The 112551-nt window shown below is 71.7% G+C and carries 105 protein-coding genes and 1 pseudogene (1 of these 106 only partly in view); 56 read left to right on the top strand and 50 right to left on the bottom strand.

All coding sequences use genetic code 11. The features are described from left to right. Positions 1–256: 256 nt before the first annotated feature. On the top strand, positions 257–667 hold the full coding sequence (locus tag MUY22_RS02855) for a GNAT family N-acetyltransferase (RefSeq protein WP_247056731.1): 411 nt from the start codon (positions 257–259) through the stop codon (positions 665–667). Positions 668–784: 117 nt separating this feature from the next. Here MUY22_RS02855 and MUY22_RS02850 read toward each other — a convergent pair whose 3' ends face one another. Continuing rightward, the gene (locus MUY22_RS02850; RefSeq protein WP_247056729.1) at positions 785–1318 is read right to left on the bottom strand and encodes an Lrp/AsnC family transcriptional regulator; all 534 of its coding nucleotides are present in this window, start codon (positions 1316–1318) and stop codon (positions 785–787) included. Between the two features lie 77 nt (positions 1319–1395). On the opposite strand from MUY22_RS02850, the gene pdhA reads away from it, so the two are divergent. The 6 genes from pdhA to MUY22_RS02820 all read left to right on the top strand — a co-directional run bounded on the left by pdhA (position 1396) and on the right by MUY22_RS02820 (position 6806). Continuing rightward, complete coding sequence (pdhA, locus tag MUY22_RS02845; protein WP_247056727.1) at positions 1396–2472, top strand: pyruvate dehydrogenase (acetyl-transferring) E1 component subunit alpha; 1077 nt, start codon at positions 1396–1398, stop codon at positions 2470–2472. After that, complete coding sequence (locus MUY22_RS02840; protein ID WP_247056725.1) at positions 2472–3467, top strand: alpha-ketoacid dehydrogenase subunit beta; 996 nt, start codon at positions 2472–2474, stop codon at positions 3465–3467. Before pdhA ends, MUY22_RS02840 begins: the two co-directional genes overlap by 1 nt. Beyond that, the gene (locus tag MUY22_RS02835; RefSeq protein ID WP_247056723.1) at positions 3460–4641 is read left to right on the top strand and encodes a dihydrolipoamide acetyltransferase family protein; all 1182 of its coding nucleotides are present in this window, start codon (positions 3460–3462) and stop codon (positions 4639–4641) included. The genes MUY22_RS02840 and MUY22_RS02835 overlap by 8 nt, the downstream gene beginning before the upstream one ends. A gap of 55 nt (positions 4642–4696) precedes the next feature. Continuing rightward, positions 4697–5266, top strand: a complete 570-nt coding sequence (locus MUY22_RS02830; protein ID WP_247056721.1) for a hypothetical protein — start codon at positions 4697–4699, stop codon at positions 5264–5266. Next, positions 5263–6261, top strand: coding sequence for a hypothetical protein (locus tag MUY22_RS02825; protein WP_247056718.1), 999 nt, complete (start codon positions 5263–5265; stop codon positions 6259–6261). The genes MUY22_RS02830 and MUY22_RS02825 overlap by 4 nt, the downstream gene beginning before the upstream one ends. A gap of 95 nt (positions 6262–6356) precedes the next feature. Continuing rightward, positions 6357–6806 (top strand): hypothetical protein, encoded by a 450-nt coding sequence (locus tag MUY22_RS02820; RefSeq protein ID WP_247056716.1) that lies wholly within the window; start codon positions 6357–6359, stop codon positions 6804–6806. Between the two features lie 10 nt (positions 6807–6816). Here the strand turns inward: MUY22_RS02820 and MUY22_RS02815 are convergent, their stop codons facing one another. The 5 genes from MUY22_RS02815 to MUY22_RS02795 all read right to left on the bottom strand — a co-directional run bounded on the left by MUY22_RS02815 (position 6817) and on the right by MUY22_RS02795 (position 13199). Further along, positions 6817–7962 (bottom strand): NAD(P)/FAD-dependent oxidoreductase, encoded by a 1146-nt coding sequence (locus MUY22_RS02815; protein WP_247056714.1) that lies wholly within the window; start codon positions 7960–7962, stop codon positions 6817–6819. Further along, entirely contained in the window at positions 7959–8279 is a 321-nt protein-coding gene (locus MUY22_RS02810) for a bifunctional 3-phenylpropionate/cinnamic acid dioxygenase ferredoxin subunit (protein WP_247056712.1), read from the bottom strand. Before MUY22_RS02810 ends, MUY22_RS02815 begins: the two co-directional genes overlap by 4 nt. Before the next feature lie 183 nt (positions 8280–8462). Then, on the bottom strand, positions 8463–10121 hold the full coding sequence (gene betA, locus MUY22_RS02805; protein ID WP_247056710.1) for a choline dehydrogenase: 1659 nt from the start codon (positions 10119–10121) through the stop codon (positions 8463–8465). 9 nt (positions 10122–10130) lie between these two features. Next, positions 10131–11699 carry an amino acid permease gene (locus MUY22_RS02800; protein ID WP_247056708.1) on the bottom strand — a complete coding sequence of 523 codons (1569 nt, stop codon included), beginning with the start codon at positions 11697–11699 and terminating at the stop codon, positions 10131–10133. Between the two features lie 33 nt (positions 11700–11732). Beyond that, on the bottom strand, positions 11733–13199 hold the full coding sequence (locus MUY22_RS02795; protein ID WP_247056706.1) for an aldehyde dehydrogenase family protein: 1467 nt from the start codon (positions 13197–13199) through the stop codon (positions 11733–11735). A gap of 159 nt (positions 13200–13358) precedes the next feature. On the opposite strand from MUY22_RS02795, the gene MUY22_RS02790 reads away from it, so the two are divergent. Then, entirely contained in the window at positions 13359–13952 is a 594-nt protein-coding gene (locus tag MUY22_RS02790) for a TetR/AcrR family transcriptional regulator (protein WP_247056703.1), read from the top strand. Positions 13953–14194: 242 nt separating this feature from the next. After that, on the top strand, positions 14195–15316 hold the full coding sequence (locus MUY22_RS02785; RefSeq protein ID WP_247056702.1) for an aromatic ring-hydroxylating dioxygenase subunit alpha: 1122 nt from the start codon (positions 14195–14197) through the stop codon (positions 15314–15316). On the opposite strand, the gene MUY22_RS02780 is transcribed toward MUY22_RS02785, so the two are convergent. Next, a complete protein-coding gene (locus tag MUY22_RS02780) occupies positions 15313–15960 on the bottom strand; it encodes a GntR family transcriptional regulator (protein WP_247056700.1) in 648 nt (215 codons plus the stop codon). The two genes, MUY22_RS02785 and MUY22_RS02780, sit on opposite strands and share 4 nt — an antisense overlap. A gap of 55 nt (positions 15961–16015) precedes the next feature. Here MUY22_RS02780 and MUY22_RS02775 point away from each other — a divergent pair, with 55 nt between their 5' ends. The 6 genes from MUY22_RS02775 to MUY22_RS02750 are packed head-to-tail and all read left to right on the top strand — an operon-like array spanning position 16016 to position 23810. Continuing rightward, a complete protein-coding gene (locus MUY22_RS02775; RefSeq protein WP_247056698.1) occupies positions 16016–17245 on the top strand; it encodes a sarcosine oxidase subunit beta family protein in 1230 nt (409 codons plus the stop codon). 10 nt (positions 17246–17255) lie between these two features. Then, entirely contained in the window at positions 17256–17534 is a 279-nt protein-coding gene (locus tag MUY22_RS02770; protein WP_247056696.1) for a sarcosine oxidase subunit delta, read from the top strand. Next, complete coding sequence (locus MUY22_RS02765) at positions 17531–20068, top strand: 2Fe-2S iron-sulfur cluster-binding protein (RefSeq protein ID WP_247056694.1); 2538 nt, start codon at positions 17531–17533, stop codon at positions 20066–20068. The genes MUY22_RS02770 and MUY22_RS02765 overlap by 4 nt, the downstream gene beginning before the upstream one ends. Then, positions 20058–20531 carry a sarcosine oxidase subunit gamma gene (locus tag MUY22_RS02760; RefSeq protein ID WP_247056692.1) on the top strand — a complete coding sequence of 158 codons (474 nt, stop codon included), beginning with the start codon at positions 20058–20060 and terminating at the stop codon, positions 20529–20531. Before MUY22_RS02765 ends, MUY22_RS02760 begins: the two co-directional genes overlap by 11 nt. Beyond that, the gene (gene purU / locus MUY22_RS02755; RefSeq protein ID WP_247056690.1) at positions 20528–21370 is read left to right on the top strand and encodes a formyltetrahydrofolate deformylase; all 843 of its coding nucleotides are present in this window, start codon (positions 20528–20530) and stop codon (positions 21368–21370) included. The genes MUY22_RS02760 and purU overlap by 4 nt, the downstream gene beginning before the upstream one ends. A gap of 13 nt (positions 21371–21383) precedes the next feature. Beyond that, positions 21384–23810, top strand: coding sequence for an FAD-dependent oxidoreductase (locus MUY22_RS02750; protein ID WP_247056687.1), 2427 nt, complete (start codon positions 21384–21386; stop codon positions 23808–23810). A gap of 12 nt (positions 23811–23822) precedes the next feature. Here MUY22_RS02750 and MUY22_RS02745 read toward each other — a convergent pair whose 3' ends face one another. Continuing rightward, positions 23823–24218, bottom strand: a complete 396-nt coding sequence (locus MUY22_RS02745) for a hypothetical protein (RefSeq protein ID WP_247056686.1) — start codon at positions 24216–24218, stop codon at positions 23823–23825. Between the two features lie 150 nt (positions 24219–24368). Here MUY22_RS02745 and MUY22_RS02740 point away from each other — a divergent pair, with 150 nt between their 5' ends. After that, positions 24369–25889 (top strand): S1C family serine protease, encoded by a 1521-nt coding sequence (locus MUY22_RS02740; protein ID WP_247056684.1) that lies wholly within the window; start codon positions 24369–24371, stop codon positions 25887–25889. Positions 25890–25900: 11 nt separating this feature from the next. Here MUY22_RS02740 and MUY22_RS02735 read toward each other — a convergent pair whose 3' ends face one another. Then, complete coding sequence (locus MUY22_RS02735) at positions 25901–26290, bottom strand: MarR family winged helix-turn-helix transcriptional regulator (RefSeq protein WP_247056682.1); 390 nt, start codon at positions 26288–26290, stop codon at positions 25901–25903. A gap of 86 nt (positions 26291–26376) precedes the next feature. Between MUY22_RS02735 and MUY22_RS02730 the strand changes: the two genes are divergently transcribed. Beyond that, on the top strand, positions 26377–27834 hold the full coding sequence (locus MUY22_RS02730; protein ID WP_247056679.1) for an MFS transporter: 1458 nt from the start codon (positions 26377–26379) through the stop codon (positions 27832–27834). Between the two features lie 59 nt (positions 27835–27893). Here MUY22_RS02730 and MUY22_RS02725 read toward each other — a convergent pair whose 3' ends face one another. Further along, on the bottom strand, positions 27894–28346 hold the full coding sequence (locus tag MUY22_RS02725; RefSeq protein WP_247056666.1) for a carboxymuconolactone decarboxylase family protein: 453 nt from the start codon (positions 28344–28346) through the stop codon (positions 27894–27896). Between the two features lie 47 nt (positions 28347–28393). On the opposite strand from MUY22_RS02725, the gene MUY22_RS02720 reads away from it, so the two are divergent. Next, positions 28394–29800 (top strand): PLP-dependent aminotransferase family protein, encoded by a 1407-nt coding sequence (locus MUY22_RS02720; protein ID WP_247056663.1) that lies wholly within the window; start codon positions 28394–28396, stop codon positions 29798–29800. Position 29801: 1 nt separating this feature from the next. On the opposite strand, the gene MUY22_RS02715 is transcribed toward MUY22_RS02720, so the two are convergent. Beyond that, a complete protein-coding gene (locus MUY22_RS02715; protein ID WP_371827575.1) occupies positions 29802–30602 on the bottom strand; it encodes a hypothetical protein in 801 nt (266 codons plus the stop codon). Between the two features lie 259 nt (positions 30603–30861). Here MUY22_RS02715 and MUY22_RS02710 point away from each other — a divergent pair, with 259 nt between their 5' ends. Continuing rightward, positions 30862–32442, top strand: coding sequence for a substrate-binding and VWA domain-containing protein (locus tag MUY22_RS02710; protein ID WP_247056662.1), 1581 nt, complete (start codon positions 30862–30864; stop codon positions 32440–32442). A 7-nt stretch (positions 32443–32449) separates the two neighbouring features. Continuing rightward, on the top strand, positions 32450–34204 hold the full coding sequence (locus MUY22_RS02705) for a hypothetical protein (RefSeq protein ID WP_247056660.1): 1755 nt from the start codon (positions 32450–32452) through the stop codon (positions 34202–34204). On the opposite strand, the gene MUY22_RS02700 is transcribed toward MUY22_RS02705, so the two are convergent. After that, a complete protein-coding gene (locus MUY22_RS02700) occupies positions 34198–34872 on the bottom strand; it encodes a class I SAM-dependent methyltransferase (protein WP_247056659.1) in 675 nt (224 codons plus the stop codon). The genes MUY22_RS02705 and MUY22_RS02700 overlap by 7 nt on opposite strands. Positions 34873–34991: 119 nt before the next feature. Here MUY22_RS02700 and MUY22_RS49595 point away from each other — a divergent pair, with 119 nt between their 5' ends. Then, entirely contained in the window at positions 34992–39008 is a 4017-nt protein-coding gene (locus MUY22_RS49595; RefSeq protein ID WP_305879354.1) for an alpha-(1->3)-arabinofuranosyltransferase, read from the top strand. Between the two features lie 30 nt (positions 39009–39038). On the opposite strand, the gene MUY22_RS02690 is transcribed toward MUY22_RS49595, so the two are convergent. Continuing rightward, positions 39039–40241 (bottom strand): lipopolysaccharide biosynthesis protein, encoded by a 1203-nt coding sequence (locus MUY22_RS02690; protein WP_247056656.1) that lies wholly within the window; start codon positions 40239–40241, stop codon positions 39039–39041. 70 nt (positions 40242–40311) lie between these two features. On the opposite strand from MUY22_RS02690, the gene MUY22_RS02685 reads away from it, so the two are divergent. Both MUY22_RS02685 and MUY22_RS02680 read left to right on the top strand, forming a co-directional pair. After that, positions 40312–42003: a hypothetical protein gene (locus MUY22_RS02685; protein WP_247056654.1), complete on the top strand. Its 1692-nt coding sequence runs from the start codon at positions 40312–40314 to the stop codon at positions 42001–42003. A 3-nt stretch (positions 42004–42006) separates the two neighbouring features. After that, entirely contained in the window at positions 42007–42189 is a 183-nt protein-coding gene (locus tag MUY22_RS02680) for a hypothetical protein (RefSeq protein ID WP_247056652.1), read from the top strand. A gap of 929 nt (positions 42190–43118) precedes the next feature. Here the strand turns inward: MUY22_RS02680 and MUY22_RS02675 are convergent. Continuing rightward, positions 43119–44366 carry a glycosyltransferase family 4 protein gene (locus MUY22_RS02675; RefSeq protein WP_371827647.1) on the bottom strand — a complete coding sequence of 416 codons (1248 nt, stop codon included), beginning with the start codon at positions 44364–44366 and terminating at the stop codon, positions 43119–43121. Between the two features lie 173 nt (positions 44367–44539). On the opposite strand from MUY22_RS02675, the gene MUY22_RS02670 reads away from it, so the two are divergent. Then, entirely contained in the window at positions 44540–45235 is a 696-nt protein-coding gene (locus MUY22_RS02670) for a bifunctional 2-polyprenyl-6-hydroxyphenol methylase/3-demethylubiquinol 3-O-methyltransferase UbiG (protein WP_247063601.1), read from the top strand. Position 45236: 1 nt separating this feature from the next. On the opposite strand, the gene MUY22_RS02665 is transcribed toward MUY22_RS02670, so the two are convergent. Further along, positions 45237–46316, bottom strand: coding sequence for a DUF3068 domain-containing protein (locus MUY22_RS02665; RefSeq protein ID WP_247056647.1), 1080 nt, complete (start codon positions 46314–46316; stop codon positions 45237–45239). Positions 46317–46576: 260 nt separating this feature from the next. Between MUY22_RS02665 and MUY22_RS02660 the strand changes: the two genes are divergently transcribed. Beyond that, entirely contained in the window at positions 46577–47074 is a 498-nt protein-coding gene (locus MUY22_RS02660) for a hypothetical protein (RefSeq protein WP_247056645.1), read from the top strand. Positions 47075–47137: 63 nt separating this feature from the next. Here the strand turns inward: MUY22_RS02660 and MUY22_RS02655 are convergent, their stop codons facing one another. Beyond that, complete coding sequence (locus tag MUY22_RS02655; protein ID WP_247056643.1) at positions 47138–47545, bottom strand: RidA family protein; 408 nt, start codon at positions 47543–47545, stop codon at positions 47138–47140. Between the two features lie 85 nt (positions 47546–47630). Here MUY22_RS02655 and MUY22_RS02650 point away from each other — a divergent pair, with 85 nt between their 5' ends. Next, entirely contained in the window at positions 47631–48104 is a 474-nt protein-coding gene (locus MUY22_RS02650; protein WP_247056641.1) for a MarR family winged helix-turn-helix transcriptional regulator, read from the top strand. Here the strand turns inward: MUY22_RS02650 and MUY22_RS02645 are convergent. From MUY22_RS02645 to MUY22_RS02630, 4 genes are all read right to left on the bottom strand, one after another. Then, on the bottom strand, positions 48101–48307 hold the full coding sequence (locus MUY22_RS02645; protein ID WP_247056639.1) for a helix-turn-helix transcriptional regulator: 207 nt from the start codon (positions 48305–48307) through the stop codon (positions 48101–48103). The genes MUY22_RS02650 and MUY22_RS02645 overlap by 4 nt on opposite strands. Continuing rightward, positions 48307–48786 (bottom strand): DUF2975 domain-containing protein, encoded by a 480-nt coding sequence (locus tag MUY22_RS02640; RefSeq protein ID WP_247056637.1) that lies wholly within the window; start codon positions 48784–48786, stop codon positions 48307–48309. The genes MUY22_RS02645 and MUY22_RS02640 overlap by 1 nt, the downstream gene beginning before the upstream one ends. Before the next feature lie 31 nt (positions 48787–48817). Then, entirely contained in the window at positions 48818–49993 is a 1176-nt protein-coding gene (locus MUY22_RS02635; RefSeq protein WP_247056635.1) for a CdaR family transcriptional regulator, read from the bottom strand. A gap of 105 nt (positions 49994–50098) precedes the next feature. Continuing rightward, positions 50099–50728, bottom strand: a complete 630-nt coding sequence (locus MUY22_RS02630) for a class I SAM-dependent methyltransferase (RefSeq protein ID WP_247056633.1) — start codon at positions 50726–50728, stop codon at positions 50099–50101. A gap of 152 nt (positions 50729–50880) precedes the next feature. Between MUY22_RS02630 and MUY22_RS02625 the strand changes: the two genes are divergently transcribed. Further along, complete coding sequence (locus tag MUY22_RS02625) at positions 50881–52860, top strand: glycosyl hydrolase family 28-related protein (RefSeq protein ID WP_247056631.1); 1980 nt, start codon at positions 50881–50883, stop codon at positions 52858–52860. A 101-nt stretch (positions 52861–52961) separates the two neighbouring features. Then, entirely contained in the window at positions 52962–53429 is a 468-nt protein-coding gene (locus MUY22_RS02620) for a nitroreductase family deazaflavin-dependent oxidoreductase (RefSeq protein ID WP_247063599.1), read from the top strand. Here the strand turns inward: MUY22_RS02620 and MUY22_RS02615 are convergent. Further along, on the bottom strand, positions 53419–53952 hold the full coding sequence (locus MUY22_RS02615) for a GNAT family N-acetyltransferase (RefSeq protein ID WP_247056629.1): 534 nt from the start codon (positions 53950–53952) through the stop codon (positions 53419–53421). The genes MUY22_RS02620 and MUY22_RS02615 overlap by 11 nt on opposite strands. An 85-nt stretch (positions 53953–54037) precedes the next feature. Between MUY22_RS02615 and MUY22_RS02610 the strand changes: the two genes are divergently transcribed. Beyond that, entirely contained in the window at positions 54038–54619 is a 582-nt protein-coding gene (locus MUY22_RS02610; protein WP_247056627.1) for a YdeI family protein, read from the top strand. A gap of 19 nt (positions 54620–54638) precedes the next feature. Further along, on the top strand, positions 54639–56006 hold the full coding sequence (locus MUY22_RS02605; protein WP_247063597.1) for a pyridoxal-dependent decarboxylase: 1368 nt from the start codon (positions 54639–54641) through the stop codon (positions 56004–56006). Here MUY22_RS02605 and MUY22_RS02600 read toward each other — a convergent pair. Next, on the bottom strand, positions 56000–56392 hold the full coding sequence (locus tag MUY22_RS02600) for a hypothetical protein (protein WP_247056625.1): 393 nt from the start codon (positions 56390–56392) through the stop codon (positions 56000–56002). The two genes, MUY22_RS02605 and MUY22_RS02600, sit on opposite strands and share 7 nt — an antisense overlap. A 139-nt stretch (positions 56393–56531) precedes the next feature. Between MUY22_RS02600 and MUY22_RS02595 the strand changes: the two genes are divergently transcribed. Further along, on the top strand, positions 56532–57758 hold the full coding sequence (locus MUY22_RS02595; protein ID WP_247056623.1) for a glycoside hydrolase family 18 protein: 1227 nt from the start codon (positions 56532–56534) through the stop codon (positions 57756–57758). Positions 57759–57843: 85 nt separating this feature from the next. Here the strand turns inward: MUY22_RS02595 and MUY22_RS02590 are convergent, their stop codons facing one another. Next, positions 57844–58983 carry an MFS transporter gene (locus MUY22_RS02590; protein WP_247056621.1) on the bottom strand — a complete coding sequence of 380 codons (1140 nt, stop codon included), beginning with the start codon at positions 58981–58983 and terminating at the stop codon, positions 57844–57846. Between the two features lie 64 nt (positions 58984–59047). Here MUY22_RS02590 and MUY22_RS02585 point away from each other — a divergent pair, with 64 nt between their 5' ends. Beyond that, on the top strand, positions 59048–59416 hold the full coding sequence (locus tag MUY22_RS02585; protein WP_247063595.1) for a MerR family transcriptional regulator: 369 nt from the start codon (positions 59048–59050) through the stop codon (positions 59414–59416). 60 nt (positions 59417–59476) lie between these two features. On the opposite strand, the gene MUY22_RS02580 is transcribed toward MUY22_RS02585, so the two are convergent. Beyond that, positions 59477–59629: a hypothetical protein gene (locus tag MUY22_RS02580; protein WP_247056619.1), complete on the bottom strand. Its 153-nt coding sequence runs from the start codon at positions 59627–59629 to the stop codon at positions 59477–59479. 173 nt (positions 59630–59802) lie between these two features. Here MUY22_RS02580 and MUY22_RS02575 point away from each other — a divergent pair, with 173 nt between their 5' ends. Further along, positions 59803–59973, top strand: coding sequence for a hypothetical protein (locus tag MUY22_RS02575; RefSeq protein ID WP_247056618.1), 171 nt, complete (start codon positions 59803–59805; stop codon positions 59971–59973). Positions 59974–59980: 7 nt separating this feature from the next. Here MUY22_RS02575 and MUY22_RS02570 read toward each other — a convergent pair whose 3' ends face one another. Next, entirely contained in the window at positions 59981–60937 is a 957-nt protein-coding gene (locus tag MUY22_RS02570; protein ID WP_247056616.1) for a LuxR C-terminal-related transcriptional regulator, read from the bottom strand. 326 nt (positions 60938–61263) lie between these two features. After that, positions 61264–61689, bottom strand: coding sequence for a DUF5709 domain-containing protein (locus tag MUY22_RS02565; RefSeq protein ID WP_247056613.1), 426 nt, complete (start codon positions 61687–61689; stop codon positions 61264–61266). A 99-nt stretch (positions 61690–61788) separates the two neighbouring features. Between MUY22_RS02565 and MUY22_RS02560 the strand changes: the two genes are divergently transcribed. Then, positions 61789–62619: a cyclase family protein gene (locus tag MUY22_RS02560; protein WP_247056611.1), complete on the top strand. Its 831-nt coding sequence runs from the start codon at positions 61789–61791 to the stop codon at positions 62617–62619. 43 nt (positions 62620–62662) lie between these two features. On the opposite strand, the gene MUY22_RS02555 is transcribed toward MUY22_RS02560, so the two are convergent. From MUY22_RS02555 to MUY22_RS02540, 4 genes are all read right to left on the bottom strand, one after another. Then, positions 62663–64996: a bifunctional diguanylate cyclase/phosphodiesterase gene (locus MUY22_RS02555; protein ID WP_247056610.1), complete on the bottom strand. Its 2334-nt coding sequence runs from the start codon at positions 64994–64996 to the stop codon at positions 62663–62665. An 87-nt stretch (positions 64997–65083) separates the two neighbouring features. Continuing rightward, positions 65084–65905, bottom strand: a complete 822-nt coding sequence (locus MUY22_RS02550) for an ABC transporter permease (RefSeq protein ID WP_247056608.1) — start codon at positions 65903–65905, stop codon at positions 65084–65086. After that, positions 65895–66794 (bottom strand): ABC transporter ATP-binding protein, encoded by a 900-nt coding sequence (locus MUY22_RS02545; RefSeq protein WP_247056606.1) that lies wholly within the window; start codon positions 66792–66794, stop codon positions 65895–65897. Before MUY22_RS02545 ends, MUY22_RS02550 begins: the two co-directional genes overlap by 11 nt. Beyond that, positions 66703–67296: a hypothetical protein gene (locus tag MUY22_RS02540; RefSeq protein ID WP_247056604.1), complete on the bottom strand. Its 594-nt coding sequence runs from the start codon at positions 67294–67296 to the stop codon at positions 66703–66705. The genes MUY22_RS02545 and MUY22_RS02540 overlap by 92 nt, the downstream gene beginning before the upstream one ends. 187 nt (positions 67297–67483) lie before the next feature. Here MUY22_RS02540 and MUY22_RS02535 point away from each other — a divergent pair, with 187 nt between their 5' ends. Together MUY22_RS02535 and MUY22_RS02530 are read left to right on the top strand one after the other, a co-directional pair. Then, positions 67484–68116 carry a TetR/AcrR family transcriptional regulator gene (locus MUY22_RS02535; RefSeq protein WP_247056602.1) on the top strand — a complete coding sequence of 211 codons (633 nt, stop codon included), beginning with the start codon at positions 67484–67486 and terminating at the stop codon, positions 68114–68116. A 584-nt stretch (positions 68117–68700) separates the two neighbouring features. Further along, positions 68701–69666 carry a hypothetical protein gene (locus MUY22_RS02530; RefSeq protein WP_247056600.1) on the top strand — a complete coding sequence of 322 codons (966 nt, stop codon included), beginning with the start codon at positions 68701–68703 and terminating at the stop codon, positions 69664–69666. Here MUY22_RS02530 and MUY22_RS02525 read toward each other — a convergent pair. Then, on the bottom strand, positions 69659–72319 hold the full coding sequence (locus tag MUY22_RS02525) for a toll/interleukin-1 receptor domain-containing protein (protein ID WP_247056598.1): 2661 nt from the start codon (positions 72317–72319) through the stop codon (positions 69659–69661). The genes MUY22_RS02530 and MUY22_RS02525 overlap by 8 nt on opposite strands. 328 nt (positions 72320–72647) lie before the next feature. Between MUY22_RS02525 and shbA the strand changes: the two genes are divergently transcribed. Continuing rightward, complete coding sequence (gene shbA / locus MUY22_RS02520; protein WP_247056595.1) at positions 72648–73298, top strand: RNA polymerase sigma factor ShbA; 651 nt, start codon at positions 72648–72650, stop codon at positions 73296–73298. Between the two features lie 4 nt (positions 73299–73302). Here the strand turns inward: shbA and MUY22_RS02515 are convergent, their stop codons facing one another. Beyond that, complete coding sequence (locus MUY22_RS02515) at positions 73303–73605, bottom strand: cupin domain-containing protein (RefSeq protein ID WP_247056593.1); 303 nt, start codon at positions 73603–73605, stop codon at positions 73303–73305. 254 nt (positions 73606–73859) lie between these two features. Next, on the bottom strand, positions 73860–76850 hold the full coding sequence (locus MUY22_RS02510; RefSeq protein ID WP_247056591.1) for a BTAD domain-containing putative transcriptional regulator: 2991 nt from the start codon (positions 76848–76850) through the stop codon (positions 73860–73862). 89 nt (positions 76851–76939) lie between these two features. Between MUY22_RS02510 and MUY22_RS02505 the strand changes: the two genes are divergently transcribed. Together MUY22_RS02505 and MUY22_RS02500 are read left to right on the top strand one after the other, a co-directional pair. Continuing rightward, complete coding sequence (locus tag MUY22_RS02505; protein WP_247056589.1) at positions 76940–77809, top strand: alpha/beta fold hydrolase; 870 nt, start codon at positions 76940–76942, stop codon at positions 77807–77809. Positions 77810–77813: 4 nt separating this feature from the next. Continuing rightward, complete coding sequence (locus MUY22_RS02500; RefSeq protein ID WP_247056588.1) at positions 77814–78185, top strand: glyoxalase; 372 nt, start codon at positions 77814–77816, stop codon at positions 78183–78185. Positions 78186–78265: 80 nt separating this feature from the next. Here MUY22_RS02500 and MUY22_RS02495 read toward each other — a convergent pair whose 3' ends face one another. Then, positions 78266–78631: an RNA-binding S4 domain-containing protein gene (locus MUY22_RS02495; protein ID WP_256475414.1), complete on the bottom strand. Its 366-nt coding sequence runs from the start codon at positions 78629–78631 to the stop codon at positions 78266–78268. A gap of 207 nt (positions 78632–78838) precedes the next feature. On the opposite strand from MUY22_RS02495, the gene MUY22_RS02490 reads away from it, so the two are divergent. Continuing rightward, complete coding sequence (locus MUY22_RS02490) at positions 78839–80395, top strand: GMC oxidoreductase (protein ID WP_247056585.1); 1557 nt, start codon at positions 78839–78841, stop codon at positions 80393–80395. A 30-nt stretch (positions 80396–80425) separates the two neighbouring features. Here the strand turns inward: MUY22_RS02490 and MUY22_RS02485 are convergent, their stop codons facing one another. After that, a complete protein-coding gene (locus MUY22_RS02485) occupies positions 80426–80911 on the bottom strand; it encodes a carboxymuconolactone decarboxylase family protein (protein ID WP_247056583.1) in 486 nt (161 codons plus the stop codon). Continuing rightward, on the bottom strand, positions 80908–81984 hold the full coding sequence (locus tag MUY22_RS02480) for a dihydrodipicolinate reductase (RefSeq protein WP_247056581.1): 1077 nt from the start codon (positions 81982–81984) through the stop codon (positions 80908–80910). Before MUY22_RS02480 ends, MUY22_RS02485 begins: the two co-directional genes overlap by 4 nt. Before the next feature lie 115 nt (positions 81985–82099). On the opposite strand from MUY22_RS02480, the gene ilvD reads away from it, so the two are divergent. Beyond that, on the top strand, positions 82100–83791 hold the full coding sequence (gene ilvD / locus MUY22_RS02475) for a dihydroxy-acid dehydratase (protein ID WP_247056579.1): 1692 nt from the start codon (positions 82100–82102) through the stop codon (positions 83789–83791). Here the strand turns inward: ilvD and MUY22_RS02470 are convergent. After that, complete coding sequence (locus MUY22_RS02470; RefSeq protein ID WP_247056577.1) at positions 83770–85140, bottom strand: class I adenylate-forming enzyme family protein; 1371 nt, start codon at positions 85138–85140, stop codon at positions 83770–83772. The two genes, ilvD and MUY22_RS02470, sit on opposite strands and share 22 nt — an antisense overlap. A 16-nt stretch (positions 85141–85156) precedes the next feature. Then, the gene (locus MUY22_RS02465) at positions 85157–85570 is read right to left on the bottom strand and encodes an SsgA family sporulation/cell division regulator (protein ID WP_247056575.1); all 414 of its coding nucleotides are present in this window, start codon (positions 85568–85570) and stop codon (positions 85157–85159) included. Between the two features lie 390 nt (positions 85571–85960). Between MUY22_RS02465 and sigK the strand changes: the two genes are divergently transcribed. From sigK to MUY22_RS02450, 3 genes are all read left to right on the top strand, one after another. Next, complete coding sequence (sigK, locus tag MUY22_RS02460; RefSeq protein ID WP_247056573.1) at positions 85961–86557, top strand: ECF RNA polymerase sigma factor SigK; 597 nt, start codon at positions 85961–85963, stop codon at positions 86555–86557. Further along, on the top strand, positions 86554–87279 hold the full coding sequence (locus tag MUY22_RS02455; RefSeq protein ID WP_247056571.1) for an anti-sigma factor domain-containing protein: 726 nt from the start codon (positions 86554–86556) through the stop codon (positions 87277–87279). Before sigK ends, MUY22_RS02455 begins: the two co-directional genes overlap by 4 nt. A 162-nt stretch (positions 87280–87441) precedes the next feature. Continuing rightward, on the top strand, positions 87442–88113 hold the full coding sequence (locus MUY22_RS02450; protein WP_247056569.1) for a fasciclin domain-containing protein: 672 nt from the start codon (positions 87442–87444) through the stop codon (positions 88111–88113). A gap of 58 nt (positions 88114–88171) precedes the next feature. On the opposite strand, the gene MUY22_RS02445 is transcribed toward MUY22_RS02450, so the two are convergent. Together MUY22_RS02445 and MUY22_RS02440 are read right to left on the bottom strand one after the other, a co-directional pair. Next, a complete protein-coding gene (locus tag MUY22_RS02445; protein ID WP_247056566.1) occupies positions 88172–89176 on the bottom strand; it encodes an LLM class flavin-dependent oxidoreductase in 1005 nt (334 codons plus the stop codon). Positions 89177–89258: 82 nt separating this feature from the next. Beyond that, positions 89259–90095: an aldo/keto reductase gene (locus MUY22_RS02440; protein WP_247056564.1), complete on the bottom strand. Its 837-nt coding sequence runs from the start codon at positions 90093–90095 to the stop codon at positions 89259–89261. 101 nt (positions 90096–90196) lie between these two features. Between MUY22_RS02440 and MUY22_RS02435 the strand changes: the two genes are divergently transcribed. Then, on the top strand, positions 90197–91042 hold the full coding sequence (locus tag MUY22_RS02435; RefSeq protein WP_247056562.1) for a helix-turn-helix transcriptional regulator: 846 nt from the start codon (positions 90197–90199) through the stop codon (positions 91040–91042). 21 nt (positions 91043–91063) lie between these two features. On the opposite strand, the gene MUY22_RS02430 is transcribed toward MUY22_RS02435, so the two are convergent. Together MUY22_RS02430 and MUY22_RS02425 are read right to left on the bottom strand one after the other, a co-directional pair. After that, on the bottom strand, positions 91064–91990 hold the full coding sequence (locus MUY22_RS02430; protein WP_247056560.1) for a dienelactone hydrolase family protein: 927 nt from the start codon (positions 91988–91990) through the stop codon (positions 91064–91066). 207 nt (positions 91991–92197) lie between these two features. Continuing rightward, on the bottom strand, positions 92198–92785 hold the full coding sequence (locus MUY22_RS02425) for a QsdR family transcriptional regulator (protein WP_247056558.1): 588 nt from the start codon (positions 92783–92785) through the stop codon (positions 92198–92200). Positions 92786–92927: 142 nt separating this feature from the next. Between MUY22_RS02425 and MUY22_RS02420 the strand changes: the two genes are divergently transcribed. Continuing rightward, on the top strand, positions 92928–93551 hold the full coding sequence (locus MUY22_RS02420; protein ID WP_247063585.1) for a DsbA family oxidoreductase: 624 nt from the start codon (positions 92928–92930) through the stop codon (positions 93549–93551). A 7-nt stretch (positions 93552–93558) separates the two neighbouring features. On the opposite strand, the gene MUY22_RS02415 is transcribed toward MUY22_RS02420, so the two are convergent. Next, entirely contained in the window at positions 93559–93744 is a 186-nt protein-coding gene (locus tag MUY22_RS02415; RefSeq protein WP_247056556.1) for a hypothetical protein, read from the bottom strand. Positions 93745–93872: 128 nt separating this feature from the next. Then, on the bottom strand, positions 93873–94859 hold the full coding sequence (locus MUY22_RS02410) for a LacI family DNA-binding transcriptional regulator (RefSeq protein ID WP_247063582.1): 987 nt from the start codon (positions 94857–94859) through the stop codon (positions 93873–93875). Between the two features lie 131 nt (positions 94860–94990). Here MUY22_RS02410 and MUY22_RS02405 point away from each other — a divergent pair, with 131 nt between their 5' ends. Genes MUY22_RS02405 through MUY22_RS02385 form a run of 5 tightly spaced genes read left to right on the top strand, consistent with a single transcriptional unit; the run spans position 94991 to position 101323 of the window. Beyond that, positions 94991–95908: a carbohydrate ABC transporter permease gene (locus tag MUY22_RS02405; protein ID WP_371827574.1), complete on the top strand. Its 918-nt coding sequence runs from the start codon at positions 94991–94993 to the stop codon at positions 95906–95908. Next, on the top strand, positions 95908–96771 hold the full coding sequence (locus MUY22_RS02400) for a carbohydrate ABC transporter permease (protein WP_247056552.1): 864 nt from the start codon (positions 95908–95910) through the stop codon (positions 96769–96771). Before MUY22_RS02405 ends, MUY22_RS02400 begins: the two co-directional genes overlap by 1 nt. A 28-nt stretch (positions 96772–96799) precedes the next feature. Continuing rightward, a complete protein-coding gene (locus MUY22_RS02395; protein ID WP_247056546.1) occupies positions 96800–98137 on the top strand; it encodes a sugar ABC transporter substrate-binding protein in 1338 nt (445 codons plus the stop codon). After that, positions 98134–99594: an alpha-N-arabinofuranosidase gene (locus MUY22_RS02390; protein ID WP_247056544.1), complete on the top strand. Its 1461-nt coding sequence runs from the start codon at positions 98134–98136 to the stop codon at positions 99592–99594. Before MUY22_RS02395 ends, MUY22_RS02390 begins: the two co-directional genes overlap by 4 nt. Then, positions 99587–101323, top strand: a complete 1737-nt coding sequence (locus tag MUY22_RS02385) for a beta-galactosidase family protein (RefSeq protein WP_247056542.1) — start codon at positions 99587–99589, stop codon at positions 101321–101323. Before MUY22_RS02390 ends, MUY22_RS02385 begins: the two co-directional genes overlap by 8 nt. A 327-nt stretch (positions 101324–101650) precedes the next feature. Here MUY22_RS02385 and MUY22_RS02380 read toward each other — a convergent pair whose 3' ends face one another. Further along, positions 101651–102073: an SDR family oxidoreductase gene (locus MUY22_RS02380; protein WP_247056540.1), complete on the bottom strand. Its 423-nt coding sequence runs from the start codon at positions 102071–102073 to the stop codon at positions 101651–101653. A 126-nt stretch (positions 102074–102199) separates the two neighbouring features. On the opposite strand from MUY22_RS02380, the gene MUY22_RS02375 reads away from it, so the two are divergent. After that, a complete protein-coding gene (locus tag MUY22_RS02375; RefSeq protein WP_247056537.1) occupies positions 102200–103408 on the top strand; it encodes an amidohydrolase family protein in 1209 nt (402 codons plus the stop codon). On the opposite strand, the pseudogene MUY22_RS02370 reads toward MUY22_RS02375, so the two are convergent. The 3 genes and pseudogenes from MUY22_RS02370 to MUY22_RS02360 form a co-directional block, all read right to left on the bottom strand. After that, positions 103405–104408, bottom strand: a pseudogene (locus MUY22_RS02370) (aldo/keto reductase). The gene MUY22_RS02375 and the pseudogene MUY22_RS02370 sit on opposite strands and share 4 nt — an antisense overlap. Positions 104409–104581: 173 nt before the next feature. After that, positions 104582–104845: a hypothetical protein gene (locus MUY22_RS02365; RefSeq protein WP_247056535.1), complete on the bottom strand. Its 264-nt coding sequence runs from the start codon at positions 104843–104845 to the stop codon at positions 104582–104584. Positions 104846–105007: 162 nt separating this feature from the next. Further along, the gene (locus MUY22_RS02360; protein WP_247056533.1) at positions 105008–105613 is read right to left on the bottom strand and encodes a TetR/AcrR family transcriptional regulator; all 606 of its coding nucleotides are present in this window, start codon (positions 105611–105613) and stop codon (positions 105008–105010) included. Positions 105614–105668: 55 nt separating this feature from the next. Between MUY22_RS02360 and MUY22_RS02355 the strand changes: the two genes are divergently transcribed. Beyond that, entirely contained in the window at positions 105669–106205 is a 537-nt protein-coding gene (locus tag MUY22_RS02355; protein ID WP_247056531.1) for a GNAT family N-acetyltransferase, read from the top strand. A 49-nt stretch (positions 106206–106254) separates the two neighbouring features. Here MUY22_RS02355 and metK read toward each other — a convergent pair whose 3' ends face one another. Continuing rightward, entirely contained in the window at positions 106255–107451 is a 1197-nt protein-coding gene (gene metK / locus MUY22_RS02350; protein ID WP_247056529.1) for a methionine adenosyltransferase, read from the bottom strand. A gap of 166 nt (positions 107452–107617) precedes the next feature. Continuing rightward, positions 107618–108337, bottom strand: coding sequence for an LmbU family transcriptional regulator (locus MUY22_RS02345; protein ID WP_247056526.1), 720 nt, complete (start codon positions 108335–108337; stop codon positions 107618–107620). A 941-nt stretch (positions 108338–109278) separates the two neighbouring features. Between MUY22_RS02345 and rfbA the strand changes: the two genes are divergently transcribed. The 3 genes in view from rfbA to MUY22_RS02330 are tightly spaced (at most 4 nt apart) and all read left to right on the top strand, a layout consistent with a single transcriptional unit that may run on beyond the window. Beyond that, positions 109279–110151: a glucose-1-phosphate thymidylyltransferase RfbA gene (gene rfbA / locus MUY22_RS02340; RefSeq protein WP_247063580.1), complete on the top strand. Its 873-nt coding sequence runs from the start codon at positions 109279–109281 to the stop codon at positions 110149–110151. Between the two features lie 4 nt (positions 110152–110155). Next, entirely contained in the window at positions 110156–111262 is a 1107-nt protein-coding gene (locus MUY22_RS02335; RefSeq protein WP_247056524.1) for a long-chain fatty acid--CoA ligase, read from the top strand. Then, positions 111259–112551, top strand: partial view of an aromatic amino acid ammonia-lyase gene (locus tag MUY22_RS02330; RefSeq protein WP_247056522.1) — the 5' portion only. It continues 234 nt past the right edge of the window; only the first 1293 of its 1527 coding nucleotides appear in the window; its start codon is at positions 111259–111261; its stop codon lies off the right edge, out of view. Before MUY22_RS02335 ends, MUY22_RS02330 begins: the two co-directional genes overlap by 4 nt.

Raw genomic sequence — 112551 nt, 5'->3', positions numbered from 1 at the left:
GCGCACGCGACCACGCGCGTGATCTTCCGGCCATGGTCTGGTCCATTCTGCGAGGGCGGCGGACCGGCCGATCCTCACCGGGCAAAGGGGACGGCGTCAATAGTTTCCGGCCGGTACGCTCTTCGTTAATTCTCGCCATAAAATAAGAGTCGTCCGGTGGGCGGCACCCCATTACCGCGCAGGTCGGGCCGGGTCAAGGGTGCGCGGGGGCAGCCGTTCTGCCCGCGGAGGCTGAGCTGTTTGCCAGGATGGCCGGATGGACATCCGCCGCATCACGACGTCCGCGCCGGCGCTGGCCGCGGGACACCTCTTCGACGACCCGCCGGTTTTGGCGGTTTTATCGCGGTTCCTGGCGTCGGAAGGCCACCACCTGCTGATCGCATACGTCGACGACGTCCCGGCGGGCATGGTGACTGGCGTCGAGATGACGCACCCGGACAAGGGGACGGAGATGTTCCTGTACGAGCTGGGCGTCTCCCCGTCGTTCCAGGGTCGCGGCATCGGCTCGGCCTTGGTGACGGAGCTGGCCGCGCTGGCCCGTTCGCGGGGGTGTTACGACATGTGGGTGGTGACGGAGGAGGACAACGCCGCGGCCCAGGCGACGTACCGCCGCGCCGGCGGAGCGGGGACGGGCCGCCAGGTGGTCCTGGAGTGGGACTTCACGTAGCCAACTCGCGTGTCTGGATCCGGATCTCGCGTGACTGGAGGCGGATCTCGCGTGATTGGGCGCGTGACTCGCGTGATTGGAGGCGGATCTCGCGTGATTGCGGGGACGACACGGGGGTCAGGCCAGGACTGAGCCGGGGAGTTCCTCGAAGATCAGCCACGTTCTTGTCGAGCGGACGCCGTCCAGGGCCTGGAGGCGCTCCAGGACCACGTCGCGCAACGTCGTGTTGTCCGGGGTCCGGACCAGCAGCAGGATGTCGAAGTCGCCGCCGACCAGGGTGACGTGGTCGACGTACGGGATCTCGTGCAGGTCCGTGGCCATCGTGCGCCAGGACGTCTGCTCCACCGTCACCATGATGTACGCCGACGTGCCCAGGCCCGCGCGGCGCGGGTCGATGCGGGCGCCGAAGCCCGTGATGACGCCCTCCGCCATGAGGCGCTCCAGCCGCGCGTACGCGTTCGTGCGCGAGATGTGCAGGCGCTCCGCCAGTGCCCGGACCGCCAGGCGGCCGTCGGCCGACAGCTCCGCCAGCATCGCGCGGTCGATGTCGTCCAGCGGCGCGACCGTCCGTCCCGGGGGACCGCCGTGCGCGGAAGCAGGAAAAGACGTTTGGTCGTCGAAAGGGTCCGGAAAAGACTGTTTGTCGCTCATTTCGCGCAACCCTTGTACACAACACCGCCGAGAACCACCATCTGAGCATCATATGTCTGCGAGAGGTGGTGTGCGTCATGGCGACGGAAACCCTGCTGCCGTCCGCGTCGCCGGTGCGGTTCGTCGCCGAGGACGGGACGCGTGCCGACCGGGAAGGCGGCTACCGCGAGCCGTCCCGGGAGCGGCTCAAGGAGGCCTACCGGCTGATGGTCCTGGGCCGCCGGTTCGACGTCCAGGCGACCGCGCTCACCAAGCAGGGCCGCCTCGCCGTCTACCCCTCCAGCGCCGGCCAGGAGGCCTGCCAGGTCGCCGCCGCGCTCACCCTGAGCAAGCAGGACTGGCTCTTCCCGACCTACCGCGACTCCGTCGCCCTCATCGCGCGCGGCCTGAAGCCCGGCGAAGTCCTGACGCTGCTTCGCGGCGACGCGCACTGCGGCTACAACCCCGCCGAGACGCGCGTCGCGCCGCAGTGCACTCCGCTCGCGACGCAGACCCTGCACGCCACCGGCCTGGCGCACGCGATGCAGCGGCGCGGTGAGGACGGCGTCGCGCTCGCGCTCATCGGCGACGGCGCCACCAGCGAAGGCGACTTCCACGAGGCGCTCAACTTCGCCGCCGTCTTCAAGGCGCCCGTGGTGTTCTTCGTGCAGAACAACCGGTACGCGATCTCCGTGCCGTTCGAGAAGCAGAGCGCCGCGCCCGCGCTGGCGTACAAGGGGATCGGCTACGGCATGCGCTCGGAGCAGGTCGACGGCAACGACGCCGTCGCGGTGCTGAGCGTCCTCGACGACGCGGTGAAGCACGCGCGGGACAAGAACGGCCCGGTCCTCGTCGAGGCCCACACCTACCGCATCGACGCCCACACGAACGCCGACGACGCCACCCGCTACCGCGAAGCCGGCGAAGTCGCGAAGTGGCGCGAAGCAGACCCGGTGACCAGGCTCGAGACCTACCTCAAGTCACAGAAGGCCATAGACGACAACGAGATCGAGCAGTTCCGCACGGACGCCGAGGACTTCGCCCAGACCGTCCGCGACACGCTCAACGCCGAGCCCGAGCTGGACCCGCTGTCGCTGTTCGACCACGTCTACGCCGAGCCGACCCGCCACCTCAAGGCGCAGCGGGCCGCCCTGAAAGCCGAGCTGGAGGCCTGATGACGACCACGATGGCGCAGGCGCTCAACGCCGCCTTGCGGGACGCGCTCAAGGACGACGACAACGTGGTCGTGTTCGGCGAGGACGTCGGCGCGCTCGGCGGGGTCTTCCGGGTCACCGACGGCATCACCGCCGACTTCGGCGAGGACCGCTGCTTCGACACCCCGCTCGCCGAGGCCGGCATCGTCGGGTTCGCCGTCGGGATGGCCATGGGCGGCTTCCGGCCGGTCGTCGAGATGCAGTTCGACGCCTTCGCCTACCCCGCGTTCGAGCAGATCACCTCGCACGTCGCGAAGCTGCGCAACCGCACCCGCGGCGCGCTTTCGCTGCCGATGGTCATCCGGATCCCCTACGCCGGCGGGATCGGCGGCGTCGAGCACCACTGCGACTCCAGCGAGGCCTACTACACGCACACGCCGGGCCTGCGCGTCGTCACGCCGGGCACCGCGCAGGACGCCTACGACCTGCTCCGCGACGCCATCGACTCGCCGGACCCGGTCGTCTTCCTCGAACCGAAGTGCCGCTACTGGTCGAGCGAAGAGGTGAGCTTCACGCGCAGCGGCCCGGCCATGGACCAGGCCGTGGTCCGCAAGAGCGGCAAGGACGTCACGCTCATCGCGTACGGCCCGATGGTCGCCACCGCGCTGGAGACCGCCGAAGCCGCGAAGGACGAGGGCTGGGACGTCGAGGTCGTCGACCTGCGGTCGCTGAGCCCGTTCGACGACGAGACCGTGACGGCGTCGGTCCGCCGCACCGGCCGCGCGGTCGTCGTGCACGAGGCCGCCGGTTTCGGCGGCTACGGCGCCGAGGTCGTTGCTCGCGTAACAGAGCAGTGCTTCCACCAGCTGCACGCGCCGGTGCTGCGCGCGACCGGCCTCGACATCCCGTTCCCGGCGCCGAAGCTGGAGCGTCACCAGCTGCCGGACGTCGACCGGATCCTCGACACGATCGCCCGCCTGCAGTGGGCCGACACGCCGGTGGTGGCCGGTGCCTGACTTCCTGCTGCCGGACCTCGGCGAGGGCCTGACCGAGGCGGCGATCCTGAACTGGCACGTCAAGATCGGGGACACGGTCAAGATCGACCAGATCGTCGTCGAGGTCGAGACGGCGAAGGCCGCGGTCGAGGTGCCCGTGCCGTTCGCCGGCGTGGTGTCCGCGCTGCACGGCGAACCCGGGCAGCTGCTGCCGGTCGGCGCTCCGCTGCTGAGCGTCGGCGGGTTCGCCGAGCCGGGCGTCACGACGTCGTCCGGCAGCGGCAACGTCCTCATCGGCTACGGCACCGCGCCGACGACCCGGCGCAAGCGCGTCCGACGTGTGGAAGCGCCCGTCGTGAAAGCCAAGGCGCCCGGCGTGATCTCGCCGTTCGTCCGGAAGATGGCCGCGGACAACGGGATCGACCTCGCGAAGGTCACCGCCGGCGGCCCGGACGGGATCATCCGCCGCGCCGACGTCGAAGCGCTGCTGAACAAGCCCGCGCAGCACGACGGCGAGCGCCGGATCCCGCTCACCGGCGTCCGCAAGGTCGTCGCCGACAAGCTCACGGCGTCGCGGCGCGAGATCCCCGAGGCCACGGTCTGGGTGGACGTCGACGCGACCGAGCTGGTCGCCGCGCGCGTGGCCCTGAACGCCAAGACGGATCGTCCCGTCAGCCTGCTCGGCCTGATCGCGCGGTTCGCCGTGGCGGGCCTGAAGAAGTACCCGGAGCTGAACTCGCGCGTCGAAGGCGACGAGATCGTGCTGCTGCGCGGCATCCACCTCGGGTTCGCCGCGCAGACCGGGCGCGGGCTCATGGTGCCGGTCGTGCGCGACGCCGGTGAGCTGTCGACGCGGGACCTGTCGGCGGCGATCGGCGACCGCGCCCGCACCGCGCGCGACGGCAAGCTCGCGCCGGCCGACCTGACCGGCGGCACGTTCACGGTGAACAACTACGGCGTCTTCGGCGTCGACGGTTCGGCCGCCATCATCAACCACCCCGAAGCCGCGATCCTCGGCATCGGCCGGATCATCGACCGGCCGTGGGTGGCCGGCGGCGAGCTGGCCGTGCGGAAGGTCTGCGAGCTGACGTTGGCGTTCGACCACCGCGTCTGCGACGGCGGCACGGCGGGCGGGTTCCTGCGGTTCGTCGCGGACTGCGTCGAGTCACCGGTGACCGCCCTCGGTGACCTGTAACGACTCACCGGCGGCCTTGGCCGGATGTGACGGGAATGGCACTTAAAGTGTTCGCGTGACGACTCCAGCCCAGCACGACCGGGACCAGGCGGCGGCGCGCGTGGGCCGGCTCAAGCAGGACCTGGCGGCCCGGCTCGACACGGCGCCGGAGCCCGGTGCCGAGGACGCCGAGCCGATGGACCGGCTCGTGGCTGCGGCCGTCCGGCTGCTGGACGCCGAGGCGGACCACGACGAGGCCGTGCACCGGCTGGTGGCGGCGGAGCTCGGCGCCCGCCACGCGGCGACGCAGCGCGCGGTCGTGTTCTTCGCGGCCGGGCCGGTGCTCGCCGGGCTGGTCTCGGCCGCGCTCGTGCTGTTCGGCGTGCTGTCGCCCGGGTGGCTGCCGTTGCTGGTCCCGCTGTTCGCGGCCGGGATGTGGGTCGGCTTCGCGCCCGTCCGGAAGGTGCCGGCGGTGCTGCGCGAGCGGACGCGGGCGGCCTGGGCGGGCACGCTGGCCGCGGTCTTCCTGGTGGCGGCGTTGCTGCCGTGGCCGTCGAGCACGGCGAACGTCGTCAGCACGGTCCTGGCGGTGCTCGGGACGGCGGGCGCGATCGCGGGCCTGGTCCGGGAAAGCCGGATCCCGTGACGCGCGGCTACGCCACCTACGGCGACGACCCCGACTTCGAGGCGGAGTACGCCGACTACGCCGAGCCGGCCGACGACACGCGCCGCGACCTCGACGAGCTGTTCGCGGCCGTCGACGGGCTGCGCACCGCCGTCCGGGACGTCGACGCCCGGGACGCCGGGCTGCGCCGGGAGTTCGCGGACCTGGCCGACCGCCTGGGTCCCGGAGCGCCCCAGGAGCACCGGATCGACCAGCTCGGCCGGCAGCTCGAACGGCTGCAGCAGCAGGTGCAGGCGCTGGAGCGCGCGGTGCGCGTGTCCGACGGCGTGCCGCAGGCGAACCTCGACGACGTCGGCGCGGAGACGCGCGCGCTGGCGGCGCAGGCCGCGCGCTGGGACGACCTGCACAAGGAGCTGGTGACGAAGGAGCAGCGCGCCCGCCACGAGCAGGAGATCGCGCGGCTGGGGGACGTGCGCGAAGCGGGCGCGCGCTGCGACGCCGACCTGCTGGACGTCATCCGCCGCCTCGCCACGACGGACCGTGGTTCCCGCGCTCGCGGGGACGCCGAGTCGTCGTTGCGCGCGTTGAGCACCCGGCGCCGCACGTTGCTGGACGAGGAGATCCCCGCGGCCTTCGACGCCGCGGAGCAGGCCCGGCTCGCGTTGCGGGAGGCCGACGCGGTCGACGCGCGCGTGGTCCCGCAGCTGGAGCGGGCCGAACGCGCGTGGCAGGACCTGCAGGTCCGCCTGCGGACCCGGATCACCGACGCGCTCGGCTCCAACGCGCTGCTCCCGATGTGGTTCAGCCGCGCGCTCGGCGTCGCCCCGCCGTCGGGGACCTCGGGCGACGCCTGGATCCGCACGGCGGCTTCGGTGCTCGCGTACCGGGTGACGTTCGGGATCAAGGACCCGGCCCTGCCGCTGGGTCCGCCGCCGGCCGACGGCGCCGACACGACCGAGCGCCGCTGGACCTGGCGGGCCCGGCTGGAGTCCGATCTGGACGACCTGTCCCTGTGACGCGAGATTACCGAGCGTAGTCAGCCGTACGGCTGATTTCGGGCCGGGTCCCTCCGGACGCGGAACATCCTGTCGGGGCCGGGCGACTCAGGAGCATGGACGAGCCAGCCGAGAAATCACGGCACCGGGACTATCCCGCCGACGGCCTGCGGGCGTTGGGCCGCAAGGACTACAACGCGGCTGTCGCGGCTCTCACGCAAGCGCTTCGCGCGCCGTCGGCGGACCCCGCGCTGTACTTCCACCTCGCGCTGGCGCAGTTGCGTGGCAACCGTCCGGATCGGGTGAAGTCGGCCCGGGACCTGAACGTCGTCCGCTACTGCCTCGACCGGGCCGGGCACCTCGCGCACGCCCGGGTTCTGCTCCACCTGGCCGACGAGGACCGGGGCCGGTCCTGGGAGCGGGGCGGGCAGGTCGCCGCGCGGGTGCGCGCGCTCGTCGAGGCGATGGACCCGGAGTACGTCGAGGAGATCCTCGAGCACGTCACGGCACCCGAGAACCGGGTGTGGCAACTGCTCGTCGCCCAGCGGGACAAGACGACCGGCTGATCGACGCCGGCTAGACCGCGGCCGGGCGGCGCAACGCCTGACGCCTCAGCCGGTTGAAGAGCTTCGCGTTGTTCAGCGCGAACACCCCGACCGTCACGCCGTCACGCTGGTAGGTCGCCACGAACGACTCGTCCGACGGGCCGCCCTCCACGAACGTGAGCGCGTCGTCCGGGCGTGGGTGCCCGGCCAGTTGCAACGTGCCCGCGTACTGGTCCGACCAGACGTACCCGCTCGGCGTGTACGTGCGTTCGGTCCGTCCGGCCAGGAGGTTGCCCACCGCGACCGGGGCCTGCTCGGACGCGTTCGTCCAGTGCTCGTGGCGCCGGCCCTCACCGGAAACGTGGTAGCGGGCGACGTCGCCGATCGCCACCACCTGGGGCAGGTCCGTCACCAGGCCCGCGTCCGTGTGGACGCCGTTGCCGGTCGTCAGGCCGGAGCCCGCCAGCCAGTCCGTGGCCGGGGTCATCCCGACGCCCACCACCACGACGTCCGCCGGTACCAGCGAACCGTCGGCCAGGTGGACGCCGGACTCGGACAGGCTCGAGACGGCGACCCCGCAGCGCAGGTCCGTGCCGTGGTCGGCGTGCAGCCGGGCGCACACCGCCGCCAGCTCCGGGCCCAGCACCGGGACCAAAGGCGCAGGCAGGGCCTCCAAGACGACCACGTCGAGGCCCAGGGAACGGCACGTCGAGGCCACCTCGGCGCCGATGAACCCGGCCCCGACGATCGCCACGCGCACCCCGGGGACCAGCGCGGCCCGCAGCGCCAGCGCGTCGTCGATGGTCCGCAGCGTGTGGGCGCCCTCGAAGCCCGGCAGTGTGCGCGCGCGGCCGCCGGTGGCGATGACGACGCCGTCCGCGTGCACCGAGCTGCCGTCCGAGAGGTGCACCCGGCGGGCGGCCGGGTCCAGCGACGTCGCCCGGACGCCCAGGCGGAAGTCCAGGGCCAGCGACGCGAGGTCGCCGGCGTCGAGCAGCTCCAGCGCGGCGCGGGAGGTCGTTCCGGCCAGGAAACCCTTGGACAGCGGCGGCCGGTCGTACGGCAGGTGCGCCTCTTCGCCGATCAGCACCACGCCGCCGTCGTAGCCCTGCGCGCGCAGCTCCTGCGCGGCGCGGACCCCGGCCAGCGAAGCGCCGACGACCGCTACGCGCTTCACGCGGCGTCCTCGCGGGCCACACCCTGGACGTAGATGACGCCGTCGTCGACCAGCACGGTGTACGTCCGCACCGGTTCCTTCGCGGGCAGGCAGCTCGGCACGCCCGTGCGCAGGTCGAACAGCGCCGCGTGCAGCGGGCACTCGACGAAGCAGCCTTCGAGCCAGCCGTCGGCCAGCGAGGCGTCCTGGTGGGTGCACGTGTCGTCGATGGCGTACAGCTCGCCGTCCTCGGTGTGGAACACCGCGATGGCGGGAGACCCCGGGATCCGGACGGACTCACCCGGGGGCAGCTCGTCGACGGTGCACGCGCGAATCATGACGCCTCCGCTAACTGTTGCGCATTGAGGAACATCGACTGTGATCCGCAACAAGTGTGAATTCGCCGAAGGGCGTCGTCAAGGGGGTACGCCCCGGTAGTTTCCGTTACCCGCTAACGGATAATCCGGGCACCGCGAAGCGCCCGTACCGGGGATGGTGGTACGGGCGCTGCGACGTCCGGGCTAGTTCTCGCCGTGGCGGTAGAACGGCTGCTTGAGCGGGGCCAGCGGGGTGTTGCCGAGGATCAGGTCCGCGGCCTTCTCCGCGGTCATCATCACCGGCGCGTAGATGTTGCCGTTGGGGATGTAGGGCATGACCGACGCGTCGACCACGCGCAGGCCCTCGGTGCCGTGCACCCGCATCGTCTGCGGGTCGACGACGGCCCCCTCGTCCACGCCCATCTTGGCCGTGCACGACGGGTGCAGCGCCGTCTCGGCGTCCTTCGCGACCCAGTCCAGGATCTCCTCGTCGGTCTCGACCGACGGCCCAGGCGAGATCTCCCCGCCGTTGTAGGGCCCCATCGCGGACTGGTTGAGGATCTTCCGCGCCACCCGCACGGCTTCCACCCATTCGCGCCGGTCGTTCTCCGTGGACAGGTAGTTGAACTTGATCGCCGGGTGCTGCCGCGGGTCGGTCGAGGTGAGCTTCACCGAGCCGCGGGTGTCGGCGTACATCGGGCCGACGTGCACCTGGTAGCCGTGGCCTTCCGTGGGCGCCGACCCGTCGTAGCGGATCGCCACCGGCAGGAAGTGGAACATCAGGTTCGGGTACTTCACCTCGTCGTTCGACCGGACGAACCCGCCGCCCTCGAAGTGGTTGGTCGCGGCCGGGCCGTTGCGCAGGAACAGCCACTGCGCGCCGATGTAGGGCCGCTTCCACTTGGCCAGCGACGGCTGCATCGACACCGGTTCCTTGCAGGCGTACTGGATGTACACCTCCAGGTGATCCTGCAGGTTCTCGCCGACGCCCGGCAGGTCCTTCACGACGTCGATGCCGAGCTTCTCCAGGTCGGCCGCGTGGCCGACGCCGGAGAGCTGCAGTAGCTGCGGGCTGTTGATCGCGCCGCCGCAGAGGATGATCTCCTTGCCGTACACCTCGGCCGGCACGCCCCGGCCTTCGCTGTACTCGACGCCGATCGCGCGGGTGCCGTCGAAGAGGATCTGCGAGACGAACGCGTGCGTCTTCACCGTGAGGTTGGCGCGGTTCTCGACCGGGTGCAGGTAGGCGCCGGCCGCGGACAGCCGCCGTCCTTTCCGGACGTTGCGGTCGAACGCCGCGAAGCCCTCCTGCCGGTAGCCGTTGACGTCGTCGGTGCGCGGGTAGCCCGCTTCCTCGGCGGCGTCGAAGAAGGCCTGGAACAGGGGGTTCGAGGCCGGGCCGCGCTCCAGCTCGAGCGGGCCGTCGTGGCCGCGCCACTGCCCGTCCGGCGCGTCGGCGAGGCAGTTCTCCATGCGCTGGAAGTACGGCAGGCAGTGCGCGTAGTCCCATGTGGACATACCGGGGTCGCCGGCCCAGCGTTCGTAGTCCAGCGGGTTGCCGCGCTGGAAGATCATCCCGTTGATGCTCGACGAGCCGCCGAGCACCTTGCCGCGGGCGTGGTAGATGCGGCGCCGGTTCATGTGCGGCTCGGGCTCGCTGCGGTAGCCCCAGTCGTAGAACTTCGACCCGATCGGGAACGTCAGCGCGGCCGGCATGTGGATGAAGACGTCCCACTTGTAGTCGGACCGGCCGGCTTCCAGGACGAGGACCTTGTTCGACGGGTTCGCCGACAGCCGGTTCGCCAGCGCGCAGCCCGCCGAGCCACCGCCGACGATGACGAAGTCGTAGGTATCGGAACTCATGGGGCCTCCTCAGCCGGGCAAGGTGTCCGGGGCGTTGTCGGGCATGTGCTCGGGGCTCGTGTGCGACGAACCCCAGGTACCGCGCCGGATGTAGAGCATGATCGCACCGACGACGACGATCAGCCCGGTGACGATCACCGCCCCCCACTGGAAGTACCAGTGGTCGTCGCCGTAGACCTCGGCGCGCGGCCAGATCAGGTTGACCGTCATCGCGGCGCCGTAGACGACCGCGACCAGGTTCACCAGCGTGCCCCAGCGGCCGAGCTTGAAGTACGGCCCGTGGCCCGGGCGCGGCCAGCCACCGCGCAGGCGGCGGATCAGCATCGGGCCGGTGACCATCAGGTAGGGGATGTAGAACAGGATGATCGCGGTCGAGGTCAGGATGAAGAACGCCCGCTGGTTGCCCAGGTTGATCAGCAGCACCACGATCGTGAGGCCGCCGGTGAGCAGCGCGGGCACGACCGGCGTCTTCGAGCGCGGCGACACCTTGGCCATCGCCTTGCTGAACGGCAGCCGGCCGTCGCGGGACATCGCCCACGTCATCCGGATCGCCGCGGTCTGCACGGCCAGGCAGCACACCGTGATCGCGATCGCCGAGCAGATCAGGAAGGCGTCGCCGAGACCCTCGCCGAGGGTGCTCTTCAGCAGGTACGGCATGCCGGACGTGCTCAGCTCCTTGGCGTTGAGGTCGCCGACGGCCATCATGCCCACGAGCATCATCAGCCCGCCGACGATGAACGCGGCGGTGATCGCCCGCAGGATCGCGCGGGGTGCGTGCCGCCGCGGCTGCGTCGTCTCCTCGGCCAGCGAACCGGCGGTGTCGAAGCCGTAGAAGACGTACGCGCTCATGAGCGACGCCACCAGGAAGGCCCCGAGGTACCCGAACGTGTGACCCTCACCGGTGTCGTGGGTGTCGAAGACGATGCCCGGGCCGCGCTTGATGTGGATGGCGAGCGCGATCACGAGCAGCACGCTCGCGCCGAGCTCCACCGCGACGCCGAAGTTGTTGATCTTCGCCATCAGCTTGACACCGATGAGGTTCACGACCGTGGCGAACACGACCAGGATGAGCGCCAGGATGATGGCGTTCTGCGCGCCGCCCGGTGTGGACGTCAGGCCGGCGTCGTCGTCGCTGCCGACGATCTGGAACGCGGTCGACACCTGCGGCAGGATGATCTGGTAGGCCACCGCGACGGCCGCGGCCGTGACGATCGCGCCGATGATCATGATCCAGCCGGCCAGCCAGGACGTCGCGGGCTTCGCGATCTGCTTCGCCCATTGGTACACCGAGCCGGCGAGCGGGAACTGCCCGGCCAGCTCGGCGAAGCAGAGGGCGACGGCGGCCTGGCCGATGAAGACCAGCGGCCACGTCCAGATGAAGGCCGGCCCGCCCGAGCCGAAGCCGAAGAAGAAGAGCTGGAACACGCCGGTCAGGATGGAGATGTAGCTGAACCCGGCGGCGAAGCTGGAGAACGAGCCGAGCGAGCGTTCGAGTTCCTGGCGGTAGCCGAACTTCTCGAGCTCGGAGCTGTCGTCCGGGGCAGGCCCCCCGCCCGCCTTCTGCGAATCGATGGTCATCGTCGGTCCTCACGTGGTGGGGTGGGGGAGTGATCAGCCCTTGAACCAGTGCTGCGGAACGGGATCGATGTTCTGGTAGACGTGCTTGCTCTCCTGGTACTCCGCCAGCCCGGACGGTCCGAGCTCGCGGCCGATGCCGGACCGGCCGAACCCGCCCCACTCCGCCTGCGGCAGGTAGGGGTGGTAGTCGTTGATCCACACGGTGCCGTGGCGCAGGGCCCCGGCGACCCGCTGGGCGCGGGACGCGTCCGACGTCCACACGGCTCCGGCGAGCCCGTACTCGGTGTCGTTGGCCAGCGCGATCGCGTCGGCCTCTTCGCGGAAGCGTTCGACGGTGACGACCGGGCCGAAGACCTCTTCCCGGACCACCGCCATGTCCCTGGTGCAGCCGGAGAACACCGTCGGGCGCAGGAAGAAACCGCTTTCGTACCGGGCGCCTTCGGGTCGCTTGCCGCCCGCCCGCAGGGTCGCGCCCTCCCGGAGAGCGCTTTCGATGTAGCCCTCGACCTTGGCGCGGTGCTGCGCCGAGACGAGCGGGCCCGTCTCGGTGGCGGGATCGAGGCCGTCGCCGACCCGGATCGCGTCGGCGCGCGCGGCGAGGTCCGCCACGAACCGGTCATGGATGCCATCCTGGACGATCAAGCGCGCGCCCGCCGAGCACACCTGTCCCGAATGGACGAACGCGGCCATCAGCGCGTAGTCGAGGGCGGTGTCGTACGCGGCGTCGTCGAACACCACGTTCGGGTTCTTGCCGCCGAGCTCCAGGGCGACCCGGCGGACGCCCTTCGCGGCGGCCGTCATGATCTTCTCGCCGGTCGCGTAGCCGCCGGTGAACGAGACGAGGTCCACGGCCGGGTGCTCGACCATCGCGGCGCCGACGGGACCGGGGCCGAGCAGGAGGTTGACGACGCCCGGCGGGACGCCGGCCTCGTCGAGCAGCGCGACCAGCTTGATCGTGGTCAGCGGCGTCACCTCGCTCGGCTTGAGCACCATCGTGTTGCCCGCGGCCAGCGCCGGGGCGACCTTCCAGGACATCTGCAGCAGCGGGTAGTTCCACGGCGCGATCAGCGCGCAGACGCCGACGGGCTCGTGCACGATCCGGCTCACGACGGTCGCGCTGCCCGCGTCGACCACCCGGCCGGCGTCCTTGCCGGCGAGGTCGGCGTAGTAGCGGAAGACGTTCGTCACGTCGTCGATGTCGATCCGGCCCTCGCCCAGCGTCTTGCCGGTGTCGAGGCTCTCGGTGCGGGCGAGGTCCTCGCGGTCGCGGACCAGCAGGCCGGCGACGCGGCGGAGGAGTTCGCCGCGCTCGGTCGCGGTGGTCGTGCGCCACGGACCGGCGTCGAAGGCCCGGCGTGCGGCTCTGACAGCGGCGTCGACGTCCTCGGGCCCGGCCTCGGCGACCTTTTCGATCACTTGGCCGGTGGCGGGGTTGAGCACGTCGGAGGCGGTGCCGCCGGCGGCGTCCGTCCAGCCTCCGTCGATGTACAGGTCCTTCATGCGGCCCCTTCCGATTCGGTAGTGGCTGCCTGGTCGCGCTTGAGTGCGTACATTTGTACGCGAGGCGTGTACAGATGTCCACAAGTAGGGTCCGTCAGGTCGGCGTGCGACGATCTGTCCGTCGCGCCGGAGACGCACGAAGGGGGCTGCTCGACACCGATGTCGAAGACCGAATCCACCACGGCGTCCACGGCCGGCCGGCGGCGTGGCCCCAACGACCCCGACCGGCGCGCGCGGATCGCCAAGGCGGCGATCGAGGTCGTCGCCCAGCGGGGCATCGACGGCCTCACCCACCGCGCGGTCGCCGCCGCCGCGGGTGTGCCGCTGGGCTCGACGACCTACCACTTCGCGACCCTGGACGACCTGCTCGAGGTGGCGCTGCACGAGGCCGCCGAGAAGAACGTCCACGCGCTGAAGGAGTGGGAAGCGGCGCTGCCGCCGGACGCCGACTTCGCCGCGGCGCTGGCCGACCTGGTCATGGGCTACATCAACGAGCAGTACCGCGACACGGTCGTCGAGTACGACCTGTACGTCGCGGCCCTGCACCGCCCCCGCCTCCGCGCGGCGAGCGCGGCCTGGGACGACGCCCTCACCGAGCTCTACGGCATCCGCACCGACCCGCTCACCGGCCGGCTCCTGGCCGGCCTGTTCTGCGGCCTCCTCATGCAGGCCGCCCTGGCCGACCCCCGCCCGACCCGCGAGGAGATCGAAACCCTCTTCCGCCGGGCCATTCACGGCCCGGCCAACCCGTAACTCGCGTGATCGAGCACGGAACTCGCGTGATTGAAGCCGTAACTCGCGAGTTCCGTCTCCAATCACGCGAGTGACGGGCCCAGTCACGTGAGTTACGGCTGAAACGTGCCGGAAATCTTGGGCGGGCGTTGAAAACTTGGGTTGACAGTCGTCCTCGGTGGGAGTCACTCTGTTCCGGAGTGAGCAACAAGACGCGTTCTGCGCAACTACTCCCGTACTGACCGCGGAGAGGACCCCCGACGGTGACCACTACCGATCTCCCGCCGAGCCTGCTCGCCACGCTGCCCGGCTCCTACTACACCGATCCGGCGATCTTCGCGCTGGAGCAGGCGAAGATCTTCGAGGCCGACTGGTTCTGCGCCGTGCGCAGCGCGGACCTCGCCGGGCCGGGTGCGTTCGAGACCGTGCAGATCGGCAAGGAGAGCGTCCTGGTCTCGCGGGGGCGCGACGGGAAGCTGAACGCGTTCCTCAACGTCTGCCGCCACCGCGGCGCGCGGCTGTGCACCGCCGAGTCCGGCACCGTGAAGCGCGCGTTCCAGTGCCCGTACCACGCCTGGACGTACGGCCTCGACGGCAAGCTGATCGCCGCGCCGAACCTCACCGGCATGCCGGACGTCGACCGCACGACGTTCGGGCTCACCCGCGTCCACCTGCGCGAATGGCTCGGTTACGCGTGGGTCTGCCTGGCCGCCGAGCCGCCGCCGTTCGAGGGCAGCGTGGTCGCCGCGGTCACCGAGCGGCTCGGCGGCGAGAGTGCGATCGAGGCGTACGGCGTCGACGGCCTCGCACTCGGCAAGCGCATCGAGTACGACGTGAAGGCGAACTGGAAACAGATCATCGAGAACTTCATGGAGTGCTACCACTGCGCGACGATCCACCCGGAGCTCACCGAGGTCCTGCCGGAGTTCGCCGACGGCTATGCGGCGCAGTACTACGTCGGCCACGGCGCGGAGTTCGGCGGCGAGGTCCAGGGCTTCACCATCGACGGCAGCGAGGGCGTCGAGCGGCTGCCCGGTGTCACCGAGGACCAGGACCGCAAGTACTACGCGATCACCATCCGGCCGCAGGTGTTCGTCAACCTGGTGCCCGACCACGTGATCCTGCACCGGATGTTCCCGCTGGCCCCGGACCGGACGCTGGTCCGCTGCGACTGGCTCTACCTGCCCGGTGTCGTCGAGTCCGGGCGCGACCTGACGCGCTCGGTCGAGCTGTTCCACCGCGTCAACCTGCAGGACTTCGAGGCGTGCGAACGCTGCCAGGTCGCGATGGACTCGCGCGCCTACGCCGGCGGCGGGGTGCTCGTGCCCAGCGAGCACCACATCGGCGAGTTCCACGACTGGGTCCGCGCGCGTCTGGGGCTCTAGATCAGGGCCCGGATGGCCGCCTCGAAGCCGGCGACGTGCTCGAGCGTGAGCGCGGCGGCCTTCTCGGCGTCGCCCTCGATGATCGCGGTGAGGAGCGGGACGTGCTCGTCGACGTGGCCGGCCATCCCGGGCAGCCGGGGGACGAACACGCACCAGATCCGCGTCGCGAGGTTGTCGTAGCGGATGAGCGTGTCCTCGAGGAACGGGTTGTGCACGCACCGGTAGATCGCCCGGTGCAGGGCGAGGTCGGTGCGCAGCAGCTCGGCGTTGTCCCCGGCCGGGACGCCGGCGTCGAGCCGCCCGCGCAGCTCGGTGAGCGTCGCCCGGTCGGCTTCGGTCGCGCGTCCGGCCGCGGCGGCGGTGGCCATCGGTTCCAGGGTGCGGCGGACCTCGGAGATGTGCGCGAGGTCGGAGATGTTGACGTCGGTGGCGAACGTGCCCCGCCGCGGGTAGGCGACGACCAGCCGCTCGGACTCGAGGCGTTTGAGCGCCTCGCGGATCGGCGTGCGGCCCATGCCGAGGGTGGCGCCGAGCCACTCCTCGTTGATCGGGTCGCCCGGCCGGATGTCGAGCATGACCAGGCGATCACGAACGAAGAGGTACGCCTGCTCCGCCAGCGATGGGGGATTGACCTGTGGGTGCACGCCGCTTAGCCTACATCGACAATTGATATATCAGAAGTCGACCAGGAGGATACGGATGCCTCGCACCCCCGGCGCGGACCTGCCGGACCACCCTGACTTCCTCTGGAACGACCCCGACCCGAAGCCGGCCTACGACGTGATCGTGGTCGGCGGCGGCGGGCACGGCCTCGCCACCGCCTACTACCTGGCGAAGGTGCACGGCATCACCAACGTCGCCGTGCTGGAGAAGGGCTGGCTCGCGGGCGGCAACATGGCCCGCAACACCACGATCATCCGCTCCAACTACCTCTGGGACGAGAGTTCCGGCATCTACGAGCACTCCCTCAAGCTCTGGGAAGGCCTCGAAGAGGACCTCGGCTACCCGATCCTGTTCAGCCAGCGCGGGGTGCTCAACCTCGCGCACACTCTGCAGGACGTCCGTGACAGCGTCCGCCGCGTCGAGGCCAACAAGCTCAACGGCATCGACGCCGAATGGGTGGACGCCGACGGCGTCAAAGAGCTGTGCCCGATCGTCAACACCTCGCCGGACGTCCGCTACCCGGTGCTCGGCGCGACCTACCAGCCGCGCGCGGGCATCGCGAAGCACGACTACGTAGCCTGGGGCTTCGCCCGCGCGGCGCACGCGATGGGCGTCGACCTCATCCAGAACTGCGAGGTCACCGGCATCTCCACGACGGGCGGCCGGGTCACCGCGGTCGAGACGTCGAGGGGCCGGATCGCCGCGGGCAAGGTCGCGTTGTGCGCCGCCGGGCACTCGTCGGTGCTGGCGAAGATGGTCGGCCTCGACCTGCCGCTCGTGTCGCATCCCTTGCAGGCCTTGGTGTCCGAGCTGCTGGAGCCGATCCACCCGACGGTCGTCATGTCGAACGCTGTGCACGTCTACGTTTCCCAGGCGCACAAGGGCGAGCTCGTCATGGGCGCCGGCATCGACAGTTACAACGGTTACGGCCAGCGCGGCTCGTTCCACGTCATCGAGCAGCAGATGGCCGCCGCGCTGGAGCTGTTCCCGGTGTTCGCGCGGGCGCACCTGCTGCGGACGTGGGCGGGCATCGTCGACGTCAGCCCGGACGCGTCGCCGATCGTCGGTCTGACGCCGGTCGAGAACCTGTTCCTCAACTGCGGCTGGGGCACCGGCGGCTTCAAGGCCACCCCGGGGGTCGGCGACGTCTTCGCCGCGACCATCGCGCGCGGGAAGCCGCACGAGTACGCCGAACCGTTCACCTTGGACCGGTTCACCACCGGTGCCCTCGTCGACGAGCACGGCGCCGCCGCCGTGGCGCATTAGGAGTGTCCACATGCAACTGATTTCTTGCCCCTGGTGCGGGCCGCGTGAAGAGGCCGAGTTCCACTACGGCGGCCAGGCCCACGTCGCCTACCCCGAGGACCCGGCCGCTCTGTCCGATGAGGACTGGGCGAAGTTCGTGTTCTTCCGCGCCAACCCGAGCGGCCCGTTCGCCGAGCGCTGGAGCCACTCCGCGGGCTGCCGCCGGTGGTTCAACGCCGTCCGCGACACCCGCACCCACGACCTCCTGGCGGTCTACCGCCTCGACGAGCCGAAGCCGGTGATCTCATGACCCGGCTGTCCGGCGTCCCGCTCAAGTTCACCTTCGACGGCCGCGAGCTGACCGGTTTCCTCGGCGACACCTTGGCTTCCGCGTTGCTGGCCAACGGAATCCACCAGGTCGCGACGAGCATCAAGTACGGCCGGCCGCGCGGCATCGTCGCGGCGGGTGTCGAGGACTCGAACGCCCTGGTGCAGATCGAAGCGCCGTTCCCGGAGCCGATGCTGAGCGCGACGACGGTCGAGCTGTACGACGGCCTGGTCGCGCGCGGCCTGTCCGGTCAAGGCCGCCTGGCCGCCGAGCCCGACCCGGCCCGGTACGACGCCAAGCACGTCCACTGTGACGTCCTGGTCGTCGGCGCCGGACCGGCCGGGCTCGCCGCCGCCCGCGCCGCCTCTGGTCGTGTCCTGCTGGTGGACGACCAGCCCGGCGGTGAGGCTCCCGAGGGAGTCCGGTTCCTCTCGCGGACCACGGCGTTCGGCGTCTACGACGACGGGTTCGTGCTGGCCCTGGAACGCCGTGGCGAGCCCGCTGCTCCCGAAAGGATCTCGCGGCAGCGGGTGTGGCGGATCCGGGCTCGAAAGATCGTGCTGGCCACCGGTGCCCACGAGCGGCCGATCGTGTTCCCGGACAACGACCGCCCGGGCATCATGCTCGCCGGCGCCGCGCGCACGTACCTGAACCGCTACGGCGTCCTGGCCGGGCAACGCGTAGTTGTCTTCACCACCAACGACAGCGCGTACGACGCCGCCTCCGACCTGGCGGCGGCCGGGGCCGAGATCGTGCGGATCGTCGACGCCCGCGAGGGCTACGGCGTCATCGGCACCGACGGCGACGCCCACATCACCGCCGCCCACGTGGCGAAACTGGGCGAGATGCGGGGGGAGCGGGTCGAGTGCGACCTGCTGCTCGTGTCCGGCGGCTGGAACCCGGCCGTGCACCTCTACAGCCAGGCCCGCGGTGCCCTGCGCTACGACCCCCGGCTCGGCGCGTACGTCCCGGCCGGCGACCTGCCGAACGTGAGCGTCGTGGGTGCCGCGGCGGGAGAAGGACTGCCGGAGGCCATGACGCTCTGGCAGGTACCCGCACCGGAGTCCGAAGTGGACACCCGGTTCGTGGACCAGCAGCGGGACGCGACCGTCTCGGACGTCCTGCGCGCCACCGGCGCCGGGCTCCGCTCGCTGGAACACATCAAGCGCTACACGACGATCGGGACCGCGCACGACCAGGGCAAGACGTCCGGCCTCCTCGCCGCGGGCATCACCGCCGAAGCTCTCGGTGTCGACCTGTCGACGCAGCGGCCCACGACGTTCCGGCCGCCGTACACGCCCGTGTCGTTCGCCGCGCTGGCCGGGCGGCACCGCGGTGACCTGCACGATCCCGTGCGCGTCACCATGATCCACCCGTGGCACGTCGAGCACGGCGCCGAGTTCGAGAACGTCGGCCAGTGGAAACGGCCGTGGTACTACCCGCGGCCGGGCGAGACGATGCACGACGCCGTCCAGCGCGAATGCCGCGCCGCGCGCACCGACGTCGCCGTCATGGACGGGTCCACCCTGGGCAAGATCGACGTCCAGGGCCCGGACGCCGCCGCGTTCCTCGACCTGCTCTACACGAACATGATGAGCAACCTGCGTGTCGGCCGCATCCGCTACGGCGTCATGTGCGGCGTCGACGGCATGGTCATCGACGACGGCACGGTCATCCGCGTCGCCGAAGAACGGTTCCTCGTCACCACCACGACCGGCAACGCGGCCATGGTCCTCGAGTGGATGGAGGAGTGGCTGCAGACGGAGTGGCCGCACCTCAACGTCTTCGCGACGTCGGTCACCGAACACTGGGCCACGCTTCCGCTGGTCGGCCCCCGCTCCCGGGAAGTCCTGGGCCGGTTGGCGCCGGACCTCGACGTCTCCAACGACGCCTTCGGGTTCATGACCTGGCAGGACGCCGAGGTCGCCGGGCTCAAGGCGCGGGTCTGCCGGATCAGTTTCTCCGGCGAGCTGGCCTACGAGATCAACGTCCCGTCCTGGTACGGCCGCGCGCTGTGGGAGTCCATAGTGGACGAAGGGGCCACGCCGTACGGCACCGAGACCATGCACGTCCTGCGCGCCGAGAAGGGCTACCCGATCATCGGCCAGGACACCGACGGCACGGTCACCCCGCAGGACCTCGGGATGGCCTGGGCGGTGTCCAAGAAGAAGGTCGACTTCCTCGGCAAGCGGTCGTTCGCCCGCGCCGAGAACAACCGGCCGGACCGCAAGCAGCTCGTCGGCCTGCTGCCCGTCGATCCGTCGGTGCTGCTGCCCGAGGGCTCGCAGATCATCGAGTCCGAAACCGTGCCCGAACCACCGGTGCGGATGCTCGGCCACGTCACCTCCAGCTACCACAGCGCCGCGCTGGAACGGACCTTCGCGCTGGCCTTGGTGCGCTCGGGCCGGGAGCGCGTCGGTGAGACGCTGTACGTCCCGGTCGGCGACCAGGTGGTGCCGGTGACCGTGACCGAATCCGTGCTCTTCGACAAGGAAGGAGCCCGCCGTGACGGCTGACGCGGTCGAAGAACCGTTCCGCACCCAGCTCACCGTGCGTCTCCGGGACGGACACACCCTGCTCGGCGTCGACCTGCCCGAGCCGTGCACGTTCACCAGCGGCAACGGCGTCGACGTCCTCTGGATGGGTCCGGACGAGTACCTCGTGCTCGCCGAACCCGGCCGTCAAGCCGAGCTGGAGGCGGCGCTTTCCCGGGAATGTGACGCCGTGGTTGACGTCTCCGCGCAGCGGGTGACCGTGCAGCTGACAGGGGTGCACGCGCGGGACGTGCTCGCCCACGGCTGCTCGATCGACCTCGACCCGTCGGTGTCGCCGCCGGGCACCTGTGTGCAGACATTGCTGGCCCGGACCGGGATCGTGCTCATGGTCCGGGAAGACGGCTTCACGATCCTCGTGCGGCAGTCGTTCGCGAACTACTTCACGGCCTGGCTGGCCGACGCGAGTCCGGAGTACGTCTCGTGACCTTCACCTTGACCCTCAACTGCCCCGAACGCTCGGGCATCGTGCACGCCGTCACGACGTTCCTCGTCGGGCAGGGCTGCGACATCGTCGAGCACCAGCAGTTCGACGACGACGTCCGCGGCTCGCTGTTCCTGCGCACGTCGTTCACCGCACCCGAACCGACCACAGTGGACGATCTGCGGCGTGACTTCGCCGTGGTGGCCGGGGACTTCGGGATGGAGTTCGGCTTCTCCGACGGGACGCCGCCGCGGCTCCTGGTGATGGTGTCGAAGTTCGGGCACTGCCTCAACGACCTGCTGTTCCGCTGGCGCGCGGGCAGTCTCGGGGCGGACATCGCCGTGGTCGTGTCCAATCACGAAGACCTCCGGCCGATGGCCGAGGCGGCCGGCGTGCCGTTCGAGCACGTGCCGGTGACGCCGGAGACCAAGCCCGAGGCCGAGCAGCGGCTGCTCGACCTGGTCGGCGAGTACCAGGCCGATCTCGTCGTGCTCGCGCGGTACATGCAGGTGCTGTCCAACGACCTGTGCCTCAAGCTCGAAGGCCGCGCGATCAACATCCACCACTCGTTCCTGCCCGGGTTCAAGGGCGCCAAGCCCTACCACCAGGCCTACGACCGCGGCGTCAAGTACGTCGGCGCGACGGCGCACTACGTCACGCCCGACCTCGACGAAGGCCCGATCATCGAGCAGGAGGTCGCACGCGTCGACCACACCTACTCGCCGCGCGAGCTGGTGACCGTCGGGCGCGACGCCGAAGCGCTCGCCCTGTCCCGCGCGGTGCGCTGGCACTGCGAACGCCGCGTCCTGCTCAACGGCAACAGCACCGTCGTCTTCCGCTAGAAGGAGTTCCGCCATGACCGCACCGAAAGTCGTGATCATCGGCGCCGGCATCGTCGGCGCGAACCTGGCCGACGAGCTGACCGCCCGCGGCTGGGCCGACACCACCGTGCTCGACCAGGGTCCGCTGCCGCGCACCGGCGGGTCGACGTCGCACGCGCCCGGCTTGGTGTTCCAGACCAACGCGTCCAAGACGATGACGGAGTTCGCGAAGTACACCGTCTCGAAGTTCCTGGAGCTGGACTGTTTCCTCCAGGTCGGCGGCATGGAAGTCGCGACCACCCCGGCGCGCTGGGAAGACCTCAAGCGCAAGCACGGCTGGGCGACGTCGTGGGGCGTTGAGGGTTCGCTCATCGATCCCGAGGAGTGCGTCCGCCGCTGGCCGCTGCTGGACGGCTCGCAGATCTTCGGCGCGCTGTACGTGCCGACGGACGGCCTCGCGCGCGCCGCGAAGGCCGTCGAAGTCCTCGCGTCTCGTGCGACCGCCCGAGGCGCCAAGTTCATCGGCTCGACCCGCGTCACCGACGTGCTGCAGGAAGGCGGGCGCGTCACCGGCGTCCGGACCGACCAGGGCGACTTCCCGGCCGACGTCGTCGTGTCGTGCGCCGGGTTCTGGGGTCGCGAGGTCGGCGCGATGGTCGGCATGGACGTCCCGCTGCTGCCGCTGGCGCACCAGTACGTCAAGACCGGCCGCATCGACGAGCTGGTCGGGCGCAACACCGACGAGGTCGAAGCGAGCCTGCCCATCCTGCGTCACCAGGACCAGGACCTGTACTTCCGCGAACACGTCGACCGCATCGGCATCGGCTCCTACGCGCACCGCCCGATGCCGGTCGAAGAGTCCACTTTGGACCCGTCGGTGACCGACAGCGCCATGCCGTCGATGCTGCCCTTCACCGAGGACGACTTCGCGCCGTCGTGGGAGCAGAGCCAATTGCTGCTGCCCGCACTGCGGCAGGCGAAGGTCGAGGAGGGCTTCAACGGCATCTTCTCCTTCACCCCGGACGGCCAGTCGCTGGTCGGCGAATCGGCCGACGTCCGCGGCTTCTGGCTCGCCGAAGCCGTCTGGGTGACGCACTCCGCGGGCATCGCCAAGGCCGTCGCGGAGCTGCTGGTCGACGGCCGGTCGGAGACCGACCTGCACGAGGTCGACGTCCACCGCTTCGAGGAGGTGCAGCTCGCGCCGTCGTACGTGCACGAGACGGCGCAGCAGAACTTCGTCGAGGTCTACGACATCCTGCACCCGTTGCAGCCCAAGCTGTCCCCGCGCGACCTGCGCGTGACGCCGTTCCACGTGCGGCAGCGCGAGCTGGGCGCGGTGTTCCTGGAGGCGGGCGGCTGGGAGCGGCCGCACTGGTTCGAGGCCAACGCGCCGCTGCTGAAGAAGCTGCCGCACGACGCGCTGCCGCCGGCGCGTGACGGCTGGTCCGCGCAGTTCCACTCGCCGATCGCGGCGGCCGAGGCCTGGCAGACGCGCAACGCCGTCGCGATGTACGACATGACGCCGTTGAAGCGCGTCGAGATCAGCGGGCCCGGCGCGCTGGAGTTCCTGCAGTCGCTGACGACCAACCAGCTCGACAAGTCCGTCGGCTCGGTCACCTACACGCTGATGCTCGACTCCGCCGGCGGTGTGCGCAGTGACGTCACCGTGGCGCGGCTCGGACCCGAGGAGTTCCAGGCCGGGATCAACGGCAACATCGACGTCGACCACTTCGTCAAGCACAAGCCGGCCGGCGTGCAGGTCCGCGACACCACCGGCGGCACGTGCTGCATCGGCGTCTGGGGTCCGCTCGCCCGCGACCTCGTGCAGCCGCTGAGCCCGGACGACTTCTCGCACGCCGGGCTGAAGTACTTCCGGGCGCGCAAAGCGCGGATCGCCGGGGTGCCGGTCGTCGCGATGCGGCTGTCCTACGTGGGCGAACTCGGCTGGGAGATCTACACGAGCGCGGACAACGGCCTGCGGCTGTGGGACGCGCTGTGGGCGGCGGGGCAGCCCTTGGGCGTCATCGCCGGCGGGCGGGCCGCGTTCAACAGCCTGCGCCTGGAGAAGGGCTACCGGCTGTGGGGCACCGACATGACCACCGAGCACGACCCGTACGAGGCCGGCGTCGGCTTCGCGGTGCGCCCGGCCAAGGGTGAGTTCCTCGGCCGCGAAGCCCTGGAGAACCGGACGCCGTCGCGGCGGCTGCGGTGCCTCACGATCGACGACGACCGGACCGTGGTGCTGGGCAAGGAACCGGTGTTCGTCGACGGCGCCGCGGCGGGGTACGTCACGAGCGCCGCCTACGGCTACACGATCGGGAAGCCGATCGCGTACGCGTGGCTGCCGGACTCGGCGGACGTCGGGAGCGGCGTTGAGATCGAGTACTTCGGCCGCCGGGTGCCGGCGACGGTGGCGGCGGAGCCCCTGTTCGACCCGGAGATGGACCGGATCCGGCGGTGACCCGCACGGCGCTCAGTCGCTGAAGTCGCCGTTCATCGACTGGGTGCCGGCGCCGTCCCCGCCACCGCTGCTGCTGGTCTGGAGCAGGCCGTCGACCTTCGCCGTCGCGTTCACCGAGCCGTCCGCGTACTGCATGACGACCTGGTACTCGTGCTTGCCGGTGTGCGGCGGGAAGCTGAACGTGCGGCTCCAGGGCAGCTTCACGTTCTTCTCTTCGGTCGGCTTGCCGTCGATGGTGCAGGTCAGCGTGGTGACGACGGCCGAGCCCGAGACGTCGAACACCAGCCGGTGCGGCTCGCCGGCCGCGGCGGAGGTCGCCTGCGGGGCGGGCGACGGTGTCCCGGCGGTCGTGCCGCTGCACCCGGCGAGCAGGAAGGCGGCCGCGAGCAGGACGGCGGTGCGCTTCATACCCGGAAGGGTAACGTCGATCACACGGGTCCGGTCCCGGCGTTCGGGTGGGTACATCCACAGCAACTCCATGGAACCGGACAAGGAAATTCTCAGGAACGCGGCGTTTGCTGGAATGGCGAAGGCGTGCCGAGGGCTGGGAGCAAGGGCATGAGCGAGTACGACCAACGGCCACAGGGCGGCGGCGACCACCCCCACGGCCAGGATCCGTACGGCCAGGATTCGTACGGCCAAGATTCGTACGGCCAAGGTCAGGGTGAGTACTCGCAGGGCTACTACCAGTCCGGCTACTACCAGCCTCAGCAGCAGCCGCGTGACCAGTGGGGCCGCCCGTACCCGCCGCAGCCCTACCCCCAGCAGCCCTACGGCCGTGAGGGTGCCCCTCAGGGCTTTTACGGCCATGAGGGTGCCCCTCAGGACTTCTACGGTCGTGAAGGTGCCCCTCACGGCTCTTATGGCCGTGAAGGTGCCCTTCACGGCTTTTACGGCCAGGAAAGCGGCGGCTATGGCTATCCGCCACCGCCACCTGCGTACCAGCCGCCGCCCGCGTACCAGCCGCCGCCGCGCAAGCGGCATCCGCTGCGGACGCTGACCGTCACCGTCGTCGCGGTGGCGCTGGCCGTGGTGGCCGGGCTCGGCATCGGGCACCTGATCTCGGCGAACAGCCCCACCGCGTCCGGCAACCAGGACTTCGGCTTCTCCGGGCAGCCCAGCGCGTCGGCCACGGTGCTCGACGCCGACGCCGTGGCCGCGAAGGTCAACCCGGCGATCGTCAACGTCAACACCGAATTGGGCCTGCAGGGCGCGGCCGCCGCGGGCACCGGCATCGTGCTGACCCCGGACGGCGAGGTGCTGACGAACAACCACGTCGTCGCCGGCGCGACCAGCATCAAGGTCACCAGCATCGGCACCGGCGACACCTACACCGCGCACGTCGTGGGCTACGACCGCAGCGAGGACATCGCGGTGATCCAGCTCGAAGACGCGTCCGGGCTGCCGACGGCGGCCATCGGCGACTCCTCGACGGTCAAGGTCGGCGACCAGATCCTCGGCCTCGGCAACGCGGGTGGCCGCGGCGGCGACCCGGTGCCGGCGCCGGGCACGGTGACCGCGCTGGACCAGTCGATCACCGCGTCGGACGAGTCCAGCGGGTCGTCCGAGCAGCTCACCGGGCTGATCCAGGTCCAGGCCGACATCGAGTCGGGCGACTCCGGCGGCCCGCTGGTCAACGCGAACGCGCAGGTCATCGGCGTCGACACCGCGGCGTCCACCGGCTACCAGCTCAACGGCCGCCGCAGCGGCGCGGGCGGCCAGGGCTTCGCGATCCCGATCAACCAGGCCGTCGACATCGCGCACCAGATCGTCGCCGGCACCGCGACCGACAAGATCCACATCGGCAAGACGGCGTTCATCGGCGTCTCGGTGTCGGACGGCCAGGGCGGCGGCGCCCAGGTCCGCGACGTCGTCGCGCGCGGCCCGGCCCAGCAGGCGGGCCTCGCGGCGGGCGACGTCATCACGGCCATCGACGGCAAGGCGATCGACTCGGCGACGACGTTGACGAACGTGATGGACACCCACCACCCGGGCGACCAGCTGACGCTGACCGTGTCGGACGCGTCCGGGGCGCAGCAGCAGCTTCAGGTGAAGGCCGTCGAAGGCCCGGTCGGCTAAAGCTCAGCAGCTCAGCCCAGGATTTCGGTCAGCACCTCGCGGTGCGTCCGCTTCGCCGCGAGGTACTTCTCCCGGCCGGCTTCGGTGATCGTCACGAAGATGCCCCGGCGGTCCACGTCGCAGAGCGCGCGTTCGACCAGGCCTTCCTTCTCCAGGCGGGCGACCAGCCGGGACGTCGCGCTCTGGCTGAGGTGGATCGCGCCGGTGAGATCGGCCGAGCGGCACTTGAAGTCGCAGGTGGCGAGCCGTTCGAGGGCCTCGAACTCGTTCGCGCCGATCCCGTGGTTCTCCTGCAGGCGGCACTCGAGCGTGCCGAACACGGCCGAGTAGCGGGCCAGCAGCTCGTGCCACTCCTGCACCAGGCCGTCTTCGACCAGACCTTGCTCAGCGACGTCGCTCACGGCGAGCAACTTAGCATGCGCAGGCATCTGATGCAATGACATTTAATGCTTAGACATTAGATGCGCGTGCATGTACTGTCGCCGTCATGAGTTCTTCCGCGGACCTGTCCACCACCTCGACCCGGTGGGACGCGCGCCTCTGGGGTGTCCTGCTCACGGTGTCCATCGTCATCGGCCTCGACGCGCTCGACGTGTCGATGGTCGGTGTCGCCCTCCCCGCCATCCAGGCCGACCTGGGCCTGTCCACCGCCGCGCTGCAATGGGTCGTCAGCGGCTACGTGCTGGGTTACGGCGGGCTGCTGCTGCTCGGCGGGCGCACCGCCGACCTGCTCGGCCGCCGCCGCGTCTTCCTCGTCGCGGTCGCGGTGTTCGCGCTGGCCTCGCTGCTCGGCGGCCTGGTCGACGACGGCGCGCTGCTCATCGCGAGCCGCTTCATCAAGGGCCTGGCCGCCGCGTTCACGGCGCCGGCCGCGCTGTCCATCATCACCACGACGTTCCGGGAGGGCCCCGCCCGCAACAAGGCGATCAGCATCTTCGCCGTCTTCGGCGCCAGCGGGTACTCCGCCGGGCTGGTCTTCTCCGGGCTGCTGACCGAGGTCGGCTGGCGCTGGACGTTCCTGCTGCCCGCGCCGATCGCCGTGGTCGCGTTCGTCGCCGCCTGGAAGCTGATCCCGTCCTACCGCCGTGAAGAGGGGCGTGGGTACGACTTCCCGGGCGCGATCACCGGCGCCGTCGGGTCGCTGCTGCTGGTGTTCGGCGTCGTCGAGGCACCGCAGGTCGGCTGGGCCTCGCCGCGCACGCTGATCACGTTCGTGGTCGCCATCGCGCTGCTCGCGGCGTTCGTCCTCATCGAGAAGCGCAGCGCCCACCCGTTGCTGCGCCTGGGCATCCTCCGCTCCGGGCCGCTGGCCCGCGCCAACCTCGGCGGCGCGTTGTTCTTCGGCGCGTACATCGGGTTCCAGTTCGTCGTGATGCTCTACCTGCAGCGGGTGCTGGGCTGGTCCGCGCTGCAGACCGCGCTCGGCTTCCTGCCGGCGGCGCTGATCGTCGCGTTCGGCTCGCCGCGCATCGAGCCGCTGATCGACCGCGTCGGCACCCCGCGCACGATCTTCGCGGGCGTCGTCGCGCACGTCATCGGGTACGCGCTGTTCCTGCGGGTCGACGAGCACTCGGGCTACGCGGCCTACGTCCTGCCCAGCATGGTCCTGCTCGGCATCGGCTTCATGCTGGCGTTCTCCTCGCTCAACATCCAGGGCACGAACGGCATCTCCGACGACGAACAGGGCCTGGCCGGCGGCCTGCTCAACACGTCGCTCCAGGTCGGCGGCGCGATCGGGCTCGCGGTGGTGACGGCGGTCCTGACCGCCAACGGCGGCGGTGAGGCGTCGCCCGCCGCCCTGCTCACCGGGCTGACGCCGGCGCTGAGCGTCGTCACCGGCATCGCGGTGCTGGGCCTGCTGGTCGCGATCAGCGGTCTGGTGGCCCGCAAGCGCGTCGTCGAGGAACCGGTCGTCGAAGAGGATCTGCTGGCTCTCGCGGACTGAGGATCGGCAGCGGAAGAACCACCATCGTCGGGGATGGTGGTTCTTCCGCGTTTCCCGCGTCAGGCTCGCTCGTCGGTTCCGGGCACCTTCGCCGTGGTGATGGCGATGCGGTTCCACGTGTTGCTGGCGAAGATCAGCGCGAGCAGCTGGGCCAGCTCCTCCTCGCCGAACCGGCCGGCGGCCCGGGCGTAGACGTCGTCGGGGACGCCGCCGGCCGAGATCAGCGTGACGGCGTCGGTCAGCGCCAGCGCCGCCCGCTCCTGCTCGCTGAAGAAGCTGGCGGCCTCCTGCCAGACGGCGATCAGGCTGAGCCGTTCCTCGCTTTCGCCCGCCTTCCGGGCGTCCGAGGTGTGGATGTGCAGGCAGTAGGCGCAGCGGTTGAGCTGCGCGGTCCGGATCTGGACCAGCTCGACCAGCGCGGGGTCGAGCCCGGCGCGGGCGGCGGCGTCGAAGCCGATCAGGGCCTTGAAGGCCTTCGGGGCGGACTTGGCGAAGGTGGTGCGGTGCGTCATGACCAGAAATCTAGGGCCGGAATGACCGCCGTGTAGGGTGCATTTCCGTGCCGGAATCATGGGTCAATCTGGGCGAGCGGCTGGGCGCCGACCTGCACCTGGAGCTGTCCGGCACCGGTGGCAAGCGGGCCGCGCTCATCACCGCGCTGCGCGACGCCGTCCGCACCGGGCGGCTCGCCCCGGGCACCCGGCTGCCGCCGTACCGCTCGCTGGCCGCCGACCTGGGCATCGCCCGCAACACCGTCGCCGACGCCTACGCCGAGCTGGTCGCCGAAGGCCGGCTCACCGCCGTCCAGGGCTCCGGGACGCGGGTCGCCGGCCGCGCGGAACTCCTCGCGCCGGTGCGGACGCCGAAGAAGGCGCCGGGCACCCCGGCACCGCGGTACAACCTCCGCCAAGGACAGCCGGACGCGGCGTCGTTCCCGCGTACCGAGTGGCTCGCCGCTGCGCGCCGCGCGCTGGCCGTGGCCCCGCACGACGCGTTCGGCCCCGGCGACCCGCGCGGCCGCCCGGAGCTGCGGGAGGCGCTGGCCGGGTACCTCGCGCGCGCTCGCGGGGTGCGCACCTCGCCGGACCGGATCGTCGTCTGCTCCGGGTTCGCGCACGCGCTGCGGCTGCTGTTCCCCGCGGTGCTCCCCGGCCCGCTCGCGGTGGAGTCCTACGGCCTGGCGTTCCACCGCTCGATCTTCACGGCGGCTTCGGTGGCGACGATTCCGTTGTCCCTCGACGAAAACGGCGCCCGCGTCGACGAGCTGACCGCCGACGTCCGCACGGTCCTGCTCACCCCGGCGCACCAGTTCCCGACGGGCGGCCCGCTGCACCACGACCGCCGCACCGCCGTCGTCGACCACGCCCGGGCGACCGGCGGGCTGGTGATCGAGGACGACTACGACGGCGAGTTCCGCTACGACCGCAAGCCGATCGGTGCGGTGCAGGGCCTCGACCCGGAACGCGTGATCTACGCCGGCTCGGTCAGCAAGAGCCTGTCACCCGCGTTGCGGCTCGGGTGGCTGGTGCTGCCGGAGCACCTCGTCGACGCCGTCCTGGCGGTGAAGGGCGAGCGCGAGGCCTGGGCGGGTGTGCTGGATCAGCTCACCCTGGCCGAATTCGTCGAATCCGGCGCGTACGACAAGCACATCCGGCGGATGCGGCAGCGGTACCGCCGCCGGCGCGACCTGCTGGCCGGTGCCCTCGCCGCGCAGGCGCCGCACGTCGCGCCTGCCGGCGTCGCCGCCGGTCTGCACGCGGTGCTGCGCCTGCCGGCGGGTACCGAGCAGTCGGTGCTGAAGGCCGCGACGTGGCAGGGGATCGCGCTCGACGGCCTGGCCGCCTTCCGGCACCCGGCCGCCACGATGTCCACAGTGGACGGACTGGTCGTCGGGTACGCGACCCCGCCCGAACACGCCTACGCCGCGGCCGTCGACGCGTTGTGCCGCGCCCTGCCGCCCGCGTGAATCAGCCGACGATGTCGATCTCGAACGGGTCCGCGGAGCTGTAGTTGATGTCGGCCCACACCGCGCCCGGCAGCTCGTACCGCCGGTGCGACGTCAGCTTCGAGTTGTAGCCGCCGACCTGCGCCGGGTTGTGCCCGACGCCGTTGTGGTCGTTGCCCCACGCGAAGATGTCGCCGACCCACATCGGCTTCGAGAAGCCGTCACCGCCCAGCCGCGGGCGGACGACCACGGCCGAGCCCGGGCTGCCGGAAAGGAAGACCCGCACCGTGTTCTGCTCGGCGTTCGGCGGGGTGACGGTGATGCGTTCCATGATCTCCACTCCAGTCGAGGCGGATCCGTTGCCGTCCACTCCGGGCCAGAAGTCGACGACGGACGAGACGTCGTAACCCGGGGCGACGTCGCCGCGGTACTGCTTGGCGACGGCGCCGTCCGGGATGGTGGGATCGCCGTTGTAGTGGGCGATCCAGTAGTGCGGTTCGGCGACGCCGGCGGACGAGAACGCCGAGCGCACCGACGGCCAGGTCGAGAGGTTGCAGTAGATCGTCGGGTCCGCGCCCGCCGCGCGGCGCATCCGGGCCCAGCCCGGCGCCTCGGCCGGGGTGGCGTCACCGGGTTCGACGTCGAGGACGTGCCCGTCGTTCGTGCTCGCCTTCTTGACGATCGTGACCTTGACCGCGTTGGGGAAGCGGGCCCAGTCGGCGGCCGACCAGGGTTCCAGCTTGATCTTGTCGATGTAGCCGGCTACGAGTTGCCCGCCGGCGGGGATGTTCGCGGCCGTGACCGCGTCGTACATCGTGCGCACGGGATTGCGTCTCCGTTCGGTGTATCGCCGGTTCCGGGGACGGCGAAGTCGTCTCCGCGATCCGCCATCGTGCTGTTACCCATGTGGGACGGGCGTCAAGCGCAAATGTTACGCAGTTCCTGTCTGTCACCGAGACGGCCGCGGCAAACGATTCCTTCACCACGGGATCACGCGGTGACGGTGACTTTCCGCTATCGGCACTGGCTTCCCGGTCACCCGGCTGGCAAGCTGCAAACTCTTCAGGACGGAAGGTACGTGCATGGCCGCACACCCGGCGCGATCCCGGCGTCTCGACGCGCGGGTCGTCGTCCTGAGCGTGCTGCTCGTCGTGGCCCTGCTTGCCTGGTTCGGCGTGGACTACGTGAAGAACCGCCTGGCGAGCGGGGGTTGTGACACCACGACCCCGGTCCGCATCACCGCCGCGCCGGACGTCGCGCCGGTGCTCTCGGCGCTCGCGCGGTCGGTGCCGGAAGCGGACTGTTACACCGTGGACGTCACGGCGAGCGCGTCGACGGCCACCGCGACGGCCCTCGAAGCCAACGGCGCGAACGGGCCCGACGTCTGGGTGCCGGAGTCGAGCACCTGGCTGCTGCAGGCGCGCGACGGCGGCGCGTGGAACCTGCCGGAGACCGGGCAGTCGGTGGCGAGCTCGCCCGTTGTCCTCGCGCTGACCGACGAAGTCGCCAAACAGGCGGGCTGGCCGGCGAAGTCACCGTCCTGGTCGGACGTCGTCGCCGGCAGCCCGGTCGGGCTGCCCGACCCGGGCCGTGACCCGGCCGGGATCGCCGCGCTGATCGGCCTGCAGCAGCTGACGAAGAACGCGCCCGACCCGGCCGCCGCGTTCACCGAGGAGATCCGCCGGCTGTCGGCGGTGAAGGAGCCGTACACCGCGTCACCCGCGTCGGAACAGTCCGTGCTGGCGCGCAAGCTCGTCGCCGCGTACCCGGCCGTCGGGGTGCCCAGCTTCGACTACCCGTACGTCGTGCTGCCGCGCGCGTCGGAGGCGTCCCGGACGGCGTCCGAACGGTTCCTGCGGCTGCTGCTCGACCAAGCGGCCACGAAGGCGTTCGCCGACGCCGGTTTCCGGACGCCGACGGGCCAGTTCCTGGGCGACCGCGCGCCCGACACCCGCACGAGCGCCGCGCCGCGGCCGGTCGGCCCGCCCACGCCCGAAGCGATGTACGGCGTGCTGCAGGCCTGGGCCGGGGCCAACCTGAGCGCCCGCGTCCAGGTGCTGCTCGACGTCTCCGGCTCGATGGCCGCCACCGTCCCGGGCACCGGCCGCAGCCGGATGGCGCTGACGCTGGAGGCCGCGACGCAGGGCCTCGGGTTGTTCAAGCCGACGACCGAACTCGGGTTGTGGCTGTTCTCCACCAAGCTCGACGGCGACCGCGACTACAAGGAACTGCTGCCCATGCGGTCCATCGCGGACCAGCTCGCCCAGGGCGGGCTGACGACGTTGCAGGCGGTGAAGCCGAAACCCGGCGGCGCCACCGGGCTGTACGACTCCATCCTCGCCGCGTACCAGAACGCCCGGCAGAGCTGGAAACTCGGCCGGATCAACGTCGTCGTCGTGCTCACCGACGGCCGCAACGAGGACAGCGACTCGATCGGGCTGCCCGGCCTGCTCGCCGAGCTCGGCAAGCTGCAGGACCCGCGCAAACCGCTGCCGGTGATCGGGATCGGCATCGGCCCGGACATCGACGCCGGTGAGCTGCGCCAGGTCTCGGCCGCGACCGGTGGCGAGTCCTTCACCACGCCCGACCCGCGCAAGATCTCCGACGTCTTCTACCAGGCGCTGAGCAAGCTCATGTGCCAACCACCGGCGTGCAAGAAGTGAGGACTCCGTGCTGGACGAGCTGACCGAAGAGCCGCAGGTGCGCCCGAAGGTCTCCGCGGTGGTGGTCGCCGCGGTCGTCGCGGGCCTGGTCCCGTTCGTGCTGCACACCTGGGCGGCGCTGCACGGGAACCTCGCCCAGGACGACTTCGTCGTGACGTACCGAGCGGCCGCCGCCGGGCCGTTCGACCTCGGGTTCCTGTTCCAGGACTACCACGGGCACCTGACGCCGGGCGGGTTCTTCCTCGCCGCCGTCCTGACCGCGTGGGCGCCGCTGAACTTCCCGCTGCTGGTGCTGCCGCTGCTGCTCATGCGCGCGCTCGCGACGGTGCTGTTCTGGTGCCTGCTGGTCCGCTGCTTCGGCCGCCGGTGGGCGATCCTGGTGCCGTTCACCGTGTTCACGGCGTCGACGCTGCTGCTCGTCCCGACGCTGTGGTGGGCCTACGGCGTCCAGATCGTGCCGGTCGTGCTGGCGACCGCCGGCGCGCTGTACTCCCACGTCCGGTACTTCCAGGACGGCGGCCGCTGGTGGCTGGGCACCTTCGCGTGGACGCTCTTCGGCCTGGCGTTCTACGAAAAGGCCGCCGTGATCCCGGTGCTGCTGGCCGGCGTGACCGTCCTGCTCGGACAGTCCTTCCGGGACCGGTGGCGCTACTGGGCCGGGCACGCCGCGCTGCTCGCGGCGTTCGTGGTGGCCTACCTCGCGCTGACGTCGAGCCAGGTGACCCCGGGTGGCACGCCGATGTCCGCCGGCACCGTCGCCGACCTGACCGGCCGGATGCTCGGCGACACCCTGCTCCCGGGCCTCGCGGGCGGCCCGTGGTCCGGCCCCGGGCCGGGCGCGACCTGGGCGCCGTCGCCGTTCGTGGTCGTCGTCGTGGTGTTCCTGGCGGCGCTGGGCGTGCTGATCGCCGGGGTGCGCGCGGGCGGGCGCCGCGCGTGGCGGGCGTGGGCGCTGCTCGGGGTCCTGCTCGCCGTGGACGTCGCGCTGCTGGCGCTGACGCGGCTGCGCGAGGTCGGCCCGGCGGCCGGTGACGATCCGCGCTACCTCGCCGAACTGGCGCTCGTGGCCGCCCTTTGTGGAGCGTTCGCGTTCCTGACCCCCGGCGAAGGTGCGCCGTCCGGCGGAAAGCGGGACCGGCCGATCGCCCTAGGCGTCTGCGTGCTGCTGCTCGCGAGCTCCACGGTCGGCTTCCTGCAGCTGTCGCCCGGGATGCGGTTCGAGCACGCCGGCCAGTACGTCGCCAACGTCCGGGCCGCGATAGCCGAGGACCCGGATCTCGTCTTCTACGACAACTTCGTCCCGTCCGACGTGGTGTTCGAATGGTTCGGCGCGGACTCCTTCGCCTCGCGCGTGGTCGGCCTGCTGCCCGGCGCGCACTTCGACCAGCCGACCAGCCGGATGCACCTGCTCGACGCGGACGGCGAGCCGCACCGGATCACCGGCGTCGAACCGGTTTCCCGCGGTGTCCCGGGTCCGGTGCCCAACTGCGGCAACACGATCGGCGAGACGCTCGTGCGGATCCCGCTCGACACCCCGGTGCTCGGCCGGTACCTGCTCAAGCTCGACTACTACACCTCGGACGGCGGCGAAGGCCTCGTCGACCTCGAAGGCAAGCGCACGCCGGTCTGGTTCCAGGACGGGCTGCACTCGATGTTCCTGCCGGTGGACGGCCTGTTCGACCACATCGGCGTGCAGCTGTCGAGCCCGGGCGCGCCGGTGTGCCTCGCCAAGGTGGAGGTCGGGAAACCGCTCACTCAGTAGGGGTCGTACGGGCTGTCGTGGCCGACCAGCTTCGCCACCGGCCGCAGCCGCAGGCGCAGCAGGACCTTGATCCCGACGTTGCGGACGAACCACGGCAGCTGGGCCAGCACGCGCAGCCGGTCCGCCGGGGACGGCGGCGCGAGGCGGAAGCGCGCCAGCGACGTCGCCCGGTCCACATAGGTGTACCGGCGTCCGAAGAGGACTTTCGCGATCGTGCCGAGCGTGACGCCGATGGAGGAAAAGCAGTCGTGGACCAGGATCTCCGCACCCGGCGGCAGGTGGTCGGACCAGCGCAGGTCGTCGGTGTAGGTCCAGTAGTCGTGCTTGCCGTCGACGTAAAGCAGCTGTATGGGCCGGTCCCAGTCAGGGCGCAGTGCCGTGCTGTAACCGGCGACGAGCTCGACGACGTCGTCCAGCCCGGCCGCGCGGATGTTGCGCTCGAACAGCTGCCGCGTCGGCGATCCGCCGAACAGCCGGCCGTCGACGAACGGGTCGACCGCGATCACGGTGGCCCCGGCCGTGCGCGCGGCCGCGCCCAGCACGATCGTCGAGCGGCCCTGGTGGCTGCCGATCTCGAGGACCACGTCGCCCTTCTCCAGGCGGCGCGCGGCGTCCCAGAGCGCTTCGCCCTGCGCGCGCGTCAGCCAGCCCTTGACCGGCTCGGCCATGGCCCAGGCGTCGTCGAACGCGGTGTCTTCGGAAGGGATGACGCACCTGCCCAGGAAAGTCGGGGGACCGCGGAAATCGTCGGCACATGGTAGCCAGGTTTCGGCCTAGTATCTACCGGATGGTAACCGCCACCCGCGAACGAACCCGGGACGACGCCGATCCGGTGCGCCGCGCCCGGAAGTTCTCGCCGGGGGCGTTCCTCCGCCGGCCGAGCACGTGGATCGTGCTGGCGCTGACCACGTTGTCGTTCCTGCAGATGCCGGGGAAGACGACGTTCGACACCAAGCTCGACCTGGCCGTCGACCCGCTCGCGTTCCTCGGCCGCGCGCTGCACCTGTGGAACCCGAACGCCACCGCCGGCGAGCTGCAGAACCAGGCGTACGGCTACCTGTTCCCGATGGGCCCGTTCTTCGCGCTGGGTCAGGCCGCCGGCGTGCCGGCGTGGATCACGCAACGGCTGTGGGGCGCGCTGCTGCTGTCGGCCGCGTTCGGCGGGGCGCTGCTGCTGGCGCGCGCGATGAAGCTCGGCACCGAGCGCACCCGGCTGATCGGCGCGCTCGGGTACGCGCTGGCGCCGCGCATGCTGACCGAAATCGGCGGTCTGTCGGCGGAGATGCTGCCCGCGGTGCTGCTGCCGTGGGTCCTGGTGCCGCTGGTGCGGGCCGGGGTCACCGGCTCGCCGCGTCGTGCGGCCGGGCTGTCCGCGATCGCCGTGCTGTGCATGGGCGGCGTCAACGGCGCGATGGTCGTGATGGCGCTCGTCCTGCCCGGGCTGTGGCTGGTGACGCGCAAGTGGACGCGGGAGCACGTCCGGCTGGTGGCCTGGTGGGTCGTGTTCGTCGTCGGCGCGACGTTGTGGTGGATCCTCCCGTTGCTCCTGCTCGGCGAGTACAGCCTGCCGTTCCTCGACTACATCGAGTCCGCGACGAACACGACCGCGCCGATGTCGCTGTTCGAGGTGCTGCGCGGGACGAACCAGTGGGTCGCCTACGTCGTGCAGGGCACGCCGTGGTGGCCCGGCGGCTGGTCCCTGATCGACAACCCGGTGCTCATGCTCGCGACCGGGCTCGTCGCCGGCGTCGGCCTGTTCGGGCTGACGCGGCGGGGCCTGCCGGAGCGGCGGTTCCTGGTGCTGGGCGTCGTCACCGGCCTGACGCTGCTGACGATCGGGTACGTCGGCACGCTCGACAGCCCGCTCGCGGAACAGGTCCGGCACCTGCTCGACGGGCCGCTGGCGCCGCTGCGCAACGTCCACAAGTTCGAGCCGGTGCTGCGACTGCCGCTGATGCTCGCGTTCGTGCACGGCGTTTCCAGTCCGGTGCACGTGAAGTCCGCGCGCCGGTTCCTGCGGCCCGCCGTGGGGCTGCTGCTGGTGCTGGTGATGGCCGCGCCCGCGTGGCTGCTGAACCTGCGCTCCGGGCCGGGCTGGGACGAGGTGCCGGGTTATTGGTACGACGCGACGAGCTGGGTCGCGAAGGCCGACCCGGACGCGCGGACGCTGCTGCTCCCGGCGACCGGCTTCGGCGAGTACGACTGGGGCCGCACGGTCGACGAGCCCGCGCAGGCGATCGCGAAGAGCCCGTGGGCGGTGCGCAACCAGGTACCGCTGGGGTCCGAAGGAAACACGCGGCTGATGGACTCCGTCGACGCCGCGCTCGCCGACGGCCGCGGCGATCCCGGGCTGGCCGCGCTGCTCGCCCGGTCCGGCTACCGGTTCCTCCTGCTGCGCAACGACATCGACCGGGTCCGGACCGACGCCCCGTCGATCGCCACCCTGCGCTCGGGGCTGGCGGGCTCCCCGGGCATCGGCAAGGCCGCGACGTTCGGGCCGCTCGAGGTCTACGAGGTGCGGCGGCCGGTGCCGCTCGCCACCGCGACGTCCACAACGGACGTCCCGACGGTGAGCGGCGGCCCGGAGAACCTGCTCCCGCTGCTCGACTCCGGCCAGCTCGACCCGGCGACGCCGACGGTGCTCACCGGCGACGGCGGCTCGCCCAGCGGGCCGCGGCTGGTGACCGACGGGCTGCGGCGCGCCGAACGCAACGTCGGCGGCGTGCGCGACAACCTCAGCCAGACGCTCACCGCGGGCGAGGCGTTCCGGCAGGAGCGCGCGGCCGGCGACCTGCTGCCGTTCCCCGGCCAGGAGCACCAGACCGTGGCCGCCTACCGCGGCATCCGCTCGGTGACGGCGTCGACGGCGGCGTCGTTCGCCGACGCCTTCGGCGGCTCCGACCCGAGCCACCAGCCGTTCGCCGCGATCGACGGCGACCCGCGCACGGCGTGGCAGTCGTCGTCGTTCACCGGCCCGGTCGGTCAGTGGCTGGAGGTGGAGCTGGACACCCCGCGCCTGGTCACGGCCGTCGACCTGCAGATGGTCGACGACCTGCGCGTCGGCTGGCCGGCGACCCGCGTCCGGATCACCACCGACAACGGCTCGGTCGACCAGCAGGTCATCCGCGGCGCCGGGGCGCACAGCTACCCGGTCGCGGCGGGCGTCACCACGAAGGTGCGGATCACGTTGCTGTCGCTGGTGGTCGGGCGGCAGGACGGGAACGTCGGCATCGCGGAGCTGACCATCCCCGGCACCGAGCCGCAACGCGCGCTCGAAGTGCCCGCGGACCTGCCCGCCGGTGCGGCGCCGGGGTTCGCGTTCACGCGCGGCGCGCAGCCGCGGTACGCGTGCCTCCCGGCCGGCGGCGCGGTGCGCTGCGACGCGACGGCCGCCCGCGACGGCGAGGAACCCGACGGCATCCGGCGGTTGTTCGGCACCTCGGCGGACGCGACGTTCCTCGTCGGCGGCTCGGTGCTGCCCGCGGGCGGCGGCAAGAACCCGGTGTCGCTGCCCGGGGTGACGGTCGCGTCGACGTCGCAGCTCGGCGGCGACCCGGCGGCGAGCGGGTTCGCCGCGGTCGACGGCGACCCGGGCACGACGTGGCGCCCCGACGTCACCGACCTGCGGCCGACGTTGACCCTGGGCTGGACCGCACCGAAGCGGATTTCGGGGCTGCACATCGGGGTTTCGCCGTCGAGCGGGGCGAAGGCGCCGCGGCAGGTGGAGCTGGTCGGCCGGACGGGCAACCGCACGGTGCCGCTGGACGAGAGCGGGTCCGGCACCTTCGAGCCCCTCGACACGGATCAGCTGCAGATCATCGTCCCCGGCGACGACGACGATCCGGCCGCCCGCGCGGTGGTCGGCGTCGGCAGCCTGGAGCTGTCCGGCACGGACGGCCTGCTGCCGGGCCCGGACCCGGCGTTCACGGTGCCGTGCGGCGCGGGCCCGAACATCCACCTGGACGGCCTCGACTACCGGACGTCGGTGACGGGCACACTGTCGGACATCATCGACCACCGCCCGCTGCCGCTGACGATGTGCCGCGACTCGGAGGGCGGCATCGAACTGCCCTCCGGCGGGCACGAGCTGCGCACGGACCGGTCGGAGTCGTTCGTGGTCCAGGACCTGTGGCTGCGTCCCGCCGCGTCTCCTTCGGCGCCGGTTTCGCACCGGGCGGTGCAGATCGGCACGTGGGACGCGACGTCGCGATCGGTGACGGTCGCCCCGGGCGACGAGTCGGTGCTGGCCGTCCCGGAGAACGCGAACGCGGGCTGGGTGGCCACAATGGACGGCAAGCAGCTGACCCGCACCCGCGTGGACGGCTGGCAGCAGGCCTGGATCGTCCCGGCGGGCGCCGGGGGTGTGGTCTCGCTTGCGTTCACCCCGGATTCCACCTACCGCACGGGCTTGTTGATCGGGGCTTTGGCGGTGCTGCTGGTGCTGGTGGGTGTCGCCTGGCCGGCCCGCCGTCGCCGTTTCCCGGTGGTGGCGGGGGGCACGGTCGTGGTGCCGGTGCTGCTGATCGGCCTGCTGGTCGCGCTGGGCGGGATGCTCCCGGTGGTGCTGTTGATCGCCTGCCTGCTGGCACGCCAGTTCTCGGAACGGGCACCGAGGTTCCTGGCGTTCGGCGGCATGGCGGTGGCCGCGGCGGTCTCGGTGACGGGCCGGGTACTGGGCCACGGCCAGGACTGGGCGTACGGCCCGGTCACCCAGGCGGCACTGCTGCTGGCGGCCGCGGCCACGGTGGCGACGTGCATCGACTGGTTCGCCCGCAAGGAGAACCCCACCGAGCCGACCGCCTGAGTACGCGACCCGACTGTCTGGGCACGTGCTTCAGCCCGCGCGGCGAGCCCGGATCTCCACCAGCGCCCCCGCCACCGCCAGCCCGCCCGCGCAGCACGCCGCGACCGTCACCACCTGTGTCGCCGATCCGTGCAGCCACGCCGGGATCAGCGCCGCCTCCACCGCGACCGCCGCCCACATCAGCACCGTCACGCGACGATCGCCGTCCGCCAGGCGGGCGTACAACAGGATCTGCACCAGCGCCAGCATCGACCCCGCCAGGGCGAACGGCCACAGCGGCATCGTGCTTCCGGCGTACCGGGCTCCGCCGATCAAGGGCAGCAGCCGGGACCCGAAGACGAGCGTCACCAGCACCACCACCGCGTCCAAAGCCGCGCACACCCCCAGCGCCACCGGCAGGGTCCGGCGCCGATCGGCGGTGACGGCGAACCGGGGGAGCACCAGGACGCCCACCGCCTGCGGCAGCCAGTACGCGATCTTCGTGACGATCGCGCCCAGCGCGTACTCGCCCGCCTCCGCGGCGGGGAGCGTGTGGCGGGCCAGGACCAGGTCCAGGTTCACCAGCAGCACCAGCGCCAGCATCGCCTGGGCCGTGTGGAGGACGTCGCGGCCGTGGCGGTCGGCCCAGCGGGGGCGGGGGCGGCCGCAGATCTGCCAGCTCGCCGTGACCACCGCCAGCGACCCGATCGCCGTGCCGGCCAGCGCGCCCGTCGTCGAACCCGAGACGAGCAGGCCTGCCAGTGAACCGCCGACCTTGCCGACGCCTTCGAGCGCGATGAGCCCGGCCAGCGTCGCGAAGCGGTGGCTGCCCTGCAGGAAGCCGTGGAACAGCCCCAGGAGCGTCAACGGCCCGAGCGACGCCGTCACCAGCAGCGCCGGCGCCAGCGAGCCCAGGTGCAGCAGGAGCACCAGCAACGGGCTGAGCGTCAGCGCCGCCGCCGCGACGATCCCGCTCGTCACCAGGCCCAGCGCGAACAGCGACCCCGGGTGCTGCGGCGAGCGCGCGACGCGCAGCGCCACCACCGTCTGCAGCCCCATCGCCGGGACGACGCCGATCACCAGCACCGCCAGCAGCGAGCTCAGCTCCCCGAACGCGCCCGGCGCGAGGATCCGCGCCGCCGCGAGGCTCAGGACGTAGCTGCCCGCGTTGTTGCCCGCGAGCGCCAGCGAGACGAGGATCGCCGCGACCCGGCTGCCGGTCCGCGCCGGTACGGCTTCGGTGTCTACGCTCAACGACGGGCTCCCATTACCGGCGAGTAATGAGCAGCGACGATAACCGCGCGGAAGACGGAAAGGAAGGGCCGTGGACGCACCGGGCAGGCGGCTGATCCTTCCGGCCGTCTCCGCCGTGCTCGCGTTCGCCGTCTGCGCGCCCCTGCTCGGCCGCGGGTTCGTCCTGAGCTACGACATGGTCTTCGCGCCGCGGCAGTACTTCGTGCCGGACGCCTTCGGGATCGGCGCCACGCTGCCGCGGTCGGTGCCCGCCGACGCCGCCGTCGCGCTCGTCACCACCGTGCTGCCCGGCGACGTCGTCCAGAAACTCGTGCTGCTGCTGGCGATCTTCTTCGCCGCGTACGGCGCGGGCAAGCTCGTCCCGACCGAGCACACCGGCACCCGGCTGGTCGCCGCGACCGCGTACGCCTGGACGCCGTATCTCGCGGAGCGGCTGTTCATCGGGCACTGGCCGCTGCTGGTGGCGTACGCGTGCCTGCCGTGGATCGTCCGCGCGGGCCTCGCCGCCCGCGACCACGAACCGAAATCCCTGTGGCGCCTCGTGCTCACCTGCGCGCCCGCCGTGCTGACGCCGCCGGGCGGGGTGCTCGCCGCCGCCGTCGCCATCGTGGCCGCCGGGTCGCGCCGGATCCCGGCGACGCTCGGCATCGCCGTGCTGCTCAACCTGCCCTGGCTGGTGCCGACGTTCCTCGACGCCGGCGGCACGTACTCCGACCCGGCCGGCGTCACGGCGTTCAGCGCCCGCGCCGAAAGCTGGGGCCCGGCGCTGCTCAGCGTCCTCGGCCTCGGCGGGATCTGGAACGCCGAGACGGTGCCCGGCAGCCGCGCGATGCCGCTGATCCCCGTGCTCGTGCTCATCACCGTCGCGATCGCGCTGGCCGGGCTGAAACCGCTCGCCGCGCGCTGGGGCACCGCGCCGGTCCGGGCCCTGCTCCTCCTCGGCGTCGCGGGCGTGCTGCTGGCCTCGCTCGCCACGCTGCCGTTCGGTGACACCGTGCTGGACTTCGCGACGCGGCGGCTCCCCGGCGCCGGACTGCTGCGTGACGCCCAGAAGTGGGTGGCCTGGTGGGCGTTGCCGCTCGCGATCGGGTTCGCGCTCGCGATCGAAGCCGCGGGCGCGAAACTGCGGACCACACAAGGACGCACCGGGCTCGTCGCGGCCGCGGCGCTGTTCCCGATCCTCACCATGCCGGACCTCGCGTGGGGCGGCTGGGGCCGGCTCGGCACCGTGCGGTACCCGGACGACTGGCGCGCGGTGTCCGAAGTGCTCGGTGGCGACGACCGTCCCGGTGACGTGCTGGCGTTGCCGCTCTCGACGTTCCGCGGCTTCGCGTGGAACGGCGGCCGCACGCAGCTCGACCCGGCGCCGCGCGTGCTCCCGAAACCGGTGCTGATGGACGACACCCTGCAGGTCGGGGCCGACCGGATCGCCGGTGAGGACCCGCGGATCGGCGACGTGCGCGCCGCGACGTCCGCCGAGGAGCTCACCGCGGCCGGGGTCGGCTGGATCCTCGTCGAACACGGGACCCCGGGTGACGTCGACCCGCGGCTGCTCGCCGGCGCGACGCCGGTGTGGTCCGGGGAATGGCTGACGCTGTACCGGACCCCGGGTGAGGCACCCGTGAAAGCCGTTGCGTGGGGCCCGGCTCTGCTCGCGGACGGAGTAGCGCTCACGTTGCTCTGCGTCGCACTGTTGTGCCGCATGTTACCGATGCGTACATTGAGCCGCGGCAGGATTTTCCCGCCGCGGAAGAAGGAGTGACACGTGGGCACGCTCATCGGGGTGGTAGCCGCCGTCATCATCGGTGGCGGTCTGGCGACCGGCGCGGGCTTCGCCCTCATCCAGAGCGCCGACCCGGACAGCACCGCCCAGGTGCAGGACCAGCTCAACGCGCAGGTGAAGTACAACCCCGCGGACCACCCGGCCAAGCTGTACGGGAACCGCTGACGCGCATGACGCAGTCCGCCACCGACCACGCGCACCGCGTGGTCGGGCTCTACGGCGACCCCACCGTTTCCTGGAGCATCCTCCTGGAAGCGGACCTCTTTTCGGCCCCGGACCCGGAGAAACTCCGCGCGCGGCTGGCGGCCGTCCTCCCGCAGTACCCGCTCCTCGGCGCCGCGCCGGCGGTCGAACAGACCACCGCGGCCGGGATTTCCCGGGTCCGCGCGCGGTTCGCGGCCGAGCCCTACGAACGCGGCGCGCCCCTGGTACGCGTCGCCGTCAGCACGGACGAACCGGCGTTGCTCGTCGCGGGCCACCACGGCGCGCTCGACGGCCTCGGCCTGCTCGCCCTGCTCGGCTTCCTCCTCGACGTCCCGGTTTCCTCGGCGGCACGCGGCATCGGGGCTCGTGCCGAAGGCGGGAAGCCGTTCCTCGTTTCGGCCGTCCAGCGGCTCGCTGAAGCGCTTTTCGCGCCACCGGGCCGGATCGTGCCCGACCGGGACGGCGAGACCGCGGGAGACGTCTTCGAAGCCCGCCGCGTGCCCCGGCTGCGGCTGGGCGCCGCGGGGTTCGTCGCGGCCGCCACCCGCGCGACCGGACGCTGGAACCACGCGCACGGCGCCCGCACGGTCCGCGTCGTCGCCGCGCTGGGCGCGTCGTGGCGCTCCGGCGCCGCGCCGGAACCCGTGCACGACAGCGCGTTCTTCCGGTTGCGGCTGCCGGCCGACCCGGACTCCGGCGCCGTCGCGGACGTCCTGCGCGCACAGCCGCCCGAGCCCGATTTCCCCGCGCGCAGCAGCCGGCTCGCCCGGCTGGGCACCCGGGTGCTGGCGAGCAGGCTCGGTTCGACGTTCCTGGTGTCGAACCTCGGCGTGGTGTCCACCGGGGACACCGTCCGCTCGATCGCGTTCTACCCGGCCGCGAGCGGCCGCTCAGGCGTGGCGTTCGGCGCGGCGACCACGGGGGACACCACCACGGTGACCGTGCGCGCCCGCCGCAAGGACTTCGGCGCGGCGGCCGCCGGCCGGCTGGTGGACCGGTTCCGCGACGCGGTGCGGGAGCAAGCCGGCTGAACTCAGGACGCGGGGCCGCGGCGCGGGCCGGCCGGCGACGTCCCGCACGAGTGACGCGAACTCGCCGACGCTCTGGTCCCAGCTGTACTTCCCGGCCCGTTCGGCGCCGGCCAGGCCCATCTCCGCGCGGCGCAGGCCGTCCGCGAGCAGGCCGTCGACGCGGGCGGTGAAGTCTTCGAAGTCGTCGGCGAGCAGCCCGGTCCGGCCGTCCACGATGGACTCGGCGACGCCGCCCGCGGCGCGGTAGGCGACCGAGGGCACGCCGTGCGCGGCCGCCTCCATGATGACGATGCCCCAGCCCTCCTTGACCGACGGGCACAGGTGCAGCCACGAGCGCGCCAGGATCTCGTGCTTGGCCTGCTCGTCGACCCAGCCGTGCAGGGTGACGCGGTCCGCGACGCCGCGCTCGGCCGCGTGCGCCCGCAGCACCTCGTCCCACGGCCCCTGGCCGACGACCTCCAGCCGCAGCTGCGGCCAGCGCCGCGCGAGCCGCGCGACGACGTCGATGGCGTGCTCGATCCGCTTGTGCGGCACCAGCCGGCTCACCGCGACCAGCGTGGGCGAACTGTCGCGTCCGGCCGCCACGGGCGGGGGCGCGTCGAGGCCGTTGGCGACCACGGTGACGCGGTCGCGGCCGACGCCCAGCCCGGCGAGCTCGGCCTTGGTGACCTCGGAAACCGTGACGTAGGCGCACTCGCGGAACAGCCACGGCGCCAGCCGCGACTCGATCCACCAGCCGACCCGGCCCAGCGTCTCGCCCAGCGCGCTGATCCACTGTTCCTTGTGGACGTGGTGCACGAGCACCAGCACCGGGCAGCCGGCGACCAGCCGGGCGAAGAACGGCATCCCGTTCTGGACGTCCACCACCAGGTCCGCGCGGGCCCGCCGGATCGCCCGCAGCGCGTGCGCGTAGACGCCGAACTTGTTGCCGCGGCGCCGGTAGCGGACGCCGTCACGCCATTCGCCCGCGGTCGCGCCCGGATAGGCCGCGCACTGGATCTCGACCCGGTAGCCCGCTTTCGCGAGCCCTTCGGCCATCCGCTCGACGTACCGCTCGGACCCGCCGCCCTCGGGGTGGCCGGTGTCGCGCCAGTTGACCAGGAGCACACGAGGACGGTCCATCGGGTTATCCAAACTGTAGCGACGATGCTAGGTTACCGGTGCGTACACAGTATGCGTACACAGTAGAGGAACGTATTTCGGAAAGCGATGGTTCAATGGCAGTAAATCCGGTCGTCGCCCCGAACACCGAGCCGCACCGCGCGACGCTCCACCGTTCCGTGACGCTCTTCCGCACCTTTCTCACCGAACAGACGGACCCGGACGGCTTCTACTCGGCGCTCGCCGCCGACTCCGTGCGGCAACTGGCGGCCCACGCTCCGCTGTCCGGGCGCACGGTGCTCGACGTCGGGGGCGGTCCGGGGTATTTCTCGGACGCTTTCCGCGCGGCCGGCGCGACCTATCTCGGGGTCGACCCGGACGTCGGCGAGCTGTCCGCGCGCGGCGAACCGGGGGAGAACATGATCCGCGCGAGCGGCACGGAACTGCCCGTGCGCAGCGGATCCGTGGACGTCTGCTACTCGTCGAACGTGCTGGAGCACGTCGCGAAGCCGTGGGTGATGCTCGACGAGATGTGCCGGGTGACCAAGCCCGGCGGCACCGTCTTCTGCTCGTTCACGCCGTGGTATTCACCCTGGGGCGGGCACGAGACCGCGCCGTGGCATTTCCTCGGCGGTTACTACGCGCGTCAGCGGTATTTCCGGAAACTCGGGAAGCAGCCGAAGAACAAATTCGGCGAAAGCCTTTTCCCGGTGTCGGTCGGCGCCGCGCTCCGCTGGGCGAAGGCGACGCCGCTCGCCGATCTGGTGGCCGGGTACCCGCGTTATCACCCGAGCTGGGCGATGTGGATCGTGCGGGTCCCGGCCCTGCGGGAAATCGCTTCCTGGAATCTGGTTCTCGTGTTGCGGCGGCGGTGATTCAGGGGCCGGCGGTGAAGAGCACCTTCCGCGGCGGCTGCTTCCCTCGCGGCGCGACCGGGGGCTCGGCCCGGCGCCGCCGGGCCAGCAGCACGATCGAGCCGATGATCAGCACGCCGCCCCCGATCCCGAGCCACAGGGGACCGGTGCTGGAGAGGAACTCCAGGCGGCCCTTGTTCGCGTTCACCTGGTCGGCCATCTTCGCCACGGTCTCCGCGGTGAAGGCGAGCGTCCCGTCGAACACCACGGTCGGCTGGCCGGTGCCGGAGCGCAGCTCCTGGTGCTGCTGTTGCTGCTGCTTGACCTCGATCCCGGTGACCGGCTCCACCCACAGCGTGTTGACGCCGCGGTAGTAGAGGTCGGCCTTGACGGTCGGGTCCGCGGAGCCGACGAGGGAGCCCGGCACGTCCTTCGTGGCGGTCTTGGTGTCGGGGATGTCCTGGACGAACTTGTAGGTCTCGATCCCGTCGACGGTCTCGGTCCCGGAGTACTTGGCGGTGACGGCCGCGCCGGTGTTGTCGTCGTAGACCTTGTAGTCCTGCTGCTCGGTGCCGAACGGGAACTTGAACTGCAACCCGGGCTGCGCCTTGTAGTCGTTCGTCTCCGGCGGCTTCTGACCGTCCTTGTCCGCCTTGTCCTTCAGCTCGGTGACGAAGCTGCTCTTGGCGTCGCACTTGGGGTCGGACTCGCCGCGCGGCTCGTAGCCCTCGCCGGTGCGCCGGTCGAAGCAGACCTGCCGCTTGCTCGCGCTGAGCACGGTGTTGTCGGCGTCGTCGGTGACCTGTACGGCCAGGAGCCAGACCGCGTAGTCGGTGTCCTGGTGCATCTCCGGCGCCGCGAAGTTCGCCTGCACGTGGGCCGTCGCGGTCAGCTTGGCGTCCTTGCGGATCGCCGAGACCGGGCCGGAACCGTTGTCCGTCACGGCGAGCACCTGGCTCGCGGTGCCTTCGAGCAGCGACGTCGAATCCTGGTCGAGCGGCACCTTGGCGAGCTTGGGGTAGACGTAGGTCGGCAGGAGCACAGCGCCCGCGACCGCGAACACGCCCAGTGCCAGCAAGATCAGGCCGAAAGCACGTCGCAACGGTCCTCCTGGTGTCACGCAAATTACCGGGCGGTAATCAGTGCCCGGATAGTGGCCCGCGCCACGCCGGGCGTCAAAGTGTGACCGGCGGTCACAGACACCCGGTACGACCGGAAGGTCGCATGTGCGCCGCCATTCGCACCAAGCGACCAAACATGTTTGTTCCCGGGCACAACGGGCGTGGGCCCACCATCGGACGATCCTCACTCCGCCGCGCAGTACCGCAAGGGAGAATCCCCACTTTGTCGCAGGATCCTCCGATGGTCGCCATCGCGGCCACCGCTCGCTGGCGTGCCCGGATCGTGGCGGCGGCCGCGAGCGTCGGTGTCAGCCTCAGTGATCCGTCGGCGGGCATCCCGGGCATCCGCACGCTCGTCTGCGATCGCGGCGACCTGGCGCGGTTCGTCCCCCGCCTGGCCCGCGACGCCGAGCCGCCCCGCCCGGCGATCGGCGCCCATTCCGACTCCATAGCCGACCGCGAGCTGCGTGACGCCGTCGCCGACGTGGCGGCCCTGCTTTCGTTGCACGGCAACGTGGTGCTCGACCTGGACGCGGGCGGCCGCCGCCGCCCGGCGCCGAGAGCGGACGTGGTCGTCTCGGCCGCCGTGGACCGTCCCCAGTGGACGGAGCCGGCGGTGACGCTCCCGGTGGGCACGGCCCGGCGCGGGGGCCCGCTCACGGTGGAGCTCACCGCCGGCCCCGGCTTCGAGGGCACCCTGCTGGAGCTGGCGAGGCTGGTGGAGCTGGACGCGGCTTAGCCCGGGGCCGGGCATTCGGCCGCGAGCCGGGTGTTCCGGGCCGCCGGCATCGCCGGCCGGGCGTCAGCTCACGACGGCCGTGGCCCGGATCTCCACCCGCATCCCCGGCGCGCCCAAAGCCGCGACGCCGATCTGGGTCCAGATGGGCGCTCGGTCGCCCATGCGCTTGCGGAACTGCTCCACCATGACGCGCGTGTGGTCGTCGCCGATGGTGCCGGGCTCCGTGGGGATGTGGAACGAGTCCACCGCGACCACGTCGGTCCAGCTCGCGCCCGCGGTGGCGAGCGTGCGCTCGACGTTCTCGAAGGCCTGGACGATCTCCTCCTCCAGGGACTCGGGGAAGACGGTGTCGTCGTCCCAGCCGCCCTGGCCCGAGATCTCGACGCGGTCGCCGATCCGGACCGCCTGCGTGTAGTGCAGGGCGGCCAGGTGCTTGGGGCCGTAGCCGGGGGTGACGAAGAACTCGGGCATGTCGTCCCTTCGATTGACTTCACGCTTGAAGTCAAAGTATCAGACTTCAAGCGTGAAGTCATGCCGGGCTGGGTAGAGTTCCCCCATGGCACCCGATGACGACGAGCCGCGCTGGCTGACGCCGTCCGAAAAGGACGCCTGGACCGGGCTGGCCTCGCTCGTCCTGCTGCTGCCGGGCAAGCTGGAAGCGCCGCTGCAGCAGGAAGCCGGCGTCACGCTGTTCGAGTACCTGGCGCTCAGCCAGATGTCGGAGGCGCCGGACCGCCGCCTGCGGATGAGCGAACTCGCCTACCTGGCCAACGGTTCGCTCTCGCGACTGTCCAACGTGGTCAAGCGGTTCGAGCAGCGGGGCTGGGTCGAGCGCTCACCCGATCCCGAAGACGGCCGCTACACGCTCGCCGCCCTGACCGACGCGGGTTACGCCGTGGTCGTCGCCGCGGCGCCGGCGCACGTGCGGGCCGTGCGGCAGCTCGTGCTCGACCCGCTCACCGCGGCCGACCAGCAGGCCCTGGCCCGGATCGCCGAAAAGCTGCGGGTGCGGCCCGTCGACCTCGCCTAGTCGTCGACCCACTCGAGCAGGTCGCCGGGCTGGCACTCGAGGACCCGGCACATGGCTTCCAGCGTGCTGAAGCGCACGGCTTTCGCACGGCCGTTCTTCAGGACGGCGACGTTGGCCGGCGTCAGCCCGACCTTCTCCGCGAACTCGCCGACGCTCAGCTTGCGCTTGGCGAGCTCGACGTCGATGCGCACGACGATCGCCATCAGATGACCGCTTCCATGTCGGTACGCAGCGTAGTGGCCTGGCGCAGCAGGGCGCGCATGACCACCATCAGCAGGCCGATCACCGTGATCCCGACGGTGACCAGGAACAACAGCATCGGCATCCCCGGGTCGTCCGCGTTGAAGCCGACGAAGATCAGCATGCCGGCGAAGACCACCCACGCGGCGACCACGGCCCAGACGATCGCGTCGACCCACTTCAGGGCGCCGCTGGTGAAGATCCGGTCCTTCTTGACCAGGGTCAGCAGCTTCCACGTCGCGACCACCACCACCTCGACGCACAGCACCAGGAACACCGCGATCGCGGTCAGCGGCCACCGCAGGCTCGCGTCGTTCGGGTTCTGCGACGTCGTGTACGCGATCCCGCCAGGCAGCGAGAACGTCTGGAAGACGACCAGGACGGCGAACAGCACGACGAGGAAGACCCGGAGCACGGGTACGGCCCACTTCTCTGCGAACATGTGACGACTATCGCTGGATATCTATCGAAAGTCAATCGACGGGATCCAGTCGTACCGATTCGAGGGCGACGTACAGCTCGCCGATGTCCACCGGGTCGGTCAGGTCGCGCTTGGTCAGCTCCTGCACGCGCCGCAGGCGGTAGCGGACGGTGTTGGGGTGCACGAACAACCGGTCCGCCGCCTCCTTCGCCGACCCGTGGCCGCCGAACCACGCGAGCAGCGTGTCGAGCAGGACCTTGCGCTCGGCGCCCGGCAGCGTCAGCACCCCCGCCAACGCGGACCGCACGACGTCGCGGGCCATCCCCGGCGCGGCCGCGACCAGCGTGGTCACCGGCGAGTCGCCGAACACCACCACGCCCGCGGTCGCCGACGGCAGGGAGCGGCGCGCGATCCGGGCCCGGTGCAGCGCGTCCGGGACGTCCGGGAAGCCGGTGAACGGCCGGCTCAGCCCGGCCGCGACCGGCAGTGAACCCAGCACCTCCCGCAGCCGCCGGACGTCTTCGATCCGGTCGATCGCGACCAGGCCCGCTTCGCCGCCGGGCCGCCAGGCCGACCGCCAGCGCCGCGCCCGCATCAAGGCCTCGACCGTGTCCTGTCCGTCCGGTTCGACGCGTTCGGTGACGACGGCGACGAACATGCCCGCGGTCGGCAGCCCCAGCTCGCGGGCCGCGGACTCCATTTCGGACTGACCGGCCAGCCGGCCGCGCAGCAGGTCGTCCAGCCGCTGGACGTTCGCGTGCGACGGCTCGGCCGCGACCTCGTCGTACGCCGTGGTCAGCGCGTCCGAGTAGAGGTCGATCGCCTTCCAGACGTAGGAGTTGATCTCGATCGTGCGGGTGGAGCTGAGGAACTCGGGCCCGGCCAGCTCCAGCAGGGCCTCGTAGACGAACGTGCCGCCGATCCGGAACGCGCGCAGCACCGCCGGCAGCGGAATGCCCTGCCGCGCTTGGACGAGCCCGGTCTTGCGGGCCGCGTCGAGGGCCAGGCCGTGGCCGTCGGCCAGCGCCGTGAGCGCGCGTTCGAGGTTGGCGTGGCAGACCTTGCGCAGCTCGGCCGGCGCGACGTGGTCGACCTGGCGGTAGAACTCGTCCTCGTCGCTGAGCAGCCGGGCGAGGCGATCGGCGAACTCCGGCAGCCGGCCCAGCATTTCGCGCACCAGCTCACGGTGTTCGCGAGGTACCGGCCTGGCCAGAGCTTCGATGCCCATCCCTCACTTTAGCTCGGGTTCCGGCGCCCGGGATACGCACGAAGTTGAGTAAAATTCATATCCGCCGGGTGATCTTCCCGGTGAGGGGTTGACGCCACGACTGACTCACGAAACCCGGCGCGCGGTCAGGTAGACGTGCGGCTCGGGCGCGGCACCGGGGTGGTCCGGGACGAACTCCGCTCGCTCCTCGCGGATGATCTCGAGCCCGGCCGCGCGGAGCAGCCCGGCCAGCGCTTCGGCGGTGAAACTGCTCGCGCGCACGGGGTGTCCCATGAAGACGATGTCGAGCCCGTCGACATCCGCCGGCACGGTGGCCAGCAGGACCAGGCCGCCCGGTTTCACCCAGGCCGCCAGCCGGCCGAGCACGGTCTCCTGCTCCGCGCGCGTGAGCTGCAGCAGCGAGAAGAACGTCGTGACCGCGTCCCAGGTGCCGTCCTCGAAGGTCAGTTCGCGCAGGTCGCCGAGCTCGAACCGGGCGGCGGGCACCTGCGCCCGCGCGATCTCGACCATCTTCGGTGCGATGTCGTACCCGGTGACGTCGTGGCCCGCCGCGGCCAGCAGCTCGGCGACCGGGCGCCCGGTGCCCGAGCCCAGGTCGAGCACCTTCGCCCGCGGGGGCAGCGATCCGATCAACGCCGTGATCGCGTCCCGCTGGGCGATCGCGGTGCGGAAGGCGGCTTCGTAGTCCTTGCCGAGCGCGTCGAAGACCTCGGCGGCGGATTCGGGACGAGTCATGGGCCCACCTTGCCAGACGTCAGATTGCGCAACTTCTGTATCGATACCTGCAAGTACCGAGTAAGTTCGGGCAAAATCGTGGCAACACCTTGTGGTGAGGGCGATGTGCGACCTACTCTTCCGCCGCACTCCCGAGTGAAACGAGGTCCGCGATGGCGCGACGCACCTTCGGAACCGTGCTGGTCGCGGTCCTCACCCTGCTTTCCGTGGCCGTCCCCGCGTCAGCCGCCGCCGCCCGGCCCGTGGTGACGCGCGCCGCGCTCGACCCCGCGCTGGTCGCCGGGCGCGGCGCCACCGTCGGCTTCGCCGAGCAGGAGGCGGAGAACGCCCGCACCGACGGCACCGTGATCGGCCCGGACCGCTCGGCCTACACGCTGCCCGCCGAGGCGTCCGGCCGGCGCGCCGTCAAGCTCACGGCGGGGCAGCACGTCGAGTTCACGCTGCCCGCCGCGGCCAACGCGATCACCGTCCGCTACAGCATCCCGGACGCGCCGCGCGGCGGCGGGATCACCGCGCCGCTGGACGTCACCGTCGACGGCGGCCACCGGCAGGCGATGACGCTGACCTCGCAGTACGCGTGGCTGTACAACCAGTACCCGTTCACGAACGACCCCGACGCGGACCTGCTGCACCCGGACTGGTGGATCACCGAGTGCTCGTGCGTCCCCGCCGCGACCACCCCGCCGCCGGTTGTCACGAAACCGTTCCGCCCCAACCACTTCTACGACGAACAGCGCCTGCTGCTCGGCAAGACCTACCGGGCGGGGGACAAGGTCCGGCTGACCGTCCCGGCCGGGACGCCCGCCGCGTGGACGGTCGTCGACCTGCTCGACTCCGAGCTCGTCGCGCCGCCGCGCGTCGACCTCGTCGCCGCGAACGTGCTGTTCTTCGGCGCCGACCCGACCGGCAGGCGTGACTCGGCGGACGCGATCGACCGCGCGATCGCCTTCGCGAAGCGCACGCACCTCAAGGTCTACCTGCCGCCCGGCACGTATCAGGTCAACCGGCACATCATCGTCGACGACGTCACGATCGAGGGCGCCGGCAACTGGTACACGATCGTCAAGGGGCACGAGGTCAAGCTGGACACCCCCGCGCCGGACGGCTCGGTGCACACCGGCGTCGGCTTCTACGGCAAGGATTCGGCGGCCGGCGGCAGCCACAACGTCCACCTCTCCGGCTTCGCGATCGTCGGCGACGTCCGGGAACGCGTCGACACCGACCAGATCAACGCCATCGGCGGCGCGCTCAGCGACTCCACTGTGGACGGTCTGTACCTGCACCACACCAAGGTCGGCCTGTGGTTCGACGGCCCGATGAGCAACACGCGGATCACGAACAACGTCATCGCCGACCAGATCGCCGACGGCCTGAACTTCCACACCGGCGTCACGGACTCGGTGGTGTCCGGCAACTTCGTCCGCAACACCGGCGACGACGGCCTCGCGATGTGGTCGGAGAAGACCGAGAACGCGCGCAACACGTTCAGCCACAACACCGTCCAGACACCGGTGCTGGCCAACGGGATCGCGCTCTACGGCGGCACCGACACCACCGTCGTGGGCAACCTGGTCGCCGACCCGATCCGCGAGGGCAGCGCGATCCAGGTCGGCTCACGTTTCGGCGCCGAGCCGTTCACCGGGTACGTGCGGATCACGGACAACACGACCGTCCGGGCCGGGACGTTCGAGCTGAACTGGAAGATCGGCCTCGGCGCGATCTGGTTCTACGCCCTGGAGAAGAACATCGACGCCGACATCCAGGTGACCGGCGACCACTTCCTCGACAACACCTACAACGCGATCATGCTGGTCAGCGACTTCCCGGTGAAGGACCTGTACTCGATCAACGGCCTGAAGTTCGCGGACCTGCGTGTCGACGGCGCCGGGACGTCGGTGCTGAGCGCCCGCGCGGCCGGGTCGGCGTCGTTCCGCGACGTCGACGCCCGCAACGTCGGCGCGGTCGGCGTCAACAACTGCGGCTCGTTCAACTTCCCGCCGACGGGCTCGGAGTTCTCGCTGACCGACCTCGGCGGCAACTCGAGCTGGCTGGCCCCGTGGCTCCTCCCGAACACCATCACCTGCGACGACCGTCCGCCGGTGGTCCCGCCGCCCGCCCCCTCGGCCTGGTGACGCTCCGCCGAAAGCCGTGAAGGCCTCCTTACCGGCTCTTATGGCCGGGAAGGGGGCCTTCACGGCTTTTCGGGCCCGCTAGGGTTCGAGGGGTGGCTGGGTTGCGGGGTGTGTTCGCGGGGTTCGGGAAGAGCAAGGCGTTCGCGGTGGTCGGGCGGGCGCTGATGCCGGCCGACCGGGTGCTGCTGCGGATCAGCGGCGGCCGGGTCGGCGTCGGCACCGCGGTCGGGCTGCGGACGCTGCTGCTCACGACGATCGGGCGGCGCAGCGGTGAGCCGCGTCAGGTGCCGCTGTTGTACGTCGAGCGCGGCGGCGGGTACGTCGTCATCGGCTCGAACTGGGGCGGCGAGGCGCACCCGGCGTGGTCGGCGAACCTGCTGGCGAACCCGAAGGCGACCGCCGCGATCGGCGGCCGGACGGCCGACGTCACCGCGCGGTTGCTCACCGGGGAAGAGCGCCAGGAGATGTGGGACGCGGTCGCGGAGTACTGGCCCGCGTACGACCGCTACGCCGTGCGGGCCGAGCACCGCGAGATCCGCGTCTTCCTGCTGGAGCCGGTCAGTCGATGAGGTCGGTGTGCCGGATCCGGTACACCTGCAGCCGCAGGTTGTAGTACTTGTCGGTCTCGCCGACCCACTGCATGCCGAGCCGCTTGGCGACGGCGATCGCGCGCGTGTTGTTCGGCCGGGCGACGGCGAACAGCTCGTCGGTGTCCTGCGTGAACGCCCACTGGATGAGCGCTTGCGACGCCTCCGACGCGTAACCCTGGCCCCAGACGCCGGGGCTGAGCTGCCAGCTCAGCTCGAGGTCCTCTTCGAACGGCGGCAGCAGCCGGATGCCGAGGCCGCCGATCACGGCGCCGTCCTCCTTGCGCTCCACGGCCCAGCGCCCGCGCGGCGGCCAGAGGTTGGGCTGCGCCTCCTGCCACGCGTTCAGCACGGCGCGCATGGCGCCGACGTCGCTGACGCGGTCCATGGCCGGGGTCAGCCAGTGCGTGACGTCTTCCGCGCCGTAGATCTCGAACGCGGCTTCGGCGTCGTCCACCGTCCAGTCCCGGATCACGAGCCGGTCGGTGCTCAGCGCAGTCTCCATATCAAGACGCTACGCCGGGAGGGCCGCGGTTGTTCCCGCCGGAAAGTGCTCAGAAGATGAACACTTCACCCCCGATGATGTGGGCATGGAGACTTTGGACGGCATCGCGGTGCTGAAGGTCACGTCGGTCGCGCAGTGGCGGGAGTGGCTGGCGTCGCGCGGCACGGCGGCAGCGGTGTGGCTGGTGATCCGGCGCAAGCACAGCGCGTCGCCGGGGGTGCTGGTGCACGAGGCGATGGAGCAGGCGCTGTGCTTCGGCTGGATCGACAGCAAAGCGCTGCGGCGGGACGCGGACAGCACGTACCTCTGCTTCACGCCGCGGAACCCGAAGAGCACGTGGAGCCGCGTGAACCGCGACCGCGTGGCCCGGCTGACGGCGGCCGGCCTGATGACGCCGTCCGGGCAGGCGCTGGTCGACCTCGCCCGCCGCACCGGGACCTGGGACGCGCTGGCCGAGGCGCAGGACGGCGTCGTCCCGCCGGATCTCGCGCGGGCGTTCGACGCCGTCGCGGCCGCGCACTTCGCCGCGTTCCCGCCGTCGTCGAAGCGGCTGATCCTGGAGTGGATCGCCAAGGCGAAGCGCCCGGAGACGCGGCAGCGGCGCATCGCGACGACCGCCGAGCTGGCCCGGGAAAACGTGCGGGCCGCGCACCCGAAGGCCGCCTAGAGTCGGGGCCGTGGACGAACTGCGTGACCTCCTGGCCCGGGCCGCCGCGCTGGCCGCGGACCACCGGGACTCCCTGGCCGAGCGGCCGGTCGCGCCGGCCGCCGACCTCGCCGCGTTGCGCGCGGGCTTCGGCGGGCCGCTGCCGGCGGACCCGAGCCCGCCGTCCGACGTGCTCGAACACCTCGCGCGGGCCGCCGCGCCCGGGCTGATGGCCACCGCCGGGCCGCGGTTCTTCGGGTTCGTCATCGGCGGGGGACTGCCCGCCGCGACCGCCGCCGACGTCCTCGCCGCGGGCTGGGACCAGAACGCCTTCAACGCCGTGCTCTCACCCGCCGCCGCGGCCGCGGAAGAAGCCGCCGGCGGCTGGCTCAAGGAGCTGCTCGGCATCCCGGCCGGCGCGACCGCCGGGTTCGTCACCGGCGGGCAGGCGGCGAACACCGCCGGGCTCACCGCCGCGCGCCACCACGTGCTCGCCGAAGCGGGCTGGGACGTCGAACGCGACGGGCTCTTCGGCGCCCCGCGCGTCCGCGTGGTCGCGAGCGCCGAACGGCACGCGACGATCGACCGCGCGTTGCGGCTGCTGGGCTTCGGCACGGCCGCCGTCGAGGAGGTGGCCGCCGGTCCCCAGGGCGCGATCGACGTCGCCGACCTGGCGCGGGTGCTGGCCGCCGGGACCGGTCCGGCGATCGTCTGCCTGCAGGCGGGCAACGTGAACACCGGCGCGTGCGACGACCTGCGCGCCGCCCGCGAAGCCGCCGGTGACGCCTGGGTGCACGTCGACGGCGCGTTCGGCCTGTGGGCCGCGGCCAACCCGGCCACGGCGGCGCTGCTCGACGGCGTCGAGCTGGCCGACTCCTGGGCCTGCGACGGGCACAAGTGGCTCAACGTGCCCTACGACTCGGGGTTCGTCTTCTGCGCCCGGCCGGACGCCCACGCCGCGGCCTTCGCCAACCGCGCGGCCTACCTCGTCGGCGCGGGCGAGGTGGCCGGCATGGGCGACCTCACGCCGGAGTCGTCGCGGCGCGCCCGCGGGTTCGCCGTCTGGGCGGCCCTGCGCGAACTGGGTCGCGACGGCGTGGCCGAGCTCGTCGACCGCTGCTGCCGGCTGGCCCGCCGCTTCGCCGCGGCGCTCGCCGACGGCGGCGCGGAGATCGCCAACGACGTCGTCCTCAACCAGGTCCTGGTGTCCTTCGGCGACGACGCCCGCACCGACGCGCTCGTCACGGCGATCCAGCGCGACGGCACGTGCTGGCTCGGCGGAACCACCTGGCGCGGCCGCCGGTACGTGCGGATTTCGGTGTCGAACTGGTCCACGACGGAGGCCGACGTCGACCGTTCGGCGGCGGCGATCCTGCGGCTGGCCGGACGTGGCCAGGGACTTCAGTAGCCTTCGCGCACCGAAAGCGGCTCCGATTTCCACGAAATCGTCTTCGCGCCACCGGTCGGCCACGCCGACGAGAGCCGCCGGCGCACGCTGCCGAGCGCGCCCAGGGTGACCAGGTCGACGCCGGAACCCTGCGCTGCCAACGAGTTCACCTCGGTGCCGGTCAACGGCACGATGTCGAAGAACTGGGCGTCCGCGCCGCCGGTCCAGTCGACGAACTCGGTGAAGATCGAGGCAAACGCCTGGCCGCATTCCGGACATTCGCGCAGGGAAACGCCGAAGTGCGACTGCTCCACCAAGCGGTGGGTTTCCCGGAGCCGGGTCGTGCAGAACGCCATCGCGGTCAATGCGTCTTTGCCGCAACAGCGGGCGCAGCCGAACTCCGTCATGCGAGGATCTTCGCACACCGTGAATCCGGACCCGGCTGCGACACGACCGGGAAATCTGTTTGCGGCAGACCTTTCGCTCTGTCCGCAGTGGTCTGGACCTGTTAGCCTCAGCCGGTCCGTGGCCCTGAAAGGAATCCCCGTGCTCCGCTTGAGAAAACGAGTTCCGATCGCCGTCGCCGCGCTGGCTCTGTCCGTCGCGTCCCTCGCCTCGCCGGCGGTCGCCGAGGCCGGTCAGTCCCACGGCGGTCAGTCCGACGGCAAGGTGATGGCCTACTTCGCCGACTGGGACGTCTACGCCCGCAACTACCACGTCAAGGACATCGAGACGTCCGGGTCGGCCGCGAAGCTGACCCACATCAACTACGCCTTCGGCAATGTGACCGGCGGCGGTTGCGCGGTCGGCGACCCCTGGGCCGACCACGACATGCCCTACGACGCGTCGATGAGCGTCAACGGCCAGGCGGACAGCGGTACCCTCCACGGCAGCTTCAACCAGCTCCTGCAGCTGAAGAAGCTGAACCCGAAGCTCAAGGTGCTCTGGTCGTTCGGCGGCTGGACCTGGTCGAGCGGCTTCACCGAGGCGGCCAAGAACCCGGCCGCGTTCGCCGAGTCCTGCTACAACCTGGTCAACGACCCGCGCTGGGCCGGCGTCTTCGACGGCATCGACATCGACTGGGAGTACCCCAACGCCTGCGGCCTGAACTGCGACACCAGCGGGCCGAAGGCGTTCACGGGCCTGGTCAAGGCGTTGCGGGCGAAGTTCGGGCACCAGCTCGTCACGGCCGCGATCACGGCGGACGGCTCGAAGAACGGCAAGATCGACGCGAACGACTACGCCGGGGCGAGCCGCTACCTCGACTGGTACAACGTGATGACCTACGACTACTTCGTCGCCGGCGGCAGCCCGACCGGGCCCACCGCGCCGCACTCGCCGCTGCGGTCCTACCCGGGCATCCCCACTGCCGGGTTCTACGCCGACGCGGCCATCCAGAAGCTGCGCCACCAGGGCGTGCCGTCGTCGAAGATGTTGCTGGGCCTCGGGTTCTACGGCCGCGGCTGGGACGGCGTGACGCAGAAGCAGCCGGGCGGCACGGCCACCGGTCCGGTGACCGGCACGACGACGGGCGAGGACGGCGTCGAGAACTACAAGGTCCTCAAGACGACCTGCCCGGCGAACGGGAAGGTCGCGGGCACCGCGTACGCCAAGTGCGGTTCGCAGTGGTGGAGCTATGACACCCCCGAGACCGCGTCGGCCAAGGCGGGGTACGCGAAGTCGCAGGGCCTCGGCGGGGTGTTCGCCTGGGAGCTGTCGGGTGACACCACCAACGCGGAACTGCTGCGGGCCATCTCGTCCGGCCGCTGCTGAAAGCTGGAGGGCCCGGGCGCGAGCCCGCCCGGGTCCTTCGTCCACGCAAGACCGCTCAAGACGGCCGCACCCGAGACTGCTGCGCTCAAGACGGCTGGGGGAAGCCGTGCCGCCGGGCGCCGAGCACCACAGCGAGCACCGGCACCAGGAGCACGAGCAGCGTCCACGGGAACGCCGTCGGGCCGGCGGCGTCGAGCAGGACACCGCCGGCCACCCCGCCCGCGGCCATCGCGGCGTTCCACAACGTGACGAGCATGGCCTGCGCGTTGTCCGCCGCCTCGCCGCCCGCGTTGCCGGCGGCGGTCTGCAGCAGCGTCGGGACGCCGCCCCAGCCGAGGCCCCACAGCGCGACGGCGACGTGGATCAGCGCGGGACGGTCCGCGATCAGGAGCGCGGCGGCCACGGCGACCAGGATCGTGCTGAGGATCGTGAGCCGGCGCAGCGCGCGGTCGATCCGGGCGCCGACGATCCCGATGCCCGCCAGCGACGCGACGCCGAACACCAGCAGGACGACGTCCACCGAACCGCCCAGCCCGGCGTGGCCGAGGAACGCGGCGACGTAGGTGTAGAGCACGGTGTGCGCCAGCACGAACACGAGCGTCACGACCAGGACGGGCGCGACGCCCGGCACGGTGAGCGTGCGCAGCACCGGCAGCCGGCCGCCGCGGGCCTGCCCCGGGTGGTCCGGCACGCCGACGGCGATCCAGGCCAGCAGCACGACGGCGATCGCGGACATCACGCCGAACGCCGAGCGCCAGCCGAACAGGCCGCCCAGGAACGTCCCGGCCGGGATGCCGAGCGACAGCGCGAGCGGGATGCCGGCCATCACGATCGCGATGGCCTTGCCCTCCCGACCGGCGGGCGCCAGCCGTCGCGCGTACCCGGCCAGCAGCGCCCAGACGACGCCCGCCGCGACCCCGGCGACGAACCGGGCCACCATCGTCAGCGCGTAGTCCGCGGACAGCGCCGTCACGGTGTTGGCGACGGCGAACCCGGCCACCCCGGTGAGCAGCAAACGTTTGCGGCGCCAGGTCGACGTCGCCGCGGCCAGCGGGATCGCGGTGAGGGCGGTGCCGAGCGCGTAGATCGTCACGGCCTGCCCGGCCGCGGACTCGCCGACGCGCAGGCCGGCGCTCATGCCGGGCAGCACGCCCGCGGGCAGGGCCTCGGTGAGCACCGTGACGAAGGCGGCGGTGGTCAGGGCGAGCAGAGCGGGAGTCCTCATGGGGATATGCTCGAACCCTCACATGGATGTGAAGGTCCAGCCCGGCGGACGTGAGGTGGCGCACATGCGGATCGGCGAGCTGTCCGAGCGCACCGGCACGTCCCGGCGGCTGCTGCGGTACTACGAGGAGCAGGGCCTCATCATCGCCTCCCGCGGCCCGAACGGCTACCGCGACTACGACGAGGCGACGGTCGACCGCGTGATCCAGGTCCGCGGGCTGCTGGACGCCGGGTTGCCGACGCGGATCATCAAGCAGGTCCTGCCGTGCCTGGACAAACCCCGGGCGATCTACTTCCCGGACGCGACCCCGGAGATGCTGGCCACGCTGGAAGCGGAACGCGACCGCATGGCGCGTCGCGCGGAGTGCCTGCTGCGCAACCGCGACGCGATTTCCGGCTACCTGGACGCGGTCCGCGAGTACAACCGCGCCTGACCCGCCCGCTGAAGTCCGTGAATGCCACATCGAGGGCCATGGTGTCCGTCGATGTGGCATTCACGGACCCGCGACGGCAGCCGGGTCGGCCGGGGCGGGGGTCGTCGCCGCGACCCAGTGCAGTGTGTCGGCTTCCGGCCACCAGCCGGCCGGGTCCGGGCGGGGACGGGCGCCCTCCTCACCCCACCAGCGCGGGGGCGCCTCGTCACCCATGTCCCCGACCGTAGGAGAGCCGCGCCGGCCCGCGCACCGGTCGGGTGCGGCCAACGTCCGGTACCGGCCAGCCGGCCGGTGGCCGGTACCGGACACTGACCGAAACCGCCCCTGCCGCTGCCGGCCGGCCTGGCCTAACTTGGCCGGGAGATCCCCGCTCCGGAAGGAAGACCATGATCAAGCGAGTGCTGGCCGGCCTGCTCGCCGCGGCGGCCATCGGCACCCTCGCCGTCCCGGCGGCCGCCGCGGCGCCGGGAAACGGCACCCCGGCGGTCAAACCGCCCGGGACGGACTGCGTCTGGATCTGGACCCAGGGCCCGCCGGAGTGCCGGAAGCTCGAGTAGCGCCGGCTCACCCGAGCCAGCCCAGCCGGGTCGCCGCGAACACCGCGGCCACCCGGTTGTCCGCCTGCAGCGCCTCCAGCAACCCCTGGACGTGCCGCCGGACCGTGCGCTCGCTGACGTCGAGGTGCCGCGCGATCGCGCCGTCCGTCATGCCGGTGGCCAGCAGGTCCAGCACCTTCGCCTGGGTCGGGGTGAGGCCGTGACGGGGCTGCGCGCCGCCGCCGTCCACCGCGACCGCCTGGCTCCAGACCAGCTCGAACAGCATCCGCAGGGCCGCGACGATCGTCGGGCTGCGGACGAACAGCGCGCCGTCCATGCCGCTCGGGTCGAGCGGGACCAGCGCGGAGTGGTGGTCGGCGACGACCATCTTCATCGGCAGCTCCGGCGCCACCCGCATGGCCCACCCGGCCGCGACGCTGGCCGCCACGACCTCCTTGGCGCCGTCGAACTCCAGGGCCGCGCGCTCGTAGACGTTGCGCAGCCGCACCCCGCGTTCGGTCACCGCGTCCGGCAGCCGCAGCACCGTGCCCGCGTCCGGTTTCCGCTTGAAGTGCCGCGTGGTGAAGGTCAGGAACTCCTCACGCGCGGACAGGCACAGCTCCAGCGACAGCGAGCCGATGCGCTGCGGGTCCGTCAGCACCTCGACACCCGGGTCGCCGCCGCTGCCGTGCGCCGCGCGGTACACCGCCTGCAGCATGTCCAGCTGCTGGCGCGCCGCGACGATCTGGCGCTGCTGCTCCACGAGCCGCTGCTGCGCGCCCAGGATCGCGTGGTCGACGGCGCGCACCGGCTCCATCGGCGCGATCACCGGGTCGTCGCGGTAGTCGCGGCGCACGAAACCCTGGTCGAACAGCTCCCGCATCTCCGGGCTCTCGGCCCGCGGATCGTCCAGCGGCAACGGCCCGGTGCGCACCATCGCGTCGTACAGCGCGCCCGCGCCGGGCGTCAGCAAGCCCTCGAGCATCCGTGCCCCTCCTCCGGCAGCGGCGGGGACGTGGACGGCCGGATCCGGCCGGTGTCCGCTCTGCCACCTACCCCACGCGCCGGACGGCGGAAAGGATTAGGCCGGTCGGGAATTCGCCGCCGGACCCGTCGAGGGGTCGGATCCGGCGGCGGACCCGAGCGGAGCCGACAGGAGTCGGACAGCGTCGTGCAAGGGGACTGCGGCACGGTGACGCCGTCGTGGCCGGCACGAACCGCCGAGGGGGCGGGTCGTGTTCCCCAGCGCGACGACCGCGGGCCGGACCGTCGAGGTCCGGCGAGTGGCGGGGCCGGGCCGGCCCCGCCGCCTCACCAGCGGCGGGACGGGTCGATCACGTGGACGGCGGCTTCCTCCGCCGAAGCCGCGCCGCCGTCGACGCCCGCGTCGGAGGCGTACAGCTCTTCATCGGTGTCCGCGCCGAAGCCCTCGTCCGAAGCGACCAGCCGGCCCGCGCGGACGTCGCCGACCTCGTCGTCGACCAGTTCGCCGTCGGTGTCCTCGCTGTCACCCAGGCCGTCATCGTCGGCGTCGTCGGCCAGGTCGGGGACCTCGCGGGCGAGCCGGCCGTCGAGGCTTTCGCCCTCCGCCGTCTCCCGCGCGGTCGTGCCCCAATCCTCGGTCGCGCGCGTGTGCTCCGGCGGCGAGTAGCCCTCCGCCAGCTCGTCGCGGTCGAGCAGGGTGTCCTCGGGGTCGAGCACGCCGTTGTCGGCGTTGTCTTCGATGTCGTCGTCCATGGACCCCATCTTCGCCCAGCTCCTTGGGCCGCACCCGGTCCGGGTGATATCACGTGCAGGCCGCCGCACGGGCGGTGTTCCGGTGAAAGGTGATTCCCCATGCCGATGAGACGCAGGGTGCTGGCCGCGGGGCTGGCCGGGGTGTTCGGCGCCGCCGTGTCCGGGCGGACCGCGCAGGCAGCGACGGCGACGACCCCGCCGGTGCGGCTCGACCAGCTGAACCTGGTCAACCTGTCGCACGTCAACGACCCCGCCAAGACCAACGTGTTCCCCGGCGATCCGGCGTTCTCGCTGGAGACCATCGCGACCATCCCGGACGACGGCTACTACCTGCAGTTCGTCCGCGAAGGCGAGCACACGGGCACGCACTGGGGCGCGCCCGGCCACTTCAACACCGGTCAGCCCCTCGCCGACGCGATGGACCCGGCGGATCTATTCCGGCCCGCCGTCAAGATCGACATAAGAGCGAAGGCCGCGGCCAACGCGGACTACGGCGTCACGATCGACGACCTCAAGGCCTGGGAGAAGCGCCACGGCCGGATCCCCGACGACGCCGTCGTCGTGCTCTGGACCGGCTGGGACGCCAAGTGGGGCACCCCGGCCTACCCGAACACCGGCGCCGACGGCGTGCTGCACCAGCCCGGCTTCTCGATCCCGGCGGTGAAGTGGCTGATCGACACCGGACGGCTGGGCCGGCAGGGCGGCACGGGCACCGACACGTTCAGCCCGGACGTCGGCACCGACGAGACGTACACCGTGTCCAAGCTGGTCTACCAGCGCCACCGGATCAGCCTGGAGATCCTGGCGAACCTGAAGGCCTTGCCGACGACGGGCGCGTGGGTGCTGGCGGGCGGCCCGATCAACCGCAGGGGCGCGGGCTCGACGGCGACGATCTTCGGCGTCCTGCCGCCGGGCGTGCACGCGGACTGAGCCGGTCGTGAGTGTTCAGGGCGGCTGGAACCGCCCTGAACACTCACGAGGGCTGCGGCAGACCGCTCAGCCGTTCCGGCAGGTTCAACGCCGACAGCGGGGCCGGGCGGCCGAAGCGGTAGCCCTGGGCCGTCGTGCAGCCCGCGCGGGTGATCAGCTCGGCCTGCTCGGCCGTCTCGATGCCTTCCGCGACCACCGCGAGGTCGAGGTCGGCGCACAGCCCGACCAGCGAGCGGCACAGGGCCGCGTCGCGCTCCGGCTGGATGCCCGTCGTCAGCGCGCGGTCCAGCTTGATCAGGTCGACCGGCAGCGCGTGCAGCACGGTCAGCGAGCTGTACCCGGCCCCGAAGTCGTCGAGCGCCACCCGGACGCCGAGGGCCTGCAGCCGCCGGATCGCGTCGGCGCCGGCCGCGAGGTCCGGCACCGGCACCGTCTCGGTGATCTCGACGACGAGCCGGTCCGCCGGCAGGCCGTACCGGGCCAGGCTCGCGCTGACGCTCTGTTCGAGCGTGGCCGCGCCGAGCCGGCTGGCGCAGACGTTGACGTGCACCGTCAGGTCCAGCCCGGCCGCGGTGATCTCGCGGCAGGCCAGGTCCAGCACCAGCGCGTCCAGCTCGGCCCCGAGGCCGGCGCCTTCGACCGCGCGGACGAACGTCTCGGGCGAGACCGGCGTGCCGTCCGGGGCGCTCCAGCGGGCCAGTGCTTCGACGGCCACCGGCGTCTCGTCGGCGAGCCGCACGATCGGCTGGAAAACCAGCCCGAAGCCCTCCGGGACACCACCGGCCGCGCGGCGCAGCGCCGCCGGGAAGTCCGGCGGGCCGTCCTGTGACGGCCGGTAGACCACGGTGGTGTCCTTGCCGAGGCGCTTGCCCGCGTACATCGACGTGTCCGCGCGGCCCAGCAGCACGTCGGAGGTGACCAGCGGCTCGGCCGGGTCCGGCACGACCAGGCCCATGCTCGCCCGCACCACGACCAGCGTGCCGTGCACCGAGAACGGCCGGCGCAGCGCGCCGCGGATCCGGTCCGCGACCGCCTGCGGCGCCTCGACCTCGCCTTCGAGCAGGATCGCGAACTCGTCGCCGCCGAGGCGCGCGACGGTGTCGGTCGAGCGGACGCAGCTCAGCAGCCGCTGCGCGACGCCGTGCAGCAGGAGGTCACCGCCGGCGTGCCCGAACCGGTCGTTGACCTCCTTGAAGTCGTCGAGGTCGACGAAGATCAGCACGAGCGGGCGGTGGTCCCCGGTGGCTTCCGCGCCGTCGGCGACGGCCCGGTCGAGCCGGTCGCCGAACAACGCGCGGTTGGCCAGCCCGGTGAGCGGGTCGTGGTAGGCCTGGTGGGTCAGCTGCTGCTGGCCCTCGTACACCCGCCGCAGCAGCAACCGGTTGTCCAGCACGGAAAGCAGCTGCCGGGCGAGCACGAGGAACACCACGAGCACGCCGACGAACACCTCGACGCCGTCCGGCCCGGCCCCGGCCACCAGCTGCGCGGTGATCAGCAGCGCCACGGCCGTGACCGGGATGTACGGCAGCGCCAGCTGCCACCAGTCGACGCCGCCGGACTGGCCGGCGTCGTCGCGCCGGCGCGCGTTCGGCGTCGCCAGCAGGGCGAACGCGATGAACATCGGGCCGAGCACGAACCCCGCGTCGGCCCACGGCTTCATGCTCTCGGCGCCGATGCTGACGAGGTAGGCGAACACGCTGTCGGAGCAGGCGAGCGCGACGATCCCGACGGCCAGCAGCAGCAGGTTCGCGCGGTAGGGCCGGTCCACCCGGTCGAACACCACCAGCAGCACCGCGACGACCACGATGACCAGGTCCGACAGCGGGTAGGCGATGGCCACGGCCCACGAGCCCGCGTCCGGCGCGGTGGCCCGGACCAGCTGCCCGAGCGCCGCGGTCCAGGTCAGGATGAACAGCGAGCCGGTGACGACCAGGCCGTCGAGCACCACCGCGATCCCGAAGTGCGCGGTCCACTGCGCGGGCTGCCAGCGCTCGCGGTCCGGCCGGATCCGCGCCCGGGCCAGCGTGAACAACGCCGCGAGCGCGAAGACCGGGAAGCTCAGGTAGCCGACGTCGGCCAGCGACGGCGACGGCAGGCCCCGGCCGTCGACCAGCTGGAACCAGGACCAGACGCACTGCCCGAGCGACCAGCCGGCCATGCCGAGCGCGATCAGCAGCCGCCACCAGCGCTGGTGCCCGCGGAAGCGGCGGGCGACCAGACAGCCGCAGACGACCGCGGCGACCCCGGCGCTCAGCTGCATGGCGTCGTCGATCCACAACGCGAAGGTGTCGCCCCAGAACGCGAACCCGTTGCCGGCGATCAGCGCCGCCGTGACGACGACGAGCGCGATCGCCACCGGGTACCGCCGCACTGTCATGGCACCTCACGTGGTCAAACCCGGTCCGTCGAACTGAGAAACACTACACCGGGCACGACCGGGAACCGGCTCACCGCACCGGCACCATCAGGCGATGTCACGCCGGTGGAGCAGCCACCCGCCGAGCACGGCGAACCCGATCAGGTACCCCGCGAGCACCACGGTGGCCTGCCCGGACCCGACGATCGGCCCGACCCCGGGGGCGCTCGCCCCGAACGACGCCGCGAGCGCGCCGGCGTTCGGCCCCGGCAGCACCTTCTGCAGCTCGGCGACCCACGTCAGCAACGGCGCGGCGACCGAGGCGAGCAGGTTCTGCACGGCCAGCAGCCACACCAGGCCCAGCCCGATCGGCAGCGCGACCGAGCGCAGGCCGATGGCCAGCAGCACGCCGAGCGCGCCCCACATGGCCGTCACCAGCCAGCCGGCGCCGAGGCCCAGCAGGACGTCGGACGCGCTCGGCCAGAGGAGCGCCTGGCCCTGCAGCGACGCGACGAGCGCACTCGCGCCCGCGGTCGCCGCGAACAGCGTGAGCACCGTGGCGAGCGCCGCCATCGTCACGACGACCAGCTTCGCGCCGAAGACCGTGACACGCGAAGGGTTCTGCACCAGCACGGTCTTCCACGTGCCGAAGCCGTATTCGCTGCCCGCGACGAGCACGCCGAAGATCAGCGCGAGCGCGCCGACGAAGATCGGCAGCCCGCCCAGCGCGCTGCCGACGAACGCGTCCGGCAGCATCGCGCTCAGCCCGCGGCCGGCGCCGGGCCCGCTGGCCGCCGGAGCGCCGCCCAGGCCGGCGTAGGGGACGGCGTAGCCGAAGGTCAGCGTCAGCACAATGGCGACGGCCAGCAGCAGCCAGCTCGCCGGCCGGCGCGCCTGCTTCAGGAGCTCGGCTCGGATGTCACGCGGCATCGGGGGTACCTCCGGTCAGGGCGAGGAACGTCTGTTCCAGGTCGGGTTCGCGCCAGCGCAGCTCGCTGACGTCGAGGCCGGCGCCGACGAGCGCCGCGTTGATCCGCCCGGCCTCGCCGGGGTCGACGTCGAGCTCGAGCGCGGCGCCGTCGGCGTGCACGCGGTCCGCGCCTAGCAGCCGGCCGAGGTGCGCGCGGGCCTGGTCGAGCGGCCCGGCGACGACGCGCAGCGCGCCACCCGCCCGCAGGTCCGGTACCGACGTCTCGGCGACGAGCCGGCCGTGGTCGAGCACGCCGACGCGGTCGCAGATCAGCTCGACCTCGGCCAGCAGGTGGCTCGAGAGCAGCACGGTGCAACCGTCCGCGGCGAGCTTGCGCAGCGTGACGCGCATGTCGGCCATCCCGGCCGGGTCGAGGCCGTTGGTCGGCTCGTCGAGCACCACCAGCTCGGGCTCCTTCAGCAGCGCGGCGGCGAGGCCGAGCCGCTGCTTCATGCCGAGCGAGTACGTCGCGTACTTGTCCTTCGCCCGGTCGGTGAGGGCGACGACGTCGAGCACGGCGTCGACGCGGGTGCGCGGGACGCCGGCGTGGTCGGCGAGGACCCGCAGGTTCGCCCGGCCCGACAGGTACGGGTAGAAGGCGGGGCCTTCGATGAGCGCGCCGACGCGGGCGAGGCTGGCCGGGCCCGGTTCGGCGCCGAAGAGCCGGACGCGGCCGGCCGTCGGCCGGATCAGGCCGAGCAGCATCCGCAGCGTCGTCGTCTTGCCGGCGCCGTTCGGGCCGAGGAAGCCGTACACCTCACCGGCGCGCACCGACAGGTTCAGCTCCGCCACCGCGGCGGCCGGTCCGTAGCGTTTGGTCAGGGCGATCGTTTCGACGGGCAGGTTCACGGGTCTCCTTGCCTTTCCGGATGAGGCCCCACGGCTTGAAGACCGAGAGGACGCTGGCGAACAGCAACAGGCTGGGGGCGACGATCACGGGGTAGAGCAGGCCGGCCGGGTCGCCCTGCGGGGTCTGCCCGGCGGCGAGCTGACGGCCGTACCCGGCGGCGTCATAGAGCCCCGGGCGCAACGCGAAGAGGATCAGCAGCGCCATCACGACGTTCACGGCCAGCTTCACGGCCACCCACCAGTAGCGGACGAGGCCGTACTTCGTGCCGAGCCCGAGCACGACGCCGGTGCCGAGCGTGAGGAGCGCGGCGATCAGCATCGGCCACACGGCGAACAGCTCCAGCGCCTGCAGGCTCGTGGCGACGACGGCGGGGTCGCCGGAGATCAGCGCGGTGGCGACGAGGATGCCGAGGACCGCGTCGATTCCGATCCACGCGCCCCCCGAGACGATGTGGGCCACCAGGTACCACTTGCGGGCCCGGGCGCCGAGACGGCGTGTCATGGGTCCCTCCTTTTCGCTGCCTCCCATCCTCGGGATCCGGGCCGCCGGGAGCGTCCCCCGGCGGACGGCACTTGGGCCTACGGCAGCGCGCGTACCCGGGTACGTCCGGTGTGGTGTGCGGGCCGCCTCCCCGGGTCCCCCGATAGACTTGAACCCGGCACGCAGGACGAACCGGCAGGTGGTGCAGGTGACGCAGGCGAAGGAGCGGACCCGGGAGCGCATCTCCCGCAGCGGGGTGGACAAGTTCACCGAGCGGCGGGCGCAGCTGGCCGGGTCGGCGCTGCGGACGCTGGCCGAGCTCGGTTACGCGCGCACGAGCCTGCGGGAGATCGCCCAGAACTCGGAGTTCTCGCACGGCGTGCTGCACTACTACTTCGCCGACAAGGTGGACCTGCTCACCCACTGCGTCCGCCAGTTCGAGGAAGTCTGCGTCACCCGCTACGACGAGATCGTGGCCCGCGCCCGCACGGCCGAAGAGCTGAAGCGCGACTTCGCGGCGGCGATGGCCGCCACCCTGCGCGCGGACGCGAAGATGCACCGCCTCTGGTACGACCTGCGCAACCAGAGCCTGTTCGAAGAGTCGTTCCGCGCGGACGTCCTCGAGATCGACCGCCGCCGCGAAGAGATGATCTGGCACGTGGTGACGCGCTACGCGGACCTCGCGGCGACCCCGGTGGAGGTCCCGGCCCCGGTCGCGTACGCCCTGTTCGACGGCCTGTTCCAGCAGGCCCTGCTGCGACACCTGGCCGGCGCGCCCGACGTCCCGGAGGAGCTGGAAAGCGCCGTCCCGTCGGTGCTGACCCGAATCGTGGCCGGCTAGCGCCTCGTCTCAGCTTCACGGGCGCGAACCGTGCGGAGTTCATTGTGGTCACGTCGGTTTCCACTTTGCTCGGACAGCACTTGCCGCGGGGAAGCGCTGTCCGCGGGGTGGCCGGCCGGGTCCCGGGGCCCGGCCGGCCGCTGTGCGCACAGCCCGTGTTCGTCACGCATGGCCCCGTCCTCAGCCGAAGACGACGGTCAGCAGGGCGATGATCAGCCCGATCGCGTGGGTCTGCATGGTTGGCGCACCTCCTCTCGGCGGGCGAAGACCAGGGAGGCGGCCCGGCCACCGGAGTGGCGAAAACGCACCGGCAACCGTCATTTCGACTCCTTCGACAGTGCGCACCAGGGCAGCACTCGGCGCGGGGTTCACCCCGTGGTCTTCGGTTTTTGCCGCGGAATCGCCGCGGTCCGCCAAGAATGCGGCCGCCCGGAACGGCCCGGCAAGGAGTTTCCCGTTTCCCACAAGGAGAGGAAAGGAAACCGCGGCATAACGATCCGTATGTCGTGCCATGATCGACTGGACAGCGGCCGCGGGGCTGACGAGTATTGACGACCGTGCGCGGAACGGCGAGGGGAGGAACGGTGGTCCTCAAAGCGGCGGATGTGGTCGGCGAGCTGAAGATTCTCCGCAAGGGGAGGGGAATTTTCACCACACCGCTGGGGGAACGGGTCGGGCCGGCGCTGCGCGAGATATGCGGCATTCTCGAAGATGACGACCAGGCCGAGGTGCAGCGTAAACTGTCCGGCCGTTTGCTGCCGCTGGTCGGGGCGCTGCCGGAGGATCTGAAGATCGTCCTGCTCGCCGCGTTCGCGCTGCACGAGAGCGCCCGCAAGCCCTTCTACCAGGAACGGGTGCACTGGGCGGCGATCACGCTGCAGCGTGACGACCGGACGGTGCGCCGTCGTATCGACGAAGGCATCGAACAGATCGCGGCAATGGCGGTCAAGGTGACCGAGCCGGATCCCGGACCGCGGTATCCGAGCCGCAGTTGGCACACCGAAGAACTGCGGGTCGCGCTGACGTTGGGCGACCCGTCGGCCGAGGCGTTCGAATTCCGGCGGGTCGTCGCGGACGCCGACGAAATCACCGAGCTGGATCTGGCGCTGACGCTGAGCGCGGCCGCGAAGTCAGGCGAATCCGTGCACGAGTCGGATCTGGAAGTGGACGTCTTCCACGGCGGTGTGCTGACCAGCCGGGCGATGGAGTCGAGCGACCGGATCGGGCTGGCGTTGCGGTTGCCGGAACCGTTGCGGCGCGGGGAACAGCACGAAATCGCGTTGCGGTTCCGGGCGAGCATCCGGGAACCGCACTACGTGTGCGTGCCGCGGCACCCGTGCGATCTGTTCGACCTGCACGTCAAGTTCGGCGACCGGGTACCGGAGCACATCGTCCTCCTGGAAAAGGCTTTCCAGGAGGACGCGCGCGACACGTCCCGGCGCGGGCCGCTGCTCACGGCCGACGACTCCGGCGAGGTGCACGTCCGGTTCCGGCACCTCGCCCCCGGCTTCGCCTACGGCATCCGCTGGGGGTCCGCGGACGTCAACTGACCCCGGCCCGGCCGGGCCAGATCAGCCGTTCGACGGTGAACAACGCCGACACGAACGGCTGGGGCAGCCGCACGACCTGCCGGGCGGCCTGGGCCTTGGCCGCCAGTTCGGTGCTGACGCCGAGCGCGTCGACGACGTCCAGCGCGGCGCCGTCGACCAGCCCGGTCGCCCGGTCACGCGGGCCGTGGCCGCTCAGCGCGAGCGCGATCCCGAGGTCGAGGCGGCTTTCGATGGTCTCCGGGTGGGTCCGGCCGAGCAGCCGGATCTGCGGCTCCACAATGCCTTCCAGCAGCTCGGCCTGGCGGCCGAACTCGCGCAGCTGGCCGTGCGCCAGGCCCATGCCGTGCCGGATCCGGTACCGCAGCCGGTGGTCCCCGCCCAGCACCCGCAGCACCACCCGCTCGGTCGCGGACAGCACGGCCAGCGCGCGTTTGGGCTGGCCCAGCGCCAATAGCGCGCGGTCGGCGTGCGCCGCGGCCGTCAGGGTCAGCGGGTTCTCCGAGCCGTAGCGGCGCGCGTAGCTCTCCTCCAGCTCGCGCAGTTCGGCCGCCGAGCGCTCCCAGTCGGCGGGGGCAGCCCGCAGGTCGGCCAGGTCGAGCGCCAGCATCGCGTCGGCGCGGACGAGTTCCGCTTCACCGCAGCGGACGTGCCGCTCCCGGCCCGCCGCGTGGTAGGCCGCGACGACCTCGCCGGCGACCTCCCGCGCCCGCCGCGGCTGCCCGGACAGCTGCAGGCTGCGCGCGTGTTCGAGCCGGACGGCCGCCGGGTCGTCGCGATCCGGTGGGGCGTCCCGCAGTTCCGCGAGCACCGGTTCGAGGAGCGCGACGGCGTCCCGCGGCCGGCCGCGCAGCCGGTGGGCCTGCGCCGCGACGACGGCGGCCCGGTAGCGCTCGTCGCCGTCGTCGGGCAGCCGGTCACCGACGCGCCGCCAGAACGTCCGGTCGGCTTCGGCGTAGTCGCCCTGGCAGTCCAGGGCCTGCGCCGCGGTCAGGCCGGCCGCGTACCGCTCGGCCTCGCTGTCCGCCAGCACGAGCGCCTCACGCGCGTGCCCGACGGCCTCCGGGTACAGGCCGCAGGCGATTTCGACGCGGGCCGCGCGGGTGTGGTCCGCTGACGTCGCCTCGCCGCTCGCGAGGATCACGGCGTGGATCTCGCCGGCCGTCGTCGGATCGCCCTGGGCTTCGAACGCCGCCGCGACCGGCCGCAGCAGCCGCACCCGGTGCGCCGGCGCGGTTTCGGCGAGGGCGCGGGCGTGCTGGAGCAGGAAGTCACGACGTCCGCGCCGGCCCGCCAGCCAGGCGAGCAGGACGTCGGCGGCGCGGCCGGGCAGGTCGCCCGGGTCGAGGCCGGTGCGGGCGACGTCGAGGGCGAGACCCAGGAACCGCAGGTCGCCGTCCGCTTCGGTGGCGAGCCCGCGGCTGACGAGCGCCGCTTCCGCACGAGAGCCCAGCACCTCGGCGGCGAACTCCGGCGGGACCGGCACGGGCGCGAGCACCGCGCCCAGCCGGACCAGCTCCCGGGCCGTGGCGCCGAGTCCGGCGAGCAGATCCCGGACGGCTTCCGGCGCGGTGTCCGGCAGGGCGTCGAGCACCTCGCCGGCCGGCGGCCGGAGCGCCGCGGCGCGCAGGGTGACCGGGTGGCCGTCGCAGCGGTCGGCGAAGCGCAGCACGGCCGCGCGCTCGGCGTCGCCGGTGGGCGTCCGGAACAGCCGCAGGCTCTCCTCGCCGGTGAGGCCGGCCAGGTCCACGGTCGCCGCGTCCCAGCGGCCCGACCGGCTGGTGACCAGGGTGCGGACGTGGTCGCCCGGCAGCACGAGCCGGTCGAGGACCGCGGGCGGCAGCCCGGCCGGGACGTCGTCGACGAGCACCAGCACCCGCTCGCGAGCGGCGTCGATCCGGTCGGTGAGCAGCGCGCGCAGGCAGTCGAGGTCGAGCCCGGAGACGTCGGTGCCGAGCCGGTCCGCGGCGGCGCGCGCCAGGGCGAGGGGGAACTGCGCGAGGAAGTCGTCCGGGTCGAGGTGCCCGAACGGGCCGGTCCGGAGCACCCCGCCGGGGAAGGCGCCGGCGAACAGGCAGGCGTACCGCTCGGTGAGCGCCGTCTTGCCGATGCCGGGCAGGCCGCGCACCACCACCGGCCGCGGATCCGCGGTGGCGCCCGGGAAGAGCGCGCTGTGGACGGCCCAGAGCGCCGGGTAGCGGCCGGCCGGCGGGCCCGGCCGGCCCAGGGGGACGTCGGTCGCGGCGACCTTCGCGCGGACCCGGGCGACGACGTTCGCCGAGGTCACGGCGAACCTCGCGTCCCGGAGTTCGGCCGGCTCGAGGTGCGCCGTGTCGGGTTCGGGGTTGAGCACCAGGACGCGGTCCGCCGGGTCGCCGTGGCGCCAGGCGGCGGCCAGCGCGGCCGTCAGCTGCCATTGGCACGCGTATTCCGCCGGTAAGGCGCGTGAATAGCAGGCGAGCAGGACGCGTGATCCGGCGAGGGCGTCGACAGGTGCGTCGAAATCGTCGAATCGGGCCCGGAATACGCGCAGCCCGTCGGCTTCGAGCGCTTCTTCGACCCGTTCCACCGCCGGGTCGGCTCGCGGGGAACACAGGAAGACGTCGAACCGGTCCGTCACGGGGTAACCGTGCGGGCCGGGATCGGAATCCGTCATCGGGGCACACTCTCCGGTGGCGTTCAATGGGTGATCATCGGTGGAGGTCCTGGGGGTAGGGGGCGGTCACGGGCGAAGCATCGGTGCGCGGCGCGATTTCGCTACCGGTTCCCGCGGTGTGGCGATTACTGTCAAGAATCTGACCAGCCGGGCGGGGCCGACCGCCAGGTATGCCGAGTGGGCCGTTTCTCGTTAACGGACAATATGTGGACAAGAACCACTTTGCTGCAACGTTGCTGGTCAGCGCCTCGATAATCGAATGCGGGAACAGAAAAGGAGTTCCTGCGGAGTAGGTATTTCCGGGTGGCCGGAACGAGGAGGGAACCCCATGGAGACCATGGCGTTGGACACGGTTCCGGCCGAAGAGGTCGACGGCTACACCGTGCTGAAGGAGCTGCCGCGACCGGAAGGCCGGCTGACCAAAGAGGACCTCGACCCGGTGGTCGCGGCGGCGCGCACCGGTGACCCGGCGGCGATCCAGGCGCTGCTGCGGCTGATCAAGCCGACGGTCGCCCGCTACTGCCGCGCCCGGATCGGCGGCCGCGACCTGTCGTACCTCTCGGCCGACGACGTCGCGCAGGAGGTGCTGCTCGCGGTGCTGAAGGTGCTGCCGGGCTACCAGGACCGCGGCGGCTCGTTCCTGTACCTGGTGCGGGCGATCGCGGCGAACAAGGTCGCCGACGCGTTCCGCTCGGTGGCGCGCGACCGCTCGAAGCCGGTGTCGGAGCTGCCGGACCGCCCGCTGGGCGGCAACGAGCCGGAGAACCACGTGCTGGAACTGGACCTCGGCGCCCGGCTGGGCCGGCTGATGGCGACGTTGCCGCCGCTGCACCAGGCGATCCTGTCACTGCGGATCGTCGTCGGCCTGTCGGCGAACGAGACGGCGGAGTCCCTGGGCATTTCGCCGGGCAACGTCCGCATCACGCAGTACCGCGCCCTCCAGAAGCTGCGCGCGATGATCGGCGAAAACGAGGTCTAGCGCGTCACTCCAGGTACTCGGTGATGAAGTGGTCGCTTTCGTGGATGTGCACGGCCTCGTAGACCCCGGGGCCGAGCACCGCGAACTTGTGCGCGGTGCCGGCCGGGACGACGAGCACGTCCCCGGCACCGCCGTCACGCTCCGCGGCACCGATGGTGAACCGCGCCCGCCCCCGGATGATGACGAACGTTTCGGCGTAGGGATGCCGGTGCAGCCGCGGCCCGGACCCGACGACGTCGCTGCTTTCCCGGATGACGGAGATCCCGGACCCGACGTCGCGCCCCTCGAAGTTCTCGCTGTCGCTCACCCGCTCCAGCGTAGGCGCCCCACGCAGCCCGCGGTGCCGGTTTTCGCGCGGCCCGTGTCGACCCCCCAATCACGCGTGTCGACCTCCCAATCACGTGAACTGACCCTCCAATCACGCGAGTTCGCCGGTCCGGTACGCCGAACTCGCGTGATCAGCCGCGTGTCTCGCGTGATTGAAGGCGTGTCTCGCGTGATTGAAGGCGTGTCTCGCGTGATTGAAGGCGGATCTCGTGTGATTGGGGGGTCGACACGGCGTCAGGCGTGGGACTCCAGGGCGGCGATCCAGTGGGGGGCCTTGCAGCGGTGGGCCAGTTCCCGGGCCTGGCGGTAGTGCGAAGCCGCAGGAAGGTTCAGAGCCGTCGCGAGTTCGGCCAGGTAGAACGCCACCGGGCGGAGTGTCAGCAGGCCGCTGCCCGCGCCGGCCAGCTCGGCCGCCGCCGGGAGGAGCGCGTCGTACAGGCGGGTCATGGCGGGGACGTCGCCGGTGTTGATGGCCGTCAGGGCTTGGAGGGACAGGTGGGCCTCGTACAGGAGGTCGTGCGGGGCGTCGCCCGTGTAGTCCACTGTGGACGCTCCTCGTTGCGTCCGGTGACACCGCAGGGCGAAGTCGAGGATGCCGTCCTCCAGGCCGGTCATGCCCGTCCCCGGGAGGCGGGCGGCCGCCGCGCGGAACAGCGCCTCCGCCGCCGGGTCGTCCGTGATGCTCGCCCGCAACGCGCGGTACCACTGCGTGAACACGCCGACCAGCGGCAGGTCGTGGTCGGCGGCCAGGCGGTCGGCCGCCTCGGCGTGGACGTCGGCCGCGGGCAGGTCGGCCAGTGCCGAAAACGCCTGGACCAGCACCAGATGACCCAGCACTTCGAACGTCACCAGGCCGTGCGCCGCGGCGACGTCGACCAGTTCACGGCCGATGCGCGCCCGCTCCGGGGCCAGCCCGGCCCGGTCGAACGCCTGCATGAACCGCGCGTTGAGCGCGAACGCGAGCAGCGCCGGCTCACCCAGTCCCCGCGCCAGGGCTTCGGCTTCGAAGGCCGCCTCCCGGCCGCGGTCGCCACCGGTGTTGCGCAGCTCCAGCGCGAGCGTCGCCAGCAGCCGCGCGCGCTCGGCGCGGCGCTCCGGCGGCAGCGCGACCAGGGTCTTCTCGACGACCGTGACGATCCGCGCGGCCAGTTCCGGGTCGTCGTTGGCCGTCCAGACCGCCGGGACGTCGAACGCGCCCAGCACGGACGCGGTCAGCACCGGGTCGCCGAGGGACTCCGCCAGCGTCACGGCTTCCGCGCGGTGCTCGCGTGCTTGGGCCAGCGCACCCGTGACCGCCAGCGCCCGCACCAGCCCCATGATCAGGTCCAGCCGCTCCCGGACGTCGTCGCCGGCCCGGTCGAGCGCGGCCCGCCACAGCCGCGCCGCCTCGTGCGGGGCCACCCGGCGCTCGGCGCGCTCCGCCGCCAGCCGCGCGTACCGCACGGCGGCCGGGCTTTCCGCGAGCAGGAAGTGGTGGGCCAGCGCGTCGACGTCGTCGGGGCGCAGCCGCTCCAGCGCGGCGCCGGCGTCGGCGTGCCAGCGGGCGCGGCGCGTGCGCGAAAGATCGTCGTACAGCGTGTCCCGCACCAGGTCGTGCGCGAACCGGACCCGCCCGGGCGCGGGCTCGACCAGGAACCCGGCCCGGACCGCGGCTTCGACGTCGTCGAGGACGTCGGTGCCGCACAGCGAGCCGAGCAGCCCGAGGTCGACGTCGCGGCCGAGCACCGCCGCGCGGCGCAGCACTTCCCGCGTGCCGGCGGGCAGCCGCGACGTGCGGTGGCGGACGACGTCGCGGACCCCGGGCGGCACGACGGCGTCGGAGTCGGCGTCGAAGAGCCGCGCGAGCTCCCGCACGAAGAACGGGTTGCCGCCGCTGCGCCGGTGGATCGCCGCCGCGGTGGGCGCGGGGACGTCGTGGCCGAGCGTCGCGCGGACGAGGTCACGCACTTCGGTGGCCCCGAGGCCGCCCAGGTAGACGCGGGCGGGTTCGGCCCGCGCGACGCGGCCGAGGAAGCCGGCCAGGGTGGCGGGCAGGTCGGTGCTGCGGTGCGTCCCGACGACGAGCACGCGCCGCACCGACGGATCCGCGACGACGGAGGCCAGCAGCGTGAGGGTTTCCGCGCCGGCCCACTGCAGGTCGTCGAACACGAGCAGCAGCGGCGCCTTGCGGCCGAGCGCGGCGAGGTGGGCGGCGACAGCGCGATGACGCCGGAACCGCGCGGCCACGGGGTCGCCACCCGGTTCGGGATCGAGCGGCACCGCCTCGCCCAGAATGCGGGTCCACGGCCACACCGCGGGCAGGCCTTCGTCGTCCGGGCTGGCGCCCCACGCCGTCGTCCAGCCGTTGGCGGCCAGGCGCGCCGAGAACGCCTCCGCCAACGCGGTTTTGCCCGCACCCGCCTCGCCGGAGATCAGCGCCAGCCGCAGCCGGCCGGTGCGGGCGGTGGTTGCCTCCGCGGCCAGCCGGGCCAGTTCGTCCGCGCGTCCCACCAGGGGCGAGACGGCCGGAGCCGCCGCCAGGATGTCCGCCTCCGCCTGGCGCAGCCCCGGGCCGGGGTCGACGCCCAGCTCCGCCGCCAGGACGTGCCGCGCCTGCCGCAACGCGCCCAGCGCGTCACCCTGGCGCCCGGCCCGGTAGAGGGCCAGCGCGAGCAGCCGCCAGCCGTCCTCCCGCAACGGCCACGCCTCGACGTGCGCCGCCAGGTCCGGCACCGCCTCGGCCGCGCGGCCCAGCTCCAGCAGCGCCGCCGCCCGCCGCTCGACGCCCAGCCGGCGCAGCTCGTCGAGGCGGTTGATCTCACCGCGGGCCCAGGGCTCGTCGGCGAACTCGGCGTACGCGGGCCCGCGCCACAGCGCCAGGGCTTCGTCCACTGGGGACAGTGCCGCGCCGGGCGTGGTCACCGCCGCCTCGAAACTCCAGGCGTCGACGGACTCCGCGCGCAACGCGTACCCGGGTCCCGAGGTGACGAGCAGCCGGGCCGGGGTCCGCGGCGCCCGATCGGGTTCCAGCGCGCGGCGCAACGCGGACACGAACGTCTGGAGTGCGCCGACCGCGCCCGCGGGCGGGTCCGGCCAGAGGTCGTCGACCAGGACGTCCACCGGCACGACCCGGCCGCGCGCGATCAGCAGCCGCGCCAGGACCGCCCGGTGCCGCGGGCCCTTGAGCGCCAAGGGACCCCGCTCGTCCTCGGCCACGAGCGGACCGAGCACGCCGAACCGGACCATGCACGCACTGTAACGCGCTCAGCCGGCGCTGACCCTGCGCTGATCGGCTTGACGCAGGCTCGCCGGGCAACCACCGCGAAAGGACGTCCATGCAGATCCCCGGGTTCGACTACCAGCGCGTCACGGTCGGTGACGACGTAGCTCTCAACGTCGCCGTCGGCGGCTCCGGCGCCCCGATCGTGCTGCTGCACGGCTTCCCGCAGACCCACCTAATGTGGCGGCACGTGGCCGCCGACCTCGCCGCCGACCACACCGTGCTCGTCCCCGACCTGCGCGGCTACGGCGCCAGCGACAAGCCGGCCGACACCGGCGAGACGTACTCGAAGCGCACGATGGCCGCCGACGTCGTGGCCGTCGCCCGCGCGTTCGGGCACGAGCGGTTCGCCCTCGCCGGGCACGACCGCGGCGCGCTGGTCGCCATCCGGGCCGGCCTCGACCACCCGGATGCCGTCTCCCACCTGGCGATCCTCGACGTCCTGCCGACCCTCGACATGTGGGACGTGCTGCACGGCGTGAGCGCGGCGGTCGGCTTCCACCTGTACCTGATGGCCCAGCCGCCGGGCCTGCCCGAGACGCTCATCGCCGGCGCGCCCGACGCGTTCTTCGGGTACTTCCTCGACGCCTGGACGCTGGCGCCGGACGCGATCCCGGCCGACGTCCGCGCCGAGTACCTGCGGGCCTGCCGCGAAGCCGTGCCGTCGATCGTCGCGGACTACCGGGCGAGCGCGACGGTGGACGTCGAGCACGACACGGCGTCAAGGGCGGCGGGCGACCGGCTCGGCATGCCGGTCACCGTGCTGCAGCAGGACTGGGGCGCCGCACTCGGCTACGACGCGACGGCGCTGTGGCGCCCGTGGACGGCCGATCTGCGCCACCGCACGGTGTCGTCCGGGCACTTCATGGCCGAGGAGGCGCCCGCCGAGGTCGTGAAGGAACTGCGGGAGCTGGTGGCACGCTGAGGGCATGACCTTCGGCGTGCACCACGTCCAGCTGGCCATCGAGCCGGGCAGCGAGGACCGCTGCCGCGCGTTCTACGTCGGCGTGCTCGGGCTGACCGAGATCCCGAAGCCGCCGGAGCTGGCCGCCCGCGGCGGGCTGTGGTTGCGAGCCGGCGGGCTGGAACTCCACCTCGGCGTCGAGACGGGCTTCCGGCCCGCCCGCAAGGCGCACCCGGGAATCCTCACCGACGACCTCGACGCGCTGGCGGCCCGTCTCGAAGCGCACGGCAGCCCGGTGGAATGGGACGACGGTTTCCCCGGCCACCGCCGGTTCTACACAAGCGACTGCCTCGGCAACCGCCTGGAATTCCTGACGCCGGTCCCACCGCCCACCTGACCCGAAAGCCGTGAATGCCACATCGAGGGACGCTAGGTCCCTCGATGTGGCATTCACGGCTTTCAGCGGTGGAGGTGTGGCTAGAGGTCCGGGGAGCGGAACGCGTCCAGCACGCGGCGCTCCCTTTTGGTCGGTCGGCCCGCGCCGCGGTCGCGGCGGGCGACCGGGATCACGGACTCCGGGGTCGGCTTCGGCGTCCGGTCCAGGAAGCACGTCGCGGCGTCCGGCGCGCCCACGCGTTTCTGGATCACCCGTACCACGTCGAGGATCCTGGTCGTGCCGCCGACGCGGACGCGGACCTCGTCGCCCGGCACGACGGTCGTCGCGGGCTTCGCCGGCTTGTCGTTGACGCGCACGTGGCCGCCCCGGCACGCCGCCGCGGCGTCCGGGCGGGTCTTCATCAGCCGGACCGCCCACAGCCAGCGGTCCACACGGGTCGACTCCACAGTCGTCCATCATGGCCCATTCGCGCCAATGCTGCGCCGTGCCTGGAGGTTACTCGCGAGTATATGTCGACTTGTCTGTACCAGTGAGCTATAACGTGTTCTAAATACCTCAACGGTGAGGAACATCAGATGAGCGACAAAGCTATGGAGAGAACAAACTCTGGCGGTCTTTCCCGACGTCTCTTCATTGCAGGAACAGGTTCTATCTTGGCCGGGGCCGCGCTCGCCGGCCGCGCCGCCGGTGCGACGCCGAGAGCGGCCGGCCCCATTCCCGACGGGGCCCGGGTCCCGGCCCTGGTGATCGGCTCCGGCTACGGCGGCCAGGTCACCGCCCTGCGGCTCGCGCAGGCCGGCGTCGACGTCCAGCTCGTCGAAATGGGCATGGCCTGGGACACGCCCGGTTCCGACGGCAAGATCTTCGCCAACACGACCACGCCCGACCAGCGCTCGTTCTGGTTGCGCACCCGCACGAAGCAGCCGCTGTCCAACTTCCTCGGGTTCCCGATCGACAAGGACATCCCGAAGTACACCGGGATCCTCGACGCCGAGGAGTTCAGCGGCATCACCGTGTACCAGGGCCGCGGCGTCGGCGGCGGCTCGCTCGTCAACGGCGGCATGGCCGTGACGCCGAAGCGGGAGAACTTCGGCGCGATCCTCCCGACGGTCAGCGCCGACGAGATGTACAACACCTACTACCCGCGCGCCAACGCCGGTCTCGGCGTCGGCCTCATCGACCCGGCCTGGTTCGACACCGCCGAGTGCTACCAGTACGCGCGGGTCGGGCGGAAGCAGGCGCAGCGGTCCGGGTTCCCGTTCGTCTTCGTGCCGGACGTGTACGACTGGAACTACATGAAGCAGGAGCAGGCCAACACCGTGCCGCGCTCGGCGCTGGCCGGGGAGATCCTGTACGGCAACAACTACGGCAAGAAGTCGCTGCAGAAGACCTACCTGCCGCAGATCCAGGCGACCGGCCGCGTCACCATCTCGCCGCTGCACCGGGTGGCGAAGGTGACGCCGGCGTCCGGCGGCGGTTACACCGTCACGATCGAGCAGCTCAACACCACGGGTGACGTGTCGGCGACCAAGGTCGTGACCGCGGCCAAGGTCTTCTTCGCCGCGGGCAGCGTCGGCACGAGCAAGCTGCTGGTGAAGCTCAAGGCCACCGGCGCGCTGCCGAACCTCAACGGCGAGGTCGGCAAGAACTGGGGCGACAACGGGAACGTGATGGTCGGGCGGGCCAACCAGATCTGGGACCCGACCGGCAGCCTCCAGTCGTCCATCCCGTGCGGCGGCATCGACAACTGGGCCGCCGGCGGCGCGTTCGCGGAGGTCGCACCGCTGCCGACCGGGATCGAGACGTGGGCGTCGTTCTACCTGTCCATCACGAAGAACCCGAACCGCGCGCAGTTCAGCTGGAACCCGTCGACGCAGAAGGTCGACCTGAACTGGCAGACCGCCTGGAAGCAGCCCGGGATCGACATGGCCAAGACCATCTTCGACAAGATCAACTCGAAGGAGGGGACGATCTACCGGACCGACCTCTTCGGCATCTACAAGATCTGGGGTGACCATCTCACCTACCACCCGCTCGGCGGCGCGGTGCTGAACAAGGCGACCGACAACTACGGCAGGCTCGCCGGGTACCGGGGCCTGTACGCGATCGACGGTTCCCTGATCCCCGGCAACACGAGCGTCAACCCGTTCGTCACCATCACCGCACTGGCCGAACGGAACATCGAGAAGATCATCGCCACGGACTTCTGACCCGAAGGTCGTGAGGGGCTCGCGGGCCCCTCACGACCGATGGGACGGGAGGACGCAGGCGACGTCGAGACCCAGGACGTGGTTGAGCCGCCCGAAGGCCAGCCACGAACCGAGGCTCATGCTCAGCTCGACGACCTCCTTCTGCGTGTAGTGCTCGGCCATCCGCTTCCAGAACTCGTCGTCGATGCTGTGGTGGTCGAGCGCGTACCGCTCGGCGTACTCGGCCGCCAGGCGCGTCCGCTCGTCGAACAGGTCCGTCGTGCGCCACTCCGAGACGGCGTCGGCGAACTCCTCTTCGACCTTGACGCCGTCGCGTTCGGTGCGCCAGTCGAGGCAGAAGACGCAGCCGTTGATCTGCGCGATCCGCAGCCGCGCGGCCTCGAACTCCCGCAGCCCCAACGTGGTGTGCGAATAGACCGCCAGCGAGAACTTCGAGGCGGCGACCCCGATACCGGGCACCATTTCGCCCCACACGTACCCGATCGGGTCCTTGCCCTCGGGGATGTCGATGTTCACGAGCGCCTCCTTCCGAGCTTGCCGGCTGCCGGGCGCAGCGGGACGTCGAGTGCGTCGTAGAGGCCGGGTTTCGCGTCGGCCAGCCAGTCGATCGCGCCGACGAGGCGGCCGACCGCGGTGGCGTTGCCGCCCGCGGACCGGTTTTCGCCTTCGTCGCTCGCTTCGACGCTGACCTCGATGCGCGGCCGGCCTTCGATGATCACGCGGTGGGCGCCGTCGCCGCTGGGCGGCGTGGGCCAGTCCGGCGCGCACGCCGGGTGGATGCGGGTGACGTGCTCGATGACGATCCGCGGCTCGCCGCCGACGATGCCCTGGACCTCGAACCGCACCGCGCCCTGGGTGCCCTTCTCGAACTCGCCCATGGTCCGCGTGGACACGGTTTCCTCGAGCGGACGCCGGTGCAGCGTCTCGCGCAGCTCGTCGACCTCGACGCCGAGGCCGCGCGCGATCAGCCGGACCTGCCCGCCCCACACCATCGACGGCACGCCGGTCATCAGCATCGGCGGGTCGTAGTCCATCGGCTGGCCCATGCCGACCAGGTACCGGACGGAGTCGGGCTGCTCGTAGGTCGAGTAGTCGAAGATCTCCTGGCAGCGGATGACGTCGACGTCGGTGCCGAGCCCGCTGATCAGCAGCGGCAGCACGTCGTTGCCCCAGCCGGGGTCGACGCCGGAGACGAACAGCGAGCCGCCGCCGTCGGTGATCGCCGCCAGGACCGGGTCCCGCAGCTCCGGGGGCGCGTTGCGCTGGTCGTAGAGCGGGTAGAGGGCCGGCGTCACGACGATCGCGCCCGAGCGGATCGCGCGCACGATGTCGGCCAGCGCGTCGTCGAAGCGGACGTCGCCGGAAGCGGCGTAGACGATCGCGCGCGGACTCGCGCCCAGCACCGCCTCGACGTCGTCGGTCGCGGTGACACCCAGGTCGCCGACACCGGCGAGCGCGCCCGCGTCCTTGCCGACCTTGTCCGGGTTGTGCACCAGCACCGCGGTCAGCTCCAACGCGGGATGGGCCTCGACGGCCCGGATTGCGGCCCGGCCGACGTTGCCCGTGCCCCACACCACTGTGGCGATCATTTCGCCGAGTTTTCGCCCGTTCGCCCGGGTCCGGGAAGGGAACCGTTCCGGTGAGCGGACCGCGCGGACGCGGGTAGCATCCAGTGCGTCCGAACGTCGTATCGGAAGGCGCGTCATGACGATCGACCCGAAGCCCCGCAGCCGCACGGTCACCGACGGGATCGAGGCCGCACCCGCCCGGGGCATGCTCCGCGCCGTCGGGATGGGCGACGACGACTGGCGCAAGCCGATCATCGGCGTCGCCAGCTCCTGGAACGAGATCACGCCCTGCAACCTGTCGCTGGACCGGCTGGCGCAGGCGTCGAAGGAAGGCGTGCACGCGGCCGGCGGCTACCCGCTGCAGTTCGGCACGATCTCCGTCTCCGACGGCATTTCGATGGGCCACGACGGGATGCACTTCTCGCTGGTGTCGCGGGAGGTCATCGCGGACTCGGTCGAGACGGTGATGCAGGCCGAACGCCTCGACGGCTCGATCCTGCTGGCCGGCTGCGACAAGTCGCTGCCCGGGATGCTGATGGCCGCCGCACGGCTCGACCTCGCGTCGGTCTTCCTCTACGCCGGCTCGATCGCCCCCGGCTGGGTGAAGCTGACCGACGGCACCGAGAAGGACGTCACGCTGATCGACGCCTTCGAAGCCGTCGGCGCGTGCCGGGCGGGCCGGCTGAAGACCGCCGACCTGGACCGCATCGAACGCGCCATCTGCCCCGGTGAGGGCGCCTGCGGCGGGATGTACACGGCCAACACGATGGCGTCGGCGGCCGAGGCGATGGGGATGAGCATGCCGGGATCGGCCGCGCCGCCGTCCGCGGACCGGCGTCGTGACAACTACGCGCACCTGTCCGGCGAGGCCGTGGTCGGGTTGCTCGAACAGGGCATCACCGCACGCGACATCCTCACGCGGGAGGCGTTCGAGAACGCCATCACCGTCGTCATGGCCCTCGGCGGCTCGACCAACGCCGTGCTGCACCTGCTGGCCATCGCGCACGAGGCGAAGGTCGCGCTCGACCTCGACGACTTCAACCGCGTCGGCGACCGCGTCCCGCACCTGGGCGACCTGAAGCCGTTCGGCAAGTACGTCATGAACGACATCGACCGCCACGGCGGCATCCCGGTGCTGATGAAGGCCCTGCTCGACGAGGGCCTGATCCACGGCGACGCGCTCACCGTCACCGGTCGCACGGTGGCCGAAAACCTGGCCGAGCTGAACCCCGAGCCGATCGACGGCGAGGTCCTGCGCAAGCTGGACAACCCGCTGCACCCGACCGGCGGCATCACCATCCTGCGCGGCTCGCTCGCGCCCGAAGGCGCCGTCGTGAAGTCCGCGGGCTTCGACACGGCCGGCTTCGAGGGCCCGGCGCGCGTGTTCGAGCGCGAGCAGGAGGCGATGGCCGCGCTGAACGAGGGCCAGATCGAAGCCGGCGACGTCGTCGTCATCCGCTACGAAGGCCCCAAGGGCGGGCCGGGGATGCGCGAGATGCTGGCGATCACCGCGGCGATCAAGGGCGCGGGGCTCGGCAAGGACGTCCTGCTGCTGACCGACGGCCGGTTCTCCGGCGGCACCACCGGCCTGTGCATCGGGCACGTCGCGCCCGAAGCCGTGGACGGCGGGCCGATCGCCTTCGTCCGCACCGGCGACCGGATCGCCGTCGACATCAAGGCCCGCAGCATCGACCTGCTGGTCGACGCGGCCGAGCTGGCCCGCCGTCGCGAGGGCTGGGAGCCGCTGCCGAACAAGTTCCCGGAGGGCGTGCTCGGCAAGTACGCGAAGCTGGTCCGGTCGTCGTCCTACGGCGCCGTCACGACCTGAGCGAGCGCGCGCTTGTCGACCTTGCCGACTTCGGTGTGCGGCAGCGCGTCGGCGAAGGACACGCTCGCCGGGACGTAGTGCTCCTGACCGAACGCCTTTCGGGCGTGGGCCTGCAGTTCTTCGACGGTGACCCCGTCGGCGACGACGACGGCGTGCAGCACCTGGCCGTCCACGGTGTGCCTCCCGAAGACGGCGGCCGCGCGGACGGCGGGGTGCGTCGCGAGGGCGTGCTCGACGACGGTCGAGGGCACCTTCGTGCCGTGCTCGCCGACCACGACGACGTCGTCCACGCGGTCGAGCAGGTAGAGGTAGCCCTCGTCGTCGAAGCGGCCGAGGTCGCCGGTGCGCAGCCAGCCGGCGCCGACCTCCGGGCCGCCGAGGTAACCGTCCATCATGGACAGTCCGCGCACCTCGACCTCGCCGTCGGCGAGCCGCGCCTCCATCCCGGGCACGATCCGGCCGACGGAGCCGAGCCGCTCGGGGTGCCCGATCAGCTCGGCGGCGGAGATGCTCGCGATCATCGGGGCTTCGGTGAGGCCGTAACCCTGGCCGACGACCGGGCCGAAGACGTCGAGCGCCTGCGCGAGCCGGTGCGGCGGCAGCGGCGCGGCGCCCAGGGAGAGTGAGCGGACGCTGCTGACGTCGGTGCTCGTCAACGCCGGGTGGTCCAGGACCGCGGCGAGACGCGGTGGCGTCAGGGAGAGCGTGTCGATCCGGTGCTGCTGGATCGCTTCGAGGACGGCGCCCGCGTCGAAGCCGTCCTGGAGCACGAGGGTGTCGCGGCGCAGGAGCGCGCCGAACACGGTGGCGTTGCCGGTCATGTGCGTCATCGGCGCGACGAGCAGCGTGCGGCCGGGGCCGTCCGGCGACGGCGCGAAGATGTAAGCCATGCCGTCGTAGATGCCGCTGTGCCGGATGAGCTTCGGGGTGCCGGTGGTGCCACCGGTGGGGAAGAGGACGCGGACGGCGCCGGGCAGGTGCCGGTCCCGGAGCTCGCCGTCGAGGTCGTCGAGGGTGCGGACGTCGTCGCCGGGCCAGTCGTCCGGCCGGTCGGTGACGACGGTGGTGACCCCCGCCGCGGTGGCCGCGGCGAGCCGGTCCTGCCGCGGCGCCGAAGCGGCGACCAGCAGCACGGTCGCCCCGCGCAGAAGCGCCGCGAGCTGCACGAGCAGGGTCTCCGGCCGGTTCCGGACGTCGATGGCGACGACGTCCACCTCGCCCAGGCCGCCGTGCAGCCGGCGCAGGCGGTTCCGGGCCTGGTGGTAGGTCGTGACGCCGTCCTGGTGGAACAGGACGCGGTCGCCGCCGTCGTCGAGGGCGGCCAGGACGGTCGTCAGGAAGAAGCTCACCCGCCGACGGTACTGCTCAGTCCTGGTAGGAGAGCTTCTCGAGTTCGGTGTCGAAGTCGAACCAGTCGCTCTCGCTGCCGGCCGGGATGACCTCGTACGTCGTGTCCAGGAAGGCGGCGAGCTCCTTCGCGGGCGCCTCGAGCACGGCGGCGCCGTCCGGGGAGGTCAGCTCGACGATCACCAGCTCCGGGTTGCCGGCGGGGCCGATGCGCACGTCACCGTCGCCGCAGCGGGCGAGCAGGCCGTCGGCGAGCAGGTCGCGCCCGAACAGCCACCGGACGGCGTTCGCGCCCGCGTGGAGCACGACGGCGACCGCGTACGGGTCGCGGGTGTCGTACTCGAGCTCGGCCGGCACCGGCTTCGGCTCCGCGCCGAAAGTGCGGAGGGCGAAGTCGACGCTGGTGCTGGTCAGGCTGTGCGGCTCGGCCATGGGGTGGCCCCTCACGTCTCGTCGGTTCTGTCGATCTTGCTCTGGAGATAACCCATAGTGAGGTCAATGCCTTCTCAATGCGAAAGCGTTTCACTCCATAGGGGGACCGAGAAGTGCTAAAGGTCACCGTGAGCGCGAACAAACGGGCAACGCGCAGCCTCGAACGTGAAGGATTCGTCGCGACTTTCACGAAGCGGCCGGACCGGACCGAGTCCGCGACACCAGGTCTTCGGAGCCGCTGACCGGACGGATGGGTCCGGCTGCCGAACTTGCCCCGTCAGGGTGGGACACGCCACCTCATCGCCGCACAGACCAGTCCGCCGCGCCCGCCGGTCGCGAATCCCCCGCAGATGCCGGAGGGCGTCGTGGGTGACGTGGAGGTTGCCGGGGATGGGTGAGCGTGGGCGGCTGCGGCTGCATACGGACGAGGCTCCGGTGACCGTGGCCAGTGCCGAGGAACTGCTGCAGCGGGTCGGGGCCGGGGACGAGAGCGCTTTTTCGGCGCTCTACGACCTCATCGCCGGTCCGGTGCTGGGTCTGGCGATGCGCGTGCTGCGCAACCACGCCCAGGCCGAGGAAGTGGCGCAGGAGGTACTGGTGGAGGTGTGGCGCAAGGCCACGAGGTTCGCCCCGGAGCGCGGCAGCGCGCTGTCGTGGGTGCTGATGATCGCCCACCGCCGGGCCGTCGACCGCGTGCGCTCCCACCAGGCCGTGCTCGACCGCGAGGACAAGGTCGGCCGGATGGACGTGCAACGGCCGTTCGACGAGGTCACCGAGTCCACCATGGCCAGCCTGGACCAGGAGCGGGTGCGCCAGTGCCTGTCCGCGCTGACCGACCTGCAGCGCGAGTCCATCGTGCTGGCCTACTACAACGGCTACACCTACCCGGAAGTGGCCGAGGTGCTGAAGGTGGCACCCGGCACCGTCAAGACCCGGATCCGGGACGGGCTCATCCGGCTGCGCGACTGCTTGGGGGTGGAACGATGACTGCCGAACTGCACACGCTGACCGGCGCTTACGCGCTCGACGCGGTGTCCGATGCGGAACGTGCCGAGTTCGAACGGCACCTCGGGGAGTGCGCCGCCTGCCGCCAGGAGGTCGAAGAGCTGCGGGCGACCGGCTCGCGGCTCGCCGTCGCCGTGGCGGTCGACCCGCCGGCGGAGCTGCGGGCCCGCGTGCTGGCCGAGGTGACCCGGACCCGGCAGGTGCCGCCCAAGGTGACCGCCATCGGCGCCGCGCCCGGCCGGGCGCGGACCTGGCAGGTGCGCGTCGCGCTGCTCGGCGCCGCCGCCGCGGCCGTCGTGGCGGTCGCGTTCGGCGTGCACACCGCCTCCAGTGACCGGCAGCTCGACACCGCCCAGCAGGAACAGGCGTCGCTCAACTCGGTGCTGACCGCGCCGGACGCCTCGACGCTCAAGGGCTCCGGCCAGAGCGGCGCCACGCTCGTGGTGTCGCGCGGCCAGGGCAAGGCCGTCCTGCTCGCCTCCGGGTTCCCGGCGCTCGACGCGGGCCACGCCTACCAGGTGTGGTTCACCGGCACCGGCGGCACGCGGTCGGCGGGGCTGATGCAACCCGAGTCGCCGCACCAGATGCGCCCGATGCTCGCCGCGATCCCGCCGGGCACCGACCACATCGGGATCACCGTCGAGCCCGCGGGCGGTTCCGCCGGCCCGACGACCGCGCCGGTCAGCACGATTTCGCTTTCTTGACCAGTTTCGCCGAAACGCCGGCAGGGTGACACGGTTTCGCTTTCACCGCGCAGTGAGCCGTGTCACCCGATCGGACCCAATCCGTTTTCGCCGCAGCCCCGAATGACCCACAACAAACAGTTCCGAGTGAACTGTCCAAGCCGCTTAATGGAGTGATTTTTCGTGCGTAACCTTCGTATCGCCGGTATCGGTCTGACGGCGGCCGCCGCGCTCACCCTGACCGCGTGCAGCGGCAGCGACACCGCGTCGTCGGGCAGCTCCAGCGCCCCGGCCCCGTCGTCCTCGATGGCCGCCCCGTCCTCCAGCGCCGCCGCGGGTGCTTCCGATGGCATGACGACCAACGCCGACGTCTTCGGTCCGGCCTGCTCGCAGCTGCCGCAGGGTTCCGCGCCCGGTTCGCTGGACTCGATGGGCCCGCAGCCCGTCGCCTCCGCCGCGTCGACCAACCCGCTGCTGACCAAGCTGGTCGCCGCGGTCAAGGCCACCAACCTGGTCGACACCCTCAACAGCGCCCCCGCCATCACGGTGTTCGCGCCGGCCGACCCGGCCTTCGCCGCGTTGGGTGACGCCAAGTTCAACGAGCTGGCGGGCAAGCCGGCCGAGCTGTCGCCGATCCTGCAGTACCACGTCGTCGGCAAGCGTTACGACGCCAAGGGCCTCGCGTCCGCCGGCACGCTCGACTCGCTCAACGCCGCCGGTGGCCCGCTGAAGATCGAGGGCACCGGCGACAACATGACCGTCAACGGCGCGAAGATCCTCTGCGGCAACATCCCCACCAAGAACGCCACCGTCTTCGTGATCGACAAGGTGCTGACCCCGGGCACCAACAAGTAAGCATTCCCCGGATCAGTCCACAGTGGCCTTATCGAGGCCACTGTGGACTTTCCGCGTCTCAGGGGTGCCGGCCGAGCTCCGGGCCGAGCTTCGTCGCGATGTCCGTGAGGATCTGGACGTAGTCCTCGTGCTCGAAGGTGAACGGCAGCGCGAACGCGACCTCGTCGATTTCCCGGAATGCGGCGTGGGCGTGCAGCCGCTCGGCGATTTCCGCGGAAGTGCCGACGAAATCGGGGGAAAACAGCATTCGCGCCGGGCCCTGCGGGGTTTCCGTGCGCGGCAGCCGTTTCGCGGCGAACGCCTCGTATTTGGCGCGCTGTTCCGGCGTGGCGCTGTCGGTCGGGACGACGACGAGCCCCTGCGATACCCGCGCGTTCTCGCCGTCGGGGTGGGCGGCGCGGAAGGTCCGGATGTGGGACAGCTGGATGTCCGCGAAGTCGTCCGCCTCTTCGGCCTTGACGACGCTGCTGGTCAGGAAGTTCATCCGGTGCTTGCCGGCCCACTCCGCCGAGCGCAGGCTCGCGCCGCCGTACCAGAGGCGGTCGCCGAGCCCGGGCGCCTGCGGCTGGACGCGGTCGGAGAACACCTCGAAGCCCGCGGTGCCGCTGAACTCCGTCGCCGGCTCGCCGCGCACGAAGTCCAGCAGCCGCTGGACGCGCTCGTAGCTGAAGTCTTCGACGTCCGCGGTGTCCGGGTAGAGGGCCGGCTTGACCTCGTCCCAGCGCATCGGCGGCCCGACGCTCAGGCCCGGGTTGAGCCGCCCGCCCGAGAGCAGGTCGACCGTGGCGAGGTCCTCGGCCAGCCGCAGCGGGTTCTCCCAGCCCAGCGGGATCACCGCGGTGCCGAGGTGGATCCGGCTGGTGCGCTGCGACGCCGCGGCCAGCACGGCGACCGGCGACGAGATGCCGTACTGCAGGTGGCGGTGCCGCACCCAGGCGCTGTCGAAGCCGAGCTGTTCCCCGAGCTCGATGATCTCGAGGGTCGATTCGTGGCCGCGGCGCGGGTCGGCCGCGTCGAACAGGCCGATGGTCAGGAAGCCGAGCTTCCGCAGGGGTCGCGACACCGGTGTTCCTCCACGATCCGGGACGGGATGACGCTCTCGATTCTGCCCCTCGGACGTCGTCGTCCCACCTGCTGAACGCCGGTCAGGTGATCGCCGTGTGCTCCTCGGGGCTCAGGACGAGGTCCGCGGCGGCCAGGTTCTCCCGCACGTGCGCGATGGACGTCGTGCCGGGGATCGGCAGGACGGCGGGGGAGCGGCCGAGCAGCCAGGCCAGCGCGACCTGGGAGACGGTCGCGCCGTGCCGCGCGGCGATGGGCTCGAGCACGCGGCGGACCGCGTCCGGCCCGGCGGTGTCCGTCGGTGCGCCCGGGACGGCCAGCGACACCGGCTGCCACGGGACGAAGATCGCGCCGGCCTCGGTGGCGGCGTCCAGCAGCGGCTGCTCGTGGCGGTCCGCGACGTTGTAGTGCGCGGTGACGGCGGCGACCTCGACGATGGCCTGTGCGGTGCGGAGCTGCTCGAGCGTCACGTTCGACAGGCCGATGTCGCCGATCACGCCCTCCTCCCGCAGCTCGGCGAGGGTGCCGACCTGCTCCTCGAACGACGCGTCCCGCGCCCAGCCGCTGTGCAGGTAGTAGAGGTCGATCCGCTCGACGCCCAGACGGCGCGCGCTCAGCTTCGCGGACTGGCGGAGGTACTGGCGGTGGCCGAGCGCGGCGATCGTCGAGATCTCCGGGCCGCTGCGGACGAACCCGCCCTTGGTCGCGATCCGCAGGTGCTCCGGGTACGGGTGGAGCGCGTCGCGGATCAGCAGCTCGTTGGTGTGCGGGCCGTAGACGTCGGCGGTGTCGATCAGCGTCACGCCGGCGTCGGCGACCTGACGCAGCAGCTTGACGCCGCCTTCGCGGTCGGGGTAGTCGCCCCAGTGGCCCGGCCCGGTGAGCCGCATCGCGCCGTAACCGATTCGTGGAGTGGTCATGACCCCACCGTCGGCCTTCCGCGGGCCCCGGACCAGGGAGGGTGTTGCCTGTGCACGCGCGTACCAGGCAGCCGGCCGCCGACCGGTGCGACACTGGAGGCATGGGTGGCACCGAACTGGGCGAGTTCCTGCGGGCCCGCCGCGCCGCGCTCGACCCGCGCCGGGCGGGGCTGCCCGACGACGGCCGGCCGCGGCGGGTGCCCGGCCTGCGGCGGGAGGAGCTGGCGCAGCTCGCGCACGTGAGCACGGACTACGTGATCCGGCTGGAGCAGGGCCGCACCCGGCGCGTGTCCCGCACGATCCTGGACGCGCTCGCGGACGCCCTCCGGCTGGCCCCGGACGAGCGCGCGTACCTGTTCACCCTCGCCGACGTCGCGCCGCGCACCTCGCCCCGGCCGCCTGCGGCGGATCGGGTCGCGGGCCCGTTGCGGCGGCTGCTCGACGGCATGCCCGACATCCCGGCGCTGGTGCTGAACCGCCGGCAGGACGTGCTGGCGTGGAACCGCGCGGCCGTCGCGCTGCTGATCGACTTCGGCGCGCTGGCGCCGGCCGAGCGCAACCTGATCCGGCTGACGTTCCTCGACGCCGGTTACCGCTCCCGCTACGCGGACTGGCCGCGGGCGGCACGCGCGTGCGTCGAGGTGCTGCGGATGGAGGCCGGCCGGGACCCCGCCGACCCGGTGCTGGCCGCGCTGGTCGGCGAGCTGGTGCTGAAGGACGCGGAGTTCCGGTCGTGGTGGAGCAGCCACCAGGTGCGCGGGCCGCGGGAGCTGACCAAGACCTACGTGCACCCGGTGGCGGGCGCGGTCACGCTGGACGTCCAGCAGTTCTCGGTGGAGACGCACCCGGGTCAGCGGCTGGTGGCCTACACCGCCGAGCCCGGGTCCGACTCCGAATCCGCGTTGCGGTTCCTGTTGCAGTGGGCCACCGAGCCCGCGCGGCGGTGAAGCGCGGGCCCGGCGGACCGGTCAGCCGGCGTGCGGGCAGTTGCCCCGGTAGTCGGAGATCGTCGTGCTGGTGCCCGGGATCGGGCAGAGGAACTGCTCGTACCGGGTGTCGTCGTCGATGAACCGCTTGAGCCAGGACAGCGTGTACTTCGCGATCGTCGTGTTCGCCGAGTTCGGCGCGAAGTGGCTGGCACCGCGCAGTTCCAGGTACGCCTTGTCCAAAGAGGACGGCAGGCTCGTGTAGAACGGGATCGAGTGCGACGCCACCGGGGCGACGGTGTCCGCCTGGGCCCCGACGACCAGCGTCGGCACCCGCACGGTCGACCAGCTCTTCGTCAGGTTCCAGCCGGTCAGCGGGACGGCCGCCTGCAGGGACGGCCGTGAGCGCGCCGCCTCCAGGGTGCCGCCGCCGCCCATCGAGTGCCCGACGACGCCGAGCCTGCTGCTGTCGATCCGCGACCGCACCGAGCTCTGCTGGGTCAGGTAGTCCAATGAGGACAGTAGCTGCCTGCCCCGGCTGTCGGGCTGGTCGCTCGTGGTGATCGTGTCGATCGTGAACACCACGAAGCCCTGGGACGCGAGCCTCGGGCCCAGCCAGGCCATGCTCGACTGGGTGGCCGTGAAGCCCGGCGCGATCGAGACCGCGCCGAACGTGCCGGAGGCCGTGCTGGTCGGGTAGTAGATGGTGCCGCCGCCGAAGCCGGAGACGGCCAGCCGGGACACCGTGGTGGTGCTGGTCGCGAAGCTGCCGCGGCTGGCTTCGATGCTGGACGTGGTCGGTGCCGGACCCCGTTCGTAGGGGTTCGCGGCGGCCGGGGCCGGCGCGACGACACCGGTGGTCAGCGCCAGCGCGGCCACCACGACACCGGCGGTCTTGCTGCGCCAGCCGAGGCGGCGGGTTTTCTCACCCGAGCCAGACGACGTCGGCGGGCTGGTGAGTACGGACATGGATCGCTCTCTTTCCCCGGGCAGGCGAAAGTGCGCCCGGATACGGACGGCGGATCGATGGAACCGTTGCACGGCAGGGGAACGCATGCCGCGTGCGAGGAGGCGGAGTGGGCCGCTCCCGTCGACCCATGAAACACTTCGTCGAAATGTTCCACAACGGCCGAACGGGTGAGGAATTGTCCGGTTGTTGGTGAATGAGGACCAGACCTAGCGCTCGAGGGCGCCTTGGACGAGTTTGTCGAGCAGCGTCGTCGCCACCGCCAGGTCGACCGCGCGCGCGGCCAGGACGTCGGAGTAGAGGAACGACTCGCCCAGGCGGACCACGGCGAACGCCAGGTCGGGCAGCGGGACCAGCGGGGTCAGCCCGGCGGCCTCGGCGTCGGCGCGGAACAGGTCGACGTGCGCGTCGACCAGGGCGGGCTGGACGCCGCCGCGCGGGTCGGTCAGGACCCGCAGCGCGACCGTCGACTCGGTCGCGAACAGCTTGCGCATGCCCGCGTTGCCGGCGACCTCGCGGCGGTACTCCTCCATCACCCACAGGCAGCGCAGCCGCCCGTCCGGGCCGCGGACGTCGTCGCCGTGCTTCGCGTGCCAGCGCTCCAGCGCCTGCTGCCAGGTGCGGTCGGACAGCAGCAGGAGCCCGGCGCCCATCAGGTCGTCGCGGTTGCCGACGCGGCGGAAGAACGTCGTGCGCGAGATCCCCAGCTCGGCGGCCATCCGGCCGAGGTCGAGGCGGGTGCCGGCGAACAGCAGCCGGGCCGCGTGCCGGACGATGTCGTCGGTCGAGACAGTCACCGGGCGCAGCCTAGTACCCGCCCGGATCCCGCTGAGCGCAGGGAATTCCCCGCAGGTCGCCGACGGTTACGTTGAAGTGCGTGGTGCCCCGTGGTTACGGTGGTGGGAGTTCCCGATCAAGGAGTACGTCGTGCGCGTCGACATCTGGTCCGATCTCGTCTGCCCGTGGTGCTACCTCGGCAAGCGCCGGTTCGAGCAGGCCGTGGCCGAGCTCGGCGTGGACGTCGAGGTGGTGCACCACTCGTTCCAGCTCGACCCGTCGTTCCCTCGCGGGACGTCGCGGCCGACGCGCGAGCTGCTCTCGGAGAAGTACGGCCGGACGCTCGAAGAGGCCGACGAGATGGAGGCGCAGATGGAACAGCGCGCCGCGGCCGACGGGCTCGAGTACCACCTCGACGGTGTCCACATGGGAAACACCGTCGACGGGCACCGGCTGGTCCACCTCGCCGCCGACCGCGGCTTGGCCGACGAGGTCGTCGACCGCTTCTACCGCGCGCACTTCACCGAGCGGCGGTCGCTGTTCGACCGCGACTCGCTGGTCGAGCTGGCCGCCGAAGCCGGCCTGGACGCCGACGAGGCCCGCGCCGTGCTGGCGTCCGACACCTACGAAGCCGAAGTCGAGGCGGACGGCGAGCAGGCGCGGGCCCTCGGGGCGACCGGCGTGCCGTTCTTCGTGATCGACAGCCGGTTCGGGGTCGCCGGCGCGCAGACACCCGAGGTGTTCGCCCAGGTGCTGCGCCGGGCGCTGGAGCCCGCGGCGAGCTAGCGGCGGGTCAGCGGCGGCGACGGCTCCGGCTGAAGCGCGAGCGGTCGGTGGCGACACCGGCCAGGTGCAGCGCGACGCACAGGAGCCCGGCCGTGGTCAGGGTGCTCGTGGTGATGACCGGGCCGAGGCTGAACCCGGCGAGCTCCATGATCAGGGCGATCCCGAACAGCACTGCGGCGACGATGGCGAGCATGACGTCCTCGTTTCCTTGGTGGACACGGCTGAATGGTCCACACCACTACGGCATTTGCGTTACCGGGCAACAAATTCGCCGTCCGGCTGGTGGCCAGTAGTTCCCCCTGGGACGCGGGGTGAAACCGGCTATTCCGGCGGTGGTGCCGTGCTGGCGCGGACGACCAGTTCGGTCGGGACGGTCACCGGCGCGCCCGCTTCGACGTCCGCCGCGATCTCGGCGAGCAGGGCCGCCACCGCGTGGCGGCCGACCGCCTCGAACGACTGGCGGATCGTCGTGAGCGGCGGCCAGAAGTGGGCGGACTCGTCCATGTCGTCGAAGCCCACGACGCTCACCTCGCCCGGCACGCTCCGGCCGGCTTCGTGCAACGCGCGCAGCAGGCCGAGCGCCATCTGGTCGTTCGCCGCGAACACCGCCGTCACCGCCGGGTCCGTGGCGAGCCACTGGCCCGCGCGGTAGCCCGACTCCGGGGACCAGTCGCCGGTCAACGCCGGCGGCACCTCGCGCCCGGCGCGCTCCAAGGTGGCCTGCCACGACTTCCGGCGCCGCTCGGCCGCGTACGACTGCGGCGGGCCCGCGATGTGCCACACCGTGCGGTGCCCGAGGTCGAGCAGGTGCCGGGTCGCCCTCGCCGCGCCGTCGGCCTGGTCGGTGTCGACGACCGGGTAGTCGTAGCGGGCGCTGGAGTCGATCACCACGACCGGGAGTCCGTGCGGCAGCTCGATCTCGCTCTGGTCGAGCTGGTGCTGCTCGATGAGGATGACGACGCCGTCGACGGCCTGCTCGTTGAGCTTGCTGAACGCGCCGGTGACCTCGCCCTGCGTCGGGCGCGTCACCGGCATCAGGATGATCGAGAACCCTTCCGCGACGACCGCCGCCGCGATGGCGTCGAGCGTGCGGCTGTTCCCGAAGGTCGGCAGCGCCGAGATGATCACGCCGATGCTGCGGAACGTCCCGTTGCGCAGCGCGCGGGCCGCGCTGTTGGGCCGGTAGCCGATCCGGCGCATCGCGGCCAGGACGCGTTCGCGCGTGGCGTCGTCGACGTTCGTCCGGCCGTTCGCCACCCGCGAGACCGTCTGGCCCGAGACGCCGGCCTCGCGGGCCACGTCCGCCATCGACGGTCCACGGCGGGCGGGTGCAGCCGACACAGATGACTCCTCGGGTGTCCTGGACATGTTTACGTCAACACGTTACCCTCCGGTCGTCCATGTTGACGTTAACATCAGCTCGAACCGCCGGAGGGACGATGACGTCCACAGTGGCTCCCGAGGCTCCCGTGGCTCCACCGACCCGCGGATCGAGGCGGCAGTGGCGTGGCTGGCTCTTCGTCGCCCCGTTCATGGTCGTGTTCGCGCTGACGTTCCTCGCGCCGATCGGCTACGCGTTCGGCCTCAGCCTCTTCCGCGACCAGGCCTTCTTCGGCGGGACGACGTTCGTCGGCGCCGCCAACTACGCCGACGTGCTCGCCGACGCGAAGTTCTGGGCGTCCTTCCTGCAGGTGCTGCTGTTCCTCGCCGTCCAGGTGCCGGTGATGCTGCTGCTCGCGCTGGTCGCGGCGCTGGCGATCGACAGCGCCCGGCTGCACGCGGCCGGCTTCTTCCGGATCGTGATCTTCCTGCCCTACGCCGTGCCCGCGGTGGTCGCCGCGCTGATGTGGGGCTTCATCTACGGCGACCACTTCGGACTCGCGGCGGACCTGAACCACCTGCTCGGCCGCGACGTCGTGAAACCGTTGTCGGACCACTGGATGCTCGCCTCGATCGGCAACGTCGTCACGTGGGAGTTCGTGGGCTACAACATGCTCATCTTCTACTCCGCGCTGAAGGTGATCCCGAAGGAGCTGTTCGAGGCGGCGGCGATCGACGGCGCGGGCGCGTTCCGCACCATCGCGAGCATCAAGCTCCCGGCGCTGCGGGGCGCCATCGTGATCGCCACGATCTTCTCGATCATCGGCAGCTTCCAGCTGTTCAACGAGCCGAACATCATGCGGACGCTGGCGCCCAACGTGATCGGCACGTTCTACACGCCGAACATGTACGCCTACAACCTCTCCTTCGGCGGCCAGCAGTACAACTACTCCGCCACGGTCGCGATCGTGATGGGCGCGATCACCGCCGTCATCGCCTACGTCGTCCAGCTGCGCGGCGCCCGGAAGGGGATGTGATGACGGCGATCTCCGTGACGCGGCCGCGCCGGTCCCGCGTGCTCACCACGGTCATGGCGCTGTACCTGCTCTACACCCTCGTCCCGCTGGTGTGGCTGGTGATCAACGCGACCAAGACGCAGGCCGCGCTGTTCACCAGCTCGGGCCTGTCGTTCGGCGGCCCGTTCGCGCTGTTCGACAACATCGGGCAGACGTTCACCTACGACAACGGGATCTTCCTGCGCTGGCTGGGGAACACGCTGCTCTACGTCGGCGCCGGGGCCGGCGGCGCGACGATCCTCGCCACCGCGGCGGGGTACGGGATGGCCAAGTACCGCTTCCCCGGCCGCAAAGCGGTCTTCGCCGTCGTCCTCGGCGCGGTAGCCGTGCCCGGGACAGCGCTCGCCGTGCCGACGTTCCTGATGTTCAGCAAGCTCAGCCTGACCAACACCCCGCTGGCCATCATCATCCCGTCGCTGATCAGCCCGTTCGGGCTCTACCTGATCTGGGTGTACGCCAGCGAAGCCATCCCCGACGAGCTGATGGAGGCGGCGCGGATCGACGGCGCGGGCGAGCTCCGGATCTTCTTCACCGTGACGCTGCGCCAGCTGATCCCCGGCGTCGTGACGGTCGCGCTGTTCACCATGGTGTCCACCTGGAACAACTACTTCCTGCCCCTGATCATGCTCAGCGAGCCGAAGTGGTACCCGCTGACCGTCGGGCTGAACCAGTGGAGCGCGCAGGCCTCCGGCGCCGGCGCGCAGCCGGTGTTCAACCTGGTGCTCACCGGCTCACTGCTCACGATCATCCCGCTCGTCGTCGCTTTCCTTCTCCTGCAACGCTTCTGGCAGTCCGGGCTCAGTGCGGGCAGCGTCAAGCAATAACCGTCACACCGTCGTGAAGGGACACTCGATGTCACGCACCCGTAGTCGCGCCAAGGCGTTCGGCGCCGTCGCGCTGGCCGCACTGCTGGCCGTCGGCTGCTCGTCCGGAAGCTCGTCCGGGCCGGCCGGCGCCACCGGTACCCAGGACTCCGTCGACGCCGCGCTGAAGGCCGGCGGCGAGATCACCTACTGGAGCTGGACGCCGTCGGCGAAGGACCAGGTCGCCGCGTTCGAGAAGGAGTTCCCCAACGTCAAGGTCAACTACGTCAACGCGGGCACGAACAAGGACGAGTACACCAAGCTGCAGAACGCGATCAAGGCCGGCTCCGGCGCCCCGGACGTCGCGCAGGTCGAGTACTACGCGCTGCCGCAGTTCGCGCTGACCGACTCGCTCGCCGACCTCGGCCAGTTCGGCTTCCAGGCGTTCGAAAAGGACTACAGCGCGTCGACCTGGGCCCAGGTGAAGAACGACAACGGGCTGTACGGCCTGCCGCAGGACTCCGGCCCGATGGCCTTGTTCTACAACAAGGAGGTCTTCGACAAGTTCGGCATCACCGTGCCGAAGACCTGGGAGGAGTACGTCGCGGCGGCGAAGAAGCTGCACGCGGCCGACCCGACGAAGTACATCACCTCCGACACCGGTGACCCCGGCTTCGCGCTGAGCATGATCTGGCAGGCGGGCGGGCACCCGTTCACCACCGACGGCCGGAACGTGAAGATCGACCTGGCGGACGCGGGCGCGAAGAAGTGGACCGCGCTGTGGGACCAGCTGATCGCGGGCAAGCTGCTCGCCCCGGTCAAGGAGTGGTCCGACGACTGGTTCCGCGCGCTCGGCGACGGCACCGTCTCCTCGCTGGTCACCGGGGCCTGGATGCCCGGCAACTTCAAGTCCTCGGTCCCCGGCGGCACCGGCAAGTGGGCGGTGGCGCCGATGCCGACCTACGACGGGCAGCCGGTCACCGCGGAGAACGGCGGCAGCACGCAGTCGGTGCTCAAGCAGAGCAAGAACCCGGCGCTGGGCGCGGCGTTCGTGCGCTGGCTCAACCACGGCAACGGCGTCAAGCCGTTCATCGAGAGCGGCGGGTTCCCGGCCACCACGGCGGACCTGACCTCGCCCGCGTTCGTCGACCAGGCCGTGCCGTACTTCGGTGGCCAGAAGGTCAACCAGGTGCTGACGCAGGCGTCGAAGGACGTCGCGAAGGGCTGGACGTACCTGCCCTACCAGACCTACGCGAACAGCGTCTTCACCGACACCGTGGGTCAGGCCTACCTCAACGGCACGAGCCTCGACGCCGGGCTGGCCGCGTGGCAGAAGGCGCTGGTCGACTACGGCAACCAGCAGGGTTTCACGGTCACCGCGGGATGAGCGTCCGGATCGAAGGTGACGTGCGCGAGGCGGTCGGTCCGGTCCCGCGTCGCCTCTTCGGCTCGTTCGTCGAGCACCTGGGCCGGGCCGTGTACACCGGGATCCACGAGCCGGGACACTCCACTTCGGACAGCCGTGGATTCCGCGGCGACGTCCTGGAGCTGGTCCGGGAGCTGGGCCCGACGGTGGTGCGCTACCCCGGCGGGAACTTCGTCTCGGCGTACCGCTGGGAGGACGGCGTCGGGCCCGACCGGCCGGTCCGGCTCGACCCCGCGTGGCACAGCGTCGAACCGAACCGGTTCGGGCTGCACGAGTTCGCGGCGTGGGCCGAAGCCGCGGGCGTCGAGGTGATGTACGCGGTCAACCTCGGCACCCGCGGGATCTCCGACGCCGCCGACGTCCTGGAGTACTGCAACCACCCCGGCGGCACCGAGCTGAGCGAGCGGCGGCGCGCGAACGGCGCCGACCGCCCGTTCGGCTTCCGGCTGTGGTGCCTGGGCAACGAGATGGACGGCCCCTGGCAGATCGGGCACAAGACGGCCGACGAGTACGGCAGGCTGGCCGCCGAGACCGCGCGGGTCATGCGCATGATCGACCCGGACGTCGAGCTGGTGGTCGCGGGCAGCTCCCACGCCGGCATGCCGACGTTCGGCGCGTGGGAACGCACGGTGCTGCGCCACACCGCCGGGCTGGTCGACCACATCTCGCTGCACGCCTACTACCAGGAGCTCGACGGCGACACCGACAGCTACCTCGCGAGCGCGTCGGCGCTGGACGCCTACATCCGGACGGCGGCCGGGATCATCGACGAGGTCGGCAGTCCCGTCGGGATCAGCGTCGACGAGTGGAACGTCTGGGACCTGCGCCGCTGGACCGAGACCGACCAGCCGCGGCTCGTCGCCGGGGGCTGGCGGGAGCACCCGCCGCTGCTCGAAGACAACTACTCTCACACGGACGCGGTGGTCGTCGGCTCGCTGCTGGGTTCGTTGCTGCGCAACGTCGACCGCGTCACCATGGCCAGTCAGGCGCAGCTGGTGAACGCCATCGCGCCGATCCGCACCGAGCCCGGCGGCCCGGCCTGGCGGCAGCCGACGTTCCACCCGTTCCGGCTCGTCTCGTCGCTGGCCCGGGGCGTGAGCCTGCGGTTGTCCGCCGGGGGCGACCGGATCCGGACCGCCCAGCACGGCGAGGTCGATCTTGTCGACGTCGCCGCGACCCTCGACGGGTCCACCGGTGCGGTGTTCCTGACGAATCGCGCCACGAAGACGAGCACCGACGTCGAGATCCGGCTCCGCGGCGGGCGGTTCGCGGTCGCCGCCGCCGAAACCCTCGGCGCCGCGGGCCCGGTGCCGCTGCCCGGGCCGGCAGCGACGTCCGACGCGAAGGGAACCGTCATCACCGCGACGCTGCCGCCCCTGTCCTGGACCGTGCTCCGGCTGGCGGGCGCGGATGCCTGAGTTCGCCATCGGGGACACGGACTTCCTGCTCGACGGCCGGCCGTTCCGGATCCTGTCCGGCGCCCTGCACTACTTCCGGGTGCACCCGGACCTGTGGGCCGACCGGATCGACAAGGCGCGGCGGATGGGGCTCAACACCATCGAGACGTACGTGCCGTGGAACGCGCACGCGCCCGAGCCCGGCACCTTCGACGTCACCGGCGGTCTCGACCTCGACCGGTTCCTGCGCCTGATCGCCGACGCCGGGATGTACGCGATCGTCCGGCCCGGCCCGTACATCTGCGCGGAGTGGGACAACGGCGGGCTGCCGGCGTGGCTGTTCCGCGACCCCGCGGTGGGCGTGCGCCGGTTCGAGCCGCGGTACCTCGCGGCCGTGCACGAGTACCTGACGCGGGTGTTCGAAGTCGTGGCGCCGCACCAGGTCGACCGCGGCGGGCCGGTGCTGCTCGTCCAGGTCGAGAACGAGTACGGCGCGTTCGGCGACGACAAGCGGTACCTGAAGGCGCTGGCCGAGTACACCCGCGAGGCGGGCATCACGGTGCCACTGACCACAGTGGACCAGCCGGACATGCTCGAAGCGGGCGGCCTGGACGGGCTGCACCGGACCGCGTCGTTCGGTTCCGGCGCGGTGGCCCGGCTGGCGGTCCTGCGCGCGCACCAGCCGGCCGGGCCGCTGATGTGCGCCGAGTTCTGGAACGGCTGGTTCGACGACTGGGGCACCCACCACCACACGACGTCCGCCCCGGACGCGGCGGCCGAACTGGACGCGCTGCTCGCCGCGGGCGCGTCGGTCAACCTCTACATGTTCCACGGCGGCACCAACTTCGGGCTCACCAGCGGCGCCAACGACAAGGGCGTCTACCGGCCGATCGTCACGTCGTACGACTACGACGCGCCGCTCGACGAAGCCGGCGACCCGACGCCGAAGTACCACGCGTTCCGGGACGTGATCGCCCGCTACCACGACGTTCCCGACGCGGCGCCGCCCCCGGCGCGGGCCGCCCCGACGCCGTCGGCGGTGCTGGGCGACCCGGTGTCCCTGCTCGACGCCCCGGAGCGCTGGGGCACGTGGCAGTGGCGCGAAGAGCTGCCGGTGTTCGACGAGCTGTCCCCGGTGCCGCGGCTGGCGCTGCTGCGGACCTGGGTCGACGGGCCGGGGGTGCTGGTGTTCGGCGAGGTCCGCGACCGGGCGACGGTGTTCCTGGACGGCGTCCGCGTCGGCACGCTGCTGCGGGAGCACCACGACCGCGCGGTGCGGCTGCCGGCGTCGGGGAAACTGCTGGTGCTGGTCGAGGACCAGGGCCGCGTCGACTACGGCCCGCGGATCGGCGAGCCGAAGGGCATCATCGGCGGCGCCTCGGTGGCCGGTTCGCCGGTGCTGGGCTGGGAAGTGCTGCCGATCGACCTGGCCGCGCTGCCGGGCTCTTCGGAGCCGTCCGCTCATGGTGCGGGTCCGGTGGCCGGGCCGGTGCTGCTGCGCGCGTCCTTCGACGTCCCCGCACCGGCCGACCTGTTCCTGGACACGGCCGAGTGGGGCAAGGGAATGGTGTGGTGCAACGGTTTCCTGCTCGGCCGGTATTGGCGGCGCGGGCCGCAGCGGACGCTGTACGTGCCACGTCCGGTGGTCCGGAGCGGGGCCAACGAACTAGCGGTCCTGGAGCTGGACACGCTGCTGGACCCGGCGGTCCGGTTCGTGCCGCGCCCGCTGCTGGGCCACACGGAGGCCTGAGCAGCGCCGACGGGCTGTTCGGCCGCGCCGTGCGGGTCGGTCGGCTGTGCCGTGCGTGGTGTTCGTCCGCGCCGGTCGGTCGCGCGGTGCGGGTTGTTCGTTCGGGCCGTGCGAGTCGGTCGGCTGCGCCGCGCGGGCTGTTCCTTCGAGCCGGTCGGCCGCGCGGTGCAGGCTGTTCGGCCGCGCCGTGCGAGTCGGTCGGTTCGCCGTGCGGGGGTGTTCGGGGTGGCCGGGCGCCTGACCGGGGTGGGCTTCCGGCCTCGCCGGATGCCGGGTCCGGCGAGGCCGTTCGGCCCCGCCAAGCCTGAGCACCCTGGTCGTGCGTGGTCAGTCCACCGTGCCGAAGGGCCGCTGGGCGGCACCCTTGTGGCCCGCGGCTTCCCGGCCGTCCTCGCGCGCGATGTCCTCCGCGCTGCGGCGGCCGCTGTCACCCGCGTCCGGCCAGTTGCGGCTGAAGGTCTCCCAGGTCTGTTCGTGGATCGGCGCCATGGGCGGCACGGCCCCGGCGTTGAGCACGAGCAGCGCCGGTCGGTGCTCGTGGATGACGTCTCGCGCGAGCGTGTCGTCGGTCGCGTCGGCGGCGACGGGCACGAAGCGCTCGCCGAGCTCGTCCCGGGCCGCGTCGAGGTCGGCTTCGCCGCGCGCGATGCCGACGACGGTGTGGCCGTCGGCGACGAGCGCGGTGGCGATCGCGCGTCCGAAGCCGCGGCCGGCTCCGGTGGCGACGGCGGTCTGGCTGGGGTGGGACATCGGGTCCTCCGGGGGTGGTGCGGTGCGGTCCGGATCAAGACCGGCGGGAGCGCCGGAAACCGTCGCGACAGCGGCGTGAGCTGAGTCACAGTTGAATCCGGGGCGGCGGCCCGATCCAATGGCGTGGTGACCTCTTCGCTGCTCCTGCGCAACGCCCGCCTGCTCGACCCGCTGACGGGGGAGTACACCGAAGGGGACCTGCGGTGCGCCGACGGCCGGATCGCCGAGGCCGGGCCGGGGCCGGCCGCCGCCGCCGACGTGCGGACGCTCGACCTGCGCGGTGCCGTCGTGCTGCCCGGGCTGATCGACGCGCACGTGCACGTCGCCGCGTCGACCGCGGACCTCGGCTCGCTGCCGGCGCAGTCACCGGCCTACGCGGCCGCTCAGGCCGCGCGCATCATGAGCGCGATGCTCGACCGCGGTTTCACCACGGTCCGCGACGTCGCGGGCGCCGACTACGGCCTCGCCGACGCGCAGGCCGAGGGGCTGTTCCGCGGCCCGCGGCTGCTGTTCTGCGGCAAGGCGCTGAGCCAGACCGGCGGGCACGGCGACAGCCGCACCCGCGGCACCCACGTCCGGGACGACCACCCGTGCTGCGCGGGCCTCAACCGGATCGCCGACGGCGTCGACGCGGTCCGCGCCGCGGCGCGCGACGAGCTGCGCAAGGGCGCCCACCACCTCAAGGTGATGGCCTCGGGCGGCGTCGCGTCCCCGACCGACCGGATCGACTCGACGCAGTATTCGGCCGACGAGCTGCGCGCGATCGTCGAGGAGGCGGAGGCGGCGAACCGGTACGTCGCCGCGCACGCGTACACCGCCCGCGCCGTCAACCGGGCGCTGGAGCTGGGCGTCCGGTCGATCGAACACGGCAACCTCCTCGACGACCGCAGTGTCGAGCTGTTCGTCGAGCGGGACGCGTACCTGGTGCCGACGCTCGTGACGTACTGGGCGCTGAAAGAGGAAGGCCGCGAGCACGGCCTGCCGGAATCGAGCTGGCGCAAGGTGGACGAGGTCCTCGACGCGGGCCTCGCCGCCCTGGACCGCGCGGCCCGCGGCGGCGTCAAGCTGGTCTACGGCACGGATCTCCTGGGCGGCATGCACCGCCACCAGAACCACGAGTTCCGCCTGCGAGCCGAAGTCCAGTCACCCCTGGAGGTGATCCGCGCGGCGACGTCCACGGCGGCGGACCTGCTGAACCTGACGGGCGAGATCGGCACCCTCGCCATCGGCGCGCACGCGGACCTCGTGGTGGTGGACGGCGACCCGCTCGCCGACATCGGGGTGCTGACCCGGCCGTTCCGGCACGTGGTGCAGGGCGGGGAAGTGGTGGCCTAGACCCAGTTCCGCACGCTCGGCGCGTAGCCCTCGGGCTTGTCGCCGACCTTCAGGCCCGGCGTGACGATCCAGTTCTGGTAGCCCGGGGTGAACATCTGGTAGACCGACGCGGGCGGGACCGCGCTCGCCTCGTCGAGGAGGGTGCGCAGCTCGGCGGGGATCTCGAAGTCGAGGGCGGCCATGCTCGCGCCGAGCTGATCGGCGCTGCTCGCGCCGACGATTGCGGATGCGATGCCCGGCTGGGTGGCGACCCAGTTGAGCGCGACCTGGGCCATCGTCACGCCGAGCTTGCCCGCGACCTCTTCCAGGGCTTGAGCAGCGCCCAGTCCCGTTCGGTCCAGGCCGGGCCGGTCGTGGCGGTGTAGCGGCCGGTGCCGGCGTCGCGGTACTTGCCGGTGAGGAAGCCGCCCGCCAGTGGGCTCCACGCCGTGACGCCGAGGCCGAGTGTCTGGCCCAGCGGGACGTGCTCGGTCTCGATCTGGCGCTGCACCAGGGAGTACGGCAGCTGCAGGTTGATCACGGGCGTGAGCGCGTTCGCCTCGGCGTAGGTCTGGGCGCGCGAGGCGTACCAGGCGGGCACGTCGGACAGGCCGGCGTAGCGGATCTTGCCCGCGCGGACGAGGTCGTCGAACGTCCGCATGACCTCTTCGACCGGGGTGAGCCGGTCCCAGGTGTGCAGCAGGAAGAGGTCGACGTAGTCGGTGCCGAGCCGGCGCAGCGACGCCTCGAGGGCGCGGACCATGTGCTTGCGCCCGTTGCCGCCCGCGTTCGGGTCGCCGTCCGCGACGCTGTTGGTGAACTTGGTGGTGAGCACCACCTTGTCCCGGACGTTCGCCTCGGCGATGAGCTTGCCGAGGATGGTTTCGCTCTCGCCGGCGGTGTAGAAGTCGGCGGTGTCGATGAAGTTGCCGCCGCCGTCGAGGTAACCGCGGAAGATCGGGCGGGCCTCGTCCTCGGTCTTCCCGTAGGCGGCGTGGAAGCCGCCGGTGCCGAAGTTCATCGTCCCCAACGCGAGCCGGCTGACGCGCAGCCCCGAGCGGCCGAGGAGGTAGTACTGGTCGAGTGCCATGGGGAAGTGCTCCTGTGCAACGGAAATCTGGTGGACTCCTCCAGGGTGCCGAGACTTTTTTGGACCGGCAAGTCCAGTCAGCGGGGTCCGTTGTGGCCGGGGTGTCAGGCGAGTTCGGCCGAGACCACCGTCGGGAGTTCGCGCAGGCGGTTCAGCAGGTGGTCCGTCTCCTCGTCCGGGAGCAGCAGTGCGCAGGCCAGGGAGCTCTCGCGGACGCCGTCGCGGATGTCGACCGAGAGTTCGTGGATCATGCTTGCCTGCTGGGTGAGGGTGCCGACCAGGGCGGGGATTCCCGCGGCGCCGCCGGTGAAGTACGTGGCGATGCGGCGGCGGACCAGCAGGGAACTGGCGAAGGACGTGGGGGCCATGACGGATCTCCGGAAGTCGGGTTCTCAGGGGATCCGGGCCAGGCCCCGGGGGCGAAACTGGGTCGTCAGCGCTGCGCGCCGGCGACCTGGTTCAGCCGGCGCGCCGGGTTACGAGTCGCGAGGACGTCATCAGGCGCTGCACGGCGACAGGCTAACACGGACTCACCCGTTCGCCGGGAAATGCGGGTCCACCAGGGGCGCGAGGTGGTCGTCGAGCAGGTCGGCCTGCCGGTCCGGCGGGAACGCGAGCGGGTCGAACAGCGCTTGGACGACCAGCCCGAGCGTGAACGCGAGCGCGCTCGCGGCGATGCGCTCGGGGTCTCCCGGGCGCAGCTCGCCTAGGTGTTGTGCCTCGACGACGAGGTCGCGCAGCCGGTCGCGGCTCTCGCCGTACTTCCGTGCGTACGCGACGCTCAGCGCCGGGTCGGCCAGTGCGGTGTCCCAGGAGGACACCCAGATCCGGTTGCCCGTGGTCGCGTCGGCGGTCAGCGGCAGGATGTCCAGGAGCCTCGCGCGCACCGCGGCGAGGCCCGGGCCGGTGGTCCGGCGGGCGCGGGTGCTCGTGCGCTCGTCCAGCAGGTCGAGCGCGTGCGCCAGCAGCTCCTGTTTGCCGCTGAAGTAGTGGGTGAGCAGGCCGGTGGTGGCGCCCAGCTCGGCCGCGACGGCGCGCATCGTCAGGCCGCCGAACCCGTGCGCGGTCAGGACGCGCCAGACCGCTTCGGAGACGTCGCGGCGGCGGGCTTCGTGGTCTCCCCTGGGGCGCGGCACGCGTGTTAGCATAACAGTCGTTGTGTGAATGGGGGCAGCTGTGTTCTTCAGATCGTTGACGGAAAACGCCCGGCTCGAGCCGTTGGAGCCGTGGCAGGCCGAGGAGTTCGCCGGGCACCTCGAGCGGGCGCGCGAGCACATCCGGCCGTGGGTCGGGCCGGCGTTCGTCACCGACGACGTCGAGGGCGCGCGGGCGACCCTGCGCCGGTACGCCGAGCGCCAGGCCACCGGCGGCGGCCGGCTCCTCGGGATCCGGCTCGACGGCCGGCTGGTCGGTGGCGTGATGTTCGTGGAGTTCGACGCGGGCGTGGGCTCGTGCGAGATCGGCTGCTGGCTGGAACCGGGCGCCGAGGGCCACGGCCTGGTGACGCGGGCGTGCGAGGTCCTGCTCGGCTGGGCGTTCACCACCCGCGGCCTGCACCGCGCGGAGTGGCGTTGCCGCGCGGACAACGTCCGCAGCTCGGCGGTGGCCGAACGCCTCGGCATGGTCCGCGAAGGCGTCCTGCGCGAGTACTGGCCGTACGACGGCGCCCGCTACGACAAGGAAATCTGGGCCATCCTCGCCTCGGACTGGGCCAACCGAACGTCGTGAAGGGCACCTTCAGGGCTTAGATGTCCCTGAAGGTGCCCCTCACGACAGGTCAGGCGCCGGTGGCGGCCTTCAGGTCCGCGGCGCGGGCGGTGTTCTCCCACGGGAGGTCCAGCTCGGGGCGGCCGAAGTGGCCGTACGCGGCGGTCGGGGCGTAGATCGGGCGCAGCAGGTCCAGATCACGGATGATCGCGGCCGGCCGCAGGTCGAAAACCTCGGTGATGGCCTGCTGGATCTTCGACGGGTCCACCGTCTCCGTCCCGAACGTCTCCACGAACAAGCCCACCGGCGCCGCCTTGCCGATCGCGTACGCGACCTGCACCTCGGTCCGCGTCGCCAACCCGGCCGCGACGACGTTCTTCGCCACCCACCGCATCGCATACGCCGCCGAACGGTCCACTTTGGACGGGTCCTTGCCCGAGAACGCGCCACCACCGTGGCGGGCCATGCCGCCGTAGGTGTCGACGATGATCTTCCGGCCGGTCAGCCCCGCGTCACCCATCGGGCCGCCGATCACGAACCGGCCCGTGGGGTTGACCAGCAGCCGCGCGCCGGACGTGTCGATCCCGAGGCCCGCCAGCTCCGGCTCGACGACGTGGTCCTTCACGTCGACGCCCAGCATGCGGTCGAGGTCGATGCCGTCCGCGTGCTGCGACGAGACCACGACCGTGTCCAGCCGGACGGGCCGGTCGCCCGCGTACTCGATGGTCACCTGCGTCTTGCCGTCGGGGCGCAGGTAGGGCAGCACGCCGTCGTTCCGGACCGCGGTCAGGCGACGGGAAAGCCGGTGGGCGAGCGCGATCGGCAAGGGCATCAGCTCGGGCGTGTCGGAGCAGGCGTACCCGAACATCAGGCCCTGGTCACCCGCACCCTGGCGGTTGATCTCGTCCTCATCCGACTCGACCCGCGACTCGTACGCGGTGTCGACGCCCTGGGCGATGTCGGCCGACTGCGACCCGATCGCCACGTTGACGCCACACGAATTGCCGTCGAACCCCTTCGCCGACGAGTCGTACCCGATCCGCAGGATCACATCCCGCACGATCGTCGGGATGTCGGCGTAGGCCTCGGTCGTCACCTCACCGGCGACTTGAACCTGCCCGGTGGTGATCAGGGTCTCGACCGCCACGCGGCTGCGCGGGTCCTTCGACAGCAGCCCGTCCAGGATCGAGTCGCTGATGGCGTCGCAAATCTTGTCGGGGTGCCCTTCGGTCACCGACTCCGAGGTGAACAACCTGCTGCCGGACATGGCGGGTCCTCGCTTCCATTGAGTTTTTGTCGGGAGTAACAGACAGCGGCAGGCATTCCCCGCAAGGAATGCCTGCCGCTGGTGGTGAACCCGAGTTAAAGTCTTTCCCCAGTCCCCAGTGAACTTCGGTCGAACTCGGTTTCCCCGGTGGTGCGTCGGGAGGCGGTCAGCCTTCCTTCTTCCCCGATATCGCGTGGTCGTCGCCCGGCAGCCCGATCACGGTGTCCGCCGCGTTGTCCAAAATGGACACGATCCACGAGAGCAGGTCCTGCTTCGTCGTGCTGGCGGCCTCGAGCCATCGCTGCTTCCGGTCCGCCGGCACGTTCATCTCGATGCTGAGGACGTCGCTGCCGCCCTCGTCGTCCGCCGCCCGCGCCGCCTTGCGGCTGGCCCGGACCCGGTTGCGCAGCTCGTTGCGGGACCAGCTGAACTTCTCCGCCCGATCGAGCCAGTTCTCCTGCTGTTCCTCCGGCAGGCTCGCCAGCTCCGCGTGGTGCTGGAAGCTGAGCGCCGGCCGGCGGCGGGTCACCGAGTACCGCCGCGCCACCCACGCGTAGTTGCGGAGCGTCTGGTAGTCCAGCGACGTCTTCGCGATCGCGTGCATGTAGCGGTCGGGGTACTGCGCCTGCCCGTAGATCAGCCAGTCGCCCAGCCACCACGTCGAGGACTCCGAGATCACGAAGATCTCGTGGCCGATCCTGCTCCACTCGTCGAGCGGGATCTGGGGTGGCAGGTTGAGGCTGGTCCGCCTGGTCAGCATCCCGTCGGTGAACGGCCGGCCGGTCAGCCGGCCCGGGGGCGACGCGACCGGTGACCGGTCGGTGTCCCGCGGGCTGCCGGCCGGTTCGGCGTGCCGCGGAATCCTGCCCTCTTTGCTCGTCATCATCACCATTCGTCTCCTAGGCGTCATCGACGTAGACGACCTCGGCCCGGCGAACGTGATCGCCGGGCCGCCCTGTACTCCTCCCCATTGGCCTTCTCCTCCTTCCACGATCGGGTGAATTCCTTGGTGTCAGCACCCTACACGCGGGCCTGGTGCGGGGCGGGTTTTCCGGGATTCCGCGGGGCGGCTTCGCGCGCCGTTCCGGAATGCGGGCGGTGCCGCTCACCGGGGTGCCCGGCCGCGGGGATCGGAACGGCGCGCGGCCGCCCTCGCCGTCCCATTCCGGGATAGCACCACAACGGTGTGGTGGATTGGAAAAGTGATCCCGGGCACACGTCCCGCCGCCCGGGCGGGGTCCTGCCGGTTAGTCCACGCCGTGGACTAAATGAAGGTCATTCGGGTTTGTCCGTTGGCTCCCCGGCCCGGCGCGCGCGTCCGCGTCCGCCGCTGCCGGTCGTGCACGAGCCTCGTGCCGAAACGGTCGTGTCCAAAGCGCCCCCAGGTGCCCCAGTGGTACGGGCCTCTTCGGGGCCCGCGTCCGGCCGAAAGCGGTCCGGGTGCGCGGGCGGCGCCGCGCAGAGGCGGACCACCTCGGTGACCAGGTGGATTCTGGCACCGCTGTAGGCCTTTGACAAGCTGGGCGGGCTGTGTCCACGTCGGACTCGGCACCGGTTCCGCGCCGGTCCGCCGGGTGCCGCGCGCGGGCCCGGCGTCCCGCCGGCGGGACGTCCGGCCCGCGACGGCGCGTTCCCGGCCCGGCTGGGAGCGCGACCGGAAATCGCCGCCGCGCGGCCATCGGGGAGAAGCGCTTCGATGCGGTGCCCGCACCATTGACGCCCCCGCGTCGCCTTGCCTAGTGTTCCCGATATCCACATCGCGGCATTCTCATTCTCGCCTCGCGGTCGACGTATATCGACGAATGGACCCAGAAAATGAACAAGGCCATGAAAGGAATCGTTCTCGCCGGCGGAACCGGTTCGCGGTTGTACCCCCTGACGAAGGCGACGTCTAAGCAGCTGCTCGCGGTCTACGACAAGCCGATGGTCTATTACCCGCTTTCGGTGCTGATGCTCGCCGGCATCCGGGAGATCCTGGTCATCTCGACCCCCGACAGCATCCCGGCCCTGCGCGCGCTGCTCGGTGACGGCTCCGACCTGGGGCTCGACATCAGCTACGCCGAGCAGGACCAGCCGCGCGGCATCGCCGAGGCGCTCCTGATCGGCGCGGACCACATCGACGGGAATCCGTCCGCGTTGATCCTCGGCGACAACATCTTCCACGGTGCCGGGTTTTCCCGAATCCTGCGCGCCGCGCGTGAGCGCCTCGACGGCTGCACGCTGTTCGGTTACCCGGTCTCCGATCCCGAGCGCTACGGCATCGGCGAAACGGACGAGCGCGGCTCCCTCGTGTCGATCGAGGAGAAACCGCTGCGCCCGCGTTCCGACAACGCGATCACCGGGCTGTACCTCTACGACTCCGACGCCGTCGAGATCGCCCGCGGCATCGAGCCGTCGGCGCGGGGCGAGCTGGAGATCACCGACGTCAACAAGGCCTACCTCAAGGAGGGCCGCGCGCAGCTGTGCCGGCTCGGCCGCGGGTTCACCTGGCTCGACGCCGGGACGCACGACTCCCTGCTCGCCGCCAGCCAATACGTTCAGGTGATCGAAAAGCGCCAGAGCGTGCGGGTCGCCTGCCTGGAGGAGATCGCGCTGCGCATGGGCTACATCGACGCCGAGCGGTGCCGCGCCTCCGGCGAGGCGATGAAGAGCTCCGAATACGGCAAGTACCTGATCCAGCTCGCCGAGACGCTGGGCTAGGGCGATGGGATACGCGGAGCTGACCCCGCACGAGCTGCTCACGCCCGGGTTCGCGGCGCCGGAGGTGACCGGGCGCGCCTGGCACGTCCGGTGGGACCGCGAGCCGGCGATCGGGCCGGACGCGCTGCCCGCCGTCGTCGACTTTCACACCTCGGGCACCACCGGGCCGCGCCGGCAGTGGCGGCGGTACGGGCCGAAGGTGTGGGCCGAGGCGGGGATGCTCGCCGACCTCGTGGCGCCCGGACGGCCGGACGCCGTCGTCTCGTTCGTGCCGCCGGTCCACCTGTTCGGCGCGCTGGCCACGGTGCTCGTCCCGGCCCGCCTGCGCGTGCCGGCGTGGTACCGCGACGGCTTCTACGGCACCCTGCCCGACATCGGCGGGCGCCCGGTGGTGATGGCGACGCCGTGGATCTTCGAGCTGCTGCTGCGTCACCTGGACTGGGTGCGCGGGCTCGACCACCTCACCGTGCTCTACGGCGGCGCCATGCTGCCGGGCACCGCGGGTGACCTGCTGCGCGAGCTCGGTCCGGAGCGGGCTCTGCTGGTCGAGGTGCTCGGCTCCACCGAAGCGGGCGGCATCGCGACGCGCACCTGGCGCGAGGGCGAACCGCCGGAGTGGCAGCTGTTCCCCGACGTCGGGTTCGCGGGTGCGGTGACGCCGGGTGCCGAGGGGCCGCTGGCCGTCACCAGCCCGCGGCTGGCGTTCCGGCCCGGTGAACCGGAGCCGGCGTCCTGGGAGGCCGACGACCGGGTCGTGCCGCTCGGCGAGCGCTCGTTCCGGCACGCCGGCCGGGCCGGGCGCCTGGTCAAGGTCAACGGCCGCCGGATCAACCTGGACGACGCCGAGTACGCCCTGCGGGCCGTGCTCGACTGCGCCGACCTCGCGCTGCTGCCGGTCACCGACCCGAAGATCGGCGAGCACGTCGAGCTGCTCGTCGCCCTCGCGCCCGGCACCGAGGTCGCCGACCTCGACCTCGCGGCCGCGTTCGCCCGCCTGGGCGTCCGGCCGCGCAAGCTGCACGTCGTGCCCCGGATCGACCGGTCCGCCCTGGGCAAGCTGCGGCACGTTCCCGCCCCCACCACACCCGACGAGGAGGTCGCAGCGAGGTGACACCGATCGCCGAAAGCCAGGGCCGCGAGCTGACCAGTTCCCTGTACCTGGGCGAGATCGTCTGGAGCGCCGACTGGGACGCGAAGATCGACCCGTGCGACGACGCGGACATCGCCCGGATGCGGGCGAGCGCGCGCACCATCGAGGAGCACCTCACCGCCGACAAGCCGGTGTACGGGCTCACCCAGGGCTTCGGGCCGCTGGTGGTGTTCGACGCCGACTCCGAGATGGAGCAGGGCAGCTCGCTCATCTCCCACCTCGGCACCGGCCAGGGCGCACCGCTCTCGCCCGACGTCTCGCGGCTGATCCTGTGGCTGCGCATCCAGAACATGCGCAAGGGCTACTCCGCCGTCACGCCGCGGTTCTGGCAGATCCTCGCCGACCTGTGGAACAAGGGCTTCACGCCGGTGATCCCGCGCCACGGCACGGTCAGCGCCAGCGGGGACCTGCAGCCGCTCGCGCACGCCGCGCTGGCGTTCGGCGGGCAGGGCCGGGCGTGGCGCCGCGACGGCGGCGGCCGGTGGATCACGGTGCCCGCGAAGGACGCGCTGGCCGCGCTGGGCCACGAGCCGGTCGACTGGCCGGTGCGGGAGGCGCTGGCGTTCGTCAACGGCACCGGCGCGAGCCTCGCCCAGTCGATCGTCAACCACCAGTCGTCGCTGCGGCTGGTCCAGGCCGCCGCGATGCTGACCGGCCGGCTCGCGACGCTGCTGGGTGCCAACCCGGAGCACTACGACGCCGGGCACGGCATCGCGCGCGGCCAGCTCGGCCAGCTCACCGCGGCCGAGTGGATCCGGCGTGAGCTGCCCGACAGCCAGACCCGCGACCCGAAGCGGCCGCTGCAGGAGCCCTACAGCCTGCGCTGCGCGCCGCAGGTGCTCGGCGCGGTGCTCGACCAGCTCGACAACGTCGGCAACGTGCTGGCCCTGGAGGTCGACGGCTGCCAGGACAACCCGATCACCTTCGAGGGGCGGCTGCTGCACGGCGGCAACTTCCACGCGATGCCGGTCGGGCTCGCCTCCGACCAGACCGGGCTCGCCATGCACATGGCGGTCTACCTGGCCGAACGGCAGCTGGGGCTGCTGCTGTCCCCGGCCACCAACGGCGACCTGCCGCCGATGCTGACCCCGCGCGCCGGCCGCGGCTGCGGGCTGGCGGGCGTGCACATCAGCGCGACGTCGTTCGTGTCGCGGATCCGGCAGCTGGTCTACCCGTCGTCGCTGACGACGTTGCCGACCAACGGCTGGAACCAGGACCACGTCCCGATGGCGCTCAACGGCGCCAACTCC

It is taken from the genome of Amycolatopsis sp. WQ 127309 (assembly GCF_023023025.1).
Classification (GTDB): Bacteria; Actinomycetota; Actinomycetes; order Mycobacteriales; family Pseudonocardiaceae; genus Amycolatopsis.
This window is presented reverse-complemented; position numbering and strand designations above follow the sequence as displayed.

What these genes read in the sequence shown, in the direction of transcription:
- MUY22_RS02655 (WP_247056643.1), bottom strand. Translation starts at nt 47,545, where the DNA reads ATGCCCGAGTTCTTCGTCACCCCCGGCTACGGCCCCAAGCACCTGGCC.
- MUY22_RS02765 (WP_247056694.1), top strand. Translation starts at nt 17,531, where the DNA reads ATGACCCGGCTGTCCGGCGTCCCGCTCAAGTTCACCTTCGACGGCCGC.
- MUY22_RS02850 (WP_247056729.1), bottom strand. Translation starts at nt 1,318, where the DNA reads ATGAGCGACAAACAGTCTTTTCCGGACCCTTTCGACGACCAAACGTCT.
- MUY22_RS02365 (WP_247056535.1), bottom strand. Translation starts at nt 104,845, where the DNA reads ATGGCCCCCACGTCCTTCGCCAGTTCCCTGCTGGTCCGCCGCCGCATC.
- MUY22_RS02740 (WP_247056684.1), top strand. Translation starts at nt 24,369, where the DNA reads ATGAGCGAGTACGACCAACGGCCACAGGGCGGCGGCGACCACCCCCAC.
- MUY22_RS02380 (WP_247056540.1), bottom strand. Translation starts at nt 102,073, where the DNA reads ATGTCCCACCCCAGCCAGACCGCCGTCGCCACCGGAGCCGGCCGCGGC.
- MUY22_RS02750 (WP_247056687.1), top strand. Translation starts at nt 21,384, where the DNA reads ATGACCGCACCGAAAGTCGTGATCATCGGCGCCGGCATCGTCGGCGCG.
- MUY22_RS02660 (WP_247056645.1), top strand. Translation starts at nt 46,577, where the DNA reads ATGGTCGCCATCGCGGCCACCGCTCGCTGGCGTGCCCGGATCGTGGCG.
- MUY22_RS02430 (WP_247056560.1), bottom strand. Translation starts at nt 91,990, where the DNA reads ATGTCCGTACTCACCAGCCCGCCGACGTCGTCTGGCTCGGGTGAGAAA.
- MUY22_RS02410 (WP_247063582.1), bottom strand. Translation starts at nt 94,859, where the DNA reads ATGGCGGACGTGGCCCGCGAGGCCGGCGTCTCGGGCCAGACGGTCTCG.
- MUY22_RS02555 (WP_247056610.1), bottom strand. Translation starts at nt 64,996, where the DNA reads ATGACAGTGCGGCGGTACCCGGTGGCGATCGCGCTCGTCGTCGTCACG.
- MUY22_RS02635 (WP_247056635.1), bottom strand. Translation starts at nt 49,993, where the DNA reads ATGGGCATCGAAGCTCTGGCCAGGCCGGTACCTCGCGAACACCGTGAG.
- MUY22_RS02710 (WP_247056662.1), top strand. Translation starts at nt 30,862, where the DNA reads ATGGCCGCACACCCGGCGCGATCCCGGCGTCTCGACGCGCGGGTCGTC.
- MUY22_RS02770 (WP_247056696.1), top strand. Translation starts at nt 17,256, where the DNA reads ATGCAACTGATTTCTTGCCCCTGGTGCGGGCCGCGTGAAGAGGCCGAG.
- MUY22_RS02615 (WP_247056629.1), bottom strand. Translation starts at nt 53,952, where the DNA reads ATGGAGACTGCGCTGAGCACCGACCGGCTCGTGATCCGGGACTGGACG.
- MUY22_RS02480 (WP_247056581.1), bottom strand. Translation starts at nt 81,984, where the DNA reads ATGATCGCCACAGTGGTGTGGGGCACGGGCAACGTCGGCCGGGCCGCA.
- MUY22_RS02700 (WP_247056659.1), bottom strand. Translation starts at nt 34,872, where the DNA reads ATGGCCGAGCCGGTCAAGGGCTGGCTGACGCGCGCGCAGGGCGAAGCG.
- MUY22_RS02390 (WP_247056544.1), top strand. Translation starts at nt 98,134, where the DNA reads ATGAGCGTCCGGATCGAAGGTGACGTGCGCGAGGCGGTCGGTCCGGTC.
- MUY22_RS02580 (WP_247056619.1), bottom strand. Translation starts at nt 59,629, where the DNA reads ATGGGTGACGAGGCGCCCCCGCGCTGGTGGGGTGAGGAGGGCGCCCGT.
- MUY22_RS02645 (WP_247056639.1), bottom strand. Translation starts at nt 48,307, where the DNA reads ATGGCGATCGTCGTGCGCATCGACGTCGAGCTCGCCAAGCGCAAGCTG.
- MUY22_RS02775 (WP_247056698.1), top strand. Translation starts at nt 16,016, where the DNA reads ATGCCTCGCACCCCCGGCGCGGACCTGCCGGACCACCCTGACTTCCTC.
- MUY22_RS02505 (WP_247056589.1), top strand. Translation starts at nt 76,940, where the DNA reads ATGCAGATCCCCGGGTTCGACTACCAGCGCGTCACGGTCGGTGACGAC.
- MUY22_RS02550 (WP_247056608.1), bottom strand. Translation starts at nt 65,905, where the DNA reads ATGCCGCGTGACATCCGAGCCGAGCTCCTGAAGCAGGCGCGCCGGCCG.
- sigK (WP_247056573.1), top strand. Translation starts at nt 85,961, where the DNA reads ATGGGTGAGCGTGGGCGGCTGCGGCTGCATACGGACGAGGCTCCGGTG.
- MUY22_RS02525 (WP_247056598.1), bottom strand. Translation starts at nt 72,319, where the DNA reads ATGACGGATTCCGATCCCGGCCCGCACGGTTACCCCGTGACGGACCGG.
- MUY22_RS02560 (WP_247056611.1), top strand. Translation starts at nt 61,789, where the DNA reads ATGCCGATGAGACGCAGGGTGCTGGCCGCGGGGCTGGCCGGGGTGTTC.
- metK (WP_247056529.1), bottom strand. Translation starts at nt 107,451, where the DNA reads ATGTCCGGCAGCAGGTTGTTCACCTCGGAGTCGGTGACCGAAGGGCAC.
- MUY22_RS02575 (WP_247056618.1), top strand. Translation starts at nt 59,803, where the DNA reads ATGATCAAGCGAGTGCTGGCCGGCCTGCTCGCCGCGGCGGCCATCGGC.
- pdhA (WP_247056727.1), top strand. Translation starts at nt 1,396, where the DNA reads ATGGCGACGGAAACCCTGCTGCCGTCCGCGTCGCCGGTGCGGTTCGTC.
- MUY22_RS02650 (WP_247056641.1), top strand. Translation starts at nt 47,631, where the DNA reads ATGGCACCCGATGACGACGAGCCGCGCTGGCTGACGCCGTCCGAAAAG.
- MUY22_RS02465 (WP_247056575.1), bottom strand. Translation starts at nt 85,570, where the DNA reads ATGGCCGAGCCGCACAGCCTGACCAGCACCAGCGTCGACTTCGCCCTC.
- MUY22_RS49595 (WP_305879354.1), top strand. Translation starts at nt 34,992, where the DNA reads ATGGTAACCGCCACCCGCGAACGAACCCGGGACGACGCCGATCCGGTG.
- MUY22_RS02500 (WP_247056588.1), top strand. Translation starts at nt 77,814, where the DNA reads ATGACCTTCGGCGTGCACCACGTCCAGCTGGCCATCGAGCCGGGCAGC.
- MUY22_RS02725 (WP_247056666.1), bottom strand. Translation starts at nt 28,346, where the DNA reads ATGACGCACCGCACCACCTTCGCCAAGTCCGCCCCGAAGGCCTTCAAG.
- MUY22_RS02510 (WP_247056591.1), bottom strand. Translation starts at nt 76,850, where the DNA reads ATGGTCCGGTTCGGCGTGCTCGGTCCGCTCGTGGCCGAGGACGAGCGG.
- MUY22_RS02345 (WP_247056526.1), bottom strand. Translation starts at nt 108,337, where the DNA reads ATGATGACGAGCAAAGAGGGCAGGATTCCGCGGCACGCCGAACCGGCC.
- MUY22_RS02610 (WP_247056627.1), top strand. Translation starts at nt 54,038, where the DNA reads ATGGAGACTTTGGACGGCATCGCGGTGCTGAAGGTCACGTCGGTCGCG.
- MUY22_RS02820 (WP_247056716.1), top strand. Translation starts at nt 6,357, where the DNA reads ATGGACGAGCCAGCCGAGAAATCACGGCACCGGGACTATCCCGCCGAC.
- MUY22_RS02435 (WP_247056562.1), top strand. Translation starts at nt 90,197, where the DNA reads ATGGGTGGCACCGAACTGGGCGAGTTCCTGCGGGCCCGCCGCGCCGCG.
- MUY22_RS02570 (WP_247056616.1), bottom strand. Translation starts at nt 60,937, where the DNA reads ATGCTCGAGGGCTTGCTGACGCCCGGCGCGGGCGCGCTGTACGACGCG.
- MUY22_RS02590 (WP_247056621.1), bottom strand. Translation starts at nt 58,983, where the DNA reads ATGAGGACTCCCGCTCTGCTCGCCCTGACCACCGCCGCCTTCGTCACG.
- shbA (WP_247056595.1), top strand. Translation starts at nt 72,648, where the DNA reads ATGGAGACCATGGCGTTGGACACGGTTCCGGCCGAAGAGGTCGACGGC.
- MUY22_RS02795 (WP_247056706.1), bottom strand. Translation starts at nt 13,199, where the DNA reads ATGAAGGACCTGTACATCGACGGAGGCTGGACGGACGCCGCCGGCGGC.
- MUY22_RS02540 (WP_247056604.1), bottom strand. Translation starts at nt 67,296, where the DNA reads ATGACACGCCGTCTCGGCGCCCGGGCCCGCAAGTGGTACCTGGTGGCC.
- MUY22_RS02625 (WP_247056631.1), top strand. Translation starts at nt 50,881, where the DNA reads ATGGCGCGACGCACCTTCGGAACCGTGCTGGTCGCGGTCCTCACCCTG.
- ilvD (WP_247056579.1), top strand. Translation starts at nt 82,100, where the DNA reads ATGACGATCGACCCGAAGCCCCGCAGCCGCACGGTCACCGACGGGATC.
- MUY22_RS02810 (WP_247056712.1), bottom strand. Translation starts at nt 8,279, where the DNA reads ATGATTCGCGCGTGCACCGTCGACGAGCTGCCCCCGGGTGAGTCCGTC.
- MUY22_RS02440 (WP_247056564.1), bottom strand. Translation starts at nt 90,095, where the DNA reads ATGACCACTCCACGAATCGGTTACGGCGCGATGCGGCTCACCGGGCCG.
- MUY22_RS02385 (WP_247056542.1), top strand. Translation starts at nt 99,587, where the DNA reads ATGCCTGAGTTCGCCATCGGGGACACGGACTTCCTGCTCGACGGCCGG.
- MUY22_RS02455 (WP_247056571.1), top strand. Translation starts at nt 86,554, where the DNA reads ATGACTGCCGAACTGCACACGCTGACCGGCGCTTACGCGCTCGACGCG.
- MUY22_RS02790 (WP_247056703.1), top strand. Translation starts at nt 13,359, where the DNA reads ATGTCGAAGACCGAATCCACCACGGCGTCCACGGCCGGCCGGCGGCGT.
- MUY22_RS02800 (WP_247056708.1), bottom strand. Translation starts at nt 11,699, where the DNA reads ATGACCATCGATTCGCAGAAGGCGGGCGGGGGGCCTGCCCCGGACGAC.
- betA (WP_247056710.1), bottom strand. Translation starts at nt 10,121, where the DNA reads ATGAGTTCCGATACCTACGACTTCGTCATCGTCGGCGGTGGCTCGGCG.
- MUY22_RS02585 (WP_247063595.1), top strand. Translation starts at nt 59,048, where the DNA reads ATGCGGATCGGCGAGCTGTCCGAGCGCACCGGCACGTCCCGGCGGCTG.
- MUY22_RS02630 (WP_247056633.1), bottom strand. Translation starts at nt 50,728, where the DNA reads ATGACTCGTCCCGAATCCGCCGCCGAGGTCTTCGACGCGCTCGGCAAG.
- MUY22_RS02840 (WP_247056725.1), top strand. Translation starts at nt 2,472, where the DNA reads ATGACGACCACGATGGCGCAGGCGCTCAACGCCGCCTTGCGGGACGCG.
- MUY22_RS02730 (WP_247056679.1), top strand. Translation starts at nt 26,377, where the DNA reads ATGAGTTCTTCCGCGGACCTGTCCACCACCTCGACCCGGTGGGACGCG.
- MUY22_RS02640 (WP_247056637.1), bottom strand. Translation starts at nt 48,786, where the DNA reads ATGTTCGCAGAGAAGTGGGCCGTACCCGTGCTCCGGGTCTTCCTCGTC.
- rfbA (WP_247063580.1), top strand. Translation starts at nt 109,279, where the DNA reads ATGAAAGGAATCGTTCTCGCCGGCGGAACCGGTTCGCGGTTGTACCCC.
- MUY22_RS02400 (WP_247056552.1), top strand. Translation starts at nt 95,908, where the DNA reads ATGACGGCGATCTCCGTGACGCGGCCGCGCCGGTCCCGCGTGCTCACC.
- MUY22_RS02745 (WP_247056686.1), bottom strand. Translation starts at nt 24,218, where the DNA reads ATGAAGCGCACCGCCGTCCTGCTCGCGGCCGCCTTCCTGCTCGCCGGG.
- MUY22_RS02565 (WP_247056613.1), bottom strand. Translation starts at nt 61,689, where the DNA reads ATGGACGACGACATCGAAGACAACGCCGACAACGGCGTGCTCGACCCC.
- MUY22_RS02335 (WP_247056524.1), top strand. Translation starts at nt 110,156, where the DNA reads ATGGGATACGCGGAGCTGACCCCGCACGAGCTGCTCACGCCCGGGTTC.
- MUY22_RS02395 (WP_247056546.1), top strand. Translation starts at nt 96,800, where the DNA reads ATGTCACGCACCCGTAGTCGCGCCAAGGCGTTCGGCGCCGTCGCGCTG.
- MUY22_RS02415 (WP_247056556.1), bottom strand. Translation starts at nt 93,744, where the DNA reads ATGCTCGCCATCGTCGCCGCAGTGCTGTTCGGGATCGCCCTGATCATG.
- MUY22_RS02855 (WP_247056731.1), top strand. Translation starts at nt 257, where the DNA reads ATGGACATCCGCCGCATCACGACGTCCGCGCCGGCGCTGGCCGCGGGA.
- MUY22_RS02600 (WP_247056625.1), bottom strand. Translation starts at nt 56,392, where the DNA reads ATGACGGAGTTCGGCTGCGCCCGCTGTTGCGGCAAAGACGCATTGACC.
- MUY22_RS02405 (WP_371827574.1), top strand. Translation starts at nt 94,991, where the DNA reads ATGACGTCCACAGTGGCTCCCGAGGCTCCCGTGGCTCCACCGACCCGC.